The organism is Brevundimonas sp. (assembly GCF_027484365.1).
Lineage (GTDB): Bacteria > Pseudomonadota > Alphaproteobacteria > Caulobacterales > Caulobacteraceae > Brevundimonas.
The window spans coordinates 111,309-222,825 of the sequence record NZ_JAIXTC010000017.1 but is presented as its reverse complement, the minus strand read 5'-3'; the positions used below and the strand labels follow the sequence as shown (position 1 = coordinate 222,825).

Sequence of the window (111,517 nt, the reverse complement as noted above, 5' to 3'; positions counted from 1 at the left end):
CGTCGTCGCGCGCGTGCCGCTGGAGCCGTTCGAGACCTTCGACGCCCGCTTCACCGCGGCCGCCCGGGCCGGCGGTCACGATGGGATCATGGTCAGCCAGGTCTTCTTCAAGACGGGTCAGGCGATCGGCTGTATCGACGATCTGGCGGCCCTGGCGAAACCCGAGGGGCCGTGGGTGATCGTCGACGGCTATCACGGCTTCATGGCCACCCCGACGGACCTGTCGGCCGTCGCGGACCGCATCTTCTATGTCTCGGGCGGGTACAAATACGCCATGACCGGCGAGGGCGCAGGCTTCCTGCATGCGCCGGACGGCTTCTGCGAGCGGCCGGTCGTGACCGGCTGGTTCGCCGAATTCGGCAATCTGATGGGGCCGCCGGAGGGGGTTCAGTACCGCGGCGACGCCGGCCGGTTCTGGGGCGCGACCTTCGACTCGACGCCGCTCTACCGCTTCAACGGCGTGCGGCGGATGCTGGAGGAGCAGGGGCTGACCACGGCCCATGTCTCTGCCCATGCTGACCGGCTTTCGGCGCGGTTCGCCCAGGCCCTGGCGGCGGGCGACTGTGGTGCCATCGGTGAGGCGCAGGTGCTGAACCCGATCCTGGGTGACAATCGTCCCCGCGCGAGATTCCTGGCCCTGAAGCACGGGGACGCCCAGCGCTGGCGCGCCGATCTTCTGGCCGCCAATGTCGTCACCGACGTGCGGGATGACACGATCCGCTTCGGCTTCGGCCTGTATCAGACCGCCGAGGACGTCGAGCGGCTGATCGGGGTCTGCAAACGCCTGTTCTGACCTAGAAGAAGGTCGTGTCTTCCTGCTGCGTCGGTTGCGGCGGAGCGGTCGGCCCTGTGCGCGGCGGGGTCGCCGGGCGAGCAGGGGACGTTCCCGGTGTGGCCCCGGGCTGGCCGGTCTCCGGCGACCCCGGCGGGATGGTCTGCCCGGCCGGCGGGATCGGGCCGAGGGTCGGATAGGGCAGGGTTTCGGGCGTGCCGTCGCCCGGCACGGGCGTGGTCGGCGGAATGGCCGGGTCCGGCTCGACGATCCCGGACGGGGCGACCGCATCAGGGGCCGAGAAATCGTCGCGGATGAAGGCCCAGGACCGGCTGTCGGCGCAGGCGCAGGCCTTCATGAAGCCTTCCCGGTCGCGCCAGATCACAAGGGGATAGCCGGTCGGGGCCCCCGCATCGCGCAGCAGCTCGTTCAGCCGGGTGACGAATTGGCGGCTGGCCTCGACCACGGCGGAGCGGGCCAGATTGCCGTCGGCCGCCGGGATCCCGGCCGCCGTCCAGTTGCGCGACGGGGTGGCGGTCCAGCGCTGGTACAGGCTCCAGTCGCGGCTCAGCCAGAGTTCGGAGACGGTGGCGCGCTCGGCCGGGGTGGACTGGACCTGTCCCTCGCGATCGGGGCGGGCGAAGACGATGACGCGGGCCTCGACGCCGCCGGCGCGCAGCTTCTCGGTCTCCTCGCGCTCGTAGCGCTGGGTGGAGGCGCTGTCGCGGTAGCCGATGATGTAGAGGGGTTCGCCCCCGCCGCCGCCCGAGACCCAGGAGGCCTCGTCCAGCAGGCGCTGGATCTCCGCCTGGTTGCGGCTGATCGTGACCGGCTGGAACCGGGCGTAGAAATTCCAGTAGGCCCAGTAGCCTCCGCCGGCCAGGGCCAGGCCGATGACGACCGCCAGGGCGGACCAGATCAGAAAGCGACGCATGCGCAGGGAGGCTCCAGCTTCAGCATATCCGCGAGACTAACGCTTAACACCGAATTGGGTCGCGCGCCTCATTCCTCCCCCACCGGGGGAGGGGGACCGCGACGCGGTGGAGGGGGGCTGGCTCCAGACACCGAACTCGCGGCCGGCCCCCTCCGTCTCTTCGCTGCGCTTCGAGCCACCTCCCCCGAGGGGGGAGGATTTAACCCATCGTCGGGATGACGAAAGAGCTGTCCGCGTGTTCCAGGTCGCTGTCCGGCCAGCGGGCGGTGATGGTCTTGACCTTGGTCCAGAACTTCACGCCCTCCATCCCGTGCTGGTTGGTGTCGCCGAAGGCCGAGCGCTTCCAGCCGCCGAAGGTGTGATAGGCGACCGGCACCGGGATCGGCACATTGATCCCGACCATGCCGACATTGACCCGGGCGGCGAAGTCGCGCGCCGCGCGGCCGTTCTGGGTGAAGATGGCGACGCCGTTGCCGTACTGGTGCTTCGACGGCAGCGACAGGGCCTCCTCGAAGGAGGCGGCGCGGACGATCTGCAGCACTGGGCCGAAGATCTCCTCCTTGTAGGACTCCATCTCCGGAGTGACGTGGTCGAACAGCGACGGGCCGATGAAATATCCCTTCTCATGCCCCTGCAGGCTGAAACCGCGGCCGTCGACGACCAGTTCGGCGCCGTCCTTGACGCCCTGTCCGATCCAGCCCTCGACCCGGGCCTTGTGCTGGGCCGTGACGACGGGACCATAGTGGGCGCCCGCATCGGTCGAGACGCCGACCCGCAGCGTCGGGATCTCGGCCACCATCCGCTCGCGCAGTTCGTCGGCGGTCTTCTTTCCGACCGGCACCACGACCGGCAGGGCCATGCAGCGTTCGCCGGCCGAGCCATAGGCGGCGCCCGACAGGTCCTTGATCACCTGGTCCATGTCGGCGTCGGGCAGGACGATGCCGTGGTTCTTGGCGCCGCCCATGGCCTGGACCCGCTTATGGTTGGCCGCCCCGACCTGGTAGACATAGTGGGCGATGTCGGACGAGCCGACGAAGCTGACGGCATGGACCAGCGGGTGCTCGAGGATCGAATCCACGGCCAGCTTGTCGCCGTGGACGACGTTCAGCACCCCGGCGGGAGCGCCCGCCTCCATCATCAGTTCGGCCAGACGCACCGGCACCGAGGGGTCGCGCTCGCTGGGCTTCAGGATGAAGGTGTTGCCCACTGCGACGGCCACGCCGAACATCCACATCGGGATCATGGCGGGGAAGTTGAACGGGGTGATGCCGGAGACGACGCCGAGCGGCTGGCGCATCGAATAGACGTCGATGCCGGGGCCGGCGCCCCAGGTGTATTCGCCCTTCAGCGCGTGGGGGATGCCGCAGGCGAATTCGATGACCTCCAGACCGCGCTGGATGTCGCCCTTTGAGTCGGCGACGACCTTGCCGTGTTCGGACGACAGAAGCTCGGCCAGCTCCTGCATATTGGCTTCGACCAGCCGCTTGAACTCGAACATCACGCGCGCGCGGCGCTGGGGATTGGTCGAGGACCAGCCTTCGAAGGCCTTCTGGGCCGACTGGACCGCCCGATCCATCTCCTCGACCGAAGCCAGCTGCACCCGCGCCTGGACCTCTCCGGTGTTCGGGTTGAACACATCGGCGAACCGGCCCGACGATCCGGTGAAGGACGCGCCGTCGATGAAATGGTTGATGTCGCGCATGGCGGCGTTTCCCTGAAAGCAGACTGTTCTTGTTTGCGGGCGGTTTAGCGCGGTCAGGCGAGAAACCCAATGCTTCCCTCTCCCTGTGGGAGAGGGCTTGAGCGTCCAGGAGCGCAGCGATTGGAAACGCGAAAGGGTGAGGGTCGTGCCTTGCCGGTGAGGCCGAACCCTCATCCGTCCGCTTCGCGGCCACCTTCTCCCACCGGGAGAAGGACGAGGACTATCTGGTCCCGCCCGGAACCCACTTGATGTCGCCCGCGCCGTTGGCGTTGGCCCGACGGGCCGCCACAAACAGGTGATCCGACAGCCGGTTCAGATAGCGCAGGGCCTCGGGGGTCACCGCCGCCCCGGTCTCGACCAGCCGGATGGCGTCCCGCTCCGCCCGGCGGGCGACCGTGCGGGCCAGATGCAGATGCGCCGACAGGGGCGAGCCGCCCGGGAGGATGAAGCTGTCCAGCGCCTTCAGGCTCTCGTTCATCCAGTCGATCTCGGCCTCCAGCCGCTCGACCTGCGACTGGACCACGCGCAGCGCCTCCCAGGCCGGCGGCGGGTCCAGCGGGGTGGCCAGGTCGGCGCCGAGGTCGAACAGTTCGTTCTGGATCCGGCCCAGCATGGCGTCGATACGGTCGTTCTGGCCCGAATGCAGACGGGCGACGCCGATGACGGCGTTCAGTTCGTCGACCGTGCCATAGGCTTCCACGCGGGGATCGGACTTGGAGACCCGGGCGCCCGAGGCCAGCCCCGTGTCGCCGCCGTCGCCGGTGCGGGTGTAGATTTTGTTGAGGACGACCACCTCAGGCCCCGTGCGTGGATTTCCACCACAGGCCGGCCATCAGCAGCACGATGGCGGTGGCCTGCAGCGCCACCCGCAGCCGCATCAGCTTGTTGGAGTTGGACCGGGCGTAGTCGCCACCGCGGTACAGCGAATAGATGCCGAAGCCGAGGGTGACGGCGACCGCGCCGATGGCGATCAGGACGAGGATGTCGAAGACGTTCATGGGGCCAATCTAGGCCTCTCGAAGGGCGGGCGCCAGCGACCGTCCCTGTGACCAGTTATCGCCGTTCAGGTTCGGCTAACCCTGCCCCTCCGCGCGATCCTAACCTTTGCGATGTCATGACGCTGGGCAGGAGACAGTATGACCGACCGTGCGTTTCGTAATCTGGACAACCTTCGGACCTCCGCATCGACCGCGCGGGTGCTCAACCTGCTGCGGGTCAGTCACGAGCATGGTCGCACGGACGGCTGGCGAAATGCGCCCATGTTCGAGAATGCGACCCTGAACAGCTGTCTGGTGATCAAGCACCGGCTGCGTCGCAACGAGGTCGATGAATTCCGTGTGCGTCGTTACGTGGCGACCAAGATCGTCCTGCCGATCGACGGGGCCGACCTGCGGGTCGGCGGCCGCTACATTTTCGTCGACCAGGTCGGGTTCGACAAGATGCTGGAACAGGCGCTGGGCGTCGGACCGTCGCATCCGGACCGCAGGATTCTGTCGCTGATGGATGAACTGCCCAGCCTCGATCCCTTCCTTCTGCGGGAGCAGTTGCGGCGCAACGGGCATGCGCCCGACCCCTGCTATTTCAACGTCTCCGAAGCCGACCTCATGCGGATGTCGGAATTCATGGCGCAGGAGATCACCCCGCTGGTCGCGCTCAGCATGGGGCATGACCCGGAGCTGGCGACCGAAAACCCGGTCGCGCGCCTGACCGCCAAGATCATGTCGAACTCCGCCGGCGAGGACATGAGCGCACTGGGCCAGACCCTGATGCTGCAGCCGGAGGAGTATGAGGAGGGCGTCTTCTGCTGGAAGGGGTTCCTCTACTACAAGTGGGCGCTGCAGATGATCACCGGCGATATCGGCTGGGTCGTCGACAGCGTCCGGCGCGTGAAACCCCGGGGTCGTGTCGATGCCGAGCAGCACGTCGCCATCGACCGGGCCAAGGAACAGGTCCGGCGCCGCATCCTTCTGACCTGCGACGCCACAGCCGAGATGTTGCGGGTCTATGACGATGCCTTCCGGGGTCTGACCTGCGAGGGCAATCCGACCGCCTTCCGCGACTTCCTGCGCGACTCGCCGATCCTGTTTGCACGACTGGGCGAGCGGCTGGGCGCGATCCAGCACATCGTCAGCTTCTGGCGCTACCGGATGACCGGCGAAAAGTCGGCGCCGGGTGCGGACGAACTGCTGGATCTGCTGGCTGACTTCGAGACCAGTCTCTCGGGCCGCGAACGGCCGGATGTGCTCGCCCTGGCGGCCTGAACCGACCCCGAGCGTCCCGACATCCGCCCACGGAATGCAGGGGTCGCGCCGGCTCAGAAATCCCGGTGACGCATGGCGACATCACAGCGGTCATAGCGCGCGCCGAACCGTTCCATGATGTCCCGGTCATGCCGGAAGCCCAGCTTTTCATAGAGATGGATCGCGGCCTCGCACCGTCGACTGGTCAGCAGATACAGGACCCGTGCGTTCAGTCCGCGCGCCCGATCCAGTACCGCCTGCAGCAAGGCTTCGCCCACCTTGTGCCCGCGAGCGGCTTCCAGGACACCCATTTTCGTCAGTTCGAACTGATCGTCACCCGTCTTCTGCAGCGCGCAGGTTCCTACGATGCCGAGTCCCGCGACGCCGGCGAACAGGATGTCACCTCCCCGCGAGATGATGCGGGCTTCCGGGTTTTCCAGCACGTCCCGATCCGTCGCTTCGAGCGCGAACATCGCCTCGATCCACTGGACGTTGATGTCATGGAAATCCTTTGCCCGATCCGACGTGAAGGGCAGGATCTCCACCCCCGGACCCGATCCGGCCGCTGCGGTGCGCCGGTGCAGCGGCTGGACGTCGAGCGAACGCTCAACGGCGTCCAGCTGGGCCACAAGCGGGCCGTCCAGGGTCGCGCACAGGGCCATCACGCTCGCTTCGACGGCCGGCCAGACCTCGGTCCGGGAGCGGGCGACCACGTCGACGCCGAGCGCAGAGAGCTGGAGCGTCCGGCGGCGGCGGTCTGTGGCGGCGGGACCGTTCTCGACAAGGCCCGCTTCCACCAGTTTGGCGACGGCCCGGGTGACGCCGGGCTGGCTGACGCCGGTCGCCTCGACGAGCCCGCCGACGGAGAGGGGCCCAAGGGCATCGAGCGCGGCCAGAATCGGATACTGGCCGGGCTGCACAGGCAGGCCCGCTCGCTCGATCAGGACCATGACGTCCGCCTGCATCCGTTCGCCGAGGCGTTTGAGGCGGCTGCCCAGAAAGAGATGAGGCCGCGTCCTGAGGACATCCATGGTCGCCTCCCGAATTACATACCATGGTATGTAATGGGGCAAAAAAAGGGGTGTCAACCCCGGGATGGGGCCCTCGCCGGATCGTGCGGCGAGGGCCTGTCTCCTTAGTAGCGGTAGGCTTCCGGCTTGAACGGGCCCTCGGTGGACACGCCGATGTAGTCGGCCTGTTCCTTGTTGAGCACGGTCAGCTTGGCGCCCAGCTTGGCCAGGTGAAGCATGGCGACCTTTTCGTCGAGGTGCTTGGGCAGGGTGTAGACTTGGTTCTCATAGGCCTTGATGTTGGTCCAGAGTTCGATCTGGGCCAGGGTCTGGTTGGTGAAGGACGCCGACATCACGAACGAGGGGTGGCCCGTGGCATTGCCCAGGTTCACCAGACGGCCTTCCGACAGCAGGATGATCTTCTTGCCGTCCGGGAACTCGACGTGGTGGACCTGCGGCTTGATCTCGTCCCACTTGAAGTTCTTCAGGCCGGCGACCTGAATCTCCGAGTCGAAGTGGCCGATGTTGCAGACGATGGCGTTGTTCTTCATCGCCCGCATGTGGTCGACGGTCAGGACGTCGAGGTTGCCCGTGGCGGTCACGAAGATGTCGGCCTCATGGGCGACGTCCTCAACGGTGACGACCTCATAGCCTTCCATCGCGGCCTGCAGGGCGCAGATCGGATCGATTTCGGTGACCTTCACGCGGGCGCCGCCCTGGCGCAGCGAGGCGGCCGAGCCCTTGCCCACGTCGCCATAGCCGCAGACCACGGCGACCTTGCCCGACAGCATGACGTCGGTGCCGCGGCGGATCGCGTCGACGAGGGATTCACGGCAGCCGTACAGGTTGTCGAACTTGGACTTGGTCACGCTGTCGTTGACGTTGATGGCCGGGAACGGCAGGTCGCCCTTCTTGGCCATTTCGTACAGGCGGTGGACGCCCGTGGTGGTCTCTTCCGACACGCCGCCGATGGCGTCGCGGATGGCCGAATAGAAGCCGGGCTTCTCGGCGATGTAGCGCTTCATGACCTTGAAGAGGGCTTCCTCCTCTTCGTTCTGCGGGTTGGCCAGCAGGGACAGGTCCTTCTCGGCCTTCGGGCCGAGCACGCACAGCAGGGTCGCGTCGCCGCCGTCGTCGAGGATCAGGTTCGGATAGCCGCCGTCGGCCCATTCGAAGATCTTGTGGGCGTAGTCCCAGTACTCTTCCAGGGTCTCGCCCTTGGTGGCGAAGACCGGGGTGCCGTTGGCGGCGATGGCGGCCGCGGCGTGGTCCTGGGTCGAGAAGATGTTGCACGACGCCCAGCGGACGTCGGCGCCCAGGGCTTCCAGCGTCTGGATCAGCACGGCGGTCTGGATCGTCATGTGCAGCGAGCCGGCGATGCGGGCGCCCTTGAGGATCTGCGACGGGCCGAACTCTTCGCGCAGCGCCATCAGGCCCGGCATTTCCGTTTCGGCGATGGCGATCTCTTTATTGCCGAAGGGGGCAAGCGAGATGTCGCGGACGATATAGTCGGTCATGAAGGCGGCTCCTTGAGCGCGGCAGGGTTCGAAGATTGCGCGCGCCTATAGCCCGCCGAGGCACATTGGGCAAGAATCATATAAGGATGTCTTTATATGATGGTGGGTCGAATGTGACTGGCGGGTCGCTTCGAAGCGAGTCATCGTCGGCCTCATGAAGCCGTCGCCCATGATCACGCTTGGCGTAGGGGTGTTTTCACTGCTCGCGGCGCTAGGCGGTCTCGCGTTCCTGACCGGGAGTTACCACGCGGGTCCGCCGACCTGCACGGGTCCGGTCGTTGAGCGATGCGACTACGTTGCGGTCGCAAAAGCCGCGGTCGCCCAGACCGAGCACCACCCCTTCCAACCCGACCTGGGGTTTGAAGTCTTCGATCAGGGCGTCTCCGTGTTGATCCAGCAATACACTCCACCGGGCGAGCCTGGACTCAATCACGCGCCGTCGGTCGTGATAGACAAGCGGAGTTGCCGGGCTTGTGCGGTCGACTGGCAGCAACCCGCGCCTTACGACAGTCGCGACCCGCCGCGCGGCCCGCTTCTGTCGAGGATTCCTCCAGAAGACCCGGAAGGGGCGGCGAGGCGCGCCGAGAAGTGGAAAGACGGCCCCGGCGGGGTCAGCCTGCTCTGATCCGCCTACTGCGGCGTCTGCGACCGCACGCCCTGGGTCTCGGGCACATAGAGGCCGGTCACGGCCCGGGTGATGAAACCGCCCGGCTGCTCGCGCGGGCCGAAGCGTTCGCAGGGATCGGGCGTGGCGATGGGGCGGACCGCACGGTCCTTCGGCGCGAAACTGTCGCCGACCTGGTCTCCGAACAGTTCCGCGAACTGCAGGGCGTCGCCGACAGGTGACAGGGACGGCGTGTCCATGCCCACGACATTGGCCGACCGCGCCCAGGCCAGGGCCGCGACCTGGGTCCCGTCTTCGATGACCAGTTCGGCCTCGGCGGCCAGCATCCCCGTGGTGCCCGGAGGGCGCACGCCGATGGGGCCGGGAATGAAGAAGCTGGCGATGGCCGAGGCGCCGGACCCGACCGCCCCGGTGGGCGCGATCCGCGTCACGGCGGTGCGCACCCGCGCGGCGTCGGCCGCGGGGGTCGGCAGAACCGTGAACCGCTCGCTGATCTCGTAGCAGACCTGACGATCGACCTCGCCCAGCACCAGGGCGACATCGGCCGGGGCGATGCCCTCGGCGGCGCCGGGGCTCAGGACCGACGGCTCGATGAAGACCCGTTCGACGCCCTCGGCCGCCGCGTCGTCGCGACGGTCGCGGACGGAGACCCGAAGCGTGCCCTCCTTGGTCTGAAGCCCGTCATAGGTCTGCAGGAAGCCCGCATTCGCCGCGGGCGCCGTCTGGCAGGCGGCGAGGGCGAGCGCGCTGACGAGCAGAACGGGGGCGGCCCGGAGAAGGCGATGGGTCATGAGAAGATGTCCGAGAGGAGGAAGCGGGTAACGCGGAAACGGTCGGATGGATCAACGGCTCTAGACTGGAAAGTGCAGCGCCGTCGCTATCGAAGGCGGCCGGCGATCAAAGCCGAGACCTGCGCGACGACTTCATCGGGGCCGTCGATCACCAGCCCCATGTAGGTTTCAGCTTCAAGGGTCACCAAGCCGCTGGCGGTTAGCCAGCGTTGCTCGAAGATCTCCTGCGACCCGATCACAAACCATTTTCGATCGATGCGCCGACCTCCGGCTTTGTGAAGCGCCCATTTCGCGGCGCGAATGAGACGGCGATCGTGCTCGGGACCGAGAACGACCTTGGCCATTTAAGCCGCCGCCTGCTCGGCCTTCCTGAGCGCGCTCGCCCGGACCTTTTCGCTCTCGGACTTCAACTGGCCGCAGGCGGCGAGGATGTCGCGGCCGCGCGGGGTGCGGATGGGCGAGGCGTAGCCGGCCTTGTTCAGGATGGCGGCGAAGCGCTCGATCATCTTCCAGTCCGAACACTCATAATCCGTGCCTGGCCAGGGGTTGAACGGGATCAGGTTGATCTTGGCCGGGATGCCCTCGATCAGCTTCAACAGGGCGCGGGCCTCGTCGGGGCTGTCGTTGACGCCCTTCAGCATCACATATTCGAAGGTCACGCGCCGCGCGTTGGAAATGCCCGGATAGGCGCGGATGCCGTCCATCAGGGCTTGGAGATTGTATTTCTTGTTCAGCGGCACCAGCACGTCGCGCAGGGGGTCGTTGGTCGCATGCAGGCTGATCGCCAGCATGGCCTGGGTCCGGGTTCCGAGCGCGTCGAGCTGGGGCACGACGCCCGAGGTCGAGACCGTGATCCGGCGACGCGACAGGGCGATGCCCTCGTTGTCACTGATGATGTCGATCGCGTCCGAGACGTGGTCGAGATTGTACAGCGGCTCGCCCATGCCCATGAAGACGATGTTGGACAGGCGGCGGTCTTCTTTCGGGGACGGCCATTCGTCGAGGTCGTCGCGGGCCACCTGGACCTGGGCCACGATCTCGGCGGCGGTCAGGTTGCGGACCAGTTTCTGGGTGCCCGTGTGGCAGAAGGTGCAGTTCAGGGTGCAGCCGACCTGGGACGAGACGCACAGGGCGCCGGCGCGACCCACGTCGGGAATATAGACGGTCTCGATCTCGATCCCGGGTGCGGTGCGGATCAGCCATTTGCGGGTGCCGTCGGCCGAGACCTGACGCTCGACGATCTCGGGCCGGGCAAGGGTGAAGGCGGCGGCCATGGCCTCCTGGGCGGTGCGGGCGATGTTGGTCATCGCCGCAAAATCGGTGACGCCGTAGTGGTGGATCCAGCTCCACACCTGGGACGCGCGCATCTTCGCCTTCTCGGGCGGGCAGATGTCGGCGTCGATCAGCGCCTGGCGCAGGCCCGCGCGCGTCAGACCGGACAGGTTGACGGGGGCCGTGACGGCCGGGGCAGTGGTGCGCGACAGGTCGAGCGTGATGCTCACGGGCGATGATCCTGAGTGAAGGGGAACGCGCCCTATAGCACGGATCGGGATGGATTTAAGGCATCAGGTCCCTTCTCCCCTTGTGGGAGAAGGTGGCAGGCGAAGCCTGACGGATGAGGGGTCGTGCCAATGTAGAATTCGGCGTTGGCCGAGATCATTCCGGCGGCCGGCGTAACCCCTCACCCGACCGCACCAGGACGACGGCTGCGCCGCCGTGTGCGGTCTCCCTCTCCCACAAGGGGAGAGGGGCCTAAAGAATAAACCGGCTGAGGTCCGCGTTCTTCGACAGGTCGCCGACCTTCTCGCGCACCGCGTCGCCGTCGAAGGTCAGGGTCTGGCCGCCGAGGTCCGAGGCCTTGAACGAGGTCTCCTCCAGCACCCGTTCGATGACCGTGACCAGCCGGCGCGCGCCGATGTTCTCGACCGCGCCATTGGCTGCCACCGCAGCGTCGGCCAGCGCCTCGACCGCGTCCGGGGTGAACTCCAGGGTCACGTTCTCCGTCGCCAGCAGGGCCTGGTTCTGGCGGATCAGATTGGCCTCGGGCTCGGTCAGGATGCGCACGAAGTCGTCGCGTGTCAGGGCCTTCAACTCGACCCGGATCGGCAGGCGGCCCTGGAGTTCGGGCAGCAGGTCTGAGGGCTTGGCGACGTGGAAGGCGCCCGAGGCGATGAACAGCACATGGTCCGACTTTACCGGTCCGTATTTGGTCGAGACCGTGGTCCCCTCGATCAGGGGCAGCAGGTCGCGCTGGACGCCCTCGCGGGAGACGTCGGCGCCGCCGCGGTCTTGCCGCCCCGCGACCTTGTCGATTTCGTCGATGAAGACGATGCCCTCGTTCTCGGCCAGCAACAGGGCCTCGCGGTTCAGACTGTCCTGATCCAGCAGCTTGTCGCTCTCTTCGGTCACCAGCGGGGCCAGGGCGTCCTTGACCGTGGTGCGGACCGATTTCGTGCGCCCGCCGCCGAGCTTGCCCAGCATGTCCGACAGATTGAGCAGGCCGACATTGCCTCCACCGCCGACGTCCAGGCCCTGGATCGGGGATGAGGTGTCGGCCAGCTGAATCTCGATCTCCTTGTCGTCCATCTCGCCGGCGCGCAGCTTCTTGCGGAAACTGTCACGCGTCGCGGGCTGGGCCCCCGGTCCGACCAGACCGTCGAGAATTCGCTCCTCGGCGGCGGCCTCCGCCTTGGCGCGGACGCCGGTGCGGCGTGTATCCCGCACCATGACCAGGGCCGCCTCGACCAGGTCGCGCATGATCTGGTCGACGTCGCGGCCGACATAGCCGACCTCGGTGAATTTGGTCGCCTCGACCTTCAGGAAGGGCGAGCCGGCGAGCCGGGCCAGACGGCGCGCGATCTCGGTCTTGCCGACGCCGGTCGGCCCGATCATCAGAATGTTCTTGGGCGTGACCTCGTCGCGCAGGTCGTCGGGCACGCGCTTTCTGCGCCAGCGATTCCGCAGGGCCACGGCGACGGCGCGCTTGGCGTCGTGCTGGCCGACGATGAAGCGGTCGAGTTCGGAGACGATTTCGCGGGGAGACAGATCGGTCATGAGCCGCAGATAGTCGTTGTCAGCCCGCTGCGGGAGGGGGCGTGGGCGGCGGATCGTTGATGATCTGGGCGAACACCAGCACCCAGCCCATCGACCGCTTCTGCCACAGGTGGACATAGTGGCCGGCTCGCGGCGTCTCGTCCTGGGTCCACAGGGCGCGGCCATAGGTCCAGACCATATCGCCGGCGTCCGATGATCCGCCGCCGAAAGGGGCGCTGAGCTCGAACCGGTGCGGCCAGGCGTCGAGCGCGGCGGGGAAGGCGGCGGCCCCGATGGCCGGCGGCAGGGGCGCGACATAGAGACGGCCGTCGGGGGCCAGCAGGGACAGGTGCGCCTCCTTCTGGTCGCGCAGGGCCGAGGCGGCGAGGACGGCCTCGACCGTCCGGACCTCGGACATCGCCGTATCCGGGCTTGAGGACTCCAGGATGGAGGTGGGCAGGAGAAGCGGCTCCGTCTCCCGGCCCGGCGTATCGGACGCGTCGGCGCCGACCCCGCCGTCATAGACCCATTTCCACGATCCATCGGCCTGGCGCTTCCAGATGGTGAAGTAGTGGCCGGTGCGTGCGCCGCCGACCTCGACCCCGCCGGTGGTGAAACCGAGGTCGCCGGATTTCGAGATGCCCGCCCACGTCGGCCACCAGACCAGCGAAGGCGCGGCGGGATCTAAGACGGCGGCGGGATCGAGGATCTCGTGCGCCAGTCGCGGGGCCCCGCCCGCGATCATGATGGCGTCGGCTGTCGACCATTTCAGGAAAGACCCGTCGACGCCCATGGCCAGGCCGTCAGCCGCGAAGGCGCGTTCGGCCGCCACGATGTGCGAGGCCTCGGCGGGCTGCGCCCCGGCCGGACGGGCGAGGGTCAGCAACAGGGCGGCGAAAAGGATCAGACGGGGCATGGAAACTCCAGCCGTCAGTCATGCCGGGAACGGACGGGATGTCCCGTTAAATCGCCGACAGACGCAGGGGTCTGACCCTGACGATTCCTGATCGGGACATTTTGGGGCGCTAACGCTCGCGACGCGGTCGCTTGCTGCTTGAGCGGGGCTAGAGCCGTTCCACCGTCAGGTTGCCGTTGGTGTAGACGCAGATGTCAGCGGCGATGGCCATGGCGCGACGGGCGACGGCCTCGGCGTCCAGGTCGGTGTTGTCGATCAGGGCGCGGGCGGCGGCCAGGGCATAGTTGCCGCCCGAACCGACCGCCGCGACGCCGTACTCAGGCTCGAGAACGTCGCCGACGCCGGTCACGGTGAAGATCGCGTCCTTGTCGGCGACCAGCAGCATGGCTTCCAGCCGGCGCAGATAGCGGTCGGTGCGCCAGTCCTTGGCCAGGTCGACGCAGGCGCGGGCCAGCTGATCCGGATATTGCTCCAGCTTGGCCTCCAGCCGCTCGATCAGGGTGAAGGCGTCGGCGGTGGCGCCCGCGAAGCCCGCCAGCACCTTGCCGCCCGCCAGGGTGCGGACCTTGCGGGCCGCGCCCTTGACGATGGTGGCGCCCATCGAGACCTGGCCGTCGCCGGCGATGACGGTCCGGCCGTCCTTGCGGACCGCCAGGATTGTGGTTCCGTGCCAGTCGGGGAAGTTGCTCGAACCTTGGGTCATCCGCGTCAGATGGCGACCGAAATACGGCGAGACAAGGCAAAGGCCTTGAAAAACAGCGTTCGCGGTTAGCCATATTTTGACCCATGTAACGGGTTACATAAGCACAACCAACCCTCCCGCCTCCCATGACGAGGACAACCTTTGCTTTATCGCGTGATCATCGCCGCCGAAACCGTCGGCTCCACCGGCGTATCGACCCTGTCCCTCGCCCAGATTCTCGGCGTATCGGAGCGCAACAATCGCCGTGATCACATCACCAGCGGCGTGATGTTCCTCGACGGCTGGTGCCTGCACGGCATGGAAGGCCGTCGCACGGATGTCGACCGGCTGGTTCGTCGCCTGTCGGAGGATCGTCGTCTGAAGAATCTGCGCATCCTGGTCGACAAGCCGATCGCCGAACGGTCCTTCAGCGAGGCGATGACCCTGTGCGACGATCCCCGGCGCATCATGGCGGCCATCCATCTGTCCGATCTGGCCGAGATCACCGGCTATCAGGCCGAGCAGATCGTGGGACTGAAACAGGCGGCGTGACGGCGGAGCCTGTCGCGCCTAACTGAGGCGTATGAATTTCTCTCCCGAAGAGGTCGAGCGTTACGCCCGCCACCTGGTCCTGTCCGAGGTCGGCGGGCCCGGGCAACAGAAGCTGAAGGCCGCGACCGTGGTCATCGTCGGCGCGGGCGGCGTGGGCTCCCCGGCGGCCCTCTATCTGGCCGCGGCCGGCGTCGGAACCCTGCGGATCATCGACGGCGACACGGTTTCGCTGTCCAATCTGCAGCGCCAGATCCTGTTCGACGCGGCCGATATCGACCGGGCCAAGGTCGAGGCGGCGGCCGGTCGGCTGGAGGCGATCAATCCCCATGTGCGCATCGAGGCGCTGAACTATCCCCTGACGGCGGACAATGCCGCCGTGACGATCGACGGGGCGGACGTGGTGCTGGACGGCACCGACGATTTCGAGACCCGGCATTGCGTCAATGCCGCCTGCGTCGCGGCCGGGGTTCCCCTGGTGTCCGGGGCGCTCGGCCGCTGGACGGGGCAGGTCGGGGTGTTCGCCGGCGCGCCCTGCTACCGCTGTCTGGTTCCGGAGAGCCCGCCGGACGCCGAGACCTGCGCCCGGGTCGGCGTCGTGGGTGCGCTGGCCGGGGTCATCGGGGCGATGGCGGCGCTGGAGGCGATCAAGCTGATCACCGGCGCGGGTCAGCCGCTGACCGGGCGGCTCATGCTCTACGATGGTCTCGCGGCGATCAGCCGGACGGTGACGGTCACGGCCGATCCGGCCTGTCCGGTCTGCGCGCGGCGGGAATGAAACAGGGGCCCGGGCGACGAACGCCCGGGCCCCGGTCTCTCACTCGGGCTGTCGAACTAGAAGCGGTACTTCAGGCCCAGGACGACCGACCAAAGGCTGGCCTGCTGATCGACCGTCGGCGTCGCCAGGGTGGTCGGGCTGACGGTGGTGTAGCTGTAGCGGTAGCTGGCGCAGACCGGGCTGGCCGTGCCCGCCGCGACGCCGGTGGAGGTGGCGCACTGGGCGTTGATGACCGCGCCGCCCGAGCGGCTGTTGGAGTACTCCTTCACCACGCCCCAGTCGTTGTTGATCAGGTTGCCGACGTTGGCGACGTCGACGGTGAACAACAGACTGTTGCCGCGGATCGGCGAGGGGATTTCCTGGGAGTACTGGAAGTCGAAGCGATCGACGTCCGGGTTCCGGCCGAAGCCACGCGGCACGATGCGGCCCTGCGGCAGGCCGAACTGGCTGACCAGGGCCTTCAGACGATCGACCGAGGTCTGGCTGTCGAAGAATACGGTGACCCCGTTCTGGTCGACGAAGCGCAGGGGGTTGGTCGGATCCGGGCTGTTCAGGTTCGGGATATAGGCCAGGGCGTCGTCGCGGCTGACGCCGAAGGTCGGGTTACGACCGCCGGCCGGGTCGGTCATCAGGAAGCTGATGGGACGGCCTTCGCGACGTTCGCCGAACAGGGTGAAGCGTGAGACCCAGCCCGGGAAGAACTCGGCCTTGTAGCTCATGTTCAGCTTGAAGGCCTGTTCGATCAGATTGTTCGCATCGCCGCGCGCCGGGGCGTTCGGATCCACGTCGAAGCTCTGGTCGGTATAGTAGGCGCCCGAGGTGCCGTTGCCCCCGGCCGTGGTGCCGAACTCGGAGATGCCGCCGTACTGGCTGCCGTCCTGGATGGTCCAGGACAGGAAGGTGTTCAGGCCGCGGAACTCGCGTCCGATCGAGAAGGCGGCGGTGCGGCTCCAGGCGTCCTGCGCCGGATTGTAGGCCTGGATGTCGCCGAACAGGCCGAGGTTGGCCAGGTCCGGATTGGACGCGACCGGCAGGCCCGCAGCGGCGCGGGCGGCGTTGACCGCCGCCGGGGTGGCGCCCGCGATCTGAAGGCCGTCGTAGCGCAGGCGGCCGTCCGGGGTCAGCTGCCGCACGCCGTTGACGGTCAGCGGGCGCGAACGGATATCGCGGAAGGCGACGTTTTCTCTCGTCTGGCTGATCACGCCGTCGAACCCGAGGTCGAATCCGTAGACCGTGGTCTTGTACGAGACGTTGGCCTTCCACTCGGAGGGGATTTCGAAGTCGGGGGCCAGGGAGTTGGTGAAGGCCGTGCGGCGCGCGGTGCTGTCGGCGGTGATCAGGGCCTGGGCCGTGGCCGACGGAGTGGTGATGAAGTTCGCGTTGGCGCGGTTGATGTTCAGCAGGGCGTCGCCCTGGGCCTGGGAGATCACCGTCGAGGAGGCCGTGTCGAAATAGGTGCCGTCGGCCTGGCGGCGGATGGCGAAGCTGTTGGTCAGGGCCCCGGTGGTCGCGCCGTAGCTGTTGCCGATGAAGACGTCCGGCGTGCCGCCTGACACCAGGCCGACCCCGCCCGACAGCTCGAAGGTGTCGGCGTTGTAGCGGGCCGACAGGCGCGGCATCAGCACGTCCAGACCGTCATAGTTGGTCTGGTTCGAATAGCCGTAGCGGGTGACGAAGTTGGCGTTCAGCGTCGGGGCGACGTCCGAGCGGTAGAAGTCCCAGCGGATGCCGTAGTTCAGGGTCAGGCGGTCGGTGACGTCCCAGGTGTCCTGGAGCAGGCCCGAGTGGATCGAATAGTCGAAGACTGCGGCGGCGTCGGTCGCCGTGCCGGTCAGGGCGTTGCCGAACGACAGCTGGTTGGCGCGGCCGGCCGCGAAGTCGGCGACCGAGTCGAAATAGTAGACGCCCTTCGCCTGCTGCAGGAACAGGTTGTAGATGTCGACATTGCGATACTGGTAGCCGCCCTTGATCGTATGGGAGCCGATGCCGGTGAAGGTTCCGATGAAGGAGCCTGCGGTCTCATTGGTCGCCAGCACATTGGCCTGGCGGAACTGGTCGGGACCGAAGTTCAGCGCCGGCGTTCCGCCCGTGCAGGAGAAGGTCGCACCCGCCGAGACGGCGTCCGTGCAGATCGAGATGTTCGCGAAGCCCTGACCTTCCGGCGGCTGCTGGCCGCGCGTGTATTCGCGGTAGGCGATCCGGGCCTCGGTCGAGAAGACGTCGTTCCAGCGCGAGTTCAGCTGCAGGGAGTAGTTGTCCTCGACCTCGGGCTGGACATACCAGTTGGTGTCGAGGCTGATCGAGTTGGCCGAGGGGCTGCGCTTCCACACCGAGCTCTCGGCGCGGCGATAGACGACCGACAGGCGCTGCCCGTCCATGATGTCCCAGTCGATCTTGGCCGAGTATTTCAGGTCCTCGATCGGCTTCACCAGGGAGACGACGCCCGGGTTCAGCAGGCTGGACGAGGCGTAGCCGGCCCAGTTCGACAGGACGCGGTCGATGTCGGCCTGGCTCGCGCCCGTTCCGGTCGAGATGCCGGGGATACGGTTGAAGGTGTTGGCGAATCCGCCGCCCAGCGGGCCCGTTCCGGTCGTGTCGAAGCTGGAGAACTTCTCGTAGGACAGGGCGAAGAACAGACGATCGGGCCAGATCGGGCCGGCCAGGAAGCCGCCGTAGTTGTCCTCGTCGATCGTGTTGATGATCGTGCGCGTTCCGCTCAGCCGGGCCTGGAGGATGTCGTTGTTGGTGAAGCCGACGTTCGGCACCACGTCGCCGGCCAGTTCGGTGTCGCGGTAGTTGTAGAAGGCCGAGCCGTGGAATTCGTTGGTCCCGGACCGCAGGATCAGGTTCAGGGCGCCGCCGGTGAAATCGCCGTCCTCGACGTCGAAGGGCACCGCCTGGATGGAAACCTGTTCGAGCGCCTCGAACGAGACCGGGCCGCGGTTGGTCGAGAGGCCGCCGGTGTTCAGGCCGTAGCTGTCCTGCGAGCGCACGCCGTCGATGGTGATGCGGTTGGCCCGGGGTGCCGAACCGGCGATGTAGAGGCCGCCCGAGGGGCCGGTGCCGCGCGCCACGAAGTCCAGCGAGGCCAGCGGATCACGGCGACCGATGTCGCGGATGTCGCGGCGCACGGAGACCACCGCCTCGATGTCCTCACGCTGGAGGGTCGAGCGCGAGCCCACGTTGGCCAGCAGCGCCGTCGACCGTGAGCGGGCTCCGGTGACCACGATGTCGTCGACCGCGTCGCCCGAGGCCAGGGTGAGGGTGACGCGCGAGGCGTCGCCGACGTTGAAGAACAGGTCGTCGATCGTCTGGGTCCCGGCCGACCCGTTGGCCGTGATCCGGTAGGGACCGCCGACCCGGAGGCCGCGGGCGTCGAAGGCCCCGTCGGCGCCGGTCACGATCACCTGGTTCGATCCGGTCGGCAGGTGGGTCACAGTGACCGTGGCGCCGGCGACCGGGGCGCCCGACAGGTCGACCGCCTGCCCGCGCACTGCGGCCGTGGTCTGTTGCGCATGGGCCGGCGCGACGGCCAGCATCAGGACCGCAAGGGCCGAGCCGCCCGCGAGCATTTTCGAATAGGACATGGATGGCCCCCCGGCCGGACTGGAGGGGCGTCCCTGCGACACCCCGTCGCGCCGCCATAGGCCGCGCGCCGCACGGTTTCGCTGCACTGCAATGACGGTTGCGCGACGCCTTCACCGGCGTTGCAGAAACGAAACAGGCCGCCCTCCGGCGACGGAGGGCGGCCTGTCGGATCGCTTGATCTCGACCCTATTCCGGACGGGTGCGCTTCTTGCGGAACGACGGGTTCAGGATCTGCTTGCGCAGGCGGATGGACTTCGGCGTCACCTCCACCAGCTCGTCGTCCGCGATGTAGGCGATGGCCTGTTCCAGCGACATCTGGCGCGGCGGGGTCAGGCGCACGGCCTCGTCCTTGCCGGAGGCGCGGACGTTGGTCAGTTGCTTGCCCTTGATCGGGTTGACGTCGAGGTCGTCCCAGCGGGCGTTCTCGCCGATGATCATGCCTTCGTAGGTCTTCTCGCCGGAGCCCACGAACATCACGCCGCGGTCCTCGAGGTTCCACAGGGCGAAGGCGGCGGTCTCGCCGTCCGAGTTGGAGATCAGAACGCCCTTCAGACGGCCGGCGATCTCGCCCTTGAACGGCTCATAGTGGCTGAACACCCGGTTCAGCACGCCCGAACCGCGGGTGTCGGTCAGGAACTCGCCCTGATAGCCGATCAGCGAGCGCGACGGGCATTTCAGCTGGATGCGGGTCTTGCCGGCGCCCGACGGGCCCATGTCGGTCATCTCGGCCTTGCGGGCCGACAGCTTCTCGATGACGATGCCGGAGAACTCGTCGTCCACATCGATCATGACGTCCTCGATCGGCTCCATCTTCTCGCCGTTCGGGCCTTCCTGGAAGACCACGCGCGGACGCGAGATCGAGACCTCGAAGCCCTCGCGGCGCATGTTCTCGATCAGGACGCCCAGCTGCAGTTCGCCCCGGCCGGCCACTTCGTAGGCGTCGCCGCCTTCGGTCGTGGTGACGCGGATGGCGACGTTGGCCTCGGCTTCCTTGAGCAGGCGGTCACGGATGACGCGCGACTGGACCTTGTCGCCCTCGCGGCCGGCCAGGGGGCTGTCGTTGACCGAGACGGTCATGGAGATGGTCGGCGGATCGATCGGCTGGGCCGGCAGGGCGTCGGTGACTTCCATGGCGCACAGGGTGTCGGCCACGGTGGCCTTGGACATGCCGGCGATGGCGACGATGTCGCCCGCTTCCGAACCCTCGTCCAGGGCGGTGCGCTTCAGGCCGCGGAAGGCGAGGACCTTGGTGATCCGGCCGCGCTCGATTTCCTTGCCGTCACGGTCAAGGGCGTGGATCGCCATGCCGGGAACGGCCTTGCCGCTCTCGATACGGCCCGTCAGCAGACGGCCCAGGAACGGATCGGACTCGATCAGCACGTTCAGGATCTGGAACGGCTTGTCCTTGTTGGCCTGGACCTTCGGCGGCGGGACGTGGTCGACGATCAGGTCGAACAGCGGGGCCAGGTTGTCGTTCGGCTGGTTCAGATCCAGCGTCGCCCAGCCGTTCCGGCCCGAGGCGTAGATGTGGGGGAAGTCCAGTTGCTCGTCCGTCGCGCCGATGGCGGCGAACAGGTCGAAGGTCTCGTTGTGGACGCGGTCGGGATCGGCGTGGGCGCGGTCGACCTTGTTGATGCAGAGGATCGGACGCAGGCCCATCTTCAGCGCCTTGGTCAGAACGAACTTGGTCTGGGGCATGACGCCCTCTTCGGCGTCCACCAGGATGACGCAGCCGTCCACCATGCCAAGGATCCGCTCGACCTCGCCGCCGAAGTCGGCGTGGCCGGGGGTGTCGATGATGTTGATTCGGGTCTCGCCCGCCTTGCCGTTCCAGAGCACGGAGGTGCACTTGGCCAGGATGGTGATGCCGCGCTCCTTCTCCTGATCGTTGGAGTCCATCGCGCGTTCGGTCTGGGCCTCATTGGCCCGGAACACGCCCGACTGGGCCAGGAGTTGGTCCACCAGGGTCGTTTTGCCGTGGTCGACGTGTGCGATGATGGCGACGTTGCGAAGGTTCATTCTGGTTCAATGCGAATAGGCGGCCGACAGGATGCGGGGGCCGCTCGTTAGAGGCGTCATGCGGGGAGCGCGCGCCTCATACAGGCTGGGCGGCGGAAAGGCCATAGCGACCCAAGATGGCGACGGTTTGACAGTCTTCCGGTCGTGGAGCAGCGTTCCGGTTCTGACATGAGGAGTGGGCGATGAAGCGTTTGATCGTAGCGGGGGCCGTGGCCCTGTTGTGCGCCGGGGGTGCGGCAGGGGCCCAGGAGGATGCGATGTCTCCGGCCGAGATCGTCGCCGCGCGTCAGGCCTCGCTGATGATGTCCGGCGTGACCATGGCCGCGATCAAGTCAGCCCTGGACGCCGGGGCCCCGGCCCAGTCGATGGGCTTCAGCTCAGCGGCCCTGACCCGCTGGTCGCGCGCCCTGCCCGGAATGTTCCCGGCCGGCACCGGCCCGGACGCGCTCGGCGCCGCGACAAAGGCCAAGCCCGAGATCTGGACAGACCGCGTGGGCTTTGAGGCCAGTGCGGGCGACTACGCCGCCGCCGCCGCCCGTCTGCAGGACCTGATCGCCGCCGGCGACACGGCGGGTGCCCAGGCCCAGTTCATGGTCGTTCGGGCCTCGTGCCAGTCCTGCCACGACGCCTACCGGTCCTAGGCCTTAGCCGCGGCGGGCGACGGCCGTCAGGATGAGCCAGGCCGCCGCTGACTTGACGACGGCGCCGGCGAGGAAGGGTGTGAAGCCTCCGGCCAGGGCGTCCTGCCAGCCGATGTCGCGCGCCAGCCAGACCGCCCCGGGCAGCAGGATCAACAGATGGGCGGCGCTCAGGCTGCTGACGCCTGCGGCCGGACGGTTCAGCCAGCCCCGGCGAGCGGCGATACCGACCGCCCCGGCGGCCAGGACGAACCCGGCCAGATAGCCGGCCATGGGGCCGGTCAGGGCCTCCAGCCCGCTTCGTCCGTCCGACAGCACCGGAAGCCCGACGGCCGCCGAGGCGAGATACAAGGCCATGGCCGCAATGCCCCTTCGCGGGCCGAGCAGGCCGCCGGCGAGCACGACTGCGAGGCTCTGCAGCGTCATCGGCACAGGAATCATGGGCAGGCTGGTCTGGGCGCCGAGCGCCGTCAGGGCGGCGAACAGCACGACGCCCAGGGCTTTCACCCCGGGCGTCTTCAGCCAGCTGATTTCGGCCGTTGGGCTCAGACCTTGGCCGATCGGCCGCGGATCCAGGCGTAGAGGGCGAGCGTCAGGACCGCGAAGACGGCGATGCCCGACAGCATGGCCGGCCAGGTTGAGCCTTCCGGCAGCATGGCGAACGGCGCGTCATTGCCCGTTGCGACGATGACCCCGGCCGTCATGACCAGGAACAGGCTCTCGCCCACGATCAGGCCCGAGGCCAGCAGCACGCCCATGCGGCGGCCGACGTCGGCGAATCGGGTGGTCTTGATGGCCTTGTCGTAGAACCAGCCGCAGACGGCGCCGATCACCAGCATCGTGGTCACGGCGGCCGGCAGGTAGAAGCCGATACCGACGGCCAGCGGCGGCAGCTTGACCCTGCCCTTGGTCGAGGCGTTCAGGACGGCGTCCAGAATGATGATGACCACCCCGATCAGGGCGCCGATGCCGATCAGGTCCCAGCGCAGATCGCCGCCGATGACGCCGCGCGCCAGCGCCGAGATCAGGGTCGCCTGGGGCGCCGCCAGGGGCTCATCGGCGATGCCGGCGGGTCCGCCCTCGAAGCCGAAGGCCTTGTTCAGCAGGTTGAGGATGAGGGGAATGACGATGGCGCCCGCGACAACGCCGACGATCAGGGCCGTCTGCTGACGCCAGGGCGTGGCCTGGACCAGCTGGCCGGTCTTGAGATCCTGAAGGTTGTCGTTGGCGATGACGGCCACGGCGAAGACGACAGCCGTCACGATCAGGGCGAAGGCCACGACCGACGGATCGGCGGGCAGGCCGGCGATGGCCAGAACGCCCAGCATCAGGACCGAGGCGATCACGACGGCGAGGATGCCGACGCCCGAGACCGGGCTGTTCGACGAGCCGATCAGCCCGGCCATGTAGCCGCAGATGGCGGCCACGGCGAAGCCGATCAGCACGACATAGATCAGGCCGCCGGCGACCAGCACGGCGGTCGAGCTGGCGAGGGTCGGATTGCCTTGGGCGAACCAGGCGAGGATGCCGCCGATGCCGATGAGGCAGGCGACCGACAGGCCGGCGACGATGTTGATCGGAATATCCTGTTCCGTGCGGTCGAGAACCTCGCCCGCGTTGCGGCGGCGGTTGGCGGCCAGGGCCGAGGTCAGGCCGCCGATCAGCGGACCGGCCAGTTTGATCAGGGTCCAGATGGCGGCGACGGCGATGACGCCGGCGCCCATGAACCGCACCTCGCGCCGCCAGACCGTCGAGGCCAGTTCCTCGGCGCCGACGCCGGCCGGCAGGGTGGTGGCAATCGATGGAATGCCGTGGGCGGTCAGCCAGGCGATGGTGTCCGGGCTGGTCAGGATCGGCACCGCGATGCCCCAGGCCAGAAGCAGGCCGAAGGCCTGGGCCAGACCCACGGTCAGGCCGATCAGGTGGCCCGCGCCCAGAAGGGCGAACTGCATGCCGAAGCCCATGCCGGTCGCGCCGCCGCCGAGGGCTGCGGGCAGTTTGATGAATTTGGCGGCCTCGCCCGCGAACACACGACCGGCGACCAGCAGGGCGTAGCCCGCCGAGACGATCGACCCGGCCACGACGATCAGAAGGCCCGCCTTGTTCTCGCGAACGGCGCTCTCGGTCTGTTCGGCTCCGCGCGAACCGACGGTCAGGACCTCTGCGGCGGCCACGCCTTCGGGATAGGGCAGGTCGGCCTCGACCACGAGGGCGCGGCGCAGCGGGATGGAGAAGGTGACGCCCAGGATGCCGCCGAAGACGCAGATCAGAACCGATTCCCAGAACGGGAACTCAAGCCACCAGCCGACCATGACCAGGCCCGGCAGGACGAAGATGATCGAGCTCATGGCCCCGCCGACCGAGGCCACGGTCTGGACGGTCATATTCTCCCAGATGGTGGAGGTCTTGAACATCCGCAGGATGGCCATCGAGATGACCGCCGCCGGGATCGCCGAGGCGAAGGTCAGTCCGACCTTCAGGCCCAGATAGGTGTTGGCCGCCGTGAACACGACCGCGAGCAGACAGCCCAGGATCAGGGCGCGGATCGTGAGTTCGACGCGCTTTGTCGGAGCTGCGGCGGGCGTATCGGTCATCGGCGGTTCCCTCGAAGAAGCCGCAGACCTAATCCCGAAACGGCACCGCTAGCAACGCTGCGGCGCCGAAGAGGTTAGCGCTGCACCCACTGGCCCGAGGCGTTGCGGTACCATTGCCCGGTCGAGATGCGCGGCAGGAGCTGGCTCTCGAACATCCGGGCGGCGGCGACCTCGGTGGAGGTGCCCACATCGGCGGCGCTGGCGGCATAGACCCGGCGGCGCGCACTGTTGGTGGCGGTCACGGCGGTCTGCAGGTCCGGATCGGCCGAGGTGCGGATGCCCAGATAGCCGTCGGCCTGTTCGCCGACGACACCTTGCGCCTTGGCGGCGTCGATGAGCGATTTTTGCTCCGGGGTCTGTGCGAAGGCGGCGCCCGCGGCCACGCCCAGCGCGACGACGGCGGCGCCCAGAACGAAGAACTTGCGGAAGGTCATGGAGGTCATCGTTTCCATCAGAAGAGATTCGGGTTCTCGGCCAGCAGGTTCTGCAGTTCCTGATCCAGCCGCACACGCACATCGGCGTCGAGCTTGGCGTAGATCTGGATCGGCGCGACCTCGAGCCGGATCGTCGGGGTGCAGGCGCCCAGCATGGCCGAGGCGGCGAGCGCCAGCAGTCCGAGGCGGGCGGTGCGGGAATGGGGCAGGGTCATGCGGCGGTCTCCGGCGACTTCAACGCTTTCATCGACCCGAGGGATGCACCCCCGGGTGTGAACGGGCTCTGAACAGTCAAGGCAGGTCTTCGTCCGGATCGCCGTTCCTGGCCCGGTTGACGGCCATCAGGTCCGAAACGAGCTGGTTCAGGTTCAATGTGGTGTCGAGCGTCAGATTGATCCCGGTGCCGGACGGCAGCGGCAGCGTCCGTTGCAGGAATTCCCGGCTGATCAATTCGGACAGGGTCAGACGCAGTTCCTGTCGTTGCGGCGGGTCGTGGCGGCCGACGATGTGGAACCGCACGCCCAGCCGCCCCCCGTCGGCGCTGTCGACATCGGCGGTCAGGGTGTCGAAGGCCAGGTTCTCCATCGCCTGATAGGCCAGGTCTTCGACAGTGTTGGGCGGCACCTCGCCGCCGCCGCCCGCCTCAAGGTCCGACAGGGCCTCGCGCGCGATCGACAACCGGCCCGGCTGGGCGGCGTAGAGGGCGCCGCCGGCGATCCTGACGCCGGTGTCGGGGTCGGAGGTGAAGGGCAGTCGGCCCGACACCACGGCGTCCAGCTGGACCCGGTCGCCGAAGCCCGAGCCCGCGATCAGATCGCCCAGCTGCACCCGGTCCAGCACGATGACGCCGGAGAAGGGCCGCCGGTCCAGCGGCACCGCGAAAGGCTCGACGCTGACGGTGCCGCCCGCGGCCTGGATGTCGCCCCCGGCCACCATCAGCGCCGCCTTGTCGAGCGAGAAGGTCAGGTCCAGCTCGGTGAAGTCGTCGATCGACTCCAGGGTGGCGACCCTCAGGGTCTGGTCCGGCGCCGTGGTCAGGGGCGCCAGGTTGGTGAACTCGATCGTGCCCGACAGACCCTTCACCGCCCCGGCAGGACTGGTGAAGTCCAGCCCCGGGATTACGAGCCGGCCGGAGCTGGTCCCGGCGTCGGCGTCCTTGGTCCAGTTCAGGCGGCCGTTGAAGGACGCCGACCCGGTCGCGGGCGACTGGACGAAGTCGGCGGCCAGGGGGCTGAGGTCGGCGGGCTGGAGACCGTCCTCGGCGAAGACCAGCGACGGGGCGTCGATGACGATCCCGCCCTCTCCGGTCAGGCCGTTGTGGGCCACGGTCAGGCGACCGAGCGTCGCAGCGTTCCGGGCCAGGTCGAAGGCGCCCGACCAGGTCTCGTCGGCCAGCCGCGCCGAACCCGAGGCGGTCAGGGCGTTAAACCGGCGTGGCCGGGTGGCGTCCTCGACACTGGCCGAGGCGACGGTCGCTTCCAGCCCCAGCCCGGCTCGCGAACCCGTGGCGAAGGCCGTGCCCTCCACATCCTCGAAGGTCATGGCGAGGAAGGGCGCGGAGGCCTCTACGTCGTTCAATCGTCCGCCCGCCCGCCAGCGGCCGTTCTCCGACACGACCAGGGGCCCGCCCGAGGCGCACAGGCCGCCGGACAGGTCCATGACGTCATTCTCTTCCAGCTCGAGCCGTTCGGCCGTGAAGGCCAGGCAGTCGGACGCGACATAGGTCAGCCGCCCGGTGTTGGTGGCCAGGACGCCCCGGGTCTGCACGGTCAGACCCCGCGCCAGGCCGAAATCCAGCGCCGCCCGGCCGTCGAGCGTCGCCTCGAACCCTCCGGCCGTCAGCCGCCAGTTCGGGATCGCGAAGGTCGCCTCGGGCAGGCCCTGCCCGCGCGTCGCAACCACGGTCAGGGCCCCGCCGCCGCGTTCTCCCGGCCTGGCGGCGAAGATCGGCGTGGCGACCGGGTTGACGGTCAGGGCCCCGCCGTTGGCAGGTGTCAGCCTTGCGGGGCGGATCAGGCTCACGGCCAGACCCGCGTCGCCGCTGGTCAGACGCAGGGCCGGAACCTCGAGGGCGAAGGCCCCGAGCGCCCGCTTCATCCCGGCCAGTTCCGGCACGTCGTCCGATGTCACCGGCCCGAACAGGGGCCAGGCCCCGCGCGCGGAGGCCAGCGATCCGGTCAGGACCAGGGCCGTTGGACGACCAGTGGCGACATCGAGGTCGAACCGGCCACTGGTCTGGTTCAGGGTCAGGGTGTCGAAGGTCGCACGATCCAGACGCGCCGATACCGTTCCGCCGGCGTTCGTCGTTCCCCCTGCGCCGCTGAGCGACAACTGCGATGAGGTCAGTTCGGCGCCGGTCAGGACAAGGTTTCCGGCCCGGCCGGAGGCGGCTGTCAGCCGAAGAGGCCCCTCATGGCTCCATGACAGGCCGTCGGTGCGGCGGAACAGGGCGACGCGGGCCCCGGACGTCGAGACATCTGCCGTGCGGGCGGACAGGCCGGGCGCTGACAGGCGCGCGGCGCGCAGCCGCGTCGAGGTCGTCCCGTTGAAGGCGAGGGTCTCGATCCAGCCGCTCACCTGTCCGCTGGCGATCAGGGTCAGGACCGCGCCGTTGGTCTCCCCATCGCCCATAGCCAGCCGCGCGCCGGACAGGGTCAGGTCGACGGCGGCCTGGCCGTCGCCGCGTCGCGCCTTCAGGTCGGGATAGGGCAGGTCGACCGTGCCCGACAGCCGCGCGTCATCGCTCTGGAAGCCCGCCGCCGCGAACCTCTCGGCGGCCAGATCAACTCTCACCGACATCCGGTCACCCGTGGTGGTCAGGTCCAGTTCGCCGCCGAGCCCGCGGGCCTCGACGTCCCCGCTCCTGAGGGAGGCCGCCGGCATCCGCGCCGCCAGCCGCATCAGTTTGCCGTTGTCCACGCGGGCGTCCGCCAGCAGCGAAACAGGGCCGTATTCGGTATCAAGGCGAAGACGACCGGTCTCGACGATGACGATCGGACCCCGACTGTCCGGCCGTGGCGGGCGACCCGTGAACTCCTGGATCAGCGGATCCAGCGACCCGAACGACAGCTTGCCGTCCTTCCAGCTGGCCCGGGCGACCGGACGCACCAGACGGATCCGGCTCGGCGTGAGGCCGAGTCCCGAAGACGACCACGGCAGCCCCAGTTCGTAGTCGACCTCGACCCGGCGGATCGTCACGTCGGGATGGGTCCCGTCCCCGATCCGGACACTGCCGATGAAGCCGTTCAGATCCAGTCGCTCGATCTCGACGTCGGCGGCGATGCCACGCTGGTCCAGCCAGCCGACGAGGATCTCCCGCGCCGCCGCGCGACGGTTCAGCCAGGCGACGGCGGCCAGAAGGGCGAGAACGACCAGTCCGACCGCCAGGCCGATCCCAATTGCGCGCAGAAGGCGATCCTGGCGCCGTCTTTTTCTCCCGGGAGGCGTATCGCTCATGCTGTGCGTTCCGTCCTGTGCCGGACAGGGACGGACAGGGCGGTTAACATCCCCAAGGTGTCGCGCCACGAAACAGCCGTGGCGAACGTGCCACATTGAGTGGCGCCGCGGTCACTTAGAGTGAAGGTGCTGCTGCGAGGGGCTCGCAATGATTCAGGTGAGACAGAACAGGCGACCATAGCTCGGCGATAGACTGTCCCGTGAACTGTCGGAATACCCAAAGGAGCCTCGAATTACAGGCCGGCTTCACTGCGGTTAATCATTTGTAACAACCCGTCTTCCCATGATGCGGTCCACAGGGTATAGGACCCGCTTCGTGACCGGGGGGACTTGGGCGCGATCCTTGCTTTGAGTGTGATTGGGCGCCGCTTGGCGTCGTTTTCTGCCGGGGACCGATGGCCCAGTTCGATCCGCGACGCCAGCCGATGCGTTTCGCTCCGCACCTCCTGACAGCCGCCGCCGCCGTGACGGTGGCCATGCTGGCGGGACGAGTCTATCAACCCGCCCAGGCCGAAGTCGTTCCCGAACTTACCGCTCTTCAGATCGCCTCGCTGGAGGCCCGCGCGTTCGACGCTGCAGGGACGCCCGCCGGTCTGACGGCGCCCGAAGCCGTTCCCGTCCAGATCCGTCGCGGCGAAACCTTTGAACAGGCCGTCCGCCGCACCGGCATCGGCGCAGCCGACGCCTCGGCCGTCGCCGCCACCCTCTCCAACGCCTTCGACCTGTCGCAGATGCGCGCCGGCCTCCGGTTCGAAACCGCCATCGCCCGTCCGCGCGGCGGCCGCGGCGACGCCCGCCTGATCGGTCTGACGATGCGCACGGGCCCGGCCAGCCAGCTGACCGTGTCGCGCAGCTTCGACGGCGCCCTGCGCCTGCGCGCCCTCGAAGAGCGTGTGACCCACGAAACGGTCGTCCTGAAGGGCGAGGTTCACGGTTCGCTGTCGGCGACCGCCCAGCGCATGGGCGCTGACGCCGCCATTCGCCGCAAGGCCAACCAGCTGTTCGCCCACAAGCTGGACCTTGAGCGCGACGTGCGCGCCTCCGACGAATTCACCCTGGTCTTTGGCCGCACCGTCACCGAGAACGGTCGCACCGTCGACACCGACGACCTGCTGTACGCCGAGCTGAAGGGAGTGGTCTTCTACCGCTACCAGCCCGCCGGTGCCCGTGAGGCCCAGTATTACGACGCCACCGGCAAGAACATGCGTTCCTCGATGATGCGCACGCCGCTCGACCGCGCCGCCCGGATCTCGTCCAGCTTCGGTTTCCGCGTTCACCCGATCTCGGGCTATCGCAAGATGCACCAGGGCATCGACTTCGCCGCCGGTACCGGCACCCCGGTCGTGGCCCCCTCCGACGGCGTCGTCGTCGAGGCGCGTCGCTGGGGCGGCTACGGCAACTGGCTCCGCATCCGTCACGCCAACGGCCTTGAGTCGGGCTATGGCCACCTGTCGCGCTACGGCGCCGGCATCCGCGCCGGCCAGCGCGTGTCCCAGGGCCAGGTTGTCGCCTATGTCGGTTCGACCGGCGCTTCGACCGGTCCGCACCTGCACTATGAAATCTGGCGCAACGGCCAGCGGATCAATCCGTCCGGCATCCGGATGGACGAGTCCACCGTCCTCGCCGGTGCCGACCTGGCCGGCTTCCGCGCCGAAAAGGCCCGGATCGACCGCATCATCGCCGCCGGGGGCGAGCGTCGCCCGACGGTGCTTGAGGCCAATGTCGAAGGCCTGCGCCCCGCCGCCCGCGCCACCTAGAGGCTTCTGAGGCGCTCCACCGCCTCGACCAGCCGCGCCAGATCGCGCGGCGTCGACAGACGGTGATCGCCGGCCTCGACCAGATCCAGCCGCACGTCGCCTCCGGTCAGACGCCCGACCAGGGCCAGGGCATGCGCTTCCGGCACGGTCTGGTCGGCGCGGCCCTGCAGGATGTGCACGGGCGCTCCGATCGGGATCGGACGATCCAGCATCAGCCAGTTCCGCGCCTCCTCGAACATCCGGGCGGTCAGGACGTACTCGCCCAATCCTTCCTCGACCATCAGGGCCTCGCCGTCGCGCAGGATGGCCTGACGGACGTGATCGGGCAGGGACGGCCACATCAGCCGCTCGGTGAAGTCCTGGGCCGGGTTGACCAGCACCAGTCCGTGCATCCGCTCCGGCCGGGCCAGGGCCAGCAACAGGGCGACCCAGCCGCCCATCGACGATCCGACCGGTATGACCGGGCCGTCCAGACTGTCGATCAGGGCGATGGCGTCCTCGCGCCAGCGTCCGATGGTGGCCTGACGCCACTCGCCGGAGGACTGGCCGTGGGCGAAATGGTCATACCGCAGGAACGACCAGCCGCGCTCCCGCGCCGCGGCCTCCAGCGCCAGGGCCTTGGTGCCTTCCATGTCTGACCGGAACCCGCCGATCCAGACCACGGTCGCGCCCGAGCCCGCGATGCGTTTGCAGGCAAGGGTCTCGCCGTCGGGGCGGGTCAACCGTTCAATGTTCGGAATGGTCATGGCCGTGATCCTCTCGCGCGATCGCTCGCCGCCTGATAGCGAACGGGTCGATAGAAGCGAAAGCGAAACCGCGTGCCGTCCAACAAGGTCCTGTTCGTCACCTCCAACCGTATCGGCGACTGCGTCATCTCGTCGGGGATCATCCGCGAGATCAGCCGCCAGGTCCCGGGAGCGCAGATCACCGTCGCCTGCGGTCGCCCGCCCGCGCCCTTCTTCCGCTCGGCCCCCGGCGTCGAACGGGTCATCATCCTCGACAAGAAGAAGGCCGCCGGACACTGGGTCGACCTGTGGCGTCAGGTCGTCGGCACCCACTGGGCTCTGGTCATCGACATCCGTGGCTCGGCGCTGGCCTACGTCCTGAACGCCGACCGTCGCATCGTCTACAACCGCCGCTGGGAGACCGGACTGCCCAAGGTCGAGATGATCTCCCGCCTGATGGGCTCCGAGGCGTCGCTGGAACCCGAACTCTTCATCGACGACCGCGCCCGCGCCGAGGCCGCCGCGATCATCGACCCGGACCTGGCCGCGGCTCCCGGTCCCATCATCGCCCTGGCCCCCATCGCCCACCAGCCGGGCAAGAGCTGGCCCGCAGACCGCTGGGGTCAACTGGTCGAGATGCTGAAAGCCGAGCCCCGCTTCGCCGGCTGGCGTTTCATGCCGGTCGGCGGCCCCGGCGACCGGTCGCCCGCGACTCCGGCGCTGGAGGCGGCCGGACCGCTGGCTATCGACTTCGTGGGCAAGGGCGACATCCTCGCCTCGGCCGCCGCCATCGACCGCGCGGCCCTGTTCGTTGGCAACGATTCCGGGCTGATGCATGTGGCCGCCGCCGCCGGAAGGCCGACGCTCGGCCTGTTCGGCCCGACCGAGTGGTGGCTCTACGGGCCGCGGGGTCCGCGCACCACGATCGCCGCCTCCAACCCGGTCCGGGGCGAGTTCGCGCCGATCGAGGCCCTGACGACCCAGCGTGTCTTCGAGGCCGTGATCGCGCTCCATGATGTCTGGATCGGGTCGGACGCCGCCGCCAAGCCTTGAAGAACGGGCGTTTCGGGCGCATATAGCGACACTTGGGGAACGCGGCGGAGGACCGCGCGCTGACCCTTGCAAGACGACTGACTTCTCAGAAACACAAGGAAACGACGCCCATTCGCCGTCCGATGCAATCGCCGCCCGTCAAGGACGGGCCGCCCATGAACCACGATATCCGCGCCCCGCGCGTTCTGCTCATTGACCAGAACGGCGAGAAGCAGGGGGTCATGCCGACCTCCGCCGCGCTGGAGGCCGCCGAGGAGGCGGGCATGGATCTGGTTCAGATCGTGTCGACGTCGGAACCGCCCGTCGCCAAGATTCTCGACTACGGCAAATTCCGCTTCCAGGAGCAGAAGAAGAAGGCCGAGGCCCGCAAGCGCCAGAAGGTCGTCGAGCTGAAAGAGATCAAGCTCCGCCCGAACATCGACACCCACGACTATGAGGTGAAGGCCAAGGCCATGCACCGCTTCTTCGACGAGGGCGACAAGGTCAAGGTGACGCTGCGCTTCCGCGGCCGCGAGATGGCCCACCCGGAACTGGGCATGAAACTGCTCAACAAGGTCCAGGCCGACTTCGACGAAATCGCCAAGGTCGAATATGCGCCCCGCATGGAAGGCCGCCAGATGATCATGATCCTGGCGCCGAAATAGTCGGCTCAAGTCGCGCGAACGCGCGATAGAGCAGCAAGACTGAAACGCCCCGGCATCGCCCGGGGCGTTTTGCGTTCAAGCGGCGACGGCTTCCGCCTCGATCGCCGGTTCAGACCCCAGCGCCAGGCGGATGGCGTTGAGCAGGGCGTCGGGCTGGATCGGCTTCTGGGCGACGCCGTTCATGCCGGCCGCAATATAGTCCGCCTCATCGCGTGGGTCGGCGTTGGCGGTCAGGGCCAGGATGGGCGTGCGTCCGGCGTCGCCGGGCAGGCGCCGGATGGCGCGGGTCGCGGCGACGCCGTCCATCACCGGCATCTTGATGTCCATCAGGATCAGGTCGAACGGTCGCGCCGAAGCCGCTTCCACCGCCTCGGCCCCGTTCTCGGCCGTCTCGTGGGTGCAGCCGAACATCTCCAGCAGTCGGGTGGCGACGAACCGGTTGGCCGCGTTGTCGTCGGTGACCAGCACATGCAGGGTCTCGTGCGGGGTCGGCTCGGCGATGGCCGTCACCGCGGTACGCCGCTCGGGGCCGCAGTCCGCCAGGGTCAGGGCGAACCGGAAGCGGGCGCCGCCGTGTGGCGACCGGGTCAGATCGATCGTCCCGCCCATGCGCTCGACGATCTGGCGGCAGATCGCCAGACCCAGTCCGGCGCCGGCGCCCTCGCGCCCCGCCTGACCGGTGTTGAACGGCTCGAAGATGGTGACGGCCGCATCGTCGGGCACGCCCGGACCGCTGTCGTCGACGATGGCGTCCAGCCGCACGGCTCCGTCCATGAGGCGCGAGGCCAGGGTCACGACGACCTCGCCGACCTGGGTGAACTTCAGCGCATTGCCGATCAGATTGTTGAGCAACTGCTTGATGCGCATGGCGTCGGCCATGACCCAATCTGCCCCGGCGGTGTCGCAGGCCACGGTCAGGATCAATCCCTTTTCTTCAGCCCGGGGCCGCCACAGGGCTTCCAGATCGGCGCCGACGTCGTCGATGCGCAGGGGGGCGGGATCGATGCTCAGAATACCGGCCGAGGCCCGGGACATGTCCAGGGCATCGGTCAGAAGCCTCAACAGGGTCTGGCCGGAATCCAGGATGGTTTCGACATAGGGGCGGAGTTCCGGCTGTTCGAGTTTCCTCTGCAGCAGGCCGGCGACGCCCAGCACACCGTTCAGCGGGGTGCGGATCTCGTGGCTCATCACCGCCAGGAACTCGGACTTGGCCCGGCTGGAGGCCTGGGCCTCGGCCTCCGCGATCGCCAGGTTTCGGGCCAGCAGTCCCATTTCCTCGGCCTTGCTGCGATACAGGGCCGCGCCGGCCTGCAGGATCTGCACCCCCGCGCCGACGCCGACATAGAGGCCGTTCTCGACCACGATGAAGCCGCGCAGCAGCATGTTCAGTTCTGCAGCGTCGACTGTGCGGAAGAAGGTCTCCGCGCTGGCGCTCGCTTCGGCAAAGGGCGGATTGGCGTCCATCAGGCCGGACACGGGACGGCGGGCATAGAGGGCCCGTCCGAACTCGGCCGCCATCTTCAGGGTGAAGGCGTTGCGCTCGATCAGGCCCAGCGGGCGTCCATCGGGATCGACGACCGCGATGGCCAGGGTGTTGGGTTCGTTCTGGAACCGGTCGAACACCACCGAGCCGGGAGTCTCGGGCGAGACCGGCTGCACTCTCTCCACGAAATCGCCGATACGGGCCATGGGTGCTCCTTAGCGATGCGAAACATAGGAGCCGCGCCTTAATGCCGGCTTTGCCGTTCTTGAAATTTTTGCAGCATTTTCAAAGACATTATGTCGTATACGGACGAAAAGCGCGCCTGATCCAGGGCGGCGCTGCACCCGGCGCGCAAGCCCGTGCGCGGGTTGAACTGACCGGCGAGGATCACTGGCATTCCCGCGCCGACCCCCGGCCGCGCAGGCTGCTTGAGACGGCCCGCTTCCTGGAGGTCCACAACCCACCCGGATGAGCCGGGGCATCGACGTCCGGCGCCGTCCCGCCTAGTAACGCTCCATGTCCGCTCCGCCCGTCGCATCCGCTCCGAAAGCCAAAGCCCCGGCGCTGGCGATGTTGTTCCTGATCGTCTTCATCAACCTGGTCGGGTTCGGCCTGGTGGTGCCCCTGCTGCCGTTCTTCGCCCAGAGCCTGAACGCCGAGCCGTGGCAGATCACGGTGATGTTCGCGGCCTATTCCCTCGGCCAATTCTTCGCCGAGCCCTTCTGGGGCCGGCTGTCCGACCGGATCGGAAGGAAGCCCGTGCTTCTGATCACCCTCGTGTCCAACGCCCTCGGCTATCTGGCGCTGGCCTTCGTGCCGAACATCTGGCTTGCGGTGGCGGTGCGGCTGTTCACGGGGCTCGGCGCAGGCAACATCTCGACGGTTCAGGGCTATGTCGCCGACGTCACGCCTCCGGCCGAGCGTGCGGGGCGGATGGGGATGATCGGGGCGGCCTTCGGCCTCGGCTTCATCGTCGGGCCCGGCCTCGGCGGAATCCTGACCCAGCCGCAGCTGGGCCACATCGGCTATCAGCTGCCGATCTTCGTCGCCTCGGCCCTGGCCGCGCTCGCGGCGGTGGGCGTGGTCGTGTTCCTGAAGGAGAGCCGGGCCAAGGCCGATCCCGCCGTCCCTCGTCCTGGGTTCATGTCCGGCCTGCGCGACGCTCGTGCCGATCCTGTCGTGTCGCGGGTCCTTCTGGTCACCCTCATCTACATGGCCGGCTTTTCGGCGATGGAGAGCGTGTTCGGACTGTGGGCCGGGGCTCGCTACGCCTGGGGCGCGCGCGAGGTCGGGCTCAGCTTCATGATCGTCGGCATCGTCTCGGCCCTGAACCAGGGCGTCTTCACCGGCAAACTGGCCAGACGGTTCGGCGAGACGCGGGTCCTGGCCACGGGGATGCTGCTGTTCGGCGGGTCCCTGGTGCTGCAGGTCCTCGCCCCGGTCGCCTGGTTCCCGGCCTTCACCCTCGATCTCGGCGCCTTCACCCTGCCGATCGTCCAGGGCTGGAGCATTCCGATCATTATGGCCCTCGGGGCCTGCGGCATGTCGATGGCCATGCCCAACATCTCGGCCATGATCTCCCGGGCGACTCCGCCGGACCGCCAGGGCGCCATGCTGGGGCTGAACATGGCCACGGGGTCCATCGCCCGCATCTTCGGCCCGCTGTTCGCCGGCGCCCTGTTCTCCGGCCTCGGCCACGACTGGCCCTTCCTCGTCGGGGCGGCCCTGACGGTTCCGGCCGCCATCATCGCCGTCAACGCGGGGAGGGCGCTGAGGCGGAGTCAGGCGGCGGGCCAGCAAGTGTCCGCCTCAGGCCCATGACGGTCGTCTGTCAGTGACACGGCGGGTCGCCCGACGTTAAATGTGGATGCGCTTCGTCCTTGGGTTGCGTTAGGCTTGCCGGTGGGCGACCCTCGCCGATTATGATGCCATCCTGGAGAGATCGGTCATGCGCGTGATGATGGCGGCTGCCGCCTGTCTGGTCCTGTGTCTTGGAACGGCCGCTCCGGTCCTGGCCCAGTCGGCCCAAACCCCGGCGAGCCCGGCCCAGACGCCCCCGTTGACCGCCTACGCGGCATTGCCGGCCACGGGCTTGGTCAGGCTGTCTGACGATGGCTCGACCATCGCCTATCTGCGCCGCATCGAAGACCGGTCCGAAGTCATCGTCCAGACCCTGACCGGCGAGCTGGTCACCACGGTCGATGTGAGTGACCGCAAGGCCACCGGCCTGACCTGGCTGTCCCCGGACCATGTCGGCATCCTCTCCAGCGTCTACGAGGGAGGGCTGACGATCGGCGCGTCGGAACAGCCGCAGATGGATATCGTCAATGTGCGCACCCAGGGCGTCGCACGCGCCCTGAGGACCGCTGACAGGCCCGTGATCAACGCGACCTACGGCTACTCCCGCGGTGTCCATCGCGGACAGCCGGCCCTGTTCGTGGAAGCCGTCACCAATGATCGCAACGCCTATACCCTCGACATCTACCGCGTCGACCTGAACAGCGGCCGGGGCGTGCGGGTGGCCCAGGGTGAGCGCGACACCTCCGGCTATCTGCTGCGCCAGGACGGCGAACCGGCCCTCCGGATCGCGCGCGATCCTGCATCGGGCCGGACACGCCTGAGCGTGCCGGACGGGCTGGGCTGGAAGCAGATTTTCGAGCGGACCGAACTCATCGACGAGCCGAGCGTCTGGGGCTTCGGCCCCGACGGCGACAGTGTGATGGTCAGCGTCACCGAGGACGGCAAGGACGTTCTTCTGGAACTGGCGCTGGCGGACGGGACGCGGCGCGAGGGCATCGACCTGCCAGGCACGCCGGACAATGTCCTCTACGACCGTCGCGGTCGTCTGCTGGCCCTGGGGGTCGGCGGCGACACGGTCAACTGGGTGTATTTCGAGCCCAAGATCGAGGCGGCCAGCGCCGTCCTCAGTCAGGGCCTGCGTGAGCGCCGCGTCAGCCTGACCTCGTTCAGCGAAAGCTACGATCAGGTCATCGCCTATTCCGTCGGCGTGGGGACGATCGGCGACTCAGGCACCTATTATTTCTATGACGCGCCGGCGCGCCGGGTGAGCGTCGTCGGCCGCGCCTACCCCGGCGTGCCCAACGACCAGGTCGGACCGGTCCGGGCGATCCGGTATGCGGCCGCCGACGGACTGACCATTCCCGGGTATCTGACCGTGCCTTCGGGCGTGCCGGTAAGCCGACTCCCGCTGGTGGTTCTTCCGCACGGAGGACCTCAGTCACGGGACTATCTCGACTTCGACTGGCTCGCCCAGAGCCTGGCGTCTCGCGGCTATGCCGTGTTGCAGCCGAATTTCCGGGGCTCCAGCGGTCTGGGCGAAGCCCACCTGCAGGCCGGCTACGGGGAGTGGGGCCGCAAGATGCAGACCGATGTCTCGGACGGCGTCCGATATCTCGCTGACCAGGGGCTGATTGATCCGGACCGTGTCTGCATCGTCGGCTGGAGCTATGGCGGCTATGCGGCCCTGGCCGGCGTGACGCTCGAGAACGGCATCTATCGTTGTGCGGTCTCCATGGCGGGGGTTTCGGACCTTCCGGCCATGCTGGAATCGGAAGTGCGCCAGCAGGGCTCGGGCGCTGAATCGCGCAATCCCATCATTCGCTACTGGAACCGGTTCATGGGCGCCGAGGGGTCGGGCGACAGCCGCCTGAACGATCGCTCTCCCGCCCGGTTGGCGGCCCAGGCGGACGCACCCGTCCTGTTGATCCACGGTCGCCGCGACACGGTGGTGCCGTTCGATCAGAGCGTCCGGATGGAACGCGCCCTGCGCGCGGCCGGAAAACCCGTGGAGATGATCGCTCTCGAGGGCGAGGATCACAACCTGTCCCAGGCCGCCACCCGCCGTCAGATGCTTGAGGCGACGGTCGCCTTTCTCGAGGAACAAAACCCTCCCGACGCGCCCTGAATTGCGACTCTTCTTGCCTTCCGTCTCCGGTTCCGATAGGGACCGCGCCTTCGCGTAACGAACCGCCGGGCTTACAGGCATGCCTGGGCGGTTCTTAAATCCAGGGGATCGGACATCGGGCTCAAGCAGTCCGAAGCACGATCGCCCACGAAAAGGAACTGAAATGCCCAAACTGAAGACGAAGTCTGGCGCCAAAAAGCGCTTCAAATTCACCGCGACGGGCAAGGTTAAGGCCGGGGTTGCGGGCAAGCGTCACCGCTTGATCAGCCACAACTCCAAATACATCCGCCAGAACCGCGGCACGTCCCTGATGGCCGACGCCGACGCCAAGAAGATCAAGTCCTACATGCCCTACGCCTGATCGGCGCTGGCAGACCTGATCTCCTCATCGTATTGAATTTGAAAGGATAGCGACATGGCTCGCGTCAAACGGGGCGTAGTTTCCCACGCCCGGCACAAGAAGGTTCTCGAACAGGCCAAGGGCTTCTCGGGTCGCCGCAAGAACACCATCCGCACGGCCAAGGCCGCCGTCGACCGCGCCGGGCAATACGCCTACCGCGACCGTCGCACGAACAAGCGCAACTTCCGCGCCCTGTGGATCCAGCGCATCAACGCCGCCGCCCGTCAGGAAGGCTTCACCTACTCGCAGTTCATCCACGGCCTGTCCAAGGCCGGCATCGAGCTGGACCGCAAGGTCCTGGCCGCGATCGCCATGGACGGCGTCGGCTTCTCGGAAATCGCCGCCAAGGTGCGCGAAGCCCTGAAGTAGGACCTTTCGGTCAGAGACGTTCGAAGCGCCCGTCCCGGATCCCGGGGCGGGCGTTTTCGTTTGCGGCCTGTGCGGCTAAGGATAGCTTCCGAACCGGAGGGCCGCCCATGATCCCGAGACGCCTGATCCTCGGCCTGTGCGCCGTGCTGTCGGCCGGTCCCGTCGCGGCCCAGACGCGCACCGTCGCCGTCACCTTCGACGACCTGCCCTATCAGGCGTCTGCGGAAGCGCTCTGTGACCCGGTCCAGGCCATGGCCCTGACCCGCGACTTCCTCGCCATGCTGGAGCCGCTCGACAGCCACGCCACTGCCTTCGTCAATACCGGCAAGGTGTGCGAGGCCGAGGCGGGGACGCTGCTGCCGGAGATCCTGAACGCCTGGCTCGACGCGGGCATCGACCTGGGCAACCACACGGCCAACCACGTCAACATTCACCAGATCACGCCCGAGGCCTATCTCGCCGATACCGACGCCGGCGCGCCCGCGCTCCGTGCGGTCCTGGAAGCGCGTGGCCGGACGCTGCGGTATTTCCGGCACCCCTATCTCTTCACCGGAGACACCCAGGAGAAGCACGACGCCATCGCGGCGGGTCTGGCCGGGCGCGGCTATGTCATCGCGCCGGTGACGATCGACAACGTCGACTGGATGTTCGCCGACGTCTACCGCAAGGCCGGACAACTGGGCGACGATGCCCTCAAACAGCGGGTGGGCCAGGCCTATCTGGCCTTCATGGCCACGGTGCTGGACCATTTCGAACCCTATAGCGCCGAGATTACGGGCGGGCGGGAACCGGCCCAGGTCCTGCTGCTGCATGCCAACAGCCTTAACCTCGACTGGTATCCGCAGATCGACGCCCTGTACCGCGCGCGCGGCTACAGCTTCGTCAGCCTCGACCAGGCATTGACCGACCCGATCTACGCCCACCCGGACACCTATGTGCGCCGGAACGGCATCTCCTGGCTGCATCGCTGGACCCAGACCGACGGGAAGCCCATCCGCTGGGAGCCGGACCCGCCCGCCTGGATCGTCGCCGCCAATGCGGGCACGGTCGAGGACCTTGCGGCGGCGGTCGCGGCCGGGACGGTCGCGCCCTGACGGCTTTCGCGCCCGCCGGACGTGACGAATGCGCGCCGGGCCGCTAGAGCGTCCGCACCATGACCGATCTCGCCGTCCTCGAACTCGAATTGATCAACGCCATCGGCTCCGCGACCACCGTCGCCGAGGTCGAGGCCGTGCGCGTCGCCGCCCTCGGCAAGACGGGGACGATCTCGGGCCTGCTCAAGGGGATGGGGGCGATGAGCCCCGATGAGCGCCGCGAACAGGGGCCCATGATCAACGGCCTGCGCGACCGGGTTTCCGCCGCCATCGCCGCCAGGAAGTCGGAACTGGAAGCCGCCGAACTGGACGCCCGCCTGCTGACCGAGCGTGTCGACCTGACCCTGCCGGCCCGTGCGCGTCGCAAGGGCGGGGTCCATCCGACCATGCAGGTCATGGACGAGATGATCGCCCTGTTCGCCGAGATGGGTTTCGCCGTCGCCGAGGGGCCGGACATCGAGGACGACTTCCACAATTTCACGGCCCTGAACTTCCCGCCCAAACATCCGGCGCGGGAGATGCACGACACCTTCTTCCTCAAGCCCGACCCGGAGACGGGCGAGCGCAAGGTCCTGCGTACCCACACCTCGCCGGTTCAGGTGCGGACCATGCTGTCGCAGCAACCACCGATCCGGATCGTCGCCCCCGGCCGCACCTTCCGCAAGGACTCCGACGCGACCCACACCCCGATGTTCCACCAGATCGAGGGTCTGGTGATCGGCAAGGACATCCACATGGGTCACCTCAAGACGACCCTGGAAACCTTCGTCGCCCGCTTCTTCGAGCTGGACGGCGTTGACGCCCGCTTCCGCCCGCACCACTTCCCCTTCACCGAGCCCTCGGCCGAGATGGACATCCGTTGCGACCGCTCGGGCGGCAAGCTGGTGCTCAACGAGGGCGACGACTGGCTGGAGATCCTCGGCTGCGGCATGGTCCATCCCAACGTCCTGCGCTCCTGCGGCATCGACCCGGACGCGTGGCAGGGCTTCGCCTTCGGTATGGGCGTGGACCGTATGGCTATGCTGAAATACGGCGTGCCCGACCTGCGTCCGATGTTCGAGGCCGACATCCGCTGGCTGGCCCACTACGGCTTCTCCGCCTTCGCCGCCCCGAACCCGGCCTCCGGCCTGAGCTGAGGACCTGCCATGACCTTTGTCGATCCCTCCCGGCTGCCGATGACCGGCCTCGGCCGCCCGTTGAATCCGACCACAGACATCTCCCGGCGCGCCTTCGTCGACGAGGACCTGGCGCTGTACGACCTGTTCGCCCACCATCTGAGGACCGGGCGGTCGATGATCGACGGCATCACCTTCACGGGCTGCCGCATCGAGGGCCCGGCGATCATGCTGATCCTGCCCGGCACGACGTTTGACGCGGTGAATTTCGGCGAGTCCAAGGGGGACATCGGCAATATGGTGTTGCGGCCGGTGCGCAACATGGCCATCGGCGCGATCCCGGTGATCAACTGCGCCTTCCGGAACTGCGAGTTCCACGCCCTCGGCTTCACCGGCAACGAACAGATCCTCGGCGAGATCCTCGCCATCAAGAGCGTCGGCTGACGCGCCCGCACTCGACTTCACCGAAAGCCTGATCCCGTGAAATTCACCCTGTCCTGGCTCAAGGACCATCTGGAAACGGACGCCGACGTCCACGCCGTCGCCGAGGCCATGACCATGGCCGGGCTCGAGGTCGAGCATGTCGCGGACCCGACGGCAGCCCTGGCGCCGTTCACGGTCGCGAAGATCGTTTCGGCGGCCCGGCATCCGGACGCCGATCGCCTGCAGGTCTGCCAGGTCGAGACCGTCGACGGCATGAAGGAGATCGTCTGCGGCGCCCCGAACGCGCGCGCGGGCCTCACCACCATCTACGCCCCCATCGGCGCATACGTGCCGGGCCTCGGCGTCACCCTGGTCGAGAAGCCCGTGCGCGGCGTGGTTTCCAACGGCATGCTCTGCTCGGCCTCCGAACTGCAGCTGGCCGATGAATCCGACGGCATCCAGGAACTGCCACCGGAAATCCCGGTCGGCACGCCGGTCGCCAAGCTGTTCGGGGCCGAGCCGGTCATCGACTTCGAGGTCACCCCCAACCGCCCCGACTGGCTGGGCGTCGCCGGCATCGCCCGCGACCTGGCCGCCGCCGGACTCGGCAAGCTGAAACACTACGACATCGCCATGGTGAAGGGCGGCTTCGTTTCGCCGGTCTCGGTGCGTCTGGAGGCTCCGGAGATGTGTCCGGTCTTCGCCGGCCGGGTGATCCGCGGCGTGCAGAACGGCCCGTCCCCGGCCTGGCTCCAGACCCGGCTCCAGGCCATCGGCCTGCGCTCGATCAACCGTCTGGTCGACGTCACCAACCTGATCGCCTACGACCGCGCCCGCCCGCTGCACGTCTATGACTTGAACAGCCTGGTCGGTTCGGAGATCGTGGTCCGCCCCGGGCAGATCGCCTCCGGTACCGGCGAGCCCGAACATCTGCTCGCCCTGGACGGCAAGACCTACAGCGTCGACCCGACCATGTGCGTCGTCGCCGACGCGGGCGGCGAGCGCGCGATCGGCCTCGGCGGCGTCATGGGCGGCGAGTCGACCGGCTGTTCCAATGAAACGACCGACGTCTTCCTCGAATCCGCCTGGTTCGACCCCATCGTCACGGCCCAGACCGGTCGGTTGCTGACGATCAGTTCCGACGCCCAGTACCGGTTCGCGCGCGGCGTCGATCCGGCCTCGGTCGTCCCCGGCATCGAACTGGCCACCCGCCTGATCCTCGACCTGTGCGGCGGCGAGCCGTCGGAGATCGTCCTGGCCGGCGAGCACCCGGCCAACCCGCTGCCGTTCGCCTTCGACCCCGCCTATGTGAAACAGCTGTCGGGCATGGATCTGGAGGACGACCGGATCGGCACGATCCTCGGCCAGCTCGGCTTCCTCGTCCAGGCGGCCCCCGCCGGGTCTGACAAGCCCTGGATCGTGACCCCGCCGTCCTGGCGTCGCGACGTCGAGGGCAAGGCCGATCTGGTGGAGGAGGTGGCCCGCATCCACGGCTTCCAGCACCTGCCGAACACCCCTCTCCCGGACCAGGGCTCGCCGTCGAAGGGCGTCCTGAACCCGCGGCAGGCCCGCGTCCGCATTGCCCGTCGCGCCCTTGCGGCCCTGGGCTATGCCGAGGCCGTCACCTGGTCCTTCACGAAACAGTCGATCGCGGCCCTCTTCGGCGGCGGCGACGACCGTCTGGTGCTCGAGAACCCGATCGCTTCGGACCTCGACTGCATGCGGCCCTCGGCCCTGCCGAACCTGATCCAGGCCGCCGCCCGCAACGCCGCGCGTGGTCACGGCGACGTGGCCCTGTTCGAGATCGGCCCCATCTATCTCGGCGACCAGCCGAACGACCAGCGCACCGTCATCGCCGGCCTGATCTCCCCGCGCGCCGCCCGCCACTGGGCCGGTTCGGGCGACGACGCCCTGTTCGCTCTCAAGGCCGACCTGACCGCCGTTCTCGACGCCATCGGCGCCCCGACCGCCTCCCTGCAACTGGCCCAGGGCCAGAACCGCGACTGGTGGCACCCCGGCCGCTCGGCCCGCCTCCAGCTGGGTCCCAAGACCGTCGTCGCCGAGTTCGGCGCGGTCCATCCACGCGTGCTCAAGGCGCTGGACGCCGACGGCCCGATCCTGGCCTTCGAGATCGTTCTCGACGCCGTGCCGGAGCCCCGGTCGAAAGCCGGAACCACCAAGGCCCGCGGCAATGCCGACCTGCCCAACCTGATGCCCCTGACCCGCGACTTCGCCTTCGTGGTCGAGGACGACAAGCCGGCGGGCGACCTCGTCCGCGCCGTACAGGGTGCCGACAAGGCCCTGATCGCCGAGGTCCGGGTGTTCGACGTCTATCGCGGCGCCGGCGTGGCCGAGGGCTCGAAATCGGTGGCGCTTGAGGTCGTCCTCCAGCCCCGCGAAGCGACCTTGACCGAGGTCGAGATCGAGGCACTCTCAAGCCGGATTGTCACCGCCGCCGCAAAGGTCGGCGGGACGCTCCGGAGCTGACGATGCCCAAGCCTGAAATTGAGACCCGCTTCGAGCACGGATTGTTCGCCTCGCGCTGGCTGATGGCCCCGATGTACCTCGGGCTGGTGGTCTCGCTGGCCATGCTGACGATCGTGTTCGTACGCGAGCTGATCTACTATCTGCCGCAGGTCCTCGTCATGACTGCCGAGGAGTCGATCCTGGTCGTCCTGACGCTGATCGACCTGTCTCTGGCCGGCAATCTCCTGCTCATCGTCATGTTCTCGGGCTATGAGAATTTCGTCTCCAAGCTGGACATCGGAGACAATGTGGACCGCCCGTCCTGGATGGGCACGGTCGATTTCTCCGGCCTGAAGATGAAACTGATCGCCTCCATTGTGGCGATCTCGGGCATCCATCTGCTCAAACAATTCATGGAGATCGGCGCGCCCGGTGCCGAGGCGCCGTTCAACGAAAGCCATCTGTACTGGCTGGTGATCATCCACCTGACCTTTGTGATCTCCGGTGTGCTGCTGGCTCTCATGGACTGGCTGTCGGCCAGAACCGGCAAGCATTGACGCCGAAGCCAGCGAGACCGGCCGTGGCGAGGAAACCGTAAGGTCCCGTTAACCTTGCCGCCCCAAGGCTGACGCAAAGCCCGGCGACCCTGAGATCAGGTCCGGGGGAACGGGCCGCACCTCTTTCGGGACACCGCCATGCACCGCCGCCACCTGATCCAGACCGGTTTCGCCGCCGCCGCCACGACCGCGCTGGGCGCCTGCGCCTCCACGCCCCGCCAGCCGACGGAACCGAACTATCCGATCGCTTCGGACGCCAATGCCCAGGCCTATACGGCCGATGAACTGGTCGCCGCGGGCTCGCGCGAACTCGGCATCGCAGCCGAGGCCATGGGCGGCGCCATCGAACGCATCTTCCGCGACCAGGGCGACGCGCCCACCGCCTATATCGCGGGCGAGGAAGGCGCCGGCGCCGCCGTCATCGGCCTGCGCTACGGCCGGGGCGCCCTGCATATGAAGGACCACTCCGCCTCCCAGGAAGTCTTCTGGCAAGGTACCTCGATCGGCTGGGACATCGGCGGCAACGCCTCTCGCGTCTTCACCCTGGTCTATGGCCTCTATGCGCCTGACGCGATCTACCGCCGCTACCCGGGCGTCGAGGGCACGGCCTATCTGATCGGCGGCCTGGGCGTGAACTACCAGCGCGCCGACGGCATCGTCCTGGCGCCCGTCCGCACCGGCGTGGGCCTGCGCCTCGGCGCCAATGTCGGCACCATGGCCTACAGCCGCCAGCGCAACCTTCTGCCGTTCTAGGGGGTCGGAGGGGGCGGCTAGTTCGTTCCGCGCCGGAAGGCGACGAGCGCCTGTTCACGCACGCGGGGGTCGCCGACCGCGAGGATCCGGCCGTCCCCTGACACGGCCTCGCCGCGCCAGTTCGTGACCTCGCCGCCGGCGGCCTCGACGACCGGGATCAGGGCCGACCAGTCCCACAGCTTAAGGCCCGTCTCGGCGACCATGTCGATCCGGCCCATGGCCAGCATGGCGTAGGCATAGGCGTCGCAGCCGTACCGGGCCAGGCGCGCCGCGGCCATGACCTGGGTCCAGGCGCCCAGTTCCGGGCCCGTAAAGATTTCCGGCGCGGTCGTGGCGATGACGGCGTCGGTCAGTTTCTCGCATTCCCGGACCCTGATCGGCCGGGTCTCGCCCCGGCTCATCAGCACGGCGCCCGAAGGCCCGCCCAGGAACAGTTCGCCGATATAGGGCTGGGAGATGGCGCCGACGGTGGATCGTCCACCGGCCCTGAGTGCAATCAGGGTCGTCCACAACGGCAGGCCGGCGATGAAGGCGCGCGTCCCGTCGATGGGGTCCAGGATCCAGACGTGTTCTGCGTCCGGCCGGTCTTCTCCATACTCCTCGCCGATGACCCCGTGGTCGGGGTACCGGCTGGCGATCAGTCGCCGGATGGCGGCTTCCGCGCTCTTGTCCGCCTCGGTGACCGGGTCAAAGGCCCCCGGGCCCGCCTTGTTCTCCTCGGCGTAGTCGCCCCGGAAGAACGGCAGAGTCACCCTGGCGGCCTCGGCGGCCAGTTCGACGGCGAAGGATTCGTATTCGGTCATGGGGAGTGGCGAGTGGCGAGTGGCGAGCGGCGAGTCAAGCTCGTCCCGTCCGCCGCCCGCCTATCCCTCGTCACTCACCACTCGCCACTCGCCACTCGCCACTCAAGAAGCGACCGCTTCCCCCTCGGTGTGCAGCGACTTGGCCAGGTCCAGCAGGCGCCGGCGCGGACGCTCGCCCAGCTGGTAGTAGGCCTGGATCAGGTCGAGGGTTTCCTTGCGGGAGAACATCTCGCCGCCGTTGGCGCCGACCTGTTCCTTGCGCTCCATGGCCTCGGCCAGGCCGTCGTAGAAATAGCTGATCGGCGTTTCCAGGGCTTCGGCCAGCTGCCACAGGCGCGCGGCCGAGATGCGGTTGGCGCCGCACTCGTATTTCTGGATCTGCTGGAAGCGGATGCCGACCTGGATTGCCAGCTGTTGTTGCGTCAGCCCCAGCAGGCGACGACGACGGCGCAGACGGCGCCCCAGGTGAAGGTCGATATCGGTGGCCATTGCCCAGTCCCCTTGTTCTAGCGGGCTGTGCCAAAGCGGCACGGCTCGCCTGAACCGCCGCAACGACCATGCCGACTTCTCGTGACGGGCGAGCGATGGCGAACGCGGGTCGTGGAACTCTTCGCTCGCCGGGCCGCAACCTTGACCGGCGAGGCGCATTATTCAGCGCACCTAAGCCTTGGAAGGAATGAAAACATGGGTCTCGGAATCATCGGCTGGATCGTCATCGGCATCGTCGCCGGCTGGCTGGCTGAAAAAGTCATGGGTCGTAATCACGGCCTCGTCACCAACCTGATCGTCGGCGTCATCGGCGCCCTGCTCGGCGGCTTCATCGCCGGCAACCTGCTCGGCCTGGCGGTCGGCGGCTTCAACCTCGTGACACTGCTGGTCGCATTCGGCGGCGCCGTCCTGCTGCTGTTCCTGCTGGGTCTGGTCAAGCGTCGCGCCTGATCCGTCGCCTGCGGACAAAAGGAAGGGGCGGCCCGTCGGGCCGCCCCTTTTTCGTTCAGCCGTCAGCGCATCAGGTCCGGGGCGCGGGCGGGGTCGAACCGTCCGGCTCCGTCGGCGTGTCCGTCTTGGTTTCGGGTTCGCCCGGAACCGGGGCAGGGTTCGGGGTCGGGTCGCCCGGGGTCGGCGTCATGCCGTCGGTCGCGGGGGGAGCAGTCTCCTCGACGACGGGAGCGGTGTTGAATTCGGCCGAGCTCCAGCCGACCACCACGTCGGCGCCCTCCTGGGTCAGGCCGCCCAGCGGCACGCCGCGAAGGTCGCCGTCAGGGCCGCGTACGGTCAGTTCCTGTTCGCCGGCCGCGTTGCTTTGAACCCCTTCGAGGGTCCCGAGCACAGCGCCGTCCGAACCCTTCACGTTCGAACCCGGCTGAAGCTGGATCGAACCCTGGGCCTGCGCCTCGGCGGTCGCAGCGGGAGCGTCCTGGGCGAGGGCAGGGGCGGCGGTCAGAAGGGCGGCGGCGACGCCGGCCAGAAGAACGGTCTTGCGGATCATGGTTCTGTCGCTTGGTGACGCGGGACAAGAGCGCCCGCTGACCAGAAAACCCGCGCCGTTACCGATTGTTTCGACCGCCCCGGAATGACCCTGACCCCGCCGTCTTCGGCCAGATCACGCTGGATTCCGGCCACAGACTCTAGAGCATCGCGGGAATGACGCGATCCGGCGGTCGGTGCCCGTTCTGGAGGGTCATCACGTTCAGGATCACGCGGTCGCCCATGTCCTGACGCGCCTCCAGCGTCGCCGACCCCAGATGGGGCAACAGCACGACATTGGGCAGGCCGATCAGGCCGGGATGGATCGCCGGCTCGTTCTCGTAGACGTCCAGTCCGACGCCCGACAGCGCGCGCCGCGCCACCGCGTCCGACAGGGCCGCTTCGTCGATCAGTTCGCCCCGCGCCGTATTGATCAGGATCGCATGCGGCTGCAGCAGCCCCAGCCTCTGGGCCGACAGCAGGTGGTGGGTCTCCTTCGTCGCCGGACAGTTCAGCGAAATCACGTCCATCCGCGCCAGCATCTGGTCCAGATCGTCCCAGTAGGTCGCACCCAGCTCCTCGACGATCCGCTCCGAGACGGGCTTCCGGTTATGATAGTGGACCTGCATGCCGAAAGCCTTCGCGCGGCGGGCCAGGGCCTGGCCGATCCGGCCCATGCCGACGATGCCGAGGCGCTTGCCCCAAAGTTTGCGCCCGCACATCCAGGTCGGGGTCCAGCCCTCGAACTTGCCGGCGGCCACGACCTGGGCGCCCTCCACGATGCGGCGGCTGACGGCCAGGATCAGGCTCATGGCCAGGTCGGCGGTGTCCTCGGTCAGGACGCCAGGCGTATTGGTGACGATGATCTGGCGCGCGACGGCGGCGTCGATGTCGATGTGATCGACCCCGGCGCCGAAATTGGCGATCATCTTCAGCTGATCCCCGGCTCCGGCGATCAGGGCGGCATCGATCTCGTCGGTGATGGTGGGAACCAGGATATCGGCCCGCTGGACCGCGGCCTCCAGCGCCGCCCGATCCATCGGGATGTCCTTCAGATTCAGTTCGGCGTCGAACAGCTCCCGCATCCGCGTCTCGACTGCGTCGGGCAATCTTCTGGTTAAGACGACCTTAAGCCGGGGGTGGGACATGAGGACCTTGGATTATTCGGGGGCGGCGCATGGGCGGGCCCGCGTGGACGGGTCGTAAGCCGGTGTCTAGCAAGTCTCGCAGCCGCTTCCAAAGCCTCTCGCGTCGCATCGGCGGCGTCGCGGGTCTGCTCGGCCTCGCGGTGGTCGTCGGGGCAAGCGCCACCATGCCGGACGGCCGTCCCACCCCGACAGGGCTCGAGGTGCCGCGCTGGCTGACGCTGAAGTCCTCGGAAGTGCGCGCCCGCACCGGCCCGGGCCTCGACTACAACATCCTCTGGGAATACCGCGCCGCTGGCCTGCCGGTCCAGGTGATCGCCGAAACGCGCGAATGGCGAAAGATCTGCGACCCCGAAGGGTCGGTCGCCTGGGTCCACCGCAGCGTGGTCTCGGCCCGTCGGGGCGCCTTCAACGCCTCGGTCGAGGAAGTTCCGATCCGCACCGGCCGGTCCGAAGACGCGGCCGTAAAGGCCCGCTTCTCACCGCGCTCGGTGATTGCGCTGGACGACTGCAAGGACGGCTGGTGCGAGGTCCGCGCCCGCAAATTGAAGGGTTGGGTGGCGGAAGACTCCATCTTCGGCGCTGGAGACCGCGCCCTGTGCGAGGCCTCGCGTCAGGCCGGCGAGGCGCGCTGATTCTTCCCTTTCGCGTTGCAGACTTCCCTCACTTCCTTTCGTCATTCCGGGCGGAGCGCAGCGAAGACCCGGAACAGGGCGGCGCCGTAGCGCAGCGGAGGCGAAATGCGTCAGCGAACGCATGCGCGACAGGGTCGCGCTCTCGCGCGCCGCCTCGTTCCGGGTCTGCGAGGCTTCGCCTCTTCGCCCGGAATGACGAAAGAAGGACGATACCCATCAACACATCGCCCGAATTCTCTCTTGAATTCAATGCTCGCGGCGAAACCATGGCTTTATGTCAGGCCCCCTTCCAAACCGTGCGACACTGTCTCCGGTCTTTGACATCGCCGCCGAACCTCTCGCCTTCGACCTGGACTCTGTGGACTACCCGGACTCTGAATTCCGGAGTCTCGCGCTCCGGGCCCGCTTCGCTACAGCCAGGCTTGCCGGCCTCCCCGGTTGAGCCGCCCGCTCCCGTCGTGTAACCCCGGCGCAACACCACGGAGTCGCACCCGCCTTGACCACCTCGAAATATCCGTCGTCGTTCGACCATGCCGCCCTTCTGGCCTCGGGCCGGGGCGAGCTGTTCGGGCCGGGCAACGCCCAGTTGCCGGCCCCGCCGATGCTGATGTTCGACCGGATCACCGAGATCAACGGCGACGGCGGCGAACACGGCAAGGGCTATGTCGAGGCCGAGCTGGATATCCATCCGGACCTCTGGTTCTTCCAGTGCCACTTCATCGGCGACCCGGTCATGCCGGGCTGCCTGGGTCTGGACGCCATGTGGCAGCTGGTCGGCTTCTACCTCGGCTGGATCGGCGGACCTGGTCGCGGCCGGGCGCTCGGCGTCGGCGAGGTCAAGTTCACGGGCCAGGTCCAGCCGGATGTGAAGAAGGTCACCTACAAGATCACCCTGAAGCGGGTCATCAACCGTCGACTGGTCATGGGAATCGCCGACGGGGTTATGGAAGCCGACGGCGTCCCTATCTATACGGCCACGGACATGCGCGTCGGTCTGTTCCAGGCGGGTGAAGCCGCTACCGGCGCCTGACCACCACACAATAACCGCGGGCAACGCGGACAAGACTGACAAGAGAAGGAAACTCTTATGCGGCGTGTCGTCGTCACGGGTCTGGGCATCGTCTCCTCCATCGGCACGGGCCAGGAGGAGGTCACGGCCTCGCTGCGCAGTGCCCGGTCGGGCGTGGTCTCGGCCCCCGATCACATCAAATACGGCTTCCGTTCCCAGGTCTGGGCGCCGCCGTCCCTCGGCGCGACCGCCGAGGACTGGGCCCCGCTGGTCGACCGCCGTGCGGCGCGGTTCCTCGCCAACGGCACGGCCTGGGGGCATATCGCCTTCGAGGAGGCCCTGAAGGATTCCGGCCTGACCGCCGAAGAGATCAAGGACGACCGCATCGGCCTGATCGTGGGCGAGGGCGGCCCCTCGACCCAGGTCATTCTGCAGGCGGCCCAGACCACGATCGAGAAGGGCGCGCCCAAGCGGATCGGCCCGTTCGCCGTGCCCAAGGCCATGGCGTCCGGCCCCTCGGCGGTCCTGTCGACCTGGTTCGAGATGCGCGGCATCAACTATTCGATCTCATCGGCCTGCGCGACCAGCGTCCACTGCATCGGCGCGGGCGCCGAGCAGATCCAGTGGGGCAAGCAGGACGTGGTCTTCGCCGGCGGCTGCGAGGACATCGACTGGTCCATGTCGAACATGTTCGACGCCATGGGTGCCATGTCCTCGGACTTCAACGACACCCCCTCGGTGGCGTCCCGCGCCTATGACGCGGCCCGCGACGGCTTCGTCATCGCCGGCGGTGCCGGCATCGTGGTGCTGGAGGAATACGAGCGGGCGGTGGCGCGCGGCGCGAAGATCTATGGCGAGGTCGTGGGCTACGGCGCCAACGCCGACGGCTATGACATGGTCGCCCCCTCGGGCGAGGGCGCCCAGCGCTGCATGAAGATCGCCCTGGCCGAGGCCGGCAACCGCAAGATCGACTATCTGAACCCGCACGGCACCTCGACGCCGGTCGGAGATTCCAAGGAGATGGAGGCGATCCGGGCCGTCTTCGGGGCCGACATGCCGATGATCTCCTCGACCAAGTCGCTGACGGGCCACTCCCTCGGCGCCGCCGGGGCCCAGGAGGCGATCTACTCCTTGCTGATGCTCAAGAACGGCTTCGCCTCGGAAAGCGCCCATATCGAAAATCTGGATCCCCAGTTCGAGGGCATGCCGATCCTGCGCCAGCGCTGGGACGGCGAGCTGACCACCGTCATGTCCAACAGCTTCGGCTTCGGCGGCACCAACGGGACGGTGATCTTCTCGAAGGTCTGATTTCTTCCCTCTCCCGGAGGGAGAGGGCTTGAGGCTCGCAGAGCGATAGCGATGCGCCTTCAGCCGAAAGGGTGAGGGGTTCGGTGTGAACCGGTGAGGGCACAATCCCTCACCCTTTCGCGCAAGTCTGATCGCCTGCGGCTCTCAGGCGCTCAAGCCCTCTCCCGCTGGGAGAGGGTTCTCGTGGATCGGCCCCGCTGCTAACCCGGGCCAAAGAGGAGACTTTTCCATGGCCGGTGAATCCAGCTGGAACATGCCCGCAGGCGAACTCATGAAGGGCAAGAAGGGCCTGATCATGGGGGTCGCGAACGCCAACTCCATCGCCTGGGGCATCGCCTCCCAGCTGGCGGCCCAGGGCGCCGAACTGGCCTTCACCTACATGGGCGAGGGGCTCGAACGCCGCGTCCGGCCTCTGGCCGAGAGCGTCGGCGCGAAACTGCTGATCCAGGCCGACGTCACCGACGACGCCTCCATGGACGCCGCCTTTGAGGCTCTGGAGGCCGAGTTCGGCACGATCGACTTCGTCGTCCACTCCGTCGCCTTCGCCAACAAGGACGAGCTCAAGGGGTCGTTCATCGACAACACCAGCCGCGACAGTTTCCTGCTGGCCATGAACATCTCCTGCTTCAGCTTCGTCGACGTGGCCCGGCGGGCGTCGAAGATCATGCCGAACGGCGGGTCGATGATCACCATGACCTATCTCGGTTCCGAGCGGGCCATTCCCAACTACAACACCATGGGCGTGGCCAAGGCGGCGCTGGAGGCGGCGACCCGCTACATCGCCCGCGACCTGGGTCCGCGAGGCATCCGCGTCAACGCCATCTCGGCCGGGGCCATGCGCACCCTGAGCCTCGCCGGGATCTCCGGCGGCCGGGGCATGATCGCCCAGGGCCGCGCCCTGTCGGCGATGAAGGAAGACACCTCGATGGAAGGCGTCGCCGGCGCCGCCCTGTGGCTGTGCTCGGACCTCGGCTTCTCGACCACGGGCGAAGTCATCCACGTCGACGCGGGCTTCCACATGATGGGGCTTGCCGCTGAAGACGAAGGCTGAAGCCTTCTTGGCCTGGCGACGAGGAAGCCTGACCTCCCGGTTGCTAGCGGCGAGCATTCCTTTAGTGTCCGGAACCAAGCAAGTTTAGGCGACGGCTGATTCCTCCGCGCCCCGGGCCCCGAGACGACATGCAACTGACCATCGAACGTTCCGCGCTCCTGAAGGCCCTCGGCCATGTTCAGAGCGTGGTCGAGCGTCGGAACACCATTCCGATCCTGTCCAACGTCCTGCTGTCAGCGGGCCGCGACAAACTGAGCTTCGCCGCGACCGACCTCGACATGGAGATGGTCGACGAGGCCGATGCGACCGTCCAGGTCGAGGGCCAGATCACCGCGCCGGCCCACACCCTGTACGAAATCGTCCGCAAACTGCCGGACGGGGCCGAGGTCGCCCTGATCTACAACGGCGACGATCCCCGCCTGACGGTCCAGGCGGGCCGGTCGAAATTCAACCTGCCGGTCCTGCCGGCCGGCGACTTCCCGGTCATGTCGACCGAGAACTCGGGCGCCCGCTTCACCCTGATGAAGGAAGATCTGGCGCGTCTGATCGACAAGACCCGCTTCGCCGTCTCGACCGAAGAGACGCGCTACTATCTGAACGGCCTCTATCTGCACACGGTGGCCGAGGCGGGCATCCCGCTGCTGCGCGCCGTAGCGACCGACGGCCACCGTCTGGCCCTCGCCGAGACCCCGGCGCCGGAGGGCGCGGCGGGCGGTCCGGGCGTGATCGTGCCCCGCAAGACCATCGACCAGGTGCGTCGCCTGCTGGACGACGGCTCCGGCCCGGTCGAGATCCAGGTCTCGCCTCAGAAGATCCGCTTCGAATTCGGCCAGGCCTCCCTGACCTCCAAGGTCATCGACGGAGCCTTCCCCGACTACATGCGGGTCATCCCGAAGGGGAACGACAAACAGGCCGATATCGACAACGCCGTCTTCGCCTCGGCCGTCGACCGCGTCGCCACCATCTCGGCCGAGAAGAGCCGCTCGGTGAAACTGGCCTTCGAGCTGGACCGCGTCACCCTGACCGTCCGCAACATGGAGGCCGGCCAGGGCGTGGAAGAGGTCGAGATCGGCTATTCCGAAGCCCCGTTCGAGATCGGCTTCAACGCCCGCTACCTGCTCGACGTCGCCGGCCAGATCACCGGCGAGAACGCGACCTTCATGTTCGCCGACCCCGCGTCACCGACGTTGGTGCTCGATCCGGGCGACCCGGGCGTCCAGTATGTGCTGATGCCGCTGCGGGTCTGATCCCTCAGCGGCCCATCGTGGCCGCGCGGGTCTCGTACAGGGCTCTGATACAGGCGCTGGTCGTGCAGGCGTCGCGGCGACGGAGCCAGGCACGCTGCTCGTCGCGCAGGATCTCGGCCGGGCGACCGTCGATATTGTTCTGCATCCGGGCGTAGCGACGCGCCATCTGGACATCGAGATCGGCCAGGCCGGGATCGCTGCAGATCGAGCGCTCGGCGCTGTTCCTGGCCTGACGGCAGTCGAAACTCGGACGGGCCGTGGCGCGGACCGCACCGACGGAGGGGGCTGGATCGCGCACCCCTGGAGCCGGGACCGGGTTCGTCGAGGCCGGACGGCTGTTGAGGCTGGCCGTGGCTATGGACGGCGTCCGATGCGGAGCAGCAGGCGGGGCGGGACGCGCCGGGCTGAGGACAGTTGCGGGGGGCGAACTCGAGACGACACGGATCGGCTGGGTCCTGGGAGCCGGCTGCGATGGGCGGGGCGCGGGCTGGGCCACGACCTGGCGCGGTGCGACCGGCCGGGCCGGGGGCGACGGGACTGGAGCCGGCGTTCGGACGACGGCGGGCTGGGGCGCGGGGGGTGGTCCGACCTCGGGCGTGGCCTCGTCGACCGCAGGCTGGGCGGGACCATAGTCCGCCTGGAGCAGGACGGGCGGGGCAGGCGGTGGCGGAGGCCCGCCCAGCCAGCCGGCGATGGTGTCGCCGCCGCCGACCAGGGCCACCACCGTCCCGCGCCCGTCTGCCGACGGCTCGATCATGTAGCGGACGGGGTCGGAAAGCTCGGAGACCCCGTCGAGGGCGGCGCGGCGATGCTCGGGCACGGACAGGCGGGCGACGCCGCCGCAGACGGTGCGTTCGGCTGTGTAGTCGATCGATTCCAGCCGGGGCGTGTCCAGCGACATGGCGTAGCCGGCGTCGATTTCTCCGCCCCGCGCGGCGATCCGCGTCAGAAGGGCGTCGCGCAGACCGGTGCGGGCGCGGGCGCTCATACAGGCCTCAAGGCCCTGGGGCCGGCGTGCAGCGTTCGCGGCCTCACGGGCCATGACGGCGCCGACGCCGGCCATGGCGACCATCGCCGCTCCGATGATCAGAAGCTTGTTCATGACACGCGTCCCGACGCGACCCGTCCCACGGTCGGTCAAATGTGACCGTAATCCGGCGACTGTCCGGCGTAGCCATACGGAATCTGATGCGGCCGGGGCGGGCCGCCTGCTATGTCGGCGGCTTGATCCGCTCGCTGACCCTTACCGACTTCCGGTCCTACGCCACCGCCGCCGTGCCGCTTGGTGCGGGGGCCGTGGTGCTGCATGGGCCGAACGGGGCGGGGAAGACCAATCTGCTCGAGGCGCTGAGCCTGTTCACGCCCGGCAAGGGCCTGCGCGGCGCGACGGCACAGGAGATGGGACGCCGCGAGCCGGGCGAGGCCGGCGGGCGGGCCTGGGCCGTGGCCCTGACGCTGGACGGGACCGATGGCGACGAGATCCGGCTGGGGACCGGGGTTCAGGTCGCCGGGGCCGGGCGGCGGATGGTGCGGATCGACGGCGAGACGGCCCAGCCGGGGCGGCTGCTCGACTATCTGCGCCCCGTCTGGGCGACGCCGGAACAGGACCGCCTGTTCTCGGATGCCCGGGCCGAGCGGCTGAAGTTCTTCGACCGGCTGGTCTTCGCGGCCGACCCCGGCCATGCGGCGGCGGTCGCCGGATACGAAAAGGCGCTCCGCGAGCGGTTACGGCTGCTGATCGACGGCGCCGAGGGGAGGGAGGCCGATCCCCTGTGGCTCGATGCGCTGGAGGCGCGCCTGGCCGAGACCGGGGCGCGGGCGGCGACGGCGCGGGCGAAGGCCCTGACCGTTCTGCAGGCGGCCATTGATTCGCGCTCTGCACGCCCCTTTCCGCAGGCGGATCTGGCCCTCGTCGGGGAGACCGAGCGGCTGGCCGAGGACGGCGCCGATGAAGAGGCTTTGGCGGGCGCGATCCGCGAGGGGATGGCGCGGGCAAGAAACCGCGACGGGGCGGCGGGCCGGTCCCTGTTCGGGCCACATCGGGCCGATCTGACCGCCCTGCATCGCGAGAAGAACCGGCCGGCGGCGGAAGGGTCGTCCGGCGAACAGAAGGCCCTGGCCCTGAATCTGATCCTGGCCCAGGTCGGGCGGCTGTCGGGCGGCGGAGCCGAGCCGATCCTGCTGCTGGACGAGGCGCCCGCGCATCTCGACGCCGGTCGTCGCGCGGCCCTGTTCGACGAGATCACGGCCCTGGGACTGCAGGCCTTCATGACCGGGACGGAGGCGGCGCTGTTCGAGCCTCTGATCGGCCGGGCGACCTTCGTCCGGGTCGAGGGCGGGGCGCTGACGCCGGGCTAGGCTGTTGCCGGATTGGCCTCGCCTGCCTTGCGCGGGTTCGGCGGCTTGCCGCCGAGCCGGTCCATGATGACGAAGACCAACGGGTTCAGCGAGATCGACAGCAGGGCCCCGGCCAGGATCAGGTCATGGGTCTCCTGTCGCAGGGCGCCCAGCGAGACGCCGAGGGCGGCGAGGATGAAGGAAAACTCCCCGACCTGTGCGAGGCTGGCGCCGACGGTCAGGCCTGAGGCGCGGTCGAGGCCGAACATGTGGGTGATGGCCAGAGCCGCAATGGTCTTCCCGACGATGACGATACCCAGCACGCCGAGAACCGACAGGGGGCGTTCGACGAGGATCATCGGGTCGAACAACATGCCGACCGACACGAAGAACAGCACCGCGAAGGCGTCGCGCAACGGCAGCGATCGCTCCGCCGCATTGTGGCCCAGAGGCGTGCCGTTGAGCACCAGCCCGGCGAGGAAGGCGCCGAGCGCGAACGAATGGAACAGCTGATAGGCGATCCAGGCGATGCCCAGGGCGATGGCCAGAACGCCGAGGGTGAACAGCTCGCGCGACCGGGTGTGGGCAATCCGCACCAGGATCCAGGGCAGGACCTTGCCGCCGACGAACAGCATGGCGACGACGAACAGGATCACCTTCAGCAGGGTCCAGCCGATGCTGAGCGCCAGATCGGCCGCCTTGAAGGTCTCGCCCTCGGTGAGAATGATCATGGGCAGCATGACCAGGGCGATGACGATGACCAGGTCCTCGACGATCAGCCAACCCACGGCGATACGTCCGACCTCGCCCTTGTTCTGCCGACGCTCTTCCAGCGCCCGCATCAGGACGACCGTGGAGGCGACCGAAAGGGCGAACCCCATCAGCAGGCCTTCCATGTTCGACATGCCCATGGCGAACCGGCCCAGCAGCCAGCCCAGCGCCGTGGCCGAGACAATCTGTACGAGGGCACCGGGTATGGCGACCTTGCGCACCTTCATCAGATCGGCAGGCGAGAAATGCAGGCCGACGCCGAACATCAGGAGGATGACGCCGATCTCCGCCAGCTGGGGCGCGAGCATGGTGTCGGCGACGAACCCGGCCGTGTGAGGACCGACCGCGATGCCCGCCACCAGATAGCCCACGAGGGGCGATAGCTTCAGCCGGTTGGCCAGCATTCCGAACACGAAGGCCAGAACGAAGGCCCCTACGAGGGTGGAAATCAGGCTGTCGGCATGCGGCATCGGCGCTCCTCGGGCGTGACCGAGGGCGTCATGCCGTCGGACGATTCCGGAGGCTGATTCACGGCATCGATGGAATCACGAAGCGATTCCCCCTCAGCCGATCAGGCTCCGGACAGGGCTGGGGTGTCTTTCGATGGGTGAACGCCAGATATTGGGTCCGACGCGTCGCGGGACAAGGTGGCAAGACGTCCTCATTGCTCGCTTTTCGCCTGCGAATTCCTATATAAACCCCGCATTCGCACGGCCTGAATCGGTTGTGCGGCCACTGACATTTCTTTGCGGGCTGGACGGCGCATGGCGCGGTCCGCGACGCCCGCGTCTCCGGACGAATGAATGACCGACGAACCCCTGAGCGCACGCACCGAAGATACCGCCGAGGAGGCCGCCTATGGTGCGGAATCCATCAAGGTTCTCAAGGGCCTGGACGCGGTGCGCAAACGCCCCGGCATGTACATCGGCGACACCGACGACGGCTCTGGCCTGCACCACATGGTCTATGAAGTGGTCGACAACGCCATCGACGAGGCCCTGGCCGGGCACGCCGACCTGGTCGAAGTGATTCTGAACGCGGACGGCTCGGTCACCGTGACCGACAACGGGCGGGGGATCCCGGTCGACATCCATGCCGAGGAGGGCGTCTCTGCGGCCGAGGTCATCATGACCCAGCTGCACGCAGGCGGGAAATTCGACCAGAATTCCTACAAGGTTTCGGGCGGCCTGCACGGCGTGGGCGTGTCGGTGGTGAACGCCCTGTCGGACTGGCTGAAGCTGGTCATCTTCCGCAACGGCCAACGCCACGAGATGAAGTTCGAGCGTGGCGACACGGTCGAAAGCCTGAAGGTCACCGGCGAAGCGCCGATGCGCGAGAACGGCAAGGTTCTGAGCGGCACCCAGGTCACCTTCTATCCGTCGATCACGACCTTCGCCCACATCGACTTCGACCTGAAGACGCTGGAGCATCGGCTGCGCGAGCTGGCCTTCCTGAACTCGGGCGTGGTCATCAAACTGGCCGACCATCGCCACCCCGAGCCGGTCGAGATCATGCTGCACTACGAGGGCGGCGTGGAAGCCTTCGTGCGCCACCTCGACAAGTCCAAGACGCCGATCCTGAAGGACGTCATCGTCATTCGCGGCAAGAAGGACAATATCGAGATCGATCTGGCCCTGTGGTGGAACGATTCCTACCACGAGACCATGCTGTGCTTCACCAACAACATCCCCCAGCGGGATGGGGGCACCCACCTGTCGGCCTTCCGCACCAGCCTGACCAAGGTGATGGGGGCCTATATGGAGTCCTCCGGCGCCCTGAAGAAGGAGAAGGTGGCGCCGACCGGCGAGGATGCGCGTGAGGGCCTGACCTGCGTCCTGTCGGTCAAGGTGCCGGACCCGAAATTCTCATCCCAGACCAAGGACAAACTGGTCTCGTCCGAAGTCCGCCCGGCCGTCGAGGGCCTGTGCTCCGAAGGCCTGTCGCAATGGTTCGAAGAGCATCCGGTCGAGGCCAAGATGGTGGTCGCCAAGATCATCGAGGCGGCCTCCGCGCGTGAAGCGGCCCGCAAGGCGCGCGATCTGACCCGGCGCAAGTCGGCGCTGGATATCTCCAGCCTGCCCGGCAAGCTGGCCGACTGTCAGGAACGCGACCCGGCCAAGTCCGAACTGTTCATCGTCGAGGGCGATTCCGCCGGCGGCTCGGCCAAACAGGCGCGCAACCGCGAGAACCAGGCCGTCCTGCCGCTCCGGGGCAAGATCCTGAATGTGGAGCGGGCGCGGTTCGACCGGATGCTGTCGTCCGAGCTGATCGGGACCCTGATCCTGGCCCTGGGCACGGGCATCGGGCGCGACGATTTCGACGCCGACAAACTACGCTATCACAAGATCATCCTGATGGCCGACGCCGACGTCGACGGCGCCCACATCCGGACCCTGCTGCTGACCTTCTTCTATCGCCAGATGCCGGAGCTGATCACGCGCGGCCACGTCTACATCGCCCAGCCGCCGCTCTACAAAGTCGCCAAGGGCAAGCAGAGCCGATACCTCAAGGACCAGTCCGAGATGGACTCCTACCTGATCGAGGAGGGGTCGTCGGAGGCCGAACTGGACCTGTCCAACGGTGAACGCCGGATGGGTCTCGATCTGCAGGCCCTGGTCCGTGACGCCAAGGCCTGCAGCGCCAGTGTCGATCGTCTGAGCCAGCGCGCTCCGGCCTTCGCCATCGAACAGGCGGCCCTGGCCGGTCTGTTCGCCGACGACGCCGACATCGCCGCGACCTCGGCCGCCGCTGCGACGCGCCTGAACCTCTACGCCGAGGAGGGCGACGGCGAATGGACCGGCGCTCCGGGCGAACAGGGCGCCGTCGTCTTCAGCCGCTCGCGCCGCGCCGTGCAGGAAACGATCGTTCTGGAAGAGGCCCTGATCCGGTCGCTGGATGCCCGTCGTCTGGCCGAACGGGCGGCGGCGTTCGAGGGCGTGTTCGCTTCGCCGGCCGTCTATCGCCGCAAGGACAAGTCAACGACGATCCGGGGCCCGCTCGACCTGCTGAACGCCGTGCTCGACGCCGGCAAGAAGGGGCTGTCGATCCAGCGCTACAAGGGTCTGGGCGAGATGAATCCGGAGCAGCTGTGGGAGACGACGCTGGACGTCAACGCCCGAACCCTGCTGCAGGTCAAGGTCGATCACGCCGACGACGCCGACGATCTGTTCGCCAAGCTGATGGGCGACGTGGTCGAGCCGCGCCGCGAATTCATCCAGGAAAACGCCCTGGACGCCGCCGTCGACGTCTGACGGCGACGTGCACGGGAGCCGCCCCGACCGGCCGACCGCTCGACCGGGTCTGTGATGGCGGACGCGCCGTCCGGGTCCTGACATCCGGTCATCCACCGGTTGCGGAATCCTGATCGCCTGTTCACGGTTTCGTCGCGAGGCCGACGCGGCATCGGCCTAGCAGCCCCTCATCATCGGGGGATGTTCTCATGCGCACTGTTCTGTCGGCCGGCGTGTCCGGTCTGGCGCTTTTCGTTTCCACGCCCGTTCTGGCCGGGCAACAGTCCGAGGCCACGACGGTCGAGGAGGTGGTGGTCACCGGCCAGAGGGCGACGCAGCAGCGCGCCATCGACCTGCAACGCGCCGCCACCGGCCTGACCAGCGTCGCCGCCGCCGACGAGATCGGGAATCTTCCTGACCGCAACGTCGCCGAGGTGATCGAGCGCCTGCCCGGCGTCGGCGTTCAGTACGACCAGGGCGAGGGCCGCTACGTCTCCGTTCGCGGCGTGCCGTCGGACCTCAACAACTACACCATCAACGGGTTCGAGATCGGCAATCCGGACGGCAACACCCGCCGCCTGCCTCTGGACATCGTCTCGGGTCAGCTTCTGAACCGGGTTGAGGTGGCCAAGGTCAAGACCGCCGGTCAGGACGGGCAGGGCATCGGCGGCAACGTCAATCTGGTGTCCCAGACGGCCTTCGACTTCCGAGGCGATCGATTCTTCCAGGCCTCGGCCCAGGCGGGCTACCAGACGCTGAACGAGGAATCGCCGATCCGGGGCGACATCAGCCTGGGCGGTCGGTTCGGCGACTTCGGCGTCATGCTCGGCGCGAGCTATTCGGATCGCGAGTTCGCCAGCGCAGGCCTCTATCCCGACGACTGGACGCCCTTCGCGGGCGCGGCGCGGGGCGCCCTGCCGATCAACATCAAGTTCACCGACTATCGCCTGAAGCGCGAACGGATCGGGGCTATCGCCTCGCTGGACTGGCCTCCGGCCGGGTCGACCTCCCTGTTCCTTCGCGCCCTCTACAGCCGCTTTACCGAAGATGAGTATCGCCAGCGCTACCGCCTCGACTTCGCCACTCCTGCCTTGCGGACCTCGGGTGCCCTGCGGCTGAACCCGGACGGCCGGACCGGCACCACGACGGGCGCCACCGAAATCCGCCAGGACCTGCGTCTTGAATACAAGGAGAAGTCGGTCCTGTCGGTCCAGGCCGGGGGGCGAACCGAGCTCCAGGACTGGACGCTGGACTACGGCATCGCCGGCGCCCACAACGAGGTGATTGAGCCCAACCAGCTGTGGCAGTTCCGGGCCTCGCCCGGCACCGTCGATTTCGACTTCACCGATGAACTGTTCACCGCCGCGCCGCGCGTTCCGATCACCGCAGCGGCTCTCGGTTTTCGCCAGTATGCCGAACAGGACGAGAACGGCGATGAGGACATTATCTCGGCCCGGTTCGACGCCCGCCGGCCGCTGAATCTGTTCGACGGGGCCGGGATCGCCTTCGGCCTGAAATACCGGTCGACGGACAAGTCGTTTGATGCCGACAACAATGTCTGGACCCGGGGCGCGACGGCGGCGACCCGGTTTGTCCTGTCCGTCGACCCCTCCCTGGTCGGCCCGGCTGTGACGATCGAGCCTCGCGACGGCCGCCCCTATACGATCAACCCCACCCTCTCGGCTTCCGGTCTGATCGCCTACACCCGGACCAACCTGAACGGGCCGCTGTTCGTCCGTGACACAGCCACCACCCTGGCCAATGCGACGCTCGCCGACACCGACGTGGGCGAGGATGTCGCCGCCGCCTATGCGACCGCCGACCTGACGCTCGGCCGCTGGACCTTCAGCCCGGGCCTTCGGGTCGAACAGACCGAGCTCGACATCACGGGTTTCCGGCTGGTGAACGGAACCAGCGTGGTCCCGGCGTCGGAATCGGAGAGCTACACCGACTGGCTGCCCAGCCTGATCGCGCGCTGGGAACCGGGCGAGGACGTGGTCGTGCGTCTGGCCTACAGCCGTAGCCTGGGTCGTCCCAACTATCTGGACCTCAGCCCCGGCGGCACGAACACCTTCGTCGACAACGGCAACGGCACCTTTGACGGCACGCTGTCCATGGGCAACGCCCAGCTGGAACCCTATCGTGCCGACGCCTTCGATGCCTCGGTCGAATGGTATTTCGCACCCGGTGGCCTGCTGTCGGCTGGCGTTTTCAGCAAGTCGATCGACAATCCGATCTATACCCGCAGCGAGACCCGGACCAACCTCGCCTTCGGCGGCCGCAACTATCGCACCCTGACCTTCAGCCAGAAGGAGAATGCCGATGCGGCGGATCTGTACGGCCTGGAACTGGCCTGGCGCCAGCAGTTCGACTTCCTGCCGGGCCTGTGGTCGGGTCTGGGGGTCGATGCCAATCTGACGCTGATCGACGGCAGTCTGGACCTGCCGGGCCGGTCGGGCGTCAGCTTCCCCGAACAGTCGGACACGCTTTACGGCGTCCAGATCTTCTACGAGTACGGACCGGTGGAGGCCTCCATCGCCTACCACAGCACCGGATCGGCCCTGCTGGCGCTCGGTGCGGACACGACGACGGATCAGTACAACGACGAACTCCGCCGGCTCGACGCCAAGGCCACCTTCGCCGTCACCGACAACGCCTCGGTCTTCCTCGAGGCCCAGAACCTGACCGACGAACCGACACGCCAGTATCAGGGCGGCCACGAGGACTGGATCACCCAGAACGAGCGCTACGGCCGGGTGTTCAATGCGGGCCTGACGGTCAAATGGTGATCGCCGTCGGTCTCGCCCTTTTGCTCCAGGCGACCGGCCCCGCGCCGGCCCTGACGGCGGTTGAGACCCGGCGGATCGCCGCGCCGGAGGCGGACCAGGGCGTCGCCGCCGACGCCGCCTCCGTCTATGCCGTCGACAACAACACCATCGCCCGATACGCCCTGGCGACGGGCGAACGGACCGCCGTATGGCAGGGCGACCCGGCGCTTTTCCCGCATATCAACAGCTGCGCCCGGGTGGACGCCGACCTCGTCTGCGCCGCCTCCAACTATTCCGCGACGCCGATGTCCAGCTCGGTCGAGGTGTTCGATGCCGCAACCCTGACCTACCGGCGCACTGTCTCCCTGGGGCCGGATATGGGCGGGTCGCTGACCGTGCTGGACCGGCACGACGGGTCCTGGTGGGCGGTCTTCGCCAACTATGACGACCGGGGCGGCAATCCCGGCCACGATCACCGTTGGACCGTCCTGATGCGGCTGGATGAGAATTTCCAGCGGCAGGAGGCCTGGCTGTTCCCCCAGACCGTGCTGGACCGGATCGCGCCGATGAGCGTCTCGGGCGCCGCCTGGAACCCGGACGGCCTGCTCTATGTCAGCGGCCACGACAGGCCCGAGGTCTATGTCATGGCCCTGCCGCAGGGCGGATCGACGCTCCGACATGTCGCCACGGTCGCCATGCCGACAGAAGGTCAGGCCATCGACTGGGACGCGGGCGACAGCCGGTTGCTCTGGTCGATCCAGCGGGACGACACGGGCGGCCGGATCGTGGCCAGCCGCGTCCCGACTATTCCGGTTATGCCCTAGAGCCCCCGAATCTAGGGCCGGCCGGCGTCGATATAGGCCTTCACGCTGTCATAGGACGGCGGCGAGGGCCGCATGTTCTCGCAACTGATCTCGCGGATGGCGTCGTCGAAACTGTCGCGGGCGATCGATTCCCACGGTTCGTCGGTGTCATAGGCCTCCCCGGGCACGCCATCCTCGAAGGCGTCGCTCGATGTGGCGACATGCGACTGCCGACCGTTGCAGCGGATGCCGAACTGGTCGACCTGATGGCTGTAGTCGCCGGCGGCGGTGTCCGTCGGAACGCGGGCCACCATGACCGTCAGTTCGTCGCCGGTCCGGACGACGCTGTTGACGTCGATCAGATAGTGTTTCGCCTCGGCGCGGGAGAAGGTCCACCACTCGGGGCCGGTCGCTTCCTCGACCGGCGCGGCCGTACCCCCCAGTACCTCTTCCTGAGGCGGAGCCGTCTGTGCCTGCGCTGCACCGGCCAGCAAGGCCACAAGGGCCATCGCGATCGCAGAGTTCCGGATAGTCATAGTCGCCTCCCCAGACGGACATTTCGCTGTCATATTTCGCGCCGTTGCGGGCCGAAGATCAAGGGTCGACCGGTCAACCCTTTGCCCACTTCGTCGTTCAGGGTCCTGACATGCTGCGCACCCTGATCGTCGCCCTCGCCCTGATCCTTCTTCCGGTTGTCGCCGAGGGGCAAACGCCCGCCTTCCGGTCCGACCGGATCGTCGTCACGACCCGGGGCGAGGGGCCGGACGTGATCCTGATCCCCGGTCTGGCCTCGACCAGCGACGTCTGGGCGCGGACCGCGAACCGGCTGGACGATCGTTACCGGGTGCATCTGGTTACGGTGCGCGGCTTCGGAAATGTGCCCGCCGGGTCGAATACGGACGGCGCCCTGGTCGCGCCGGTGGCCGCCGAGCTGCGGCGCTATATCACCACGCAGGGCCTGGAGCGGCCGGCCGTGATCGGCCATTCGATGGGCGGGCTGGTGGCGCTGCGGGCCGCCGCCGATGCCGGCCGCGACCGGCGCGGGGCCCAGGTCGGCCGGGTCATGGTGGTCGACGCGACCCCCTTCTTCCCGTCCCTGATCAGCCCGGGCGCCACGGTCGGCGATGTCGAACCCCTGGCCCGGATCGCCTATCAGGCCCTGCTCTTCCTCGGCGACGAGGCCCTGCGGACGCAGGGATCGGCCCTGGGCCAGCAACTGGGCGGGGCGGCGGACAGCGTGTTCGGGAGCCTCGGCTGGCAGGGCGGCGACCGCGGCGTGCTGGCCCAGGGGCTGTATGAGGTCATGACCACGGATCTGCGCAGCCGCCTGCCCGACATCGCCGCACCGGTGACGGTCGTCTACGGCTGGAGCGCCGACGACCGCAGCCCCCGCGCCCACCTCGACGCCCTGTTCGCCGCCGGCTACCGCAACCTGCCGAGGCCCGCCCGGTTCGAGCGTATCGAGGGGGCGGAACACATGGTCATGATCGACCAGCCGACGCGGTTCCTGGCGGCGGTGGACCGGTTTCTGGGATAGGGGTGAGTAACCGAAGCCATAGTTGAACTCGAGAGAACGATGATGAGCCGCTCGATCCAGATTCTAGCGTTGGCGTCGCTGGTGCTCGCGATGCAGGTTGGCTGTGCTGACGCAGGCACCGCGCTGCAATCGAATGAAGCCGATACGTCCGTGGCGGATATCGAGAATGAACTCGACCAAGCCGTGCTCGCTTTCGCTGAGAACCCAACACCAGAGACGGAAGCGAATATGGGCCGAGTGCTGTTGACGTCGACGGTCTATCTCAAGGTCGCAGACTCTTATCAGGCGGAGGCATCTGAGGCGACCGCCAGACGCCCTATCAGCGTATGGTCAGTCGCCCTGCCCGACGGAAGAAATGCCATGGCTATGTATACGAGCAAGGCGCGGTTTGCAGCTGCCTTCGCCGAGGCTCCCGCCACGAACTACATCGGCGTCACGGGGCGCTCAGCCCTTGTGATGGCGGCGAATTCTCCCGTCGCCATCAATTGGGGTGTCGATCCCCACGTCTATTGGAACGCAGAGCTGACGGCGGACTTCCTGGCGATGCCTTAGTGCGTGCCGCGTGGCGCTCTAAAGCCACTCCGCCGTCGTCTCGCGCGCCAGCATCTCGTCATACGACGGCCGCGCCCGGACCACGGCCCAGCGGTCGCCGTCGACCAGCACCTCGGGGACGAGCGGGCGGGAGTTGTATTCGCTCGACATGACCGCGCCATAGGCGCCGGCGCCGGTGAAGACGACGAGGTCGCCGGCCTGGATCGGCGGCAGGGACCGGCCTCGGGCGAAGGTGTCGCCGGTCTCGCAGACGGGGCCGACGATGTCGTAGACGACCGGGTCGCCCGCGCGCGGAATGACCGGCTTCACCTCGTGGAAGGCGTCGTACATGGCCGGGCGCATGAGGTCGTTCATGGCCGCGTCGAGCACCAGGAAGCGACGCCCGTCGGCGCGTTCCGTCACCTGGATCACGCGGGTCAGCAGGATCCCGGCATTGGCGGCCAGCAGGCGGCCCGGCTCGAACGCCGCCTCGACGTTCAGGCCGTCCAGCACGCGGGCGACCATGTCGGCGTAGTCAGCGGGCGAGGCCGTCTTCGCTCCGCCGGTATAGGGCACGCCCAGGCCGCCGCCGAGATCGATCCGGGGCACGGGCAGGCCCTGCTGGCGCAGGGTCTCGGTCAGTTTGCGCAGCAGGCCGAAGGCGGCCTCCAGCGGGGCCAGGTCGGTGATCTGGCTGCCGATATGGCAGGCGAGGGCGACCGGAGTCAGGTGCGGGCTGGCGGCGGCGCGGGCGTAGAGGGCCATCGCCTCATCGGCCGGGACGCCGAACTTGTCGCCCTCTCCGCCCGTGGTGATCTTGGCGTGGCCGCCGGCGCCGATCTTCGGGTTCACCCGGATGGCGATGTCGGGCCTGGCGCCCTTGTCCGCTGCGATGGCGATCAGCCGGTCGAGCTCGGCCGGGCTCTCCACATTGATCTGGCGCACCCCGACCTCAAGGGCGAAGGCCAGTTCGGCGTCGGTCTTGCCCACGCCCGAGAAGATGATGCGATCGGCCGGGATGCCCGCCTTCAGGGCGCGCCGGATCTCGCCCTCCGACACCGTGTCCGCGCCGCAGCCCAGCCGGGCCAGGGTCGCCAGCACCGACAGGTTGGAGTTCGACTTGACCGCGAAGGCGATCAGACTGTCGCCCAGCACCGAGGGGTGGGCGTCCAGCGCCTCGCGCAGCACCCGGTAGTGCCGCGTCAGGGTGGCGGTCGAGTAGACATAGGCGGGCGTGCCGACCTCGGCCGCCAGTCTTGTCAGGTCAACGCCCTCGGCGTGGAGGACGCCGTCCTGCAGGTCGAAATGGTCCAAGGCTTATTGAGGCTCACGACCGGCGGCCGTGCCGCCGATCGGGTTGGACGGGCCGCCGTCGATCGGCATCTGGCTCGACGGACGGTTGATCGTGGCCGGGTCCGGCAGGTTCGAGGCGCGGGCGTCGCGCGGGGCCCGTTCGGTCTCCCGCGGGGCCGGAGCCTCGAGGTCGGCCATGCGCCCGCAGGCAGAGGCGGAGAGCGCGATCAGGGCGAGGGCGCCGGCGGCGAGCAGCTTTTTCATGTCGACTTCCTTCACGCGAGACGCGACTTCCATTCGGCGATGCGCGCACGGACCTGTTCCGGCGCGGTTCCCCCGAAGCTCTGGCGGCTGGCGCAGGAAGCCTCAGGGGTGAGCACCTTGTAAACGGCTTCGGTGACGCCGGGATGCAGGGACTGCAATTCGGCGAGCGGCAGTTGCGCCAGACCCACGCCCAGCTGTTCGGCGCGCTTCACCGCCGCCCCGGTCACATGGTGGGCCTGGCGGAAGGGCAGGTCGGCCTCGCGCACCAGCCAGTCGGCCAGGTCCGTGGCGGTCGAGAAGCCCCAGCCGGCCGCCTCGGCCATCCGGTCCGTGTTCGGGCGGAAGGCGGCGACCATGGCCGTCATGGCGGTCAGGGCCAGGTCGAGCGCGTCCATGGCCTCGAACACCGGCGGCTTGTCCTCCTGCATGTCCTTGGAATAGGCGAGCGGCAGGCCCTTCATCACGGTCGACAGGGCCACGAACGACCCCAGGATCCGGCCGGTCTTGGCCCGGACCAGTTCGGCGGCATCGGGATTGCGCTTCTGCGGCATGATCGACGAGCCCGTGGTCAGGTCGTCGGGCAGGGTGACGAAGCCGAACATCGGCGTCATCCAGACCACGATCTCCTCGGCCAGACGGGACAGATGCCCTGCCGTGATCGAGGCGGCGGCCAGGGTCTCCAGCGCGAAGTCGCGGTCTGACACGGCGTCGAGGCTGTTGGCCATCGGACGGTCGAAGCCGAGCGCGGCCGCCGTCGCATGGCGGTCGATGGGGAAGGGGGAACCGGCCAGGGCCGCAGCGCCCAGAGGGCTTTCGTTCATCCGCGCGCGGGCGTCGGCGAAGCGGCCGGCGTCGCGACCGGCCATCTCGACATAGGCCATCAGGTGGTGACCCAGGGTCACCGGCTGGGCCGTCTGCAGGTGGGTGAAGCCGGGCATCAGGTCCCCGGCGTGCTGTTCCGCCCGGACCAGCAGGGCACGCTGCAGCGCCTGCAGCTGTTCCACCGACCGGTCGCAGGCGTCGCGGACCCACAGGCGGAAGTCGACGGCGACCTGGTCGTTGCGGCTCCGCGCCGTATGCAGGCGGCCCGAGGGCTCACCGATCAACTCGGACAGACGGGCCTCCACGTTCAGGTGGATGTCCTCGTATTCGTCGCGGAAGGGGAAGGTCCCGGCCTCGATCTCGGCCTGGATCGCGTCGAGCCCGCCGAGGATGGCGGCACCGTCGTCCGCCGTGACGATGCCCCGGTCGATCAGCATGCGGCAATGGGCCCGCGATCCGCGCAGGTCCTGCGCCCACAGCCGCCGGTCCACGCCGATGGAGACGTTGATCGCCTGCATGATGTCGGCCGGGCGCGACGAAAAGCGTCCGCCCCACATGCCTTGACCTTCGGGCGTCGGCGCGGTCTTGGTCGGTGCGGATGAACTGGAACGGTCGTTCATGGACGAACCCCGGAAGCAAAAGGTCGGGACACGGTGGGCGCTGATCGCCGTGGCCGTGGTCCTGGCGATGATCGTCGTGTCGATCGTGATCGGTGGGGTGCTATGGCATTCCAGCCCCGAGGCCAAGGGCGACATGGCCGCCGTGACCGACGCAGGCGCGAAAAGCGAGCTTTCGCGCTTCGCTGTCGGGCCGCTGGCCGCGCTGGAGACACCCGCCGTCCTGGACGTCGCCCCCGATTATGTCTTCCAGACCCGTGAAGGCGCCGACGTCCGCTTCGCCGATTTCCGGGGCAAGGTCGTGCTGGTCAATCTGTGGGCCATGTGGTGCGCGCCGTGCCGCACCGAGATGCCGACGATCGCGGCCCTGGCCTCGGCCTATCCGGACGGCGACCTGATGGTTCTGCCGATCAATGTCGACACGGGCGCCGACCCGGTGGCCGACGCCAGGAGCTTCATCGACGTGCACGAGCCCCTGCCCTTCTACGGCGACCCGAAATTCCAACTGCCGTTCGAGTTTCCGGGCAAGGGCAAGATGCCCCAGACGATCCTGCTGGACCGTGAAGGCCGGATCCGCGCCGCCTTCGCCGGGGAGGCCGATTGGTCGAGCCCCGAGGCGAGGGCGCTGATTGACGCGGTGCTGGCGGAGCCCGCGTCCTAGGCACCGACGCATGGAGCGACGAGGCCCTGCTACTGAGCCTGGTTCGCCGGCGCAGGGACCCGCTGATCCGTCGTCGGGTCGACGGCGCCCGGGCGACCCTCGGCAGCGGCTTCGGCCTGGTTGGCTTCCAGACGATCGGCGACATGGCCCGCGCCGGTCTCTACGGCCTGGGCGGCCTTCATCGCGCCGGACTCGATGACCTCGCCCGCCTGCGCAGCCGCGGTTCCGGCCTTGTCGGCGGCTTCGGAGGCGGTCACCTCGGCCCGGTCGGCGGCGACCTCGGCACGGGCTTCGGTCTTTTCCTGCTCGGCCCCGGTGCAGGCCGCCGTGCCCAGAGACAGGGCGGCGATGGCGGAGACGACCAGCAGGGTCGGGATACGGTTGGTCATGGGGAGCCCTCGAATGGCGTTGAACCTTTGCCGTGAACGCGGTCCGTCACGATCAGTTGCGGCAAGGCGCGATGCCACAGGGATTGGCGGATCGATGCGATCCGCGACGGAGGCCGCGAACACGTCGCCGGGGCCGCCCGGCCCAGGGGACCGCTCCGGGACTGCGACCCATCGGCGCAAGGGCTGAGCGCGGCGTTGCGCGTTTGCGTGAAAGTCCCGCTGCGCGGGCGCTTGCCCGGCGTTGCGTCCGTTGTGCTGGATCCTGACGACGGCGTGTGGATTCCGGTCTGGCCCTTAACGAGCGCGGCGAAACGAGCCATTGTAGAAGCTCGTCCCGCTCGACCGGGCCGATGGGAACGGAGACCGCAGGGAGACGCAGGCATGGTTCATCCCGTTCGCGCCGAGTTTCTGGCCTTGATCCAGGCCAGTATCGGCTGGGCTGTTCTGGCCGCGCGCGCTGTCAATGTCGGGCCGGTCGCGGAAATCGCTTCACAGCCGATGGTCCCGCGCCGTGCGAGAGGCCTGGCCGCCGCCCCCGTCAGACTTCGCGCCACCATCACCATCGACATTGACGCCTCCGACGGCGATGACGCGGAACGGGCGCGCGACGCCATTCGCGGCCAATTCGACGTCCTCAAGCAAGCCCACCCCTTGGCCGAACTGGCGTTCCAGCGTCGCAAGCCGCGCACAGGCCGCCGTCCCCCGACCCCGGCCCTGGTCGTCAGCCCCTATGTCGATGATTGAGCCGGTCGGTCGGCGCCGCAACACGCTTCTGGCCGGCCTCGTGCTGCTGAAGAAGCTGGCGCCCGACATCACCCTCTCCGAGATGCTGGCCTTCCTCTATGTCGCCGAGAATCCCGGCGTACGGATCAAGGAACTGGCTGCGCTGATGGAGACGACCGATGCGACCGCATCGCGGGCGTCGCGGTCCCTGCTGCAGGCGAACGAACCTGGTGCCCGCGCCCCGGGGCGAGGCTGGCTCCTGATGGCGTCGAACGGGCGTGAGGCGGTGTCCCGACATCTCTACCTGACCGAGGCGGGGGTCGAACTGATCCAGCGCCTGGATGCCCTGATCGAAAGCGCGCGCCTGATCGGCATCCGCGCGGCGCCGGCCGAATTGAGGGTCAGGCGATAGGGGAAATGGACTGGTGGCTGGAGGCGGGATCGAACCGCCGACCTGTGGGTTATGAATCCACCGCTCTAACCATCTGAGCTACCCAGCCCAGTCCATGGGCCGTCGTCGATCGCAACCGGATGACGCGGGAGGCGTGCGTATATCGTCGCCGCCCCTCCGGTTCAAGTCAGTTGAACAACCGGCCTCGTCTGCGACTTGCTGTCACGTGGAAGCGAGGGCAGGAACGGCGGAGTTTTCAAGCCGTTCCAGGGCGATCGCCCTCCTGTCAGTCCCGGAGTTTCCATGCGCCCGATCGTCCTCGCCGCCACCTCGTCCCTGCTCGTGCTGGCGTCCGCCTGCGGAGCCAACGGCCAGACCGGACAGGCCGCAGCGCCGGGCGCACCGGTCGAGACACGGCCCGCCAACGGCGCAACCCAGACCCCGGCCTTCGCCGGCCAGACCCGGGCACCGGGCGTCCAGACCGGGGTGACGCTGAGACACGCGGTGGTGGCCTCGGGTCTCGAGCATCCGTGGGGCATGGCGCTTCTGCCCGACGGCGACTGGCTGGTGACCGAGCGGCCGGGCCGTCTGCGCATCATCTCGGCAGCCGGTCAGGTCGGCGAGCCGATCACCGGCCTACCCGCCGTCGACGCGCGCGGCCAGGGCGGACTGCTGGATGTGACCCTGTCCCCCGGCTTTGCCGGTGACCGCACCATCTTCTGGAGCTATGCCGAGCCGCGCGACGGCGGCAATGCGACCTCGGTCGCGCGCGGCGTGCTGTCGGCAGACGGACGCAGCGTCGGCGAGGTGCAGGTCATCTTCCGCGCCCTGCCGATCTACGACGGCGACAAGCATTTCGGCTCGACCCTGGCCTTCGACCCGGCGGGCCATCTGTTCATCACCCTGGGCGAGCGCTCCGACGCCCCGATGCGGCCCCAGGCCCAGCAGCTCGACAGCCATATGGGCAAGGTCGTCCGCATCAATGCCGACGGCTCGGTGCCGCAGGACAACCCCTTCGTCGGCCAAGCGGGCGCCCTTCCCGAGATCTGGTCCCTCGGTCACCGCAACGTCCAGGGCATCGCGGTCCAGCCGGGCACGGGCGCGGTCTGGACCATCGAACACGGCACGCGCGGCGGCGACGAACTCAATCGGCCGGAAGCGGGCAAGAACTACGGCTGGCCGATCATCGCCTATGGCGTCGAGTATCGCGGCGCCCCGATCAACGAGGGGATCACCGCGCGGGCCGGTCTGGAGCAGCCGGTCTACTACTGGGATCCGGTGATCGCCCCGGGCGGCCAGACCTTCTATTCCGGCGCCATGTTCCCCGGCTGGCAGGGCAACCTGCTGATCGCCGGCCTCGGCGGCAAGTCGCTGACCCGGCTGGTGCTGGAGGGCGACCGGGTGGTCGGCGAGGAGCGCCTCCTGACCGGTCTCGGCCAGCGCATCCGCGACGTTGCCGTAGGTCCGGACGGCGCAGTCTGGGTCATCACCGACGAAGACGACGGCAAACTGGTCCGGTTGGCGGCGGAGTAGGCTTCCCTCTCCCAGTGGGAGAGGGCTTGAGGCTCGCAGAGCGTAGCGATGCGTCTTAGCCGAAAGGGTGAGGGGTGTGCCCTCACCGGTTAGCGCCAACCCCTCACCCTTTCGCGCAAGTCTGATCGCCTGACGGCTCTCAGGCACTCAAGCCCTCTCCCGCCGGGAGAGGGTTCAGATATGGATGGCGTGTCCCAGCGCCCTCAGGCTCGCCTCGTGGAAGGCCTCGCCGAGGGTCGGGTGGACGTGGATCACCCCGGCGACGTCTTCAAGAACCGCCCCCATCTCCAGCATCTGGGCGAAGCTGTTGGACAGTTCGGCGACGTGCTGGCCGACCGCCTGGACGCCCAGCAGCCGGTGGTCGTCTTTCGACGCCAGCACCCGCACGAAGCCGCCGTCCTCGCCGGCCTCAATGGCCAGGGCCCGGCCGATGGCGGCGAGCGGGAAGACGGCGGTGATCACGTCGTCCCGGCCTTCGACGTCGAGCGGCCCGAGACCCGCGGAGACGATTTCCGGTTCGGTGAAACAGACGGCGGCGATAGTCACCGGATCGAAGCGGCGGTCGTGACCGGCGATGATCTCGGCGACGACCTCGCCCTGGGCCGAACCTTTGTGGGCCAGCATGGGCTCGCCGGTCAGGTCGCCGACGGCCCAGACGTTCCGCATCGAGGTGGCGCAGCGGTCGTCGATCTTGACGAACGGCCCGGCCATGGCGACGCCCATGTTTTCCAGACCCCAGCCGGACGTGCGAGGCTTGCGGCCGACGGTGACCAGCACCTTGTCGGCGTCCAGGGACAGAGGCTCGCCGTCCTTCGTCGTGATCGACAGTTTCCCGTCCCCGAAGCCGCCCGCGCGGGCGCCGAGATGCATCTCGACCCCGTGGTCGGTCAGCCACTTCATGACCGGGTCTGTCAGGGCCTTGTCGTAGAGCGGCAGGATGCGGTCGGCCATTTCGACAATGGCGACCCGGGCGCCCAGCTTGCGATAGGCGATGCCCAGCTCAAGCCCGATATAGCCGCCGCCGACCACGACCAGCTTCTCTGGCACGGCGTCCAGCGACAGGGCCTCGGTCGAGGAGATGACGTCGCCGCCGAACGGCAGGAAGGGCAGTTCGACCGGCTCCGAGCCCGTCGCCAGGATCACGTGTTCGGCCGTGATCGTGATCGGACCGTCCTCGGTCTCGACGCGGCAGGTCTTGGCGTCCTGGAAGGTCGCCCAGCCCTTGATGACCCTGACCTTGGCCTTCTTCAGCAGGGCCGCGACGCCGTTGTTCAGCTTGCGGACGATTCCGTCCTTCCAGGCGACCGTCCTGGACAGGTCGATCGCCGGATCCGACGCCGTGATGCCCAGGGTCCCGTCGCCGGCGGCCTTGGACACGGTCTCGAACTTGGAGGCCGCATGGATGATGGCCTTGGACGGAATACAGCCCACGTTCAGGCAGGTCCCGCCCAGCCCTGCGGAGCCGTCGACCAGAACGGTGTCGAGCCCCAGCTGGCCGCAGCGAATCCCCGCGACATAGCCGCCGGTGCCGGCGCCGATGATCAGGACTTTGGTCTTCAGGGTCTGGGTCATGCGTCGCCGTTACTCGGGGTCATCAGGGCTGCACCTCGCGGACCAGCTCCAGTATAATCTCGACCAGCAGGTCCCCCTGCTGTGCGCCCTCGACCACGGCCGTTGCGCCGTCGCGCAGTGCGGAGGCGTCCTCGGGGACCATGGCGACGGCCAGGGCGCCGACTTCGGCCGTCCAGCCGACAGCGCAGAACTCGGTCTGGTTCCAGGCGACGCGGAACGGCCCGGTGACGACGTCCTCGCCCTTGATGATCCAGGCGGGTTCCAGCGTGGCGAACCCGAACGCCTCGCAGCCGCGTTCGCCTGGGTCGTACGGCAGGTCTTCAGTGGCGCGGGCGCGGGCGGCGGCGAGGCATGCGGCCTGATCGCCGGGTTCGACAGCCGTCACGCGGCCCACGAACGCGGCGCGCGCGCCTGCAATCTCATAGCCGGCGTTTGAGGGCATGGGCATGCAGGCCAGGGCCGGGGCGGCGACGAATGCAGAGGCGGCGGCGACGCAGGTCGTCAGGATACGGTTCATGCTCTGTCCCTTTCGCGGATCAGAGGCCAGTGAACGCCCTGCGAAGCGCCACGGCAAAAGCTTTTCTCTGTCGAACCCTGACACCCGTTGCGCCTCAGCCCATCCACAGCGTGGCGGGATGCTCCAGCAGGCCCTTGATCCGCTGGACGAAGACGGCGGCGTCGTGGCCGTCGACGATGCGGTGATCGAAGCTGGACGACAGGTTCATCATCTTGCGCACGACCATCTGGCCGTTCCGGACCACGACCCGTTCCTCGATCTTGTTGGGGCCGACGATGGCGACCTCGGGGTGGTTGATGATCGGGGTGTGGACCACCCCGCCCAGGGTCCCCAGCGAGGTGATGGTGATGGTCGAGCCGGACAGCTCTTCCCGCTTCGCCGAGCCGTCCTTGGCCGCGCCGGAGACGCGGGCGATCTCGGCGGCGGTGGCGTAGGGGTCGAGCGATTCGGCGTGGCGGACGACCGGGACCATCAGGCCGTTCGGCGTCTGTGCGGCGATGCCCAGATGCACGGCGGCATGCTGCGTCAGGACCCCGGCCTCGTCGTCATAGGTGGCGTTGATCTGTGGCTGGTCGCGCAGGGCCACCACGATGGCGCGGGCGATGAAGGGCAGGACGTTGAGCTTGGCCTTGCCACTGGTCTTCGCCTGGGCGTTCAGATGGGCGCGAAGCTCCTCCAGCGCCGTGACGTCGATCTCCTCCACATAGGTGATGTGGGGAATGCGCCGGACGCTCTCGGCCATCTTCTCCGCGATCTTGCGACGCAGGCCGATGATGCGGACCTCGGTCGTGCCCTCAGCCCTGGCATAGGTCGAGACGGGCGCCGATCCGTGTTCGGACGGACCGCGGGCGCCGCCCGAGACGAAGGCGTCGAGGTCGCCGTGCTCGATGCGTCCGGCCGGGCCGGAGCCGGGCACGAACTGCAGTTCAAGACCCAGTTCGCGGGCCCGCTTGCGCACGGCGGGCGAGGCGAGGGGACGGACGCCGGGGGTCTGGGCGGTGCGGGCGACCGGTGCGGCTGAGGCGACAGGGACGGGCTTCGGCGTCTCGGCCTTGATGGCCGGAGTCGGTTTCGGCGCGGCCGGGGCGGCGACGGGAACGGCGGCCTTCGGCGCGGCGGCGACATTGCCCGCCCCCTCGACGTCGAAGCTGACGAGCGCCCCGCCGACCGGCGAGGCCTTGCCGACTTCGCCGTGCAGGGCGGCGACCACACCGGCGACCGGCGAGGTCAGCTCGACAGTGGCCTTGTCGGTCATGACCTCGGCCAGCAGCTGGTCTTCCTCGACCGTGTCGCCGACCGCGACATGCCAGGCGACCAGCTCGGCCTCGGCCGTGCCTTCGCCCACATCGGGCAGTTTGAAGACGTAGTTGCCGCCGGCGGCAACCGGGGCGGTCTCGACGATCGCTTCGGCCTCGGGGGCTTCCAGGGCGGGCGCGAATTCGGGCTTCGCTTCTGCGACCGGAGCAGGCTCCGCCTCGGCGGAGGCGTTACCGGCTCCCTCGACCTCGAACTCCACCAGGGGTCCGCCGACGGGCGACATGACGCCGGGTTCGCCATGCAGGGCCGTGACCACGCCGGACACGGGCGAGGTCAGTTCGACCGTCGCCTTGTCGGTCATGATGTCGGCCAGAATCTGGTCCTCGGCGACGACATCGCCGACGGCGACGTGCCAGCCGACCAGTTCGGCCTCGGCGGTGCCTTCGCCCACGTCGGGCAGTTTGAAGACGAAACGACCCATCTCAGCGCCCTCCCATCATCACGGACTTCAGGGCGGTGGCGACCCGTTCCGGCCCCGGGAAATACTCCCACTCGAAGGCGTGAGGGTAGGGCGTGTCCCAGCCGCAGACGCGGGTGACGGGCGCCTCGAGGTGATAGAAGCAGCGTTCCTGGACCAGGGCGGACAGTTCTCCTCCGTACCCGGATGTTTTCGGCGCCTCGTGCACGATGACACAGCGGCCGGTCTTCTTCACCGACGCCTCGATGGTCTCGATGTCGAGCGGCACCAGCGAGCGCAGGTCGATGACCTCGGCGTCCACGCCCGCGTGTTCGGCGCCCGCCAGCGAGACCCAGACCATAGTGCCATAGGCCAGGATGGTGACGTCATTGCCCTCGCGCATGATCCGCGCCTTGCCGATCGGCTCGACATATTTGCCGGTCGGGACCTGGGCCAGGTCCTGGGTCTTCCACGGGCTCACCGGCTTCTGGTGCCAGCCGTCGAACGGGCCGTTGTAGAGCCGCTTGGGCTCGAAGAAGATGACCGGGTCGTCGTCCTCAATCGCCGCGGTCAGCAGGCCCTTGGCGTCATAGGGGTTGGACGGAATGACGACCTTGAGGCCCGCGATATGGGTGAACAGGGCTTCCGGCGACTGGGAGTGGGTCTGGCCGCCGAAGATGCCGCCGCCATAGGGGCTGCGGATCGTGATCGGCGAGGTGAACTGGCCGCCGGAGCGATAGCGCATCTTGGCCGCTTCACTGACGATCTGGTCGTAGGCCGGATAGATGTAGTCGGCGAACTGGATCTCCACGACCGGACGCAGGCCGTAGGCGCCCATGCCGATGGCCGCGGCGACGAGGCCGCATTCCGAGATCGGCGTATCGAAGCTGCGGGTCAGGCCGTGCTTCTGCTGCAGCTGGTCGGTGACGCGGAAGACGCCGCCGAAATAGCCGGCGTCCTCGCCGAACGACAGGACGTTGGGGTCCTCGGCCATCTTCACATGCAGGGCCGAGTTCAGCGCCTGGATCATGTTCATGGGCACGATGGCGGCCGTGTCCGGCGCGATCGATGCGGGTTCGTCCGCGCCCGGTGACGCCATGTCCGGCTCGATTCCGTCATTCTGGTCGGCGTCGGTGAAGGTCTGTTCGCTCATCGGATCAGACTCCCACTTCGCGGCGCTGTTCGGTCAGGCGCCAGTCCTCGGTCGCATAGACCTCTTCGAACATCGTCTTCACCGAGGGGCGCGACTGGCCGAGCGTGCCGATGGCCTCGGACTCCTTGCCGGCGGCGCGGACCTGGGCGACGGCCTCGGCTTCGGCTTCCGCCTGGGCCTCGTCCGACCATTCGCCGAGCGCGATCAGATGCTGCTTCAGCCGCGCGACCGGATCGCCCAGCGGCCATTTCTCGTGCTCGTCGCCGGGGCGATAGCGGCTCGGATCGTCCGAGGTCGAGTGGGGCGCGCCGCGATAGGTGAACAGCTCGATGACCGTCGCGCCCTGGTTCGACCGGGCGCGCTCCTCGGCCCACTGGGTCGCGGCCCAGACGGCGAGGAAGTCGTTGCCGTCGACGCGCAGGGCGGGCAGGCCATAGCCGATGGCCTTGGAGGCGAAGGTCGTCTCCATCCCGCCGGCGATCCCCTGGAAGGACGAGATGGCCCACTGGTTGTTGACGACGTTCAGGATCACCGGCGCGCGATAGACGGCCGCGAAGGTCAGGGCGTTGTGGAAGTCGCCCTCCGCCGTGGCGCCGTCGCCGATCCAGCTGATGGCGATCTTGTCGTCGCCCTTGTAGGCGCTGGCCATCGCCCAGCCGACGGCCTGCGGCACCTGGGTGCCGAGGTTGCCCGAGATGGTGAAGAAGCCGTAGTCCTTCGCCGAATACATGATCGGCAGCTGCCGGCCTTTGATCGGATCCGAGGCGTTGGAATAGATCTGGTTCATCATGTCGACGAGCGGATAGCCGCGCGCGATCAGGAGCCCCTGCTGGCGGTAGGTGGGGAAGCCCATGTCCTCGCGGGACAGGATCATGCCCTGGGCGACCGCGATGGCCTCCTCGCCGGTGCACTTCATGTAGAAGCTGGTCTTGCCCTGGCGGTGGGCCCTGTGCATCCGGTCGTCGAAGGCGCGCGTCAGGATCATCGCCTTCAGACCCTTCTTCAGGGTCTCGGTATCGAGGCGCGGGTTCCACGGACCCACAGCCCTGCCTTCATCATCCAGCACCCGGATCAGGCGGAAGGCCAGATCCAGCATCTGGACGGGGCGCGCGTCGACCGCGGGGCGATCCACGGCGCCGGCGACGTCGAGCTTGAGATGGCTGAAATCCGGCGTATCGCCCGGCCGCCCCGAGGGCTCCGGCACGCGCAGGGAGAGCGGCTTGGTGTTCCTGGTCATTCCATCCTGCCGTTCGGTTTGTCCGACCGCACTACTTTGCGGCTGGATAGCATGGGCGCGAAATCAAGGCTCGCCTATTTTCGCCTTGCGTCAAGCAGTTTTAGGGTATTTTATTGCGTCATAACGATAAATGGAGAAACGCATTGGCGGACGAACTGGATCCCATCGACGCTCGAATTCTCGACATCCTGCAGCAGGACGCTGGATTGTCGGTCGCGGACGTGGCCGAGCGCGTGGGTTTGTCGGCCTCGCCGTGCTGGCGTCGGATCAAGAGACTGGAAGATTCCGGCCTGATCCGCAAGCGGGTGACCCTGCTGGACGCCGCCCTGCTCGGTCTGGACTTCGAGGTCTACGCCATCGTCAAGCTCAGCCTGCCGTCGCGGGAGAATCTCGACACCTTCGAGGCCGCCGTCGCAGGTTGGCCCGAGGTGGTCCAGTGCGCGACCATCACGGGCCGCGAGGACTATGTGCTCCGGATCATCACCTCCGACATGCACGCCTTCGACAAATTCCTTCGCGACAAACTGCTGACGCTCGGCATCGTTTCGGACTGCGAGAGCCATATCGTCACTCGCGGCGTGAAGAATGTGACCACCCTTCCGCTCGGCATCATCACGCCTCATCTGGCCTAGGCCAGCCCAAACGCCAGGAGCCCGACCATGATCGAGATGGTGATCGACGCCCGCAGAAAGGACCTCGGCGGGTTCGAGGTCGGGCGCATCCTGCCCTTCCATTCGCGCCGGATGGTCGGACCCTTCATCTTCCTGGACCACATGGGCCCGGCGGAGTTCGCGCCCGGCGCGGATGCGATCAACGTCCGGCCTCACCCGCACATCGGCCTGTCGACCCTGACCTATCTGTTCGAGGGCGAGATCATGCACCGCGACAGCCTCGGCTACACCCAGGCCATCCGGCCGGGCGAGGTCAACTGGATGACGGCTGGCAAGGGGATCACCCACTCCGAGCGCACCGATCCGTTGAAGAAGGCCCAGGGCGGCCCGATGAACGGCATGCAGGCCTGGATCGCCCTGCCGGACGAGGCGGAAGAGACTGATCCCTCGTTCCAGCACTATGGCGAGGACGCCCTGCCGGCTTACGAGAACGGCGGTCTGTTCGCCCGTCTTGTGGCGGGCGAGGCCTATGGCGCCAGGGCCAGTGTGAAGACCTCGTCGCCGCTCTTCTATGTGCACTGGGAGATGAAGGAGGGCGTTCGCACCGCGCCGCCTCCGGGCAAGGGCGCCGGGGGCATGTCCGAACGGGCGCTGTACGTCGCCAGGGGATCGGTCGAGATCGGAGACCGCACCTTTCACGAGGGCCAGATGATCGTGCTCGAGCCCGATGCCGAGCCGACGGTCAAGTCCCTGACCCAGGCGACCGTCATGGCCCTGGGCGGCGAACCGGTCGGCCAGCGGTTGATCTGGTGGAACTTCGTGTCGTCGTCCCAGGCACGTCTGGATCAGGCCAAGGAAGACTGGAAACAGGGTCGGATGAAGCTGCCCGACGAGGACGATCTGGAGTTCATTCCGTTGCCGGAGGATTCCGCCGTCACGACCCGGTCCGACCCGCCCAAGCCCGAACCGACCCATCCCGTCTGACAGGGCGGCGACCTGCACGCCTTTCGAGGTCTGCGCCTATTGTCACACCAACGGCCAAGCTTGTTGACAGGGGGCAGCACCCTAGGCACCAAAAGCGCGCGGCCCGGGCCCCGCTGACGATCGCGTCGATCGTGATGTCGGGCCGCACCGGCGGCGAGGGTTCATGCGTGAACGGTCGCTGCCCTTTCGAGGTGGAACCAATATGTCATCACTGTCCAAGGGCCGTTCCGGCCAGAAGTCTTCCGTGCGCCTGGCGCTTCTTTCGGCGCTGGCCGCTGCGGTCCCGGGCGCGGCGCTGGCCCAGGCCTCGCCCAACAATCACGCCTGCCCCGTCGTAACCCAGGCGATGGTTGAGAGTCAGTTCGCCAGGTTCAACGATGCCTGGGCAACCGGCGACCCGGATGTCGTCACAGCGCTGTTCACGAACGAACCTGTGCTGCTGGCAACGGTCTCCAATACGCCGCGCACGACCCCAGCCCTGGTCCGGGACTATTTTGTGAGCTTCCTGCGGAGCAAGCCGGTCGGTCGGATCGAGACCAGTACGGTCGAGATCGACTGCCAGACCGCTTCCCGGCTCGGCACTTGGACCGTCACCCTGACTGACGCAGCCACGGGCGCCAAGACTGACGTGCGCGCCCGCTACTCGTTCATCTATCGATACGAAGGCGGCGACTGGAAGATCGATCATCTGCACTCATCGATGATGCCCGAAGCCGGCCGTTAAGCGGGCCTCGCAGCAAACCCTGCCCGCCGCGGGACCCCCTCCCGCGGCGGCGCTTCCTCGATGGATGACAATGAAAAGACTGACTTTGGCTGCGTTGTTCGCGGCTCTCGCGCTGGCGACCCCTGTCCTTGCGAGTGACGAGGACATGGAGTTCTGGTTCAACCCTTCCGTCAGCAAGGCAGCGGGTGACCGGACATCGATCGAGCTCGAAACGGCACAGCGGCTCCGCAACGATCCGCGCAACGATACCTATTTCGTCCGTGGCTGGATCAAACGCGACGATGCCCGGGACAACTCCTGGGGCGTAGGCATCGAGCAACGCTGGAACGGACCGGACCAGCGGGAGGTCCGGCTACTCCAGCAGGTCGGCTATGAACTGGGCCCGTTCGATCTCCGGACACGCGCGGAACAACGGTTCGTCTCGACCGATCCTCAAACCGGATGGCGGGTTCGACAGCGGGTCGGCGCCTCGATCCCGCTTGGCGATTCCGACAACAGCTGGAGTCTCACCGCAGATGCCGAGCTGTTCGTCACGTTGCGCAGCACAGACCCCGACGGCCAGACCGGCGTGACGGGTTTGCGTACCTTCGTCGGATTCGAACGGGAGTTCGGGCGCTACGAAGTGAGCCTTGGGTATCTCCGCCACCAGGACGTGCGCGACAATGCGCCGGACCGTGTCGGACATGCTCCCTTCATCGGCGTCGGGGTCAATTTCTGAGGGTCTCGCGCCCTAAGGCGCCTCGGCTACCCGCGCGACCCAGTCTGTCACAGCCGTTATCGCCTCGGGCGCGAGGGTCTGGGTGATGGTGGCGTACTCGTCGGCCAGACCCGTCGTCGCCGGCTGCATCAGGTGGTTCAGCCCGGGCAGGACGATGATCTCGGCGTCCGGCTTCAGCGTCCTGAGGTGGGGCGCATTCTGGTCCGCCGGGACGTTGCGGTCGCGCCCGGCGTAGATCGCCAGCAGAGGGACCTTCAACGCCCGGATCGCGTCCGCCGGATCATAGGCCGTGAAATAGCGATACCATCCCGAGCTCATCGCCCGGGCGACGCCGGCGGCCTGCTGGGCCGATTGACCGATCTCGATCGAGAGCGCCTCGACAGCCCGCGCGGCCGCGGGGCCGTCATTCCTGTTGTTGAGGACGGCCAGCATGAAACGAGCCTGGACGGCTTCGGACTGCAGGGCCTGGGCCTCGGTCCCGCCCGAGGCGAGGACGATCTGCTTGGTCTGTTCGGTCAGGATGTCGGCACCGGAGACGGACGGTCCCGCGATCATCACGATGAAGGCGGCGGGCGCGCCGTTTGAGGCGGCGATCAGAGCGGTCGCTCCGCCCTCGCTGTGGCCCATCAGGCCGATACGCGCCGCGTCGATGTCCGGGCGGGCGCGCAGGAAGTCCATCGCGGCGACGGCGTCCGTCGCAAAGTCTGCGGTGGTCTCGTCCAGCGACCCGCCGCCCGACCCGCCCATCCCCCGGTCGTCATAGCGCAGCACGGCGATTCCGCGCCGGGTCAGGGCGTCGGCCCAGACGGCGAAGGGCTTGTGGCCCATGATGGTCTCGTCCCGATCCTGGGCCCCCGAGCCTGTCAGCAGGATGACGGCCGGGAACGGACCTTCGCCCCGTGGCAGGGTCAGGGTCCCGGTCAGGGTGATCCCCGCAGCGCTGTTCGGGAAGGTCACGTCCTCTGCGGCATAGGGGAAGGGCGGGACCGGGGTCTGAGGCCGGCTCGGCGGCGGAGGCGCCTCGGCGGACGCCGCCGTGCGGGTCAGGATCAGGGGCAGGGAGGCGGCGCCCTGGAACAGGGTTCCGGTCCAGGTCAAACCGTCTTCGGACCGCGCGCCTTCGAATCGGCCGCCGGCCATCGGTACGGTGAAGCGAACGACGCCCGAGGCTTCGGACAGACCTGCGACGGGAATGTCGCGGGCGTTCTGCGCGGGACTGTCCATCACGGCCACCAGACCGTCGGGTCCCTCGGCCACGCGAACAATGATGGGTATGGAGGTCTCGCCGACGCGGATCGCGCCTTCCCAGCGTCCCAGAAGACCGGCGGCCTCCGCCTGGGGCGGAACCGCTGCTATCGCAATCGCCTCGATCATCGCGCTGTCCCCTGTTTCCGATGGACTAGAACAGTCCGGAGCCGGGAGAGGCAAGCCCTCGTCAGGCGGCTTGCGACCTGGCGTTGCGGCTGTCGCCCGGTGAAGCGCTGACCAGGTCGGTGATCTGGTCCGGCGGCATCGGTCGACCGATCAGATAGCCCTGGGCCTGGTTACAGCCCTCGGCCCGCAGAATGTCGAGCTGCGACCGGGTTTCGACCCCCTCGGCCAGCACCTTGACGCCCAGAGCCTCCGACAGGTCGCTGATGGCGCGGATGATCGATGCGGCGTCATTGCGCAGGCCCAGCGGCGTGACGAAGGCGCGGTCGATCTTGATCTTGTCGATCGGGAAACGACCCAGATAGCTCAGGCTGGAATAGCCCGTCCCGAAGTCGTCGAGCGCAATCTGGAAGCCCATCTTTCGAAGCTGCTCGAGGTTTCCGAGCACCGTGGCGTCGGCCTCGAGCAGCATTCCCTCGGTGATCTCGAACTCGAAGGTCTGCGCCTTGACCCCGTGCCGCGCGAGCAGGGCCTTCACCGTGGCGATGAAGGTCGTCGAACGCAGCTGGACCGGCGAGACGTTGATGGCGATCTTCAGCCCCGGCCAGAGGGCGGAGTCAGCGAAGGACCGGTCCATGGCGTAGCGGCCCAGAATTTCGCCGAGGCCCGCGGCTTCGGCCATCGGCACGAAGACGGCCGGCGAAATCTGGCCGCGCGTCGGGTGGGGCCAGCGCATCAGCGCCTCGACGCCGATGGTCTCTCCGGTCTCGTTGATCTGCGGCTGATAGACCATCTGCAGCCCGCCGGCCTGGAGCGCCTGTCGCAGCTCGATCTCAAGATCCATCTGGAGGCGCTGGGCGTGGTCCAGTGAGGCGTCGAAGAAGGCCAGACCGCTTCCGCTCGTGCGCGCGGCGGCGTTGGCCAGGCGCGCCTGGCGGATGGCGTCGCGTGGCGCCGTGACGGGCAGGTCGACGAAATTCACGCCGATGGTGGACGGCACGATCACATCGCCGCCCGGCGTCGCCACCGGCAGGTCCATCAGCCGGTTGATCTGGCCCCCGACGAGCGCGAGCTTGATGCCGCTGGAGGCGGGATGGAAGACGGCCAGCATATCCTCGCCGATACGTCCGACCGGGGCGTCGTCCCCGAAGGCCGAGACCAGGCGCGCGCCCAGATCCCGCAGGACCTCATCGCCGCAGGACTCGCCGAGCCGGCCATAGATGTCCTTGAGCCGGTCCAGGCTGACACAGAGGATGGCCAGGGACTCTTCCGCCTCGTCACCCGGCGCCGCATGGCGGGCGAGGGCTTCGGCGAACCCCTCGGCGTTCAGCAACTGGGTGACAGGGTCTCGAAAGGCCCTGTGAACGGCGCCGGCCTGGCCGGCGCGACGGGTGCTCCAGTCCTTCTTCCACTGCCGGACCAGGACAAGACTGGACGCGATGAGACCCGCATAGATCGCCGGCATCGCCGATGCGAGGGCGGGACTGGCCGCCGCGTGCGAAACCAGGAAGCCGACGATGAAGACCAGGGTCAGCAGGGCGACGGCGGTCAGTGCGCTCGTCGTATGCTCCGCCACCGATCGCATCGTGGTGCCAGTGGGCGGGGGCGGTGCGCCGGGCGACGCGGGACGTTTCATGAGCCTTGGCCTTTGGCGGCGACGTTGACGCTACGTTAGACGGTCCACCTCTAATAAACGGCTAAGCTTGCAGGCCTCTGTTCTCTAGAGGCTTTTCAGGAACCCGATCAGCGCCGCATTGACCTCGTCCGGCCGCTCCTGCTGCAGCCAGTGGCCGGCGCCCGGCAGGACGGTCTGCGACCGGAGGTCGGTCAGCCAGTCCTTCAGTCCCGCCTCGTGCTGACCGGCGTAGTGGCGAACGGGATCGCGTTCGCCGACCATGAACATCGACGGTTGATGAATCTTCTGGCCCTGCAGGAAGGCCGTCAGGGCCCAGTTCAGGTCGAGGTTGCGGTACCAGTCCATCGGCCCCTTGAAGCCGCTGTTGGAGAAGGCAGCGACATATTCCGCATGGTGCGCCTCGCTCATCCACGGCGGCAGGGTCGCGTCGTCGGAGATCTCGGACAGGAAGTTCTGACCCGGGGCGATGAAGCCCGTCGACTGGCGCTCCGTCGGGGTTGAGCCGTCGTAGGCGTAGAAGCCCTTGCGCAGACCGGTCGCGATGTCGGCCTCGAAGATACGGTGGTGCTCAGGATCCTGAAACTGGACCATGTAGAGCTCGCCCCGTCCCGCACGTCGGGCGATTGCCGACATGGCCGGGGTCGGCGGCCCCTTGGCGCGTCGCGGCTGGAAGGGCACGGACAGGCCCGCCACCGCCTTGAAGACATCCGGCCGCATCAGGGCGCAGTGCCAGGCGACCGGCGCACCCCAGTCGTGACCGACGACGGTGCAGGTCTCCTCGCCCAGGGCCCTGACCAGATCGACCATGTCGCCCACCAGGTGGAGGATCGAATAGTCCTCGACCCGCTCCGGCCTGTCTGTCCCGCCATAGCCGCGCATGTCCGGCGCGACGGCGTGATAGCCCGCCCCGGCCAGGGCCTCGACCTGCGCCCGCCAACTGATGCCCAGTTCCGGAAAGCCGTGGATCAGGAGAACCAGAGGGCCCTCGCCGGCCTCCAGAATCTGCTGATTCAGTCCGTCGGTCTGGATGAAGCGGGTCTGCATGGGCGGGTTCTCCGACGAGGCCTTTGAAGCCGAACGCGACGTGGTGCATTGATGTCGCCATGACCCGCATGACCAGCTTCTCCGACGGTACGATCGTTCCGGTCCTGGGCCAAGGGACGTGGATGATCGGCGACGATCCGAAGACCCGCGACGCCGAACAGGCGGCCCTGTCGCGCGGGATCGACCTGGGTCTGACCCTGATCGACACGGCTGAACTTTACGGCGACGGCCGCGCCGAACGCCTGGTCGGGGAGGTCATCCAGGGCCGCCGCGAAGAGGTCTTCCTGGTCTCCAAGATCCGTCCTGAGAACGCTGGCGAGATGACCATGATGCTCCATGCCGAGAAGTCGCTGGAGCGGCTCGGCGTCGACCGGCTCGACCTCTATCTGCTGCACTGGGAGAGCCGGCACCCGCTGGAGGAGATCGTCGCCGGATTCGAGGAGCTGATCGACGAGGGGATGATCGCCCGATGGGGCGTGTCCAATCTCGACATCCGCACCATGAACCGGCTGTACGAGGTCGACGGCGGGGAGCGCTGCGCCACCAACCAGCTCCTGTACAATCTCGGCTCGCGCGGTATCGAGTTCGACCTCCTGCCCTGGCAGCAGGAGCGCCTCATGCCCGTGATGGCCTATTCGCCTCTCGGGCGAGGGAGCCTGCTGAATCATCCGGCGCTGCAGGCCGTAGCCGATCGGCACGATGCGACCCCGGCCCAGATCGCCCTCGCGGCGGTCCTGCGTCAGGACGGTGTCATCGCCATTCCCAAGGCCTCGACCGTGGCCCATGTCGAGGCCAATGCGGCGGCGCTGGAGATCGACCTGGACCACGAGGATCTTGAGGCGCTCGACCGCGCCTTCCCGCCCCCGACGACCAGCCAGCCGCTCGACATCATCTGACCGGGCTGGAGGGGCGCTGACGGAAGATGACGCCGGGTACGGCTACGCTTCGGGATCGACCGTTGTTCGGATAAAGAAACGCCCATTACGCTGACATTTCGTCGGCTGAGGAAGATTCCACCATGCGTAGCCTGCTCATGATCGTCGCGGCCGCCGCCGCGATCGCCGTCCCGGCCGTCGCCCAGACAGGGGCCGTGTCGTTCTCGATCGAGAACAACAGCGAGCACACCATCGACGCCATCATCTACGGCCAGTCGTCCTCCGACGAGTGGAGCGACAACATCCTCGACGTCCAGGTCGAGCCCGGCGACACGGTCGAGATCACGGTCGACGACGACCTCGAAGACTGCATGTACGACTTCGCCTACAGCTTCGATGACGGTACGGCCTATGCCGAGCGCGTCGACATGTGCGAGATCAACGGCACGACCTACGAGTTTACCGGCGGCTGATCCGTTTACGGATCACCAAAGGAAACGGCCCCGGGAGCGATCCCGGGGCCGTCGTCTTTTCAGGCGTGACTGCGATCAGGCCGCGGCCTTGGCTCCCGTGAACCGGCCGTAGAAGGTCTCGTCTTTCGCGGCCATGTCGCGCAGCAGCTGCGGGACCTTGAAGCGGTCGCCGTAGCGGGCGGCATAGTCGTCCGCCTGGGCCACGAAGGCCTTCAGGCCGATCTGGTCGATGTAGGTGATCGGGCCGCCGGTCCAGGGCGCGAAGCCCCAGGCCAGGATGGCGCCGACATCAGCCTCACGCGGGTCGTCGATGACGCCTTCTTCCCAGCAGCGGGACACTTCCACCGCCTGGCGATAGAGCAGGCGCTGCTTCTGGTCCTCAACCAGCTCCGGCGTCGAGTCGTTGATCTTGACCGGAGCCAGTTCGGCGAGGCCGGACCACAGCTTCTTGGGCTTCACGTCGTAGTCGTAGAAGCCCTTGCCGTTCTTGCGACCGTACCGACCGAGGTCCTCGACCATGGTGCGGACGATCTCGGCCCCGGCCAGCGGCACATACTTGTCGCCGAGGTCGATCGCCGTCTGTTTCGAGACCTTGACCGACAGGTCCAGGGCGACGTCGTCGTGCATTTCCAGCGGGCCGCGCGGCATACCGGTCATGCGACCGATGTTGTCGATCAGGGCGGGGGCATAGCCCTCTTCCAGCATGGCCAGACCCTCGGCCACATAGGTGCCGAAGCAGCGCGAGGTGTAGAAGCCGCGGCCGTCGTTGACGATGATCGGGGTCTTCTTGATCTTCATGACATAGTCGAGCGTCTTGGCGATCGCCGCCTGACCCGTCTTCTCGCCGAGGATGATCTCGACCAGCATCATCTTGTCGACGGGCGAGAAGAAGTGGATGCCGATGAAGTCCTCCGGACGGACCGAGGCCTCGGCCAGGCCGGTGATCGGCAGGGTCGAGGTGTTCGATCCGAACACGGCGCCGGCGTCCAGCTGGGCCTCGGCGCGCTTGGTCACGTCGGCCTTGATCTCGCGGTTTTCGAACACGGCCTCGATGACAAGGTCCGAACCCTTGATCTGATCGTAGTCAGTGGTGGCGATCACGGAGCCGAGCAGGGCGTCGTACTTGTCCTGGGTCAGCTGACCGCGCGACAGCCGCTTCTTCAGAAGCTCCTCGACGTGGGCCTTGCCCTTGTCGGCGGCCTCCTGATCGCGGTCGATCAGGATGGTCTGGATGCCGGCGAGGGCCTGAACATAGGCGATGCCTGCGCCCATCATGCCGGCGCCGATGACCGTGACCTTCTTCGCGTCCGACGCCGGGATGCCGGCCGGGCGCACGGCGCCCTTGTCCAGCTCCTGCTTGGACAGGAACAGGGAGCGAATCATGCCCTGGGCCTGGGGCGTCATCAGGGTCTTGATAAAGTAGCGGGTCTCGATCCGCAGGGCGGCGTCCATCGGCACCTGGATGCCTTCATAGACGGCCTTCATCAGGTTCACGACGGCCGGATAGTTGCCGTAGGACTGCTTGCGCAGCATGGCGTTGCCGACGAGGAAGTTCTGGATTCCGGCCGGGTGGTAGGGGCCGCCGCCGGGTTGTTTGAAGGACTTGTCGTCCCACGGCTGGACGGCCTTGCCGCCGCCCTTGATCCAGGCCTTGGCGGCCTCGACCTCAGAGCCCCTGGCAACGACCTCGTGGACCACGCCCGCGCCTTTGGCGTCGCTCGGACGCCAGGAGGAGCCCGCGCTCATGGCGGTCATCGCCGCCTGCACGCCGATCATGCGCGGCAGGCGCTGGGTGCCGCCGCCGCCGGGGAACAGGCCGACCTTGATCTCGGGCAGGCCCAGCTGGATCTTCGAATCGTCGGCGACCACGCGGTAGTGGCAGGCCAGCGTCAGCTCCAGACCGCCGCCGAGGGCCAGGCCGTTGATGGCGGCAGCCACCGGCTTGCCGCAGGTCTCGAGAGCGCGCAGGGCGCCGTTCATCTTCCAGCCGGCGTCGTAGGCGGCCTGAAGATCGGTTCCGCCGATCATCCCGCCCGCGATGTCGCCGAGGTCGGCGCCGGCGCAGAAGCCCGAGGCCTTGCCCGAGGTGATGACCGCGCCCTTGATGGCGTCGTCGGTTCTGATGCGTTCGACCAGGACGGGCAGCTCGGCCATGACGCCGCTGGTCAGGGTGTTCATCGAACGTCCCGGCACGTCGAAGGTGACCAGGGCGATGCCGTCGGCGTCGACGTCGATCTTGAAGTTTTCCATGCTCGTGATCCTCAGACGCGTTCGATGACGGTGGCGGTGCCCATGCCGCCGCCGATGCACAGGGTGATCAGGGCGGTTTCCTTGCCGGAGCGTTCCAGCTCGTCCAGGGCGATGCCGGTGATCATGGCGCCCGTGGCGCCCAGGGGGTGGCCCATGGAGATGCCGCCGCCGTTCACGTTCATCTTGTCGTGCGGGATGTCCAGCGCCTGCATGTAGCGCAGCACCACGGCGGCGAAGGCTTCGTTCAGCTCCCACACGTCGATGTCGGCGACCGTCATGCCCAGCTTGCCGAGCAGCTTCTTGGTCACGAATTCCGGACCCGTCAGCATGATCGAGGGCTCCGAGCCGATCGAGGCGGCTCCCTTGATGCGGGCGCGCGGCGTCAGGCCCAGGGCCTTGCCGGCCTCAAGCGAACCGATCAGGACGCCGGCCGATCCGTCGACGATGCCCGACGAATTGCCCGGCGTGTGGACGTGGTTGACGCGCTCAACCTCGGGATAGCGCTGGTTGATCACGGCGTCGAAGGCCATCTCGCCCATCATGGCGAAGGAGGGGTTCAGGCCGCCCAGCGACTGCATGTCCGTGTTCGGGCGAATGGTCTCGTCCCGATCCAGCTGCACCAGGCCCAGCTGGTCCTTGACCGGCACGACCGACCGGGAGAAGCGCCCGTCGGCCCAGGCTGCGGCGGCGCGCTTGTGGCTTTCCATCGAATAGGCGTCCACGTCGTCGCGGCTGAAGCCGTATTTCGACGCGATCATGTCGGCCGAGACGCCCTGGGGCACGAAATAGGTCGGGAAGGCCGAGGACGGATCGACCGGCCAGGCGCCGCCGTCCGAGCCCATGGCCACGCGGCTCATGGCCTCGACACCGCCACCGACGGCGAAGTCGGCCTCGCCGGACTTCACCTTGGCCGCCGCCATGTTCACGGCTTCCAGGCCCGAGGCGCAGAAGCGGTTGATCTGGACGCCCGCGACCGTCTGGGCCCAACCCGCCGACAGGACGGCGGTGCGCGCGATGTCCGCGCCCTGTTCGCCGACCGGCGAGACGCAGCCGAGGATGACGTCGTCGACCCTGGACGTGTCCAGCCCGTTGCGGTCGCGCAGCGCTTCCAGAACCTGGGTCGCCAGCGACAGGGCGGTGATCTCGTGAAGCGATCCGTCCTTCTTGCCCTTGCCGCGCGGCGTCCGCACGGCGTCGTAGATATAGGCCTCGGTCATGGGGTCAGTCTCCATTGAGGACGGATTGGAAGGTCAAGCGTCTAAAGCCGACGTTTACGTCAACGTCAAGATAAGAGTTTTCGTGCCTTGGAACAGCCCCCGTCACGGGAGATATGTCCACGATGTCCATCCGATCCTGTCTCGCTGCGATGTTCGCCGTTCTGGCCCCGGCCATGAACGCCTGCGCCCAGTCGGGCCCGGCAGAGGAACCGGTCTGGATCGAACCCGCCTCCGAACAGGCCCGGACACTCAGGCCGGTGGTCCCAGCAGACGACGCCCGGCCGTCCGACGAGGTCGAGGCCCGTCTGCTGGCGGCCCACAACCGCGAGCGGGCCCAGGCCAACGCCCGCCCCCTGATCTGGAGCGAGACCCTGGAGGTCGAGGCGCGAGACTGGGCTGTTGAACTGATCGACAGCGGCCGCTTCGCCCACGATCCGCGCCCTCACGGCCACGGCGAGAACCTGTGGATGGGCTGGGGGAACCGGGTCTTCACGCCCGAGGACATGGTCGGCGACTGGATCGAGGAACGGCGAGACTATCGCCCCGGCGTCTTTCCGGACGTCAGCCGCACCGGCGACTGGATCGCGGTCGGTCACTACACCCAGCTGATCTGGCGCGGCACCACCCATGTCGGCTGCGCGGTCGCGAGCCGGGGCGACCGGGCCGTGCTGGCCTGCCGCTACTCCCCGCCGGGCAATATCGACGGCCAGAGGCCCTGAAGGCGGTCATCCACACGGGTGGAAAAGTCGCCTTCATTCCTGTGTCGGCGAGCCGACTCTAGGCCGCCTTCAGCCGCTTCAGGTCCGGCGGCGTGGCCTCGTCGGTGAGGATCCGGATCGCGTCCTCGACGGACACCACCTCCTGCGCCTGGGAGCCGAGGCGGCGGATGGCGACCTCGCCCTTTTCGGCCTCGTTGCGGCCGACGACGGCGATGACCGGCACCTTGCCGACCGAGTGTTCGCGGACCTTGTAGCCGACCTTCTCGTTGCGCAGGTCGGTTTCCACGCGCAGGCCCGCCGCCCTGAACTTCGCGGCCACCTCTTCGGCATAGCCGTCGGCGTCGGACGTGATGGTCGCCACCACGGCCTGGACGGGCGCGAGCCACAGCGGGAAGGCCCCGGCGTAGTTCTCGATCATGATGCCGATGAATCGCTCGAACGAGCCGAGGATCGCGCGGTGCAGCATGACCGGACGATGCTTCTGGCCGTCCTCGGCGATGTAGGTGGCATCGAGCCGTTCCGGCAGGACATAGTCCAGCTGGATCGTGCCGCAGGTCCATTCGCGGCCGATGGCGTCCTTGACGATGAAGTCCAGCTTGGGCGCGTAGAAGGCGCCGTCGCCCTCGGTCACGACCGGCTCGGTTCCGGCGGCGCGGGCGGCCTCGGCCATCAGGGCCTCGGCCTTGTCCCAGAACTCGTCCGTGCCGGCACGGTTCTCGGGCCGCGTGCCCAGGCTTATGTAAGCTGTTTGCATGCCGAGGTCGGCGTGGACGCTGCGGGCCAGGTTGATGAACTCCGACGTCTCCTCGACGATCTGGTCCTCGCGGCAGAAGATGTGGGCGTCGTCCTGGGTGAAGCCGCGCACCCGCATCAGGCCGTGCAGCGATCCCGACGGCTCATAGCGGTGGCAGGCCCCGAACTCGGCCATGCGCAGCGGCAGTTCGCGGTAGGACCGCTGGCCCTGGTCGAAGATCTGCACGTGGCCCGGGCAGTTCATCGGCTTCAGGCTCAGCTCCTCGCCCTCGACCGTCTCGCAGACGAACATATTGGGCCGGTACTTGTCCCAGTGGCCGCTCTGCTCCCAGAATTTGCGGTCCAGCACCTGGGGCGTCTTGACCTCGACGTATCCGGCGGCGTCGAGGCGGCGGCGCATATAGGCCTCCAGCACACGCCACAGGACCCAGCCCTTGGGATGCCAGAAGACCATGCCCCGGCCCTCTTCCTGCATGTGGAAGAGTTCCATCGCCTTGCCGACCTTGCGGTGGTCGCGCTTCTCGGCCTCCTCCAGACGCAGCAGATAGGCGTCGAGATCCTCCTTCGTCGCCCAGGCCGTGCCGTAGATGCGCTGCAGCTGTTCGCGATTGCTGTCCCCGCGCCAGTAGGCTCCGGCCAGCTTGGTCAGTTTGAACGCCTTGCCGACCGACTTGGTCGAGGGGAAGTGCGGGCCCCGGCACAGGTCGATCCAGTCCCCCTGCTTGTACAGGGTGATGGTGTCCGTGCCCGGCAGGTCGCGGATCAGCTCGGCCTTGAACTTCTCGCCGCGCGCTTCGAAGAAGGTGATCGCCTCGTCGCGGTCCCAGACCTCGCGCTCGAACTTCGCGTCGCGATCGACGATGCGCGACATCTCCTTCTCGATGGCGGCGAAGTCGTCGGTCGAGAAGGGAGTCTCGCGGTAGAAGTCATAATAGAACCCGTCCTCGATCGCCGGGCCGATCGTGACCTGGGTCCCCGGGAAGAGCTTCTGGACGGCCTCGGCCAGGACGTGGGCCGTGTCGTGGCGGATCGTGTAGAGCGCCTCGGGATCGTCGCGCATGATCAGGCGGAAATCCCCGCCCGTCTCCAGTACGCGGTTCAGGTCCCGCTGCTCGCCGTTCAGCTCGGCCAGGACGGCCTTCTTGGCCAGGGACGGCGAGATGGCGTGGGCCACGTCCCGCGCGGTCGATCCGGCCGGATATTCGCGCGTGGCGCCGTCGGGGAATTTCAGTTCGATCATGGCGTATTCGTCTCGACTGGCGGAACCGGGTCGTATCCCGACCCGCCGAAGGGGTGGCATTTACAGAGCCGACGCAGGGTGAGCCATCCCCCCTTGCGCAAACCGTGCTGGATCAGGGCGTCGCGGCCATAGTCCGAACAGGTGGGCAGGAACCGGCAAGACTGGCCGAAGAAGGGGCTGAGCGTCACCTTGTAGCCCCGATGGGCCGCGCGGACGCTGCGTTCGTAAAGAGTGCTGCCGGGGCTGGCCATGGTGCGGGCTTATCCGTCGCGCGGGCGGAGGGAGCAACCGGCCCTAGGCGGCGCCGGCGAGACTAGTTCGTGTTCCCAACGCCTGTGACACCGCATCCAGCGTCGCCTCGATGGCGACCATGGTCGAGGCATGCCGCGCCGGATAGTCGGCGACCTGCTTCAGGGCCCGCAGACCTTCGAAACGGCCCTCGGGCCCTTCGCCGCCGGACTTCAGCATCGCCAGCATGGCGTCGCGCGCGGACTGCAGCTCTTCGGTCGTCGCCCCGATGACGACATCCCCTACCACGCCGGCCGCCGCCTGGCCCAGGGCGCAGGCCTTCACGTCCTGGGCGAAGTCGGCGACGCGGCCGTCCGCGTCCAGCATGACATCGACCGTCGCCCTCGACCCGCACAGTTTGGCGACCCGTTCGCCCGTGCCCTCGGGCGCGGCCAGCCGCCCGGCGTGCGGCAGGTTGGCCGCCAGCGTCAGGATGCGCGTGCTGTAGAGGTCGTCGATCATGGCTGCCGATATAGGCCCTGCCGCCTCAGCGGAGAAGACAGGGCGGTCACTCGCGCATCAGGTTCGGTGATTTGTCACCGGAACGATTGCCGGTTAGCGTTCCCTCCGTTCCCGACACGAATGTCTTCAAAACGCCAAGGATACCGTATGCGCCTGACCCTGATCGCCGCCGTTTCCGTCGTCGCCCTGCTGGGGGGAGCCGTCCAGGCCTCCGCCGCCGCGCCGCTGACGACCGCAACCCAGGCGACCGAATACTCCGATGCCCAGCTTCAGGCCTTCGGCACCGCCATGGCCGCCGTCCGTGCCGCGTCCCCGACCGACGGTTCGGCCCCGACCGCCGAGCAGCAGGCCACGATGGCCGCCGCCATCCAGGCCGCGGGCATGGACATCGCCTCTTTCAACGCCCTGGCCACGGCCGTCTCGACCGACGAGGTGCTCCAGGCGCGCCTGACCGTCGTCTCGACGCCGGAATCGCCGGCCGGTTCGGTCGCCGCCTCGGTGACCGACGCCGAGGTCGTCCAGTTCGGCGCCGCCATGACCGCCGTGCGCGCCGCCATGCCGGCGGGCGGCGCTGCGCCGACCACGGAACAGCAGGCCGCCATGGCCGCGGCCGTCTCGGCCTGGGGTCTGGCCCTGGATCGCTTCAATGCGATCGCCGGCGCGGTGGGCTCCGACGAACGCCTGCGCGCCCGCCTCGAGCTCGCCGCCGTCCGGGGCAGCTAGGACTTACTGCAACGAGGACCAGGTCCGGACGAGGGCCGGGGAGGCGGTGTCGGTCGCGACCGGCGCCGTCGCCGGACGGGCCTGGTTCCTCAGCCATTCCAGATTGCGCTCGGCCGCGTCCGGCGGCAGGTCCCGGCGGATGATCTGTTCGGCTTCGGGGATCTTGCCCTGAAGCCCCAGGGCCATCGCCAGGTTCAGCCGCATCTGCATCGAGGCGTTGGGCTGGGCCACCGCCCGGCGCAACAGGGTCTCGGCGCCCGACGGATCGCCGCCCGTCATCTGGGCCATGGCGGCGTTGTTCATCACCTCGGCATTGTCCGGCGACAGGCGCAGGGCCTCGTTCCAGGCGATCCGCGCGTCCTCGGCCCGCCGCACCTGCTGATAGGCCACGCCCAGCAGCGACAGGGGCCGCCAGTCATTCGGCGCCAGGGCCTTCGCCTGTTCCAGGGCGGCGATGCCGTAGAAGGCCTGACCCCGCGCGATATGGGCCCGCCCGATTTCCAGCATGGCGTCGACGTTCTGGGGCTGGGTCACCAGCACCTGCTGGGCGGCGATCACGGCCTGGTCGTTCTGGCCCAACTGGCGCAGGGCCTCGGCCAGCTTCACCCCGGCGACCGGGTCGGCCGGATTGACCTCGACCTCCCGCGACCAGAAGACCGAACGCGCCAGCGGATCGAGCCGGCTGTAGGCGGCGCGCTGTTCGGCCGTCGCCGGAACGCGGGGCGCTGCCGCCTGTTCGGGCGCCGTCTGGGCGAGCGCGGGCGTGGTCAGGGCCAGGCCGAGAACGACGACGGCGATAGAGCTCGAAGTCCGGTTGCGCGACATGGACCGATCCGATCAGGAATTCTGTGCCGGTCGAAAATCGGATGTCCGCGTCAAGCATTGGTTAACGTCGGCGGTTCCGAACAAACCTCTGGTCGAGCGAAAGCGCCCTTTCCTGAAAAACGCGAGTATACGAAGCCGTTCCCATGCCCTACGGTTCTGGATTGGGGGAACAAAATTATGAAATTAAAAGCGATTTTCGCGGTCGTCGCGGCCGTTACGCTCGTGCCGCTTGCGGCCCATGCGGGCACGCTGACCAATGTCGACATCACGCTGTCGAACACCGTGGTTTCGTCGCCGACGTCGGTCACGATGAGCTATACGACGGCCACGACGCTGACCGGCGGAACCAACAACAACAACCTGTTGCGGGCCGTTCTGACCGGGGTGACGTTCGGCGCCGCAAGCTGCGGGCCGAATCTTGTCGTCACGGCGGACGGGACCAACATCAACTCCAGACTGAATTTCTGCCAAACCTTTGGGGCGGGCGGAATACAGCTTCGTCTCGCGCCGGGCGAGACGATCTCCGCCGGCGCCGAGATAGAGGTTACGCTCGCCAGTTCCGTGGTCACCACCGGAGCCGCCCCCGGCGTTTACCCGGTGAGCTTTTTCTTCACGGCCACCGATGGCGGAGCGGCGATCGACTCGCCGGCCGTCACGCCTGGCGTCACCCTGGTCAGCACGCCACCGGCGCCGGTGCCCACCCTTTCGGACTGGGCGGTGATCAGCCTCGGCCTGCTGTTGGCCGGCGGAGCGGCGCTCACGATCCAGCAGCGTCGGTTCGCCTGATCAAGGTCGCAGAGCGGGCCGGATCGGCTATATCCCGTTCATGCCCCTGATCTCGCCCGCCGCCCTCATCGCCCCCGACGCCCCTGAGGCCGCGACCGCCACGCCCGTCCGTTTCATCGGGCCGAAGGAAGCGCTCGCCCCGTCGGCCCAGGTCTGGGCCGAACGGATGGGCTTCAGGGGCAAGCCGGGCGAGGTGCTGGTCGTGCCGGACGCTTCGGGCGGGATCGGCCAAGTGCTGGTCGGGACTGGCAAGACCTTCGATCCGATGAGCGCCCGCGCCCTGTCGGCGAAACTGCCCGACGGCCCCTACCGGCTGGAGGCGGAGCCGGAGGAGGCCCGTGTCGCAGCCCTGGCCTTCCTGCTCGGCCGTTATGTCTTCGATCGCTACAAGGCGAAGGATCGCCCCGACGTCCGGCTGGTCGCGCCGGAAGGCCTGGATGCGGCGGAGACCCTGCGCATCGCTGCGGCCTGCGCCCTGACCCGCGAGATGGTCGACACCCCGCCCGCCGACATGGGCCCGCTGCAGATGGAGACGGTCGCCCGCGAGATCGCCGAGGCCCACGGAGCCTCGATCTCGGTGGTCACCGGCGACGACCTGCTCGACCAGAACTACCCCGCCATTCACGCCGTCGGCCGCGCCGCCGCCCCCCATCGCGCGCCCCGGATCATCGAGATCGGCTGGAATCTGGACCGGACCGACAGGCCCCTGATCGCCCTGGTCGGCAAGGGGGTGGCCTTCGACACCGGGGGGCTGGACATCAAGTCCGCCGCCGGCATGCGCAACATGAAGAAGGACATGGGCGGCGCGGCCCATGCCCTCGCCCTCGGTCGGCTGGTCATGCAGGCCGACCTTCCCGTTCGGCTGGTCGTGCTGGTCGCGGCGGTCGAGAACGCCATCTCCGGCGACGCCTTCCGGCCCGGCGATGTGCTTAACAGCCGCAAGGGCCTGACCATCGAGATCGGCAATACGGACGCCGAGGGTCGGCTGATCCTCGCCGACGCCCTGGCGCGGGCGGGCGAGCACGATCCCGATCTGACGCTCGATTTCGCCACCCTGACCGGGGCCGCGCGCGTCGCCCTGGGGCCTGAACTGCCGCCCCTCTATACGGATGACGAGGCCTTGGCCGCCGATCTGCTGGCGGCGGCGGAGGCGGTGCGCGATCCGCTGTGGCGGATGCCGCTGTGGCCCGGCTATCGCGCCGCCATCGACTCGGACATCGCCGATGTCCGCAACGACTCGGCCGCCTGGGCCCAGGGCGGGTCGATCACCGCCGCGCTCTTCCTGCAGAAATTCGCCCCGGCGACCGGCGCCTGGGCCCATCTGGACGTCTTCGCCTGGAACAGCAGGGGTCGTCCGGGCCACCCCGAGGGCGGCGAGGCCCAGAGTCTGCGCGCCTCCTACGCCATGCTGAAGGCGCGATACACGGGCTGACCGGTCCACGCCGGTCGGTCGTCGTCGGACCTGCGCGATCCGCGTGAGGCCGGCGGCCGCACCGACCGGGCCCGGGGCCGCAACCACGTCCGCAAGGCCGTCGCGATCCGGTCGACGAGGACGCGCCCCTGCATTCGCGCGACCTTCACTCCGTTGGCGGCAAGGATCGCGCCGGTGACCAGCAGGGCGTCGATCATCACCCCGACATCGAACATCACCGCCCAGGCCATGATCTCGGGAGCCATCATCCCGTAGAGCATCATCCCCTCGGTCTCGAACAGGATGGTCATCAGAATGCCTGTGCCGATCAGGCCGGAATAGAAGGCGATCCGCCAAATGGCGGTCCGGTTCAGCCATCGCGCCGGAGCCTCGACCAGCCAGTGGGTCAGCGACCGGGCGACCTTCGTCTCTGGAAACCCGACCACGACGGCCGCAACCATTATCGTCATCACCGCCAACGCCAGCATAGCCCCTCCGAGATCAGGTCACATGGATCTGGAGCTTCGCGGTCGTGATTCAAGATATCCACAGAATGCCCCGCCATTAACGGGACTTTCGCCTTCGTCTGTCACAAGGATCAGCCAACCGTCAGGGCTTTCGCTTGAACGACCTCCCGACCGACTTCGACGCCCGCACGACCCTCGCCCGGCCCGACCTGGCCGCGCAGGGGCTGGAAGGCCGCGTTCGGGCCGAGGCGTTCCGGGCGACCCAGCCCATGCGCGGCGCCGTCCCGGTCGCCGACATCCATGCCGGGGCCGATACAGACTCCGGGCGGATCGACCAGCTTCTGCACGGCGAAATCTTCGACGTCCTCGACCGGCGCGGCGCGCGCGTCTGGGGTCAGGCGCGTCGCGACGGAACCGTGGGCTGGATGGATGCCTCGGCCCTCATCCAGCATCGCGGCCTGCCGACCCGGCGGGTGGTTTCGGTCAAATCCGTCCTGCCGCTGAATGCCCTGACCGATGAAGCGATCGACACCGCACCCGTCGGCGAGTTCGAGACCGACCCCGTGGCCGTGGCCGAACGCCTGCTCGGCGTCCCCCACAGCCTCGGCGCCCGCTCGTCCCTGGCGACGGACTGTTCCGGCATGGTGCAGCAGGCGCTCCACGCTTGCGGCCTCGCTGGTCCGCGCCATTCAGACGAACAGGCCGAACTCGGCGTCGCCGTTGCGCGCGATCAGGCACGGCGCGGCGATGTCGTCGTCTGGATGAATCTCTCGAGCGACCACAGCTGGACGGGCCATTCGGCCTTCATGCTGGATGAGACCCGCGTCATCCACGCCACAGGTTTCCACGGCGCCGTGACGGTCGAGGCCTTCGCCGACGCCGACGCCCGCTATCTGGCGGACGGCTTCCAGCCCGCGGTCTTCCGCCGCCTCTGATGTCCTGATGTCCGAAACGAAAACAGGCGGCCCGTGAGGACCGCCTGTTTCGAAGTCTGTCTGGTCGCCTCGCCCTATTGGGCCGGAGCGGCCGTCGGAGCGACCGGAGCGGCCTCGGCAGGGGCTGCGCCGGCTTCGGTCGCTACCGTCTCGGCGGCGGCACCTTCTGCCAGGACTTCGCCCTCGGCCGGAGCGGCCGCGCCCGGCTGACGCGCGGGATCCGGTGCCGGGATGGCATAGGCTGCCGAACCCTGGCTGCGCAGATAGGCGATCAGGTTGATGCGGGTCGGGGTGTCACGCAGGCCGGCGAACGACATCTTGGTGCCGGAGACATAGCGGTTCGGCGCGGTGATGAACTGGTCCAGCTCGTCATAGCCCCAGATCGGCGCCTCGGCCTTGTGGGCGGCCATGGCGTCCGAATAGGCGAAGCCGGCGCGGTGCATGACCGGACCGCCCACGACGCCGTAAAGGTTCGGGCCGATGCCGTCTGCGCCGCCCGCGGCGACGTTGTGGCAGGCCTGGCAGCGCGCGAAGGCGGCTTCACCGGCGGCCAGGTCGGCGACCGGCAGGACCGTGCCCCAATCCGGGGCCAGCTCGGCCTCGGCGGTGCCCGCATCGGCCTCGTCAGGGACGTTGACCTGATAGCCCATTTTTTCCGGGGCATGCGTCGCGTAGATCGCGCCCGAGACCTGCTGGACCACGAGGATGGCGAACACCGTCCCCAGGCCCGCGCCGAAAATCTTGTTCCACTTCAGATCGCCGCTCATCGCGTCGTCGCATCCCGCTTCTAGAGGCCCGGCCGGCTCGGCAAACCGGGCGAAATCTTGATTGGCGGTCTCTTACACGCTAGCGCCGCCTTCGCAACCGGCCCCGGACCTCACTTTGAGAGTCGGGGCGTCGCATGAACGAAGGGCCCGCCGTGACGCCTTTGATACTGATACCTACTCGCATGTCGGCGACCCGCCTTCCGGGCAAGCCGCTGGCCGATATCGGCGGCAAACCCATGGTGATCCGGGCCTGGGAACAGGCCGTCCTGTCGGGCCTGCCGGTCGCGGTGGCGGCGGGGGATCAGGAGATCGTCGACGTCATCGAGGCCGCGGGCGGACGCGCCGTCCTGACCGATCCCGACCTGCCGAGCGGCTCTGACCGGGTCCTTGCGGCCCTGGAGACCCTGGATCCCGACGGCGAATATGATTCGGTCATCAACCTCCAGGGCGACATGCCCCTGGCGGATCCGGGCATCGCCACCGCCTGCGCCGCCCTGCTGCACGGCGAGCCGGACTGCGACATCGCCACCCTCGTCGCCCCCGAGGCCGACATCTCCGACCGAACCAACGTCGATGTGGTCAAGGCGGTGCTGGCCCTGGAACAGGGGCGCAGGCACGGCCGCGCCCTCTATTTCACCCGCTCGACCCTTTACGGCGACGCCCCGGTCTGGCGGCACATCGGCGTCTACGGCTACCGCCGCGAGGCCCTGAAACGCTTCTGCGCCGCCCCGCCGTCGCCGCTGGAACAGCGCGAGAAGCTGGAACAGCTGCGCGCGCTGGAACTGGGCCTGTCGATCTGGGCGGCCGTCATCGAGGTCGCCCCGATCTCCGTGGACAATCCGGCGGACCTCGAGGCGGCGCGGGCTCTGGCCTAGACCTCAAACCCGTCCACCCAGGCCTGGATAAGCGTCCGGGCGATGGCGAATTTCGGCGGGGCCTTGATCGGGTGAGCGCCGGCCAGCACGGCCCGCGCCTCCTCCTTCGTCAGCCAGGCGACCTCTTCCAGTTCGGTCATGTCCGGGGCCGCATTCGCATCCGACACCTCGGCGATCAGGCCGATCATCAGCTGGGACGGGAAGGGCCAGGGCTGGCTGGAGTGGTACCGCACGGCCGTGACCGTCAGGCCCGCCTCCTCCTTGATCTCGCGGGCGCAGGCCTCCTCGATCGTCTCGCCGGGCTCCAGAAACCCTGCCAGAGCCGACATCCGCCCCGCCGGCCAGGCCGCCTGACGCCCCAGCAGGCAGCGCCCCTCGAACACCGGCAGCATGATGGTCACCGGGTCGACGCGCGGGAAATGTTCGGCCGTGCAGGCGGGACAGACCCGTCGCCAGCCCCCGGCCGTCGACGTCGTCTCATGCCCGCAGTTGGCGCAGAAGCCGTGCTTCCGCCGCCAGTCGAACAGGGACTTGGCTCCCCCGGCCATGGCCGCGTCGGCGCCCGACAGCACCGCCGCCGCCTCGCGCAGTCCGGTGAAGACACCCAGCCCCCTGACCGGACCCTCGGCCGGATCCGACGGCCCCTCGAACTCCACGGCGAAGACCGGCGCCGTCTTCCAAAGGCCGAGGAACAGCTCCCGGTCTGCGTCGCGGATCATCTCGCGCGCGTGGGTCAGGGACAGCCAGGCCAGACGCGGCCCGTCGGGGTGATCCTCGATCAGGGGCTGGCCGTCCCACAGCACCATGGCCATGGCGTCCGGGCTCGCGGCCTGTTCGACCAGCCATTCAGGCGTGTTGCGGAAGTCTCCGGCGCGATCCAGCGGATTGCCGGCGAACGTATTGAGGACGGGGAGGGCCATGGCCGCTTCCTAGCCTCCTTCTGCGCAGTCGGGGAGAGGCGCCTTGATCTCGCCGTCGCGATTCGCGATATGGACCTCGGAGATCGCGGGCGAAGGCTTCGCCAACCTGGTCAGGGCCGGAAGGCAGCAGCCACAACGAATTCCCCTTCGGGTCGCGGTCTCCACCTTCCCTTCTTTTAGTGCGCTACCGCTCGACGCGCGGCGTCTCGCTGCTTGAGCGCATTCCTCCCCCAAGCGCAGCGCAGGGGGAGGGGGACCGCCCCCGCATCCCTTGCCCTGATGAATCCGCTCATCCACGCGAAAGCAGGGCTGAGCGACAGGTGAGAGTCGCCCCGCGTGGCCAAGTCGCGGTAAGACGGTCCCATGACCGACGTCGACCTTGATTCCGGCGATCCGCCCTGGGCGGAGGATGACGCTCCCGAGCGCGACGAGAACACCGACGACATGTTCGGCGCGCCCGCCCCTGCGCCCGCCGCCGCGCCGGCCGTCGAAGCGAAACCGGTCAAACCGATCCCCGTCTCCACCCCCGCCCCGGTCGAGGGAGACGGCGAGGCCTATACGGTCCTCGCCCGCAAATACCGGCCCAGGACCTTCGAGGACCTGATCGGCCAGGAGGCCATGGTCCGGACCCTGACCAACGCCTTCGCCACCGGCCGCATCGCCCACGCCTTCATGCTCACGGGCGTCCGCGGCGTCGGCAAGACCACGACCGCCCGTCTGCTGGCCCGCGCCCTGAACAACGAGACCGACGTCATCGACCGGCCCTCGCTGGAGCTGACCGCTTTCGGCCGCCACGACGCCGCGATCATGGCCGGCCAGCATATGGACGTCATGGAGATGGACGCGGCGTCCCACACCGGCGTCAACGACATCCGCGACATCCTCGAGAGCGTCCGCTACGCGCCGGTCGAGGCCCGCTACAAGGTCTACGTCCTCGACGAAGTCCACATGCTGTCGAACCAGGCCTTCAACGCCCTGCTGAAGACGCTCGAAGAACCCCCGCCCCACGCCAAATTCATCTTCGCCACCACCGAGATCCGCAAGGTCCCGGTGACCATCCTGTCGCGCTGCCAGCGGTTCGACCTGCGCCGCGTCGAGCCGGAGATCCTCGTCGAACACCTGTCGCGCATCGCCGGCAAGGAGGGGATGAAGGTCGAGGACGACGCCCTGGCCCTGATCGCCCGCGCCGCCGAGGGCTCGGTCCGCGACGGCCTCAGCCTGCTCGATCAGGCCCTGGTCCAGGGCGAGAAGGGCGAGCCGGTCGCCACCGACACCGTCCGCGACATGCTCGGTCTCGCCGACCGCAGCCAGACCATCGACCTGTTCGAACAGGTCATGGCCGGCCGCACGCCCGAGGCCATCGAGACCTTCCGCACCCTCTACGGCTACGGCGCCGACCCGGTCCAGGTGACCAACGACCTGCTCGAACACTGCCACGCCGCCTCGGTCGCCAAGATGCTCGGGCCCAACGCCACCCGCCTGCCCAACGACCAGGCCCAGCGTCTGGCCGCCATGGGCGCGGCGGTCTCGGCCGGCACCCTGTCGCGGACCTGGTCCATGCTGCTGAAGGCCCTGGACGAGGTGCGCCGCGCCCCGTCGCCGGCCGACGCCGTGGAAATGGCCATCGTCCGCCTCGCCTACGCCGCCGACCTGCCCGGTCCGGAAGAGGCGCTGAAAAAGCTGCAGAACGGCGAGGTCCCGGGCGGCTCGGGCGCGCCCCGGGGCGGCGGTGGAGGCGGGGGCGGCGCTTCCGCCCAGCTGGCCATGCGCCCGGCCGCCCGTCCCAGCCTGCCCGACCCCCAGACCTTCGAGGCCGTCGTCGCCCTGATCGGTGAAAAGCGCGAGATCGCCCTGCAGATGGACGTGCAACGCTACGTCCGCCCGGTCGCCTTCAAGCCGGGCACCCTGACCTATGAACCGGTCGACGGCGCCCCGACCAACCTCGCCACCCGGCTGTCGTCGCGCCTCAAGGAGTGGACGGGTCGCCAGTGGTTCGTCGTCGCCAACGGCCAGGGCGGCGGCGAGACCCTGATCGAGGTCGAGAAGCGCGGCCGCGCCGAGGAACGCGCCGAGGTAGAGGCCGACCCCTTCGTCAAGGCCGTGCTGGCCGCCTTCCCCGGGGCCGTCGTCGGCGAGATCAAGACCCTGGCGCCCTCGGTCGAGATGCCCGCCATCCCGGATGAGGCGGACGAGGATCAGGACTAAAAATCCGGAACGAAAGGTCCTATCTAGAGCCCATGAAAGATCTCAACGCCCTGATGCAACAGGCCCAGGCGATGCAGCAGAAGCTGCAGGACGCCCAGGCGAAGATGGCCGAAACCACCGCCGAGGGGACCTCCGGCGGGGGCCTCGTCACGATCGGCCTGAAGGGCCCGGGCGAGGTCACCTCGGTCAAGATCGACGACAGTCTGATGGTCCCGGGCGACACCGAAATCCTGTCCGACCTGATTGTCGCCGCCCATGCTGACGCCAAGCGCAAGCTGGACGCCGTCAATGCCGAGCTGATGCGCGAGGCCGCCGGTCCGATGGCGGGGATGAACATCCCGGGCATGCCGAAACTCTTCTAGGTGGCCGCCTCCGCCGGACCCGAGATCGAGCGGCTGATCAGCCTGCTGGCCAAGCTGCCGGGGCTCGGTCCCCGTTCGGCCCGGCGCGCGGCTCTGGCCCTGCTGAAAAAGCGCGAACAGCTGCTGGAGCCCCTGGCGGCCTCGCTGGCCGAGACGGCGGCCAAGGTCGTGTCCTGTTCGGTCTGCGGCGCCCCCGACACCCGCGATCCCTGCTCGATCTGCTCTGACGCCAGCCGCGACAACGCCCTGATCTGTGTGGTCGAGGAGGCGGGTTCCCTGTGGGCCATGGAGCGGTCCGGCGCCTTCCGCGGCAAATACCATGTGCTGGGCGGCCTGCTCTCGGCCCTCGACGGCGTCGGCCCCGACGCCCTGCGCGTCTCCGAACTGGTCGGGCGGGTGAAGGGCGGGGAGGTGCGCGAGGTCGTCCTGGCGCTTCCCGCCACCGTCGACGGCCAGACCACGGCCCACTATCTCGCCGACCGGATCGCCGGCAGCGAGGTCGAGATCACCTCCCTCGCCCGGGGCGTGCCCGTCGGCGGCGACCTCGACTGGCTCGACGACGGCACCATCGTCCAGGCGCTGCGGGCCAGACGACCGGCGTGACGAAACGCCGGGGTTGAACGGCTTCGCCAAACACGCTCTGATCCCGTCCATGGAGGGTCGCGGAATGGGACGTGAGATCAGGGTGGCGCTGGGCGCCTCCGCCGGCATCGCCGCCCTCGTGATCGGCTTCATCTTCCTGGTCCGCTACGCCGTGCCGGCGATTCTGGAAGCCCCTTTCGCAGGCAGTCTGATCACAGCCTCGATCGTCGGCATCGCCGGTGTTCTGGCCCTCGTCTGGGCCGCGTGGAAATTGTTCGCCTGGGCGTCGCGTGCGCTCGGCGCTGGAGGAAGCGACCAATGACATTCGGCACCGACGTGACCCGTTTGAAGTCCTCTCTCCCCGGCGCATCGGCGGGTCGGACCATCGCCCTGATCGTTCTGATTCTCGCCCTGATCACGGTCGGCGGCATCAGCGTTTCTTCGTGCAGCGTCACGGTCGAGAGCGGCTATATGGGCATCAAGACCACCAAATTCGGTCCCAACCCCGGCGTCCAGCGCGACGAACTCGGTCCCGGCTTCCACTGGGAAGGCATCGGCGAGAAGATCCGCACCTACCAGACGCTCCAGCGCACCTATTCCTACACGCGCGAGGCCAATGCCGACGGCCGCGAGAACGAGGAGATCATGTTCTCCGACGTGCTCGGCCTGCCGATGACCGCCGACGTCGCCCTGACCTTCAAGGTGCGCGAGGACAAGGCCGCCGACCTCTATGCGACCTGGCGTCAGGAGTTCGACGCCTTCATCGACGGGCCGCTGCGCACCTCGGTCCGCGCCGCCATCGCCCGCGAAACTGAAAAACTGCCCGTCGCCTGTAACGCCGAAATGGGGGCGCCCGGCCGCGCGCCGATCGTCGCCGTCGCCCCGGTCGAGGGCGCGCCCCTGCCGGTCGGGACCCAGGACGCCGAGGACTGCCCCGGCCAGCTCATCGGCCCCGGCCGACAGATCGTCCTGCAGCGAGCGATGGATGCCCTCCAGCGGGAATGGCAACCCCAGGGCCTCGACATCATCCGCATGGAGTGGGTCGGGTCGATCCGCTATCCGGAGAGCGTCGTCGCCGCGATCCAGTCGCGCACAACGGCCGAACAGAACACCCGGGCCGCCCTCGAACGCGTCAATCTGGAGCGCGCCAACGCCGAGGCCCGGATCGCCCAGGCGCGCGGTCAGGCCGAGGCCAACCGCCTGCTGGCCGAATCCATCCGCTCCAATCCGGAGGTGGTCCGTCTGCGCGAGGTGGAGCGGACGCTCGGCATCTGCCCGCTCAGCGCCGACACCTGCGTGGTCGGGTCCGATGTCAACATCTCGGCCCTGATCGCCTCGCGGGATGGTGCGGCGGCGGCGCAATAGGGACCCTTTTCGGATGTGCGTCCGTTTCTGACGCAGGCGCATGGTAGGCGGCCGCATGCGCGGTTTCGCTTCCATGCTCTGTGCGGACGGTCCGGACGCTTCGGACGCTTCGGACTGTGTTTTTGAGTCCGGCTTTCCGGACGCTTCGACCGCTTCGGACTGCGTTTCTGGAGTCCGGATCGACCGTGGCCAGCCGCCGCGACTCTCGCTAGGGAACGGAGCATGAACACGCTCTCGATCGCTCTCGCCGTCGTCGCACTGGTCCTTGCGGCCGGTTTCCTGTGGGCCTTTCTCGGCTGGCAGAAGGCTATGGGCGCACTGACGTCGGCCCATGAAAAGGTCGCCCTGGTCGAGGAAAGCCGCGCGACCATGGGTGATCTACTCCGCGCCCAGGCGGCCCAGTCGGCCCAGGTCATCGCCGACCAGATGGTCACCCGCGCCACCGAGACCTTCCAGGCCCAGGACCGCGTCGCCCGCGAACGGATGGAGGCCCAGCTCAAGCCCGTCGCCGAGACCCTCGCCAAATTCGAGACCCAGGTCGCGGCGCTGGAGAAGGCGCGGGCGGAAGAAACCGGCACGCTGAAGGAACAGCTCTCGGCCCTGATGATCGCCTCGACCGCCACCCGCGACGAGGCCAAACGGCTGACCGAGGTCCTGCGCGGCAACACCGGCCGCCGCGGCCGCTGGGGCGAACAGACCTGCCGCAATGTGCTGGAGGCCGCCGGCATGGCCGGTCGGTTCGACTTCACCGAACAGTCGTCCAGCGCCAATGACGAGGGTCGCCAGATGCGGCCGGACTTTCTGGTCAGGCTGCCCGGCGGCGGCCTGTTCGTCATCGACGCCAAGGTGCCCCTGGCCTTCCCCGACGCCGCCGAGCCGGACGACGAGGCCCGCGACGCCGCCATGGCCGCCCGCAACGCGGCCAGCATCAAGAACCACGTCCGTGACCTGTCGGCCAAGGCCTATCAGGATCAGTTCAAGCCGAGCCCCGACTTCGTCGCCCTGTTCGTGCCCTCGGACGCCTTCCTCTCGGCCGCCCTGGACCGCGAGCCGGAGTTAATGACCGACGCCATGGCGCGGCGGGTCATCATCGTCACTCCCTCGACCCTGTTCGCCCTGTGCAAGGCCGTTGCCTACGGCTGGCGGGCGGAAGAGCAGTCGCGGAACGCCGACGAGGTCGCGAAACTGGGCAAGGAGCTCTACAAACGGCTGTCGGTCATGGGCGGCCATGTCTTCGGCGTGGGCCGGGCGCTGGAACAGGCCGTCGGCAAGTACAACCAGTTCGTCGGTTCGCTCGAGAGCCAGGTCATGGTCTCGGCCAAACGGTTCGAGGACCTGCAGGTCGACCATGAGGGCAAGGACCTGCCGGAACTGTCCGCCATCGACCAGGCACCGCGCGTCTTGAGCCGGCCGGAGCTGATCCATGACAAGGCCGCCGGATCCTGATTGACCGGCGCACCGACCTTTGACAAGCTCGCTTGACATCGGCTGTGGTCGGTGTAAAACATCCTTGTCATTTCGATGAGGGTGCGTGTCGTGGCTCTGGAGGCTCGAGTGTCGGAACAACCGCTGAGGCGCTACGGAACCGTTATGGGGATCTGCATCCTCGCGGGCATGGCTGGCGGTGTCGTGGCCGGCGTCGTCGCCGGAACGTCAGATGAGGCCAGCCTCGGCGGCGCGGCCTTGATCGCCGCGGCCGTGGCCCTGGCCATGGCCGCCGGCCTCTGGGCCTGTTTCCGGTGGTGGAAGGGGCTCGATGAGGCCGCGCAGGAAGCCCACAAATGGGCCTGGTGGTGGGGCTCCACCGTCGGTCTCGCCTTCGCCAGCGTCATCCTGATGACCCTTCGCTACGGTGTAGGCGATCTCGGCGAGGCGCCGGTCAAGGACACCCTGATGTTGGGCACCGTCCTCGTAGCGGGCTGCCAGACGGTCGGTTATGGCATTGCCTGGGCCGCCTGGTGGCTCAAGCGGCGCTGACCTCATGAATAACCATCTGAGAACCCTGCGCGCCGACCGTGGGTGGAGCCAGGCCGACCTGGCCGCCGCCCTGGGCGTCTCGCGCCAGACCGTCAATGCGCTTGAGACGGGCCGCTACGACCCCTCTCTGCCGCTCGCCTTCAAGATCGCCCGCGTCTTTGAACAACCGATCGAATCCATCTTCTCGGACACAGGAGCCTGAGCATGATGTCCCGTTCTGAAGCCTCGACCCAGCCGCTCATCGTCAAGATCCTCGGCGGTCTGGCGGTCGGGGGTATCGGCGCCCTGACCGGGTATGGCCTGGCGAGCATCGTAGAGGTCGAGCAGGGCGCCTCGTGGGCCGACAGCCTGGCGTTGGCGATGGCCGTCGCACTCCTGGCCATCGCCGTTCTCAGCGCGGTGACCCTGGCGTTGCGCCCCTCAACCATTCCCCGGGGATGCGGAGTTCTGCAGATCATCGTCTTCCTGCTGGCCGGTTTGATGTTCCTGGCGCCCATCTATGGCCCGTCCTGGTTCAGCGCCGACATGGTCTTCGGTGGCATCGTCGTGCTTCTGGTCGTGCAGACCGTCGCCAACCTGATGCTGTGGCGGGCCGCCGACGAGATGCTGCGCCAGGTCATGGCCGAGACCAGCGCCATGGCCTTCTGGGCTCTTCAGACCGCCCTGTTCCTCTATGCCGCCGCCGAACGGCTCGGCCTTGTCGAGACCGTAAGCGGCTGGGGCCTGACCGGCATTCTGATGGCCGTCTACCTCATCTCTTCCATCGTCGCGGCCGCCCGCCGCGGCATCCACTGAACGGTCTCTCCGAACCCCAGGATTTCACAGCATGACCCTCGTCAGCCGCCTGAAGACCACGACCCTCTCCATGGGGAGGACCGCCGTCGGGGTCGCCCTCGGGATCAGTCTCGCCGCCGCCCTTCTGGCCGGCGCGCCCAGGGCCTTCGCCCAGGACGCCGCTCCCGCCCACGATCACGCCGCCATCGTCCAGGCGACGGGAGACGGCCCGGCCCTGTGGTCCATCTCCGACGCCGACTCGACCCTCTATCTGTTCGGCACCGTCCATGTGCTGCGCCCTGACACCCCGTGGGGTTCGGCCAAGGTCGACGCCGCCTTCGACGCCAGCCAGAACGTCATCTTCGAGATCTCCAATCCGGACGATCAGTCCGCCCTGATGCCCCTGATCCAGCAGTACGGCCTGTCGCCCCAGACGCCGCTGTCCAGCCTGCTGACGCCCGAGGAACTGGCCGATCTTGACGTGGCCGCGCAAACGGTCGGCGGAAGCGCGGCGCAGTTCGATCCGCTCCGTCCCTGGCTGGTCGCCCTGTCCCTGTCCGTCGCCCCTTTGACGAAGGCCGGCTACGATCCTGCATCCGGCGTCGAACTGATCCTCAAACATCGCGCCGAGGAGGCCGGCAAGCCGGTCACCGGCCTGGAAACCATTGACCGGCAGGTCGAGATTCTGGCCGGCCTGTCGCAGGAAACCCAGCTGGCCTTCCTGCGGGCGACCCTGGAGGACTTCGACGAGGCCACCACCGAACTCGACACCCTGGTCAACGCCTGGGCCGAGGGAGACGTGGAGACGATCAATCGTGTCGGCGTCCTCGAGATGCGCAGAGCCTCGCAAGAGATCTATGACGCCCTGCTCACCCGCCGAAACACGGTCTGGGCCGACCAGATCCAGACGATCCTGGCTGGATCCGGCGTCACCTTCATCGCCGTCGGCAGCGCCCACCTCGCCGGCGACGACAGCGTCCAGGCGATTCTGGAGGCGCGTGGCGTCGAGGTTACACGACACTAGGCCTCCGGTGTTCGGCCTGTCGGAAACGGCTGGAGCGGGCGGCGGGAATCGAACCCGCACGAAAAGCTTGGGAAGCTTTCAGGCTACCACTACATCACGCCCGCGGGAGCTGGAGGCAACCTAACGCAATGCGCCGGCCGCTCAAGAGCGGACGGCGCAGCCGCGCAATTATTCAGTCTTGTGACAATCCCTCCGGCCAAGGAAATCTTGTCTTCGCCGGGTCGCAAAGTATTCGTCGCGATGATTTGGAAAATATCCATCCGTTATCGGATCAACTGTAATAATCAGGCGATTTTCTGTCACTTCAGCTTTGCAAAGACCTCTTAAAGGCCGCCCTCGGGATCGCTGGGATCGTGTCGGAATGATGCGCGGCGTTCCGCAAATTCCAACCCGAGGGGAACTCGATGCTTCGTCTGACCAAGGTTCTGATGGCCGGTGCGGCCGTGATGGCGCTGGCCGCCTGCGGCTCCGCCGAAGTGGCGTCCCCCGGCGAGGGTGATTTCGGCGGCACGCCGACCACTCCCACCACGCCCACGACCCCGACCCCCGGCACGCCGGCCGTCGATTGCCCGACGGGCCTCGCCAACGTCGGCCTCGTCGCCAACGGCACCCTGCGCGCCTGCCAGCTGCCGGCCACGATCACGGGCGCCCTGACCCTGTCGGTCCGTTTCGGCACCATCTACACCTTCTCGGGCCGCACCGAAGTCGGCACCGACCGCGGCGTCGAGCCGGGCTCGCCGATCCCGGGCAGCGCCCAGGGCATCCTGACCATCGATCCGGGCGTGAAGATCTTCGCCTCCGGCGGTTCCGATTACCTGATCGTCAACCGCGGCTCGCAGATCTTCGCCGAGGGCACCGCGACCAACCCGATCATCTTCACCAGCCGCCAGAGCATTGAAGGCCAGAACAACGACGCGTCGCAAGGCCAGTGGGGCGGCGTGATCCTCGTCGGCCGCGCGCCGCAAGCGAACTGCGTGCTGTCGGCGACCCCGGGCGCCACGACCTGCACCGGTCAGGTCGAGGGCACCAGCGCCTTCTACGGCGGCAACACCGCGGCCGATAACTCGGGCCGCTTCCGCTACGTCCAGATCAACTTCTCGGGCTTCGCCATCTCGACCGGCAACGAACTGCAGGGCCTGACCCTCGGCGCCGTGGGTTCGGGTACGACCATCGATCACATCCAGGTCCACAACTCGGCTGACGACGGCATCGAAATCTTCGGCGGCAACGTCAACCTCAGCCACATCGTTCTGACCGGCGCCGACGATGACGGCCTCGACACCGACACGGGCTGGCGCGGCGGCGCCCAGTTCGGCATCGTGACCGAGCGTACGACCCACGTGAAGACCTCGGACGGCCGCGGCGCCGGCTTCGAGTTCTCCTCGGCCCCGGCGGCGACCCCGCTGGCCAGCCGCTACGTCTCGCAGGCCAAGATCGCCAACTGGACGATCGTCACGCGCTCAACCACCCTGGACATCCACACGGCCGCGCACTTCGATACCGGCGCCGATGCGACGATCATCAACTCGGTCTTCTCGAACGCCTCTCCGTCGGCCTCGGGTTGCCTCGACATCGCGGACGCCG

107 protein-coding genes, 2 tRNA genes and 1 other RNA gene (2 of these 110 only partly in view) are annotated in these 111,517 nt (G+C 68.0%); 59 read left to right on the top strand and 51 right to left on the bottom strand.

Annotated features, from left to right (window positions below; all coding sequences use genetic code 11):
• Positions 1-793, top strand: partial view of an aminotransferase class V-fold PLP-dependent enzyme gene (locus tag Q0044_RS08000; protein ID WP_298161358.1) — the 3' portion only. 374 nt of this gene lie to the left of the window's left edge; only the last 793 of its 1,167 coding nucleotides appear in the window; the start codon falls outside the window, past its left edge; its stop codon occupies positions 791-793.
• 1 nt (position 794) lies between these two features.
• Here the strand turns inward: Q0044_RS08000 and Q0044_RS07995 are convergent, their stop codons facing one another.
• The 4 genes from Q0044_RS07995 to Q0044_RS07980 form a co-directional block, all read right to left on the bottom strand.
• Positions 795-1,706 carry a PilN family protein gene (locus Q0044_RS07995; protein ID WP_298161357.1) on the bottom strand — a complete coding sequence of 304 codons (912 nt, stop codon included), beginning with the start codon at positions 1,704-1,706 and terminating at the stop codon, positions 795-797.
• 199 nt (positions 1,707-1,905) lie between these two features.
• Positions 1,906-3,408 (bottom strand): CoA-acylating methylmalonate-semialdehyde dehydrogenase, encoded by a 1,503-nt coding sequence (locus Q0044_RS07990; protein WP_298161356.1) that lies wholly within the window; start codon positions 3,406-3,408, stop codon positions 1,906-1,908.
• Positions 3,409-3,628: 220 nt separating this feature from the next.
• Positions 3,629-4,201 carry a cob(I)yrinic acid a,c-diamide adenosyltransferase gene (locus Q0044_RS07985; RefSeq protein WP_298161354.1) on the bottom strand — a complete coding sequence of 191 codons (573 nt, stop codon included), beginning with the start codon at positions 4,199-4,201 and terminating at the stop codon, positions 3,629-3,631.
• Position 4,202: 1 nt separating this feature from the next.
• On the bottom strand, positions 4,203-4,406 hold the full coding sequence (locus Q0044_RS07980; RefSeq protein WP_298161353.1) for a twin transmembrane helix small protein: 204 nt from the start codon (positions 4,404-4,406) through the stop codon (positions 4,203-4,205).
• 138 nt (positions 4,407-4,544) lie between these two features.
• On the opposite strand from Q0044_RS07980, the gene Q0044_RS07975 reads away from it, so the two are divergent.
• The gene (locus Q0044_RS07975; RefSeq protein WP_298161352.1) at positions 4,545-5,669 is read left to right on the top strand and encodes a hypothetical protein; all 1,125 of its coding nucleotides are present in this window, start codon (positions 4,545-4,547) and stop codon (positions 5,667-5,669) included.
• 53 nt (positions 5,670-5,722) lie between these two features.
• On the opposite strand, the gene Q0044_RS07970 is transcribed toward Q0044_RS07975, so the two are convergent.
• A complete protein-coding gene (locus Q0044_RS07970; protein ID WP_298161351.1) occupies positions 5,723-6,679 on the bottom strand; it encodes a bifunctional helix-turn-helix transcriptional regulator/GNAT family N-acetyltransferase in 957 nt (318 codons plus the stop codon).
• Positions 6,680-6,783: 104 nt separating this feature from the next.
• On the bottom strand, positions 6,784-8,175 hold the full coding sequence (gene ahcY / locus Q0044_RS07965; protein ID WP_298161349.1) for an adenosylhomocysteinase: 1,392 nt from the start codon (positions 8,173-8,175) through the stop codon (positions 6,784-6,786).
• Between the two features lie 169 nt (positions 8,176-8,344).
• On the opposite strand from ahcY, the gene Q0044_RS07960 reads away from it, so the two are divergent.
• Entirely contained in the window at positions 8,345-8,800 is a 456-nt protein-coding gene (locus Q0044_RS07960; RefSeq protein WP_298161348.1) for a hypothetical protein, read from the top strand.
• 5 nt (positions 8,801-8,805) lie between these two features.
• On the opposite strand, the gene Q0044_RS07955 is transcribed toward Q0044_RS07960, so the two are convergent.
• From Q0044_RS07955 to hslV, 6 genes are all read right to left on the bottom strand, one after another.
• Entirely contained in the window at positions 8,806-9,591 is a 786-nt protein-coding gene (locus Q0044_RS07955; protein WP_298161347.1) for a DUF3313 family protein, read from the bottom strand.
• An 86-nt stretch (positions 9,592-9,677) separates the two neighbouring features.
• Positions 9,678-9,935: a hypothetical protein gene (locus tag Q0044_RS07950; RefSeq protein WP_298161345.1), complete on the bottom strand. Its 258-nt coding sequence runs from the start codon at positions 9,933-9,935 to the stop codon at positions 9,678-9,680.
• Positions 9,936-11,093, bottom strand: a complete 1,158-nt coding sequence (gene rlmN / locus Q0044_RS07945; protein WP_298161344.1) for a dual-specificity RNA methyltransferase RlmN — start codon at positions 11,091-11,093, stop codon at positions 9,936-9,938.
• 250 nt (positions 11,094-11,343) lie between these two features.
• On the bottom strand, positions 11,344-12,645 hold the full coding sequence (gene hslU / locus Q0044_RS07940; protein ID WP_298161343.1) for an ATP-dependent protease ATPase subunit HslU: 1,302 nt from the start codon (positions 12,643-12,645) through the stop codon (positions 11,344-11,346).
• Between the two features lie 19 nt (positions 12,646-12,664).
• Positions 12,665-13,540: a DUF4440 domain-containing protein gene (locus Q0044_RS07935; protein WP_298161342.1), complete on the bottom strand. Its 876-nt coding sequence runs from the start codon at positions 13,538-13,540 to the stop codon at positions 12,665-12,667.
• A 148-nt stretch (positions 13,541-13,688) separates the two neighbouring features.
• Positions 13,689-14,243 (bottom strand): ATP-dependent protease subunit HslV, encoded by a 555-nt coding sequence (gene hslV, locus Q0044_RS07930; RefSeq protein ID WP_298161341.1) that lies wholly within the window; start codon positions 14,241-14,243, stop codon positions 13,689-13,691.
• Between the two features lie 141 nt (positions 14,244-14,384).
• On the opposite strand from hslV, the gene Q0044_RS07925 reads away from it, so the two are divergent.
• Positions 14,385-14,774, top strand: coding sequence for a BLUF domain-containing protein (locus tag Q0044_RS07925; RefSeq protein WP_298161340.1), 390 nt, complete (start codon positions 14,385-14,387; stop codon positions 14,772-14,774).
• Positions 14,775-14,805: 31 nt separating this feature from the next.
• A complete protein-coding gene (locus Q0044_RS07920) occupies positions 14,806-15,549 on the top strand; it encodes a HesA/MoeB/ThiF family protein (protein WP_298161339.1) in 744 nt (247 codons plus the stop codon).
• 56 nt (positions 15,550-15,605) lie between these two features.
• Here Q0044_RS07920 and Q0044_RS07915 read toward each other — a convergent pair whose 3' ends face one another.
• The gene (locus Q0044_RS07915; RefSeq protein ID WP_298161338.1) at positions 15,606-19,136 is read right to left on the bottom strand and encodes a TonB-dependent receptor; all 3,531 of its coding nucleotides are present in this window, start codon (positions 19,134-19,136) and stop codon (positions 15,606-15,608) included.
• A 187-nt stretch (positions 19,137-19,323) separates the two neighbouring features.
• The gene (typA, locus tag Q0044_RS07910) at positions 19,324-21,156 is read right to left on the bottom strand and encodes a translational GTPase TypA (protein ID WP_298161336.1); all 1,833 of its coding nucleotides are present in this window, start codon (positions 21,154-21,156) and stop codon (positions 19,324-19,326) included.
• A 182-nt stretch (positions 21,157-21,338) separates the two neighbouring features.
• Between typA and Q0044_RS07905 the strand changes: the two genes are divergently transcribed.
• On the top strand, positions 21,339-21,797 hold the full coding sequence (locus Q0044_RS07905) for a c-type cytochrome (RefSeq protein ID WP_298161335.1): 459 nt from the start codon (positions 21,339-21,341) through the stop codon (positions 21,795-21,797).
• Between the two features lie 3 nt (positions 21,798-21,800).
• Here Q0044_RS07905 and Q0044_RS07900 read toward each other — a convergent pair whose 3' ends face one another.
• From Q0044_RS07900 to Q0044_RS07880, 5 genes are all read right to left on the bottom strand, one after another.
• Complete coding sequence (locus tag Q0044_RS07900; RefSeq protein ID WP_298161334.1) at positions 21,801-22,301, bottom strand: biotin transporter BioY; 501 nt, start codon at positions 22,299-22,301, stop codon at positions 21,801-21,803.
• A gap of 38 nt (positions 22,302-22,339) precedes the next feature.
• The gene (locus Q0044_RS07895; RefSeq protein WP_298161333.1) at positions 22,340-24,388 is read right to left on the bottom strand and encodes an OPT family oligopeptide transporter; all 2,049 of its coding nucleotides are present in this window, start codon (positions 24,386-24,388) and stop codon (positions 22,340-22,342) included.
• Positions 24,389-24,462: 74 nt separating this feature from the next.
• A complete protein-coding gene (locus Q0044_RS07890; protein ID WP_298161330.1) occupies positions 24,463-24,840 on the bottom strand; it encodes a YdbL family probable chaperone protein in 378 nt (125 codons plus the stop codon).
• Positions 24,840-25,037 carry a YnbE family lipoprotein gene (locus Q0044_RS07885; protein ID WP_298161329.1) on the bottom strand — a complete coding sequence of 66 codons (198 nt, stop codon included), beginning with the start codon at positions 25,035-25,037 and terminating at the stop codon, positions 24,840-24,842. The genes Q0044_RS07890 and Q0044_RS07885 overlap by 1 nt, the downstream gene beginning before the upstream one ends.
• Positions 25,038-25,113: 76 nt before the next feature.
• The gene (locus Q0044_RS07880) at positions 25,114-28,278 is read right to left on the bottom strand and encodes an intermembrane phospholipid transport protein YdbH family protein (protein WP_298161328.1); all 3,165 of its coding nucleotides are present in this window, start codon (positions 28,276-28,278) and stop codon (positions 25,114-25,116) included.
• Positions 28,279-28,673: 395 nt separating this feature from the next.
• Between Q0044_RS07880 and Q0044_RS07875 the strand changes: the two genes are divergently transcribed.
• Positions 28,674-30,035, top strand: coding sequence for a M23 family metallopeptidase (locus Q0044_RS07875; protein WP_298161327.1), 1,362 nt, complete (start codon positions 28,674-28,676; stop codon positions 30,033-30,035).
• Here Q0044_RS07875 and Q0044_RS07870 read toward each other — a convergent pair.
• On the bottom strand, positions 30,032-30,781 hold the full coding sequence (locus Q0044_RS07870) for an alpha/beta fold hydrolase (RefSeq protein ID WP_298161326.1): 750 nt from the start codon (positions 30,779-30,781) through the stop codon (positions 30,032-30,034). The two genes, Q0044_RS07875 and Q0044_RS07870, sit on opposite strands and share 4 nt — an antisense overlap.
• 72 nt (positions 30,782-30,853) lie before the next feature.
• Between Q0044_RS07870 and Q0044_RS07865 the strand changes: the two genes are divergently transcribed.
• Both Q0044_RS07865 and infC read left to right on the top strand, forming a co-directional pair.
• A complete protein-coding gene (locus Q0044_RS07865) occupies positions 30,854-31,813 on the top strand; it encodes a glycosyltransferase family 9 protein (protein WP_298161325.1) in 960 nt (319 codons plus the stop codon).
• A gap of 122 nt (positions 31,814-31,935) precedes the next feature.
• Entirely contained in the window at positions 31,936-32,457 is a 522-nt protein-coding gene (infC, locus tag Q0044_RS07860) for a translation initiation factor IF-3 (RefSeq protein WP_298161324.1), read from the top strand.
• Between the two features lie 75 nt (positions 32,458-32,532).
• Here the strand turns inward: infC and Q0044_RS07855 are convergent, their stop codons facing one another.
• Complete coding sequence (locus Q0044_RS07855) at positions 32,533-34,146, bottom strand: ATP-binding protein (RefSeq protein WP_298161323.1); 1,614 nt, start codon at positions 34,144-34,146, stop codon at positions 32,533-32,535.
• Between the two features lie 310 nt (positions 34,147-34,456).
• On the opposite strand from Q0044_RS07855, the gene Q0044_RS07850 reads away from it, so the two are divergent.
• The 10 genes from Q0044_RS07850 to Q0044_RS07805 all read left to right on the top strand — a co-directional run bounded on the left by Q0044_RS07850 (position 34,457) and on the right by Q0044_RS07805 (position 45,042).
• On the top strand, positions 34,457-35,761 hold the full coding sequence (locus Q0044_RS07850) for an MFS transporter (RefSeq protein ID WP_298161322.1): 1,305 nt from the start codon (positions 34,457-34,459) through the stop codon (positions 35,759-35,761).
• A gap of 127 nt (positions 35,762-35,888) precedes the next feature.
• A complete protein-coding gene (locus Q0044_RS07845) occupies positions 35,889-37,865 on the top strand; it encodes an alpha/beta hydrolase family protein (RefSeq protein WP_298161321.1) in 1,977 nt (658 codons plus the stop codon).
• Between the two features lie 163 nt (positions 37,866-38,028).
• Positions 38,029-38,226, top strand: a complete 198-nt coding sequence (rpmI, locus tag Q0044_RS07840) for a 50S ribosomal protein L35 (RefSeq protein WP_298161320.1) — start codon at positions 38,029-38,031, stop codon at positions 38,224-38,226.
• 54 nt (positions 38,227-38,280) lie between these two features.
• A complete protein-coding gene (rplT, locus tag Q0044_RS07835; protein ID WP_298161319.1) occupies positions 38,281-38,634 on the top strand; it encodes a 50S ribosomal protein L20 in 354 nt (117 codons plus the stop codon).
• Between the two features lie 107 nt (positions 38,635-38,741).
• Positions 38,742-39,728 carry a polysaccharide deacetylase family protein gene (locus Q0044_RS07830; protein WP_298161318.1) on the top strand — a complete coding sequence of 329 codons (987 nt, stop codon included), beginning with the start codon at positions 38,742-38,744 and terminating at the stop codon, positions 39,726-39,728.
• A gap of 59 nt (positions 39,729-39,787) precedes the next feature.
• Positions 39,788-40,864 carry a phenylalanine--tRNA ligase subunit alpha gene (gene pheS / locus Q0044_RS07825; protein WP_298161317.1) on the top strand — a complete coding sequence of 359 codons (1,077 nt, stop codon included), beginning with the start codon at positions 39,788-39,790 and terminating at the stop codon, positions 40,862-40,864.
• Positions 40,865-40,873: 9 nt separating this feature from the next.
• Complete coding sequence (locus Q0044_RS07820) at positions 40,874-41,287, top strand: hypothetical protein (RefSeq protein WP_298161316.1); 414 nt, start codon at positions 40,874-40,876, stop codon at positions 41,285-41,287.
• A gap of 36 nt (positions 41,288-41,323) precedes the next feature.
• On the top strand, positions 41,324-43,753 hold the full coding sequence (gene pheT / locus Q0044_RS07815; protein WP_298161315.1) for a phenylalanine--tRNA ligase subunit beta: 2,430 nt from the start codon (positions 41,324-41,326) through the stop codon (positions 43,751-43,753).
• A 2-nt stretch (positions 43,754-43,755) separates the two neighbouring features.
• On the top strand, positions 43,756-44,289 hold the full coding sequence (locus Q0044_RS07810; RefSeq protein ID WP_298161314.1) for a TIGR00645 family protein: 534 nt from the start codon (positions 43,756-43,758) through the stop codon (positions 44,287-44,289).
• Between the two features lie 138 nt (positions 44,290-44,427).
• Positions 44,428-45,042, top strand: a complete 615-nt coding sequence (locus Q0044_RS07805) for a DUF1134 domain-containing protein (RefSeq protein ID WP_298161313.1) — start codon at positions 44,428-44,430, stop codon at positions 45,040-45,042.
• A 17-nt stretch (positions 45,043-45,059) separates the two neighbouring features.
• Here Q0044_RS07805 and hisN read toward each other — a convergent pair whose 3' ends face one another.
• Positions 45,060-45,845, bottom strand: coding sequence for a histidinol-phosphatase (gene hisN, locus Q0044_RS07800; RefSeq protein WP_298161312.1), 786 nt, complete (start codon positions 45,843-45,845; stop codon positions 45,060-45,062).
• A gap of 102 nt (positions 45,846-45,947) precedes the next feature.
• Positions 45,948-46,334: a helix-turn-helix domain-containing protein gene (locus tag Q0044_RS07795; protein WP_298161311.1), complete on the bottom strand. Its 387-nt coding sequence runs from the start codon at positions 46,332-46,334 to the stop codon at positions 45,948-45,950.
• Between the two features lie 195 nt (positions 46,335-46,529).
• On the opposite strand from Q0044_RS07795, the gene Q0044_RS07790 reads away from it, so the two are divergent.
• Positions 46,530-46,784, top strand: a complete 255-nt coding sequence (locus tag Q0044_RS07790; RefSeq protein WP_298161310.1) for a GlsB/YeaQ/YmgE family stress response membrane protein — start codon at positions 46,530-46,532, stop codon at positions 46,782-46,784.
• Positions 46,785-46,854: 70 nt separating this feature from the next.
• Here Q0044_RS07790 and Q0044_RS07785 read toward each other — a convergent pair whose 3' ends face one another.
• Both Q0044_RS07785 and Q0044_RS07780 read right to left on the bottom strand, forming a co-directional pair.
• Positions 46,855-47,334 (bottom strand): superoxide dismutase, encoded by a 480-nt coding sequence (locus Q0044_RS07785; RefSeq protein ID WP_298161309.1) that lies wholly within the window; start codon positions 47,332-47,334, stop codon positions 46,855-46,857.
• Positions 47,335-47,473: 139 nt separating this feature from the next.
• A complete protein-coding gene (locus Q0044_RS07780) occupies positions 47,474-48,460 on the bottom strand; it encodes a 2-hydroxyacid dehydrogenase (protein WP_298161307.1) in 987 nt (328 codons plus the stop codon).
• Positions 48,461-48,522: 62 nt separating this feature from the next.
• Here Q0044_RS07780 and Q0044_RS07775 point away from each other — a divergent pair, with 62 nt between their 5' ends.
• From Q0044_RS07775 to dnaN, 5 genes are all read left to right on the top strand, one after another.
• On the top strand, positions 48,523-49,092 hold the full coding sequence (locus Q0044_RS07775) for an SH3 domain-containing protein (protein ID WP_298161306.1): 570 nt from the start codon (positions 48,523-48,525) through the stop codon (positions 49,090-49,092).
• Between the two features lie 496 nt (positions 49,093-49,588).
• On the top strand, positions 49,589-50,122 hold the full coding sequence (gene fabA, locus Q0044_RS07770; RefSeq protein WP_298161305.1) for a 3-hydroxyacyl-[acyl-carrier-protein] dehydratase FabA: 534 nt from the start codon (positions 49,589-49,591) through the stop codon (positions 50,120-50,122).
• A 57-nt stretch (positions 50,123-50,179) separates the two neighbouring features.
• Entirely contained in the window at positions 50,180-51,409 is a 1,230-nt protein-coding gene (gene fabB / locus Q0044_RS07765) for a beta-ketoacyl-ACP synthase I (protein WP_298161304.1), read from the top strand.
• 253 nt (positions 51,410-51,662) lie between these two features.
• Positions 51,663-52,460 (top strand): enoyl-ACP reductase FabI, encoded by a 798-nt coding sequence (locus Q0044_RS07760; protein ID WP_298161363.1) that lies wholly within the window; start codon positions 51,663-51,665, stop codon positions 52,458-52,460.
• A gap of 128 nt (positions 52,461-52,588) precedes the next feature.
• Complete coding sequence (dnaN, locus tag Q0044_RS07755; RefSeq protein WP_298161303.1) at positions 52,589-53,707, top strand: DNA polymerase III subunit beta; 1,119 nt, start codon at positions 52,589-52,591, stop codon at positions 53,705-53,707.
• Positions 53,708-53,711: 4 nt separating this feature from the next.
• Here the strand turns inward: dnaN and Q0044_RS07750 are convergent, their stop codons facing one another.
• Positions 53,712-54,809 (bottom strand): lysozyme inhibitor LprI family protein, encoded by a 1,098-nt coding sequence (locus Q0044_RS07750; RefSeq protein ID WP_298161302.1) that lies wholly within the window; start codon positions 54,807-54,809, stop codon positions 53,712-53,714.
• 86 nt (positions 54,810-54,895) lie between these two features.
• Here Q0044_RS07750 and recF point away from each other — a divergent pair, with 86 nt between their 5' ends.
• Positions 54,896-56,065, top strand: coding sequence for a DNA replication/repair protein RecF (recF, locus tag Q0044_RS07745; RefSeq protein ID WP_298161301.1), 1,170 nt, complete (start codon positions 54,896-54,898; stop codon positions 56,063-56,065).
• Here recF and Q0044_RS07740 read toward each other — a convergent pair.
• Positions 56,062-57,285 carry a cation:proton antiporter domain-containing protein gene (locus Q0044_RS07740; protein ID WP_298161300.1) on the bottom strand — a complete coding sequence of 408 codons (1,224 nt, stop codon included), beginning with the start codon at positions 57,283-57,285 and terminating at the stop codon, positions 56,062-56,064. The two genes, recF and Q0044_RS07740, sit on opposite strands and share 4 nt — an antisense overlap.
• Before the next feature lie 333 nt (positions 57,286-57,618).
• Here Q0044_RS07740 and gyrB point away from each other — a divergent pair, with 333 nt between their 5' ends.
• From gyrB to Q0044_RS07725, 3 genes are all read left to right on the top strand, one after another.
• Complete coding sequence (gene gyrB / locus Q0044_RS07735; RefSeq protein ID WP_298161299.1) at positions 57,619-60,066, top strand: DNA topoisomerase (ATP-hydrolyzing) subunit B; 2,448 nt, start codon at positions 57,619-57,621, stop codon at positions 60,064-60,066.
• A 188-nt stretch (positions 60,067-60,254) separates the two neighbouring features.
• Entirely contained in the window at positions 60,255-62,834 is a 2,580-nt protein-coding gene (locus Q0044_RS07730) for a TonB-dependent receptor (protein WP_298161297.1), read from the top strand.
• Positions 62,828-63,637 (top strand): hypothetical protein, encoded by an 810-nt coding sequence (locus Q0044_RS07725; protein ID WP_298161296.1) that lies wholly within the window; start codon positions 62,828-62,830, stop codon positions 63,635-63,637. The genes Q0044_RS07730 and Q0044_RS07725 overlap by 7 nt, the downstream gene beginning before the upstream one ends.
• Positions 63,638-63,648: 11 nt before the next feature.
• Here the strand turns inward: Q0044_RS07725 and Q0044_RS07720 are convergent, their stop codons facing one another.
• Positions 63,649-64,152, bottom strand: a complete 504-nt coding sequence (locus Q0044_RS07720; protein ID WP_298161294.1) for a hypothetical protein — start codon at positions 64,150-64,152, stop codon at positions 63,649-63,651.
• A gap of 110 nt (positions 64,153-64,262) precedes the next feature.
• On the opposite strand from Q0044_RS07720, the gene Q0044_RS07715 reads away from it, so the two are divergent.
• Together Q0044_RS07715 and Q0044_RS07710 are read left to right on the top strand one after the other, a co-directional pair.
• Positions 64,263-65,153: an alpha/beta fold hydrolase gene (locus tag Q0044_RS07715; protein WP_298161292.1), complete on the top strand. Its 891-nt coding sequence runs from the start codon at positions 64,263-64,265 to the stop codon at positions 65,151-65,153.
• 42 nt (positions 65,154-65,195) lie between these two features.
• On the top strand, positions 65,196-65,705 hold the full coding sequence (locus Q0044_RS07710) for an SseB family protein (protein ID WP_298161290.1): 510 nt from the start codon (positions 65,196-65,198) through the stop codon (positions 65,703-65,705).
• An 18-nt stretch (positions 65,706-65,723) separates the two neighbouring features.
• On the opposite strand, the gene lysA is transcribed toward Q0044_RS07710, so the two are convergent.
• Genes lysA through argH form a run of 3 tightly spaced genes read right to left on the bottom strand, consistent with a single transcriptional unit; the run spans position 65,724 to position 68,620 of the window.
• The gene (lysA, locus tag Q0044_RS07705) at positions 65,724-66,998 is read right to left on the bottom strand and encodes a diaminopimelate decarboxylase (RefSeq protein ID WP_298161288.1); all 1,275 of its coding nucleotides are present in this window, start codon (positions 66,996-66,998) and stop codon (positions 65,724-65,726) included.
• A 3-nt stretch (positions 66,999-67,001) separates the two neighbouring features.
• The gene (locus Q0044_RS07700; RefSeq protein WP_298161286.1) at positions 67,002-67,241 is read right to left on the bottom strand and encodes a hypothetical protein; all 240 of its coding nucleotides are present in this window, start codon (positions 67,239-67,241) and stop codon (positions 67,002-67,004) included.
• Between the two features lie 11 nt (positions 67,242-67,252).
• Positions 67,253-68,620, bottom strand: a complete 1,368-nt coding sequence (gene argH, locus Q0044_RS07695) for an argininosuccinate lyase (protein WP_298161362.1) — start codon at positions 68,618-68,620, stop codon at positions 67,253-67,255.
• Between the two features lie 61 nt (positions 68,621-68,681).
• Here argH and Q0044_RS07690 point away from each other — a divergent pair, with 61 nt between their 5' ends.
• Positions 68,682-69,341 (top strand): TlpA family protein disulfide reductase, encoded by a 660-nt coding sequence (locus Q0044_RS07690; RefSeq protein WP_298161284.1) that lies wholly within the window; start codon positions 68,682-68,684, stop codon positions 69,339-69,341.
• A 29-nt stretch (positions 69,342-69,370) separates the two neighbouring features.
• On the opposite strand, the gene Q0044_RS07685 is transcribed toward Q0044_RS07690, so the two are convergent.
• The gene (locus Q0044_RS07685; RefSeq protein WP_298161283.1) at positions 69,371-69,730 is read right to left on the bottom strand and encodes a hypothetical protein; all 360 of its coding nucleotides are present in this window, start codon (positions 69,728-69,730) and stop codon (positions 69,371-69,373) included.
• A gap of 381 nt (positions 69,731-70,111) precedes the next feature.
• Here Q0044_RS07685 and Q0044_RS07680 point away from each other — a divergent pair, with 381 nt between their 5' ends.
• Positions 70,112-70,474: a hypothetical protein gene (locus Q0044_RS07680; protein WP_298161281.1), complete on the top strand. Its 363-nt coding sequence runs from the start codon at positions 70,112-70,114 to the stop codon at positions 70,472-70,474.
• A complete protein-coding gene (locus tag Q0044_RS07675) occupies positions 70,467-70,865 on the top strand; it encodes a helix-turn-helix domain-containing protein (protein ID WP_298161280.1) in 399 nt (132 codons plus the stop codon). Before Q0044_RS07680 ends, Q0044_RS07675 begins: the two co-directional genes overlap by 8 nt.
• An 11-nt stretch (positions 70,866-70,876) precedes the next feature.
• Here the strand turns inward: Q0044_RS07675 and Q0044_RS07670 are convergent.
• A tRNA-Met gene (locus tag Q0044_RS07670) sits at positions 70,877-70,953 on the bottom strand.
• Positions 70,954-71,147: 194 nt separating this feature from the next.
• Here Q0044_RS07670 and Q0044_RS07665 point away from each other — a divergent pair.
• Positions 71,148-72,377: a PQQ-dependent sugar dehydrogenase gene (locus tag Q0044_RS07665; RefSeq protein ID WP_298161278.1), complete on the top strand. Its 1,230-nt coding sequence runs from the start codon at positions 71,148-71,150 to the stop codon at positions 72,375-72,377.
• A 174-nt stretch (positions 72,378-72,551) separates the two neighbouring features.
• Here Q0044_RS07665 and lpdA read toward each other — a convergent pair whose 3' ends face one another.
• The 5 genes from lpdA to Q0044_RS07640 form a co-directional block, all read right to left on the bottom strand.
• The gene (gene lpdA / locus Q0044_RS07660) at positions 72,552-73,949 is read right to left on the bottom strand and encodes a dihydrolipoyl dehydrogenase (RefSeq protein ID WP_298161276.1); all 1,398 of its coding nucleotides are present in this window, start codon (positions 73,947-73,949) and stop codon (positions 72,552-72,554) included.
• Positions 73,950-73,971: 22 nt separating this feature from the next.
• The gene (locus Q0044_RS07655) at positions 73,972-74,466 is read right to left on the bottom strand and encodes a hypothetical protein (protein WP_298161274.1); all 495 of its coding nucleotides are present in this window, start codon (positions 74,464-74,466) and stop codon (positions 73,972-73,974) included.
• Positions 74,467-74,560: 94 nt separating this feature from the next.
• Positions 74,561-76,204, bottom strand: coding sequence for a 2-oxo acid dehydrogenase subunit E2 (locus tag Q0044_RS07650; RefSeq protein ID WP_298161272.1), 1,644 nt, complete (start codon positions 76,202-76,204; stop codon positions 74,561-74,563).
• Position 76,205: 1 nt separating this feature from the next.
• Complete coding sequence (locus Q0044_RS07645; RefSeq protein WP_298161271.1) at positions 76,206-77,333, bottom strand: alpha-ketoacid dehydrogenase subunit beta; 1,128 nt, start codon at positions 77,331-77,333, stop codon at positions 76,206-76,208.
• Between the two features lie 4 nt (positions 77,334-77,337).
• Entirely contained in the window at positions 77,338-78,570 is a 1,233-nt protein-coding gene (locus Q0044_RS07640; protein ID WP_298161269.1) for a 3-methyl-2-oxobutanoate dehydrogenase (2-methylpropanoyl-transferring) subunit alpha, read from the bottom strand.
• A 143-nt stretch (positions 78,571-78,713) separates the two neighbouring features.
• Between Q0044_RS07640 and Q0044_RS07635 the strand changes: the two genes are divergently transcribed.
• The 4 genes from Q0044_RS07635 to Q0044_RS07620 all read left to right on the top strand — a co-directional run bounded on the left by Q0044_RS07635 (position 78,714) and on the right by Q0044_RS07620 (position 81,607).
• Positions 78,714-79,202 (top strand): Lrp/AsnC family transcriptional regulator, encoded by a 489-nt coding sequence (locus Q0044_RS07635; protein WP_298161268.1) that lies wholly within the window; start codon positions 78,714-78,716, stop codon positions 79,200-79,202.
• Between the two features lie 27 nt (positions 79,203-79,229).
• Positions 79,230-80,165, top strand: coding sequence for a pirin family protein (locus Q0044_RS07630; RefSeq protein WP_298161266.1), 936 nt, complete (start codon positions 79,230-79,232; stop codon positions 80,163-80,165).
• 202 nt (positions 80,166-80,367) lie between these two features.
• Positions 80,368-80,889, top strand: a complete 522-nt coding sequence (locus Q0044_RS07625) for an SgcJ/EcaC family oxidoreductase (protein WP_298161264.1) — start codon at positions 80,368-80,370, stop codon at positions 80,887-80,889.
• A gap of 145 nt (positions 80,890-81,034) precedes the next feature.
• Entirely contained in the window at positions 81,035-81,607 is a 573-nt protein-coding gene (locus tag Q0044_RS07620) for a DUF2490 domain-containing protein (RefSeq protein WP_298161262.1), read from the top strand.
• 12 nt (positions 81,608-81,619) lie between these two features.
• Here Q0044_RS07620 and Q0044_RS07615 read toward each other — a convergent pair whose 3' ends face one another.
• The 3 genes from Q0044_RS07615 to Q0044_RS07605 all read right to left on the bottom strand — a co-directional run bounded on the left by Q0044_RS07615 (position 81,620) and on the right by Q0044_RS07605 (position 85,658).
• Positions 81,620-82,981: an alpha/beta hydrolase family protein gene (locus Q0044_RS07615; RefSeq protein ID WP_298161260.1), complete on the bottom strand. Its 1,362-nt coding sequence runs from the start codon at positions 82,979-82,981 to the stop codon at positions 81,620-81,622.
• 61 nt (positions 82,982-83,042) lie between these two features.
• Positions 83,043-84,614 (bottom strand): putative bifunctional diguanylate cyclase/phosphodiesterase, encoded by a 1,572-nt coding sequence (locus Q0044_RS07610; RefSeq protein WP_298161259.1) that lies wholly within the window; start codon positions 84,612-84,614, stop codon positions 83,043-83,045.
• A gap of 84 nt (positions 84,615-84,698) precedes the next feature.
• Complete coding sequence (locus Q0044_RS07605; protein WP_298161257.1) at positions 84,699-85,658, bottom strand: alpha/beta fold hydrolase; 960 nt, start codon at positions 85,656-85,658, stop codon at positions 84,699-84,701.
• A gap of 59 nt (positions 85,659-85,717) precedes the next feature.
• On the opposite strand from Q0044_RS07605, the gene Q0044_RS07600 reads away from it, so the two are divergent.
• Complete coding sequence (locus tag Q0044_RS07600) at positions 85,718-86,554, top strand: aldo/keto reductase (RefSeq protein WP_298161255.1); 837 nt, start codon at positions 85,718-85,720, stop codon at positions 86,552-86,554.
• A 122-nt stretch (positions 86,555-86,676) separates the two neighbouring features.
• Positions 86,677-87,006 carry a hypothetical protein gene (locus Q0044_RS07595; protein WP_298161254.1) on the top strand — a complete coding sequence of 110 codons (330 nt, stop codon included), beginning with the start codon at positions 86,677-86,679 and terminating at the stop codon, positions 87,004-87,006.
• Between the two features lie 75 nt (positions 87,007-87,081).
• On the opposite strand, the gene Q0044_RS07590 is transcribed toward Q0044_RS07595, so the two are convergent.
• Together Q0044_RS07590 and Q0044_RS07585 are read right to left on the bottom strand one after the other, a co-directional pair.
• Positions 87,082-89,256, bottom strand: a complete 2,175-nt coding sequence (locus Q0044_RS07590) for a 3-hydroxyacyl-CoA dehydrogenase NAD-binding domain-containing protein (RefSeq protein WP_298161253.1) — start codon at positions 89,254-89,256, stop codon at positions 87,082-87,084.
• Positions 89,257-89,267: 11 nt separating this feature from the next.
• Positions 89,268-90,473, bottom strand: a complete 1,206-nt coding sequence (locus Q0044_RS07585; RefSeq protein ID WP_298161251.1) for an acetyl-CoA C-acetyltransferase — start codon at positions 90,471-90,473, stop codon at positions 89,268-89,270.
• A gap of 122 nt (positions 90,474-90,595) precedes the next feature.
• Here Q0044_RS07585 and Q0044_RS07580 point away from each other — a divergent pair, with 122 nt between their 5' ends.
• Complete coding sequence (locus tag Q0044_RS07580; protein ID WP_298161250.1) at positions 90,596-91,192, top strand: CAP family protein; 597 nt, start codon at positions 90,596-90,598, stop codon at positions 91,190-91,192.
• A 58-nt stretch (positions 91,193-91,250) separates the two neighbouring features.
• Here Q0044_RS07580 and thrS read toward each other — a convergent pair whose 3' ends face one another.
• Genes thrS through Q0044_RS07565 form a run of 3 tightly spaced genes read right to left on the bottom strand, consistent with a single transcriptional unit; the run spans position 91,251 to position 93,935 of the window.
• Positions 91,251-93,185 (bottom strand): threonine--tRNA ligase, encoded by a 1,935-nt coding sequence (thrS, locus tag Q0044_RS07575; RefSeq protein ID WP_298161248.1) that lies wholly within the window; start codon positions 93,183-93,185, stop codon positions 91,251-91,253.
• The gene (gene yidD / locus Q0044_RS07570) at positions 93,182-93,436 is read right to left on the bottom strand and encodes a membrane protein insertion efficiency factor YidD (protein ID WP_298161246.1); all 255 of its coding nucleotides are present in this window, start codon (positions 93,434-93,436) and stop codon (positions 93,182-93,184) included. Before yidD ends, thrS begins: the two co-directional genes overlap by 4 nt.
• 43 nt (positions 93,437-93,479) lie before the next feature.
• Positions 93,480-93,935, bottom strand: a complete 456-nt coding sequence (locus Q0044_RS07565; protein WP_298161244.1) for an iron-sulfur cluster assembly scaffold protein — start codon at positions 93,933-93,935, stop codon at positions 93,480-93,482.
• Between the two features lie 147 nt (positions 93,936-94,082).
• On the opposite strand from Q0044_RS07565, the gene Q0044_RS07560 reads away from it, so the two are divergent.
• Positions 94,083-94,658 carry a hypothetical protein gene (locus tag Q0044_RS07560; protein ID WP_298161242.1) on the top strand — a complete coding sequence of 192 codons (576 nt, stop codon included), beginning with the start codon at positions 94,083-94,085 and terminating at the stop codon, positions 94,656-94,658.
• Between the two features lie 3 nt (positions 94,659-94,661).
• On the opposite strand, the gene Q0044_RS07555 is transcribed toward Q0044_RS07560, so the two are convergent.
• Positions 94,662-95,483 (bottom strand): tetratricopeptide repeat protein, encoded by an 822-nt coding sequence (locus Q0044_RS07555; RefSeq protein WP_298161240.1) that lies wholly within the window; start codon positions 95,481-95,483, stop codon positions 94,662-94,664.
• Between the two features lie 57 nt (positions 95,484-95,540).
• Here Q0044_RS07555 and Q0044_RS07550 point away from each other — a divergent pair, with 57 nt between their 5' ends.
• Both Q0044_RS07550 and Q0044_RS07545 read left to right on the top strand, forming a co-directional pair.
• Positions 95,541-96,269, top strand: coding sequence for an IPTL-CTERM sorting domain-containing protein (locus tag Q0044_RS07550; RefSeq protein WP_298161238.1), 729 nt, complete (start codon positions 95,541-95,543; stop codon positions 96,267-96,269).
• A 40-nt stretch (positions 96,270-96,309) separates the two neighbouring features.
• Complete coding sequence (locus tag Q0044_RS07545; protein WP_298161237.1) at positions 96,310-97,701, top strand: leucyl aminopeptidase family protein; 1,392 nt, start codon at positions 96,310-96,312, stop codon at positions 97,699-97,701.
• On the opposite strand, the gene Q0044_RS07540 is transcribed toward Q0044_RS07545, so the two are convergent.
• Positions 97,668-98,150, bottom strand: a complete 483-nt coding sequence (locus Q0044_RS07540) for a hypothetical protein (protein ID WP_298161236.1) — start codon at positions 98,148-98,150, stop codon at positions 97,668-97,670. The genes Q0044_RS07545 and Q0044_RS07540 overlap by 34 nt on opposite strands.
• Positions 98,151-98,302: 152 nt before the next feature.
• Between Q0044_RS07540 and Q0044_RS07535 the strand changes: the two genes are divergently transcribed.
• A complete protein-coding gene (locus Q0044_RS07535) occupies positions 98,303-99,082 on the top strand; it encodes a C40 family peptidase (protein ID WP_298161235.1) in 780 nt (259 codons plus the stop codon).
• A 74-nt stretch (positions 99,083-99,156) separates the two neighbouring features.
• Here Q0044_RS07535 and Q0044_RS07530 read toward each other — a convergent pair whose 3' ends face one another.
• A complete protein-coding gene (locus Q0044_RS07530) occupies positions 99,157-99,849 on the bottom strand; it encodes a c-type cytochrome (protein ID WP_298161233.1) in 693 nt (230 codons plus the stop codon).
• Positions 99,850-100,001: 152 nt separating this feature from the next.
• Here Q0044_RS07530 and Q0044_RS07525 point away from each other — a divergent pair, with 152 nt between their 5' ends.
• Positions 100,002-100,724, top strand: coding sequence for a 3-deoxy-manno-octulosonate cytidylyltransferase (locus Q0044_RS07525; protein WP_298161361.1), 723 nt, complete (start codon positions 100,002-100,004; stop codon positions 100,722-100,724).
• Here Q0044_RS07525 and nudC read toward each other — a convergent pair.
• Positions 100,721-101,644, bottom strand: a complete 924-nt coding sequence (nudC, locus tag Q0044_RS07520; protein ID WP_298161230.1) for an NAD(+) diphosphatase — start codon at positions 101,642-101,644, stop codon at positions 100,721-100,723. The two genes, Q0044_RS07525 and nudC, sit on opposite strands and share 4 nt — an antisense overlap.
• Positions 101,645-101,719: 75 nt before the next feature.
• On the opposite strand from nudC, the gene ffs reads away from it, so the two are divergent.
• From ffs to Q0044_RS07465, 11 genes are all read left to right on the top strand, one after another.
• An RNA gene (ffs, locus tag Q0044_RS07515) (signal recognition particle sRNA small type) lies at positions 101,720-101,813 on the top strand.
• 194 nt (positions 101,814-102,007) lie between these two features.
• Positions 102,008-103,849, top strand: a complete 1,842-nt coding sequence (locus tag Q0044_RS07510; protein ID WP_298161228.1) for a DNA polymerase III subunit gamma/tau — start codon at positions 102,008-102,010, stop codon at positions 103,847-103,849.
• A 32-nt stretch (positions 103,850-103,881) separates the two neighbouring features.
• Entirely contained in the window at positions 103,882-104,211 is a 330-nt protein-coding gene (locus tag Q0044_RS07505) for a YbaB/EbfC family nucleoid-associated protein (protein WP_298161226.1), read from the top strand.
• Positions 104,212-104,814 (top strand): recombination mediator RecR, encoded by a 603-nt coding sequence (recR, locus tag Q0044_RS07500; RefSeq protein WP_298161224.1) that lies wholly within the window; start codon positions 104,212-104,214, stop codon positions 104,812-104,814.
• A 64-nt stretch (positions 104,815-104,878) separates the two neighbouring features.
• Positions 104,879-105,115, top strand: a complete 237-nt coding sequence (locus Q0044_RS07495; protein WP_298161223.1) for a hypothetical protein — start codon at positions 104,879-104,881, stop codon at positions 105,113-105,115.
• Positions 105,112-106,158: an SPFH domain-containing protein gene (locus tag Q0044_RS07490; RefSeq protein ID WP_298161220.1), complete on the top strand. Its 1,047-nt coding sequence runs from the start codon at positions 105,112-105,114 to the stop codon at positions 106,156-106,158. Before Q0044_RS07495 ends, Q0044_RS07490 begins: the two co-directional genes overlap by 4 nt.
• A gap of 222 nt (positions 106,159-106,380) precedes the next feature.
• Entirely contained in the window at positions 106,381-107,604 is a 1,224-nt protein-coding gene (locus Q0044_RS07485) for a DNA recombination protein RmuC (protein WP_298161219.1), read from the top strand.
• 108 nt (positions 107,605-107,712) lie between these two features.
• A complete protein-coding gene (locus Q0044_RS07480; RefSeq protein ID WP_298161217.1) occupies positions 107,713-108,135 on the top strand; it encodes a hypothetical protein in 423 nt (140 codons plus the stop codon).
• 4 nt (positions 108,136-108,139) lie between these two features.
• Positions 108,140-108,337 (top strand): helix-turn-helix transcriptional regulator, encoded by a 198-nt coding sequence (locus tag Q0044_RS07475; RefSeq protein ID WP_298161216.1) that lies wholly within the window; start codon positions 108,140-108,142, stop codon positions 108,335-108,337.
• Between the two features lie 5 nt (positions 108,338-108,342).
• Complete coding sequence (locus Q0044_RS07470) at positions 108,343-108,930, top strand: hypothetical protein (protein WP_298161215.1); 588 nt, start codon at positions 108,343-108,345, stop codon at positions 108,928-108,930.
• A 31-nt stretch (positions 108,931-108,961) separates the two neighbouring features.
• A complete protein-coding gene (locus tag Q0044_RS07465) occupies positions 108,962-109,933 on the top strand; it encodes a TraB/GumN family protein (protein ID WP_298161214.1) in 972 nt (323 codons plus the stop codon).
• Positions 109,934-109,963: 30 nt separating this feature from the next.
• On the opposite strand, the gene Q0044_RS07460 is transcribed toward Q0044_RS07465, so the two are convergent.
• A tRNA-Gly gene (locus Q0044_RS07460) sits at positions 109,964-110,037 on the bottom strand.
• Positions 110,038-110,337: 300 nt separating this feature from the next.
• Between Q0044_RS07460 and Q0044_RS07455 the strand changes: the two genes are divergently transcribed.
• Positions 110,338-111,517, top strand: the 5' portion of a protein-coding gene (locus tag Q0044_RS07455; protein ID WP_298161213.1) for a beta-helix domain-containing protein. It continues 347 nt past the right edge of the window; only the first 1,180 of its 1,527 coding nucleotides appear in the window; the start codon lies at positions 110,338-110,340; its stop codon lies off the right edge, out of view.

Coding starts and splice junctions, on each gene's coding strand:
- Q0044_RS07665 (WP_298161278.1), top strand. CDS start 71,148: ATGCGCCCGATCGTCCTCGCCGCCACCTCGTCCCTGCTCGTGCTGGCG.
- Q0044_RS07595 (WP_298161254.1), top strand. CDS start 86,677: ATGCGTAGCCTGCTCATGATCGTCGCGGCCGCCGCCGCGATCGCCGTC.
- Q0044_RS07875 (WP_298161327.1), top strand. CDS start 28,674: ATGGCCCAGTTCGATCCGCGACGCCAGCCGATGCGTTTCGCTCCGCAC.
- Q0044_RS07855 (WP_298161323.1), bottom strand. CDS start 34,146: ATGGCCCGTATCGGCGATTTCGTGGAGAGAGTGCAGCCGGTCTCGCCC.
- Q0044_RS07585 (WP_298161251.1), bottom strand. CDS start 90,473: ATGACCGAGGCCTATATCTACGACGCCGTGCGGACGCCGCGCGGCAAG.
- Q0044_RS07790 (WP_298161310.1), top strand. CDS start 46,530: ATGGGTCTCGGAATCATCGGCTGGATCGTCATCGGCATCGTCGCCGGC.
- Q0044_RS07975 (WP_298161352.1), top strand. CDS start 4,545: ATGACCGACCGTGCGTTTCGTAATCTGGACAACCTTCGGACCTCCGCA.
- Q0044_RS07750 (WP_298161302.1), bottom strand. CDS start 54,809: ATGAACAAGCTTCTGATCATCGGAGCGGCGATGGTCGCCATGGCCGGC.
- Q0044_RS07680 (WP_298161281.1), top strand. CDS start 70,112: ATGGTTCATCCCGTTCGCGCCGAGTTTCTGGCCTTGATCCAGGCCAGT.
- Q0044_RS07920 (WP_298161339.1), top strand. CDS start 14,806: ATGAATTTCTCTCCCGAAGAGGTCGAGCGTTACGCCCGCCACCTGGTC.
- Q0044_RS07990 (WP_298161356.1), bottom strand. CDS start 3,408: ATGCGCGACATCAACCATTTCATCGACGGCGCGTCCTTCACCGGATCG.
- Q0044_RS07740 (WP_298161300.1), bottom strand. CDS start 57,285: ATGCCGCATGCCGACAGCCTGATTTCCACCCTCGTAGGGGCCTTCGTT.
- Q0044_RS07600 (WP_298161255.1), top strand. CDS start 85,718: ATGACCCGCATGACCAGCTTCTCCGACGGTACGATCGTTCCGGTCCTG.
- Q0044_RS07995 (WP_298161357.1), bottom strand. CDS start 1,706: ATGCGTCGCTTTCTGATCTGGTCCGCCCTGGCGGTCGTCATCGGCCTG.
- argH (WP_298161362.1), bottom strand. CDS start 68,620: ATGTGGGGCGGACGCTTTTCGTCGCGCCCGGCCGACATCATGCAGGCG.
- recF (WP_298161301.1), top strand. CDS start 54,896: ATGCGGCCGGGGCGGGCCGCCTGCTATGTCGGCGGCTTGATCCGCTCG.
- Q0044_RS07785 (WP_298161309.1), bottom strand. CDS start 47,334: ATGATCCGCAAGACCGTTCTTCTGGCCGGCGTCGCCGCCGCCCTTCTG.
- thrS (WP_298161248.1), bottom strand. CDS start 93,185: ATGATCGAACTGAAATTCCCCGACGGCGCCACGCGCGAATATCCGGCC.
- Q0044_RS07810 (WP_298161314.1), top strand. CDS start 43,756: ATGCCCAAGCCTGAAATTGAGACCCGCTTCGAGCACGGATTGTTCGCC.
- Q0044_RS07530 (WP_298161233.1), bottom strand. CDS start 99,849: ATGAGCGGCGATCTGAAGTGGAACAAGATTTTCGGCGCGGGCCTGGGG.
- hisN (WP_298161312.1), bottom strand. CDS start 45,845: ATGACCGAATACGAATCCTTCGCCGTCGAACTGGCCGCCGAGGCCGCC.
- Q0044_RS07830 (WP_298161318.1), top strand. CDS start 38,742: ATGATCCCGAGACGCCTGATCCTCGGCCTGTGCGCCGTGCTGTCGGCC.
- pheS (WP_298161317.1), top strand. CDS start 39,788: ATGACCGATCTCGCCGTCCTCGAACTCGAATTGATCAACGCCATCGGC.
- Q0044_RS07845 (WP_298161321.1), top strand. CDS start 35,889: ATGCGCGTGATGATGGCGGCTGCCGCCTGTCTGGTCCTGTGTCTTGGA.
- Q0044_RS07555 (WP_298161240.1), bottom strand. CDS start 95,483: ATGTCGCGCAACCGGACTTCGAGCTCTATCGCCGTCGTCGTTCTCGGC.
- Q0044_RS07465 (WP_298161214.1), top strand. CDS start 108,962: ATGACCCTCGTCAGCCGCCTGAAGACCACGACCCTCTCCATGGGGAGG.
- Q0044_RS07565 (WP_298161244.1), bottom strand. CDS start 93,935: ATGATCGACGACCTCTACAGCACGCGCATCCTGACGCTGGCGGCCAAC.
- gyrB (WP_298161299.1), top strand. CDS start 57,619: ATGACCGACGAACCCCTGAGCGCACGCACCGAAGATACCGCCGAGGAG.
- Q0044_RS07955 (WP_298161347.1), bottom strand. CDS start 9,591: ATGACCCATCGCCTTCTCCGGGCCGCCCCCGTTCTGCTCGTCAGCGCG.
- Q0044_RS07805 (WP_298161313.1), top strand. CDS start 44,428: ATGCACCGCCGCCACCTGATCCAGACCGGTTTCGCCGCCGCCGCCACG.
- Q0044_RS07610 (WP_298161259.1), bottom strand. CDS start 84,614: ATGAAACGTCCCGCGTCGCCCGGCGCACCGCCCCCGCCCACTGGCACC.
- dnaN (WP_298161303.1), top strand. CDS start 52,589: ATGCAACTGACCATCGAACGTTCCGCGCTCCTGAAGGCCCTCGGCCAT.
- Q0044_RS07685 (WP_298161283.1), bottom strand. CDS start 69,730: ATGACCAACCGTATCCCGACCCTGCTGGTCGTCTCCGCCATCGCCGCC.
- Q0044_RS07970 (WP_298161351.1), bottom strand. CDS start 6,679: ATGGATGTCCTCAGGACGCGGCCTCATCTCTTTCTGGGCAGCCGCCTC.
- Q0044_RS07470 (WP_298161215.1), top strand. CDS start 108,343: ATGTCCCGTTCTGAAGCCTCGACCCAGCCGCTCATCGTCAAGATCCTC.
- Q0044_RS07850 (WP_298161322.1), top strand. CDS start 34,457: ATGTCCGCTCCGCCCGTCGCATCCGCTCCGAAAGCCAAAGCCCCGGCG.
- Q0044_RS07580 (WP_298161250.1), top strand. CDS start 90,596: ATGTCCATCCGATCCTGTCTCGCTGCGATGTTCGCCGTTCTGGCCCCG.
- rpmI (WP_298161320.1), top strand. CDS start 38,029: ATGCCCAAACTGAAGACGAAGTCTGGCGCCAAAAAGCGCTTCAAATTC.
- Q0044_RS07710 (WP_298161290.1), top strand. CDS start 65,196: ATGAGCCGCTCGATCCAGATTCTAGCGTTGGCGTCGCTGGTGCTCGCG.
- Q0044_RS07495 (WP_298161223.1), top strand. CDS start 104,879: ATGGGACGTGAGATCAGGGTGGCGCTGGGCGCCTCCGCCGGCATCGCC.
- Q0044_RS07630 (WP_298161266.1), top strand. CDS start 79,230: ATGATCGAGATGGTGATCGACGCCCGCAGAAAGGACCTCGGCGGGTTC.
- Q0044_RS07880 (WP_298161328.1), bottom strand. CDS start 28,278: ATGAGCGATACGCCTCCCGGGAGAAAAAGACGGCGCCAGGATCGCCTT.
- ahcY (WP_298161349.1), bottom strand. CDS start 8,175: ATGACCGACTATATCGTCCGCGACATCTCGCTTGCCCCCTTCGGCAAT.
- Q0044_RS07795 (WP_298161311.1), bottom strand. CDS start 46,334: ATGGCCACCGATATCGACCTTCACCTGGGGCGCCGTCTGCGCCGTCGT.
- Q0044_RS07640 (WP_298161269.1), bottom strand. CDS start 78,570: ATGACCAGGAACACCAAGCCGCTCTCCCTGCGCGTGCCGGAGCCCTCG.
- Q0044_RS07960 (WP_298161348.1), top strand. CDS start 8,345: ATGATCACGCTTGGCGTAGGGGTGTTTTCACTGCTCGCGGCGCTAGGC.
- hslU (WP_298161343.1), bottom strand. CDS start 12,645: ATGACCGATCTGTCTCCCCGCGAAATCGTCTCCGAACTCGACCGCTTC.
- Q0044_RS07655 (WP_298161274.1), bottom strand. CDS start 74,466: ATGAACCGTATCCTGACGACCTGCGTCGCCGCCGCCTCTGCATTCGTC.
- Q0044_RS07885 (WP_298161329.1), bottom strand. CDS start 25,037: ATGACCCTGCCCCATTCCCGCACCGCCCGCCTCGGACTGCTGGCGCTC.
- nudC (WP_298161230.1), bottom strand. CDS start 101,644: ATGGCCCTCCCCGTCCTCAATACGTTCGCCGGCAATCCGCTGGATCGC.
- Q0044_RS07675 (WP_298161280.1), top strand. CDS start 70,467: ATGATTGAGCCGGTCGGTCGGCGCCGCAACACGCTTCTGGCCGGCCTC.
- fabB (WP_298161304.1), top strand. CDS start 50,180: ATGCGGCGTGTCGTCGTCACGGGTCTGGGCATCGTCTCCTCCATCGGC.
- Q0044_RS07820 (WP_298161316.1), top strand. CDS start 40,874: ATGACCTTTGTCGATCCCTCCCGGCTGCCGATGACCGGCCTCGGCCGC.
- Q0044_RS07625 (WP_298161264.1), top strand. CDS start 80,368: ATGTCATCACTGTCCAAGGGCCGTTCCGGCCAGAAGTCTTCCGTGCGC.
- Q0044_RS07485 (WP_298161219.1), top strand. CDS start 106,381: ATGAACACGCTCTCGATCGCTCTCGCCGTCGTCGCACTGGTCCTTGCG.
- Q0044_RS07730 (WP_298161297.1), top strand. CDS start 60,255: ATGCGCACTGTTCTGTCGGCCGGCGTGTCCGGTCTGGCGCTTTTCGTT.
- lpdA (WP_298161276.1), bottom strand. CDS start 73,949: ATGACCCAGACCCTGAAGACCAAAGTCCTGATCATCGGCGCCGGCACC.
- Q0044_RS07725 (WP_298161296.1), top strand. CDS start 62,828: ATGGTGATCGCCGTCGGTCTCGCCCTTTTGCTCCAGGCGACCGGCCCC.
- yidD (WP_298161246.1), bottom strand. CDS start 93,436: ATGGCCAGCCCCGGCAGCACTCTTTACGAACGCAGCGTCCGCGCGGCC.
- Q0044_RS07890 (WP_298161330.1), bottom strand. CDS start 24,840: ATGGAAACGATGACCTCCATGACCTTCCGCAAGTTCTTCGTTCTGGGC.
- Q0044_RS07645 (WP_298161271.1), bottom strand. CDS start 77,333: ATGAGCGAACAGACCTTCACCGACGCCGACCAGAATGACGGAATCGAG.
- Q0044_RS07935 (WP_298161342.1), bottom strand. CDS start 13,540: ATGCCCCGTCTGATCCTTTTCGCCGCCCTGTTGCTGACCCTCGCCCGT.
- Q0044_RS07590 (WP_298161253.1), bottom strand. CDS start 89,256: ATGGAAAACTTCAAGATCGACGTCGACGCCGACGGCATCGCCCTGGTC.
- Q0044_RS07780 (WP_298161307.1), bottom strand. CDS start 48,460: ATGTCCCACCCCCGGCTTAAGGTCGTCTTAACCAGAAGATTGCCCGAC.
- Q0044_RS07605 (WP_298161257.1), bottom strand. CDS start 85,658: ATGCAGACCCGCTTCATCCAGACCGACGGACTGAATCAGCAGATTCTG.
- Q0044_RS07915 (WP_298161338.1), bottom strand. CDS start 19,136: ATGTCCTATTCGAAAATGCTCGCGGGCGGCTCGGCCCTTGCGGTCCTG.
- Q0044_RS07690 (WP_298161284.1), top strand. CDS start 68,682: ATGGACGAACCCCGGAAGCAAAAGGTCGGGACACGGTGGGCGCTGATC.
- Q0044_RS07620 (WP_298161262.1), top strand. CDS start 81,035: ATGGAGTTCTGGTTCAACCCTTCCGTCAGCAAGGCAGCGGGTGACCGG.
- Q0044_RS07720 (WP_298161294.1), bottom strand. CDS start 64,152: ATGACTATCCGGAACTCTGCGATCGCGATGGCCCTTGTGGCCTTGCTG.
- typA (WP_298161336.1), bottom strand. CDS start 21,156: ATGAACCTTCGCAACGTCGCCATCATCGCACACGTCGACCACGGCAAA.
- Q0044_RS07870 (WP_298161326.1), bottom strand. CDS start 30,781: ATGACCATTCCGAACATTGAACGGTTGACCCGCCCCGACGGCGAGACC.
- Q0044_RS07505 (WP_298161226.1), top strand. CDS start 103,882: ATGAAAGATCTCAACGCCCTGATGCAACAGGCCCAGGCGATGCAGCAG.
- rplT (WP_298161319.1), top strand. CDS start 38,281: ATGGCTCGCGTCAAACGGGGCGTAGTTTCCCACGCCCGGCACAAGAAG.
- Q0044_RS07650 (WP_298161272.1), bottom strand. CDS start 76,204: ATGGGTCGTTTCGTCTTCAAACTGCCCGACGTGGGCGAAGGCACCGCC.
- Q0044_RS07980 (WP_298161353.1), bottom strand. CDS start 4,406: ATGAACGTCTTCGACATCCTCGTCCTGATCGCCATCGGCGCGGTCGCC.
- Q0044_RS07540 (WP_298161236.1), bottom strand. CDS start 98,150: ATGACGATAATGGTTGCGGCCGTCGTGGTCGGGTTTCCAGAGACGAAG.
- Q0044_RS07615 (WP_298161260.1), bottom strand. CDS start 82,981: ATGATCGAGGCGATTGCGATAGCAGCGGTTCCGCCCCAGGCGGAGGCC.
- Q0044_RS07715 (WP_298161292.1), top strand. CDS start 64,263: ATGCTGCGCACCCTGATCGTCGCCCTCGCCCTGATCCTTCTTCCGGTT.
- Q0044_RS07475 (WP_298161216.1), top strand. CDS start 108,140: ATGAATAACCATCTGAGAACCCTGCGCGCCGACCGTGGGTGGAGCCAG.
- Q0044_RS07545 (WP_298161237.1), top strand. CDS start 96,310: ATGCCCCTGATCTCGCCCGCCGCCCTCATCGCCCCCGACGCCCCTGAG.
- Q0044_RS07895 (WP_298161333.1), bottom strand. CDS start 24,388: ATGACCGATACGCCCGCCGCAGCTCCGACAAAGCGCGTCGAACTCACG.
- Q0044_RS07490 (WP_298161220.1), top strand. CDS start 105,112: ATGACATTCGGCACCGACGTGACCCGTTTGAAGTCCTCTCTCCCCGGC.
- Q0044_RS07560 (WP_298161242.1), top strand. CDS start 94,083: ATGCGCCTGACCCTGATCGCCGCCGTTTCCGTCGTCGCCCTGCTGGGG.
- Q0044_RS07950 (WP_298161345.1), bottom strand. CDS start 9,935: ATGGCCAAGGTCGTTCTCGGTCCCGAGCACGATCGCCGTCTCATTCGC.
- Q0044_RS07700 (WP_298161286.1), bottom strand. CDS start 67,241: ATGAAAAAGCTGCTCGCCGCCGGCGCCCTCGCCCTGATCGCGCTCTCC.
- infC (WP_298161324.1), top strand. CDS start 31,936: ATGCAATCGCCGCCCGTCAAGGACGGGCCGCCCATGAACCACGATATC.
- Q0044_RS07760 (WP_298161363.1), top strand. CDS start 51,663: ATGCCCGCAGGCGAACTCATGAAGGGCAAGAAGGGCCTGATCATGGGG.
- Q0044_RS07510 (WP_298161228.1), top strand. CDS start 102,008: ATGACCGACGTCGACCTTGATTCCGGCGATCCGCCCTGGGCGGAGGAT.
- Q0044_RS07905 (WP_298161335.1), top strand. CDS start 21,339: ATGAAGCGTTTGATCGTAGCGGGGGCCGTGGCCCTGTTGTGCGCCGGG.
- hslV (WP_298161341.1), bottom strand. CDS start 14,243: ATGACCCAAGGTTCGAGCAACTTCCCCGACTGGCACGGAACCACAATC.